This is a genomic window from Agrobacterium sp. FDAARGOS_525 (assembly GCF_003938925.1).
GTDB lineage: Bacteria > Pseudomonadota > Alphaproteobacteria > Rhizobiales > Rhizobiaceae > Agrobacterium > Agrobacterium pusense.
In genome coordinates this window covers 1-111,402 of sequence record NZ_RKIU01000006.1, presented here as the reverse complement: position 1 = coordinate 111,402, position 111,402 = coordinate 1, and the positions used below count along the sequence as shown (strand labels likewise).

At 57.5% G+C, this 111,402-nt stretch carries 117 protein-coding genes and 6 pseudogenes (1 of these 123 only partly in view); 40 read left to right on the top strand and 83 right to left on the bottom strand.

The window, feature by feature from the left end; genetic code table 11:
• From EGT36_RS28615 to EGT36_RS28585, 7 genes are all read right to left on the bottom strand, one after another.
• Positions 1-472, bottom strand: the 5' portion of a protein-coding gene (locus tag EGT36_RS28615; protein WP_003501216.1) for a cation diffusion facilitator family transporter. 467 nt of this gene lie to the left of the window's left edge; only the first 472 of its 939 coding nucleotides appear in the window; its start codon is at positions 470-472; the stop codon falls past the left edge of the window.
• A 155-nt stretch (positions 473-627) separates the two neighbouring features.
• Positions 628-1,446 carry a hypothetical protein gene (locus EGT36_RS28610; RefSeq protein WP_234797435.1) on the bottom strand — a complete coding sequence of 273 codons (819 nt, stop codon included), beginning with the start codon at positions 1,444-1,446 and terminating at the stop codon, positions 628-630.
• A 37-nt stretch (positions 1,447-1,483) separates the two neighbouring features.
• On the bottom strand, positions 1,484-1,726 hold the full coding sequence (locus EGT36_RS28605; RefSeq protein WP_035226358.1) for a hypothetical protein: 243 nt from the start codon (positions 1,724-1,726) through the stop codon (positions 1,484-1,486).
• Complete coding sequence (locus EGT36_RS28600; protein ID WP_225337950.1) at positions 1,719-2,681, bottom strand: SMEK domain-containing protein; 963 nt, start codon at positions 2,679-2,681, stop codon at positions 1,719-1,721. Before EGT36_RS28600 ends, EGT36_RS28605 begins: the two co-directional genes overlap by 8 nt.
• A gap of 155 nt (positions 2,682-2,836) precedes the next feature.
• Positions 2,837-3,985 (bottom strand): RHE_PE00001 family protein, encoded by a 1,149-nt coding sequence (locus tag EGT36_RS28595; RefSeq protein WP_035226360.1) that lies wholly within the window; start codon positions 3,983-3,985, stop codon positions 2,837-2,839.
• Positions 3,986-4,193: 208 nt separating this feature from the next.
• Positions 4,194-4,625, bottom strand: a complete 432-nt coding sequence (locus tag EGT36_RS28590) for a plasmid maintenance toxin (PemK-like) (RefSeq protein WP_125271660.1) — start codon at positions 4,623-4,625, stop codon at positions 4,194-4,196.
• Positions 4,612-4,890: a type II toxin-antitoxin system Phd/YefM family antitoxin gene (locus EGT36_RS28585; protein ID WP_125271659.1), complete on the bottom strand. Its 279-nt coding sequence runs from the start codon at positions 4,888-4,890 to the stop codon at positions 4,612-4,614. The genes EGT36_RS28590 and EGT36_RS28585 overlap by 14 nt, the downstream gene beginning before the upstream one ends.
• 77 nt (positions 4,891-4,967) lie before the next feature.
• Between EGT36_RS28585 and EGT36_RS28580 the strand changes: the two genes are divergently transcribed.
• The gene (locus tag EGT36_RS28580; protein WP_162750716.1) at positions 4,968-6,128 is read left to right on the top strand and encodes a site-specific integrase; all 1,161 of its coding nucleotides are present in this window, start codon (positions 4,968-4,970) and stop codon (positions 6,126-6,128) included.
• Between the two features lie 118 nt (positions 6,129-6,246).
• Here the strand turns inward: EGT36_RS28580 and repC are convergent, their stop codons facing one another.
• The 3 genes from repC to repA form a co-directional block, all read right to left on the bottom strand.
• A complete protein-coding gene (repC, locus tag EGT36_RS28575) occupies positions 6,247-7,485 on the bottom strand; it encodes a plasmid replication protein RepC (RefSeq protein WP_125271658.1) in 1,239 nt (412 codons plus the stop codon).
• 190 nt (positions 7,486-7,675) lie between these two features.
• Complete coding sequence (gene repB / locus EGT36_RS28570) at positions 7,676-8,683, bottom strand: plasmid partitioning protein RepB (RefSeq protein ID WP_125271657.1); 1,008 nt, start codon at positions 8,681-8,683, stop codon at positions 7,676-7,678.
• Between the two features lie 154 nt (positions 8,684-8,837).
• Complete coding sequence (repA, locus tag EGT36_RS28565; RefSeq protein ID WP_125271656.1) at positions 8,838-10,055, bottom strand: plasmid partitioning protein RepA; 1,218 nt, start codon at positions 10,053-10,055, stop codon at positions 8,838-8,840.
• A 374-nt stretch (positions 10,056-10,429) separates the two neighbouring features.
• On the opposite strand from repA, the gene traI reads away from it, so the two are divergent.
• Both traI and EGT36_RS28555 read left to right on the top strand, forming a co-directional pair.
• Positions 10,430-11,056: an acyl-homoserine-lactone synthase gene (traI, locus tag EGT36_RS28560; RefSeq protein ID WP_112635409.1), complete on the top strand. Its 627-nt coding sequence runs from the start codon at positions 10,430-10,432 to the stop codon at positions 11,054-11,056.
• Positions 11,057-11,066: 10 nt separating this feature from the next.
• A pseudogene (locus EGT36_RS28555) lies at positions 11,067-11,447 on the top strand (P-loop NTPase family protein); the annotation flags it as partial.
• On the opposite strand, the gene EGT36_RS28550 reads toward EGT36_RS28555, so the two are convergent.
• On the bottom strand, positions 11,416-11,679 hold the full coding sequence (locus EGT36_RS28550) for a DUF736 domain-containing protein (protein WP_125271655.1): 264 nt from the start codon (positions 11,677-11,679) through the stop codon (positions 11,416-11,418). The pseudogene EGT36_RS28555 and the gene EGT36_RS28550 sit on opposite strands and share 32 nt — an antisense overlap.
• A 448-nt stretch (positions 11,680-12,127) precedes the next feature.
• Here EGT36_RS28550 and EGT36_RS28540 point away from each other — a divergent pair, with 448 nt between their 5' ends.
• On the top strand, positions 12,128-12,316 hold the full coding sequence (locus tag EGT36_RS28540) for a hypothetical protein (RefSeq protein ID WP_125271654.1): 189 nt from the start codon (positions 12,128-12,130) through the stop codon (positions 12,314-12,316).
• 11 nt (positions 12,317-12,327) lie between these two features.
• Here EGT36_RS28540 and EGT36_RS28535 read toward each other — a convergent pair.
• Positions 12,328-12,630, bottom strand: a pseudogene (locus tag EGT36_RS28535) (zincin-like metallopeptidase domain-containing protein); the annotation flags it as partial.
• Positions 12,631-12,772: 142 nt separating this feature from the next.
• Here EGT36_RS28535 and EGT36_RS28530 point away from each other — a divergent pair.
• From EGT36_RS28530 to EGT36_RS28520, 3 genes are read left to right on the top strand one after another with little or no spacing between them, the layout of a single operon-like run.
• The gene (locus tag EGT36_RS28530) at positions 12,773-13,981 is read left to right on the top strand and encodes a tyrosine-type recombinase/integrase (RefSeq protein WP_080823869.1); all 1,209 of its coding nucleotides are present in this window, start codon (positions 12,773-12,775) and stop codon (positions 13,979-13,981) included.
• The gene (locus EGT36_RS28525) at positions 13,981-14,922 is read left to right on the top strand and encodes a tyrosine-type recombinase/integrase (RefSeq protein WP_080823870.1); all 942 of its coding nucleotides are present in this window, start codon (positions 13,981-13,983) and stop codon (positions 14,920-14,922) included. Before EGT36_RS28530 ends, EGT36_RS28525 begins: the two co-directional genes overlap by 1 nt.
• Positions 14,919-15,908: a tyrosine-type recombinase/integrase gene (locus EGT36_RS28520; RefSeq protein ID WP_080823871.1), complete on the top strand. Its 990-nt coding sequence runs from the start codon at positions 14,919-14,921 to the stop codon at positions 15,906-15,908. The genes EGT36_RS28525 and EGT36_RS28520 overlap by 4 nt, the downstream gene beginning before the upstream one ends.
• 81 nt (positions 15,909-15,989) lie before the next feature.
• On the opposite strand, the pseudogene EGT36_RS28515 reads toward EGT36_RS28520, so the two are convergent.
• A pseudogene (locus tag EGT36_RS28515) lies at positions 15,990-16,619 on the bottom strand (ArdC family protein); the annotation flags it as partial.
• A 313-nt stretch (positions 16,620-16,932) separates the two neighbouring features.
• On the opposite strand from EGT36_RS28515, the gene EGT36_RS28510 reads away from it, so the two are divergent.
• Entirely contained in the window at positions 16,933-17,217 is a 285-nt protein-coding gene (locus EGT36_RS28510; protein ID WP_125271653.1) for a hypothetical protein, read from the top strand.
• A 111-nt stretch (positions 17,218-17,328) separates the two neighbouring features.
• On the opposite strand, the gene EGT36_RS28505 is transcribed toward EGT36_RS28510, so the two are convergent.
• From EGT36_RS28505 to EGT36_RS28485, 5 genes are all read right to left on the bottom strand, one after another.
• Positions 17,329-17,916: a hypothetical protein gene (locus EGT36_RS28505; RefSeq protein WP_125271652.1), complete on the bottom strand. Its 588-nt coding sequence runs from the start codon at positions 17,914-17,916 to the stop codon at positions 17,329-17,331.
• 319 nt (positions 17,917-18,235) lie between these two features.
• Positions 18,236-18,550, bottom strand: coding sequence for a hypothetical protein (locus EGT36_RS28500; protein ID WP_286084375.1), 315 nt, complete (start codon positions 18,548-18,550; stop codon positions 18,236-18,238).
• A 112-nt stretch (positions 18,551-18,662) separates the two neighbouring features.
• A complete protein-coding gene (locus tag EGT36_RS28495) occupies positions 18,663-19,022 on the bottom strand; it encodes a hypothetical protein (RefSeq protein WP_125271651.1) in 360 nt (119 codons plus the stop codon).
• Positions 19,023-19,033: 11 nt separating this feature from the next.
• Positions 19,034-19,930 carry a DUF7007 domain-containing protein gene (locus tag EGT36_RS28490; protein WP_125271650.1) on the bottom strand — a complete coding sequence of 299 codons (897 nt, stop codon included), beginning with the start codon at positions 19,928-19,930 and terminating at the stop codon, positions 19,034-19,036.
• A gap of 88 nt (positions 19,931-20,018) precedes the next feature.
• A complete protein-coding gene (locus EGT36_RS28485; RefSeq protein WP_125271649.1) occupies positions 20,019-21,773 on the bottom strand; it encodes a ParB/RepB/Spo0J family partition protein in 1,755 nt (584 codons plus the stop codon).
• Positions 21,774-22,075: 302 nt separating this feature from the next.
• On the opposite strand from EGT36_RS28485, the gene EGT36_RS28480 reads away from it, so the two are divergent.
• Positions 22,076-22,966, top strand: a complete 891-nt coding sequence (locus EGT36_RS28480) for a DUF4238 domain-containing protein (RefSeq protein ID WP_164056961.1) — start codon at positions 22,076-22,078, stop codon at positions 22,964-22,966.
• A 16-nt stretch (positions 22,967-22,982) separates the two neighbouring features.
• Positions 22,983-23,792 carry a hypothetical protein gene (locus EGT36_RS28475; RefSeq protein WP_125271647.1) on the top strand — a complete coding sequence of 270 codons (810 nt, stop codon included), beginning with the start codon at positions 22,983-22,985 and terminating at the stop codon, positions 23,790-23,792.
• Here the strand turns inward: EGT36_RS28475 and EGT36_RS28470 are convergent.
• The 5 genes and pseudogenes from EGT36_RS28470 to EGT36_RS28455 all read right to left on the bottom strand — a co-directional run.
• Positions 23,789-28,900 (bottom strand): helicase-like domain-containing protein, encoded by a 5,112-nt coding sequence (locus EGT36_RS28470; protein ID WP_172965747.1) that lies wholly within the window; start codon positions 28,898-28,900, stop codon positions 23,789-23,791. The genes EGT36_RS28475 and EGT36_RS28470 overlap by 4 nt on opposite strands.
• Positions 28,901-28,992: 92 nt before the next feature.
• Positions 28,993-29,595 carry a DUF1419 domain-containing protein gene (locus EGT36_RS28465; RefSeq protein WP_125271646.1) on the bottom strand — a complete coding sequence of 201 codons (603 nt, stop codon included), beginning with the start codon at positions 29,593-29,595 and terminating at the stop codon, positions 28,993-28,995.
• Between the two features lie 116 nt (positions 29,596-29,711).
• A complete protein-coding gene (locus EGT36_RS28460; RefSeq protein ID WP_125271645.1) occupies positions 29,712-30,680 on the bottom strand; it encodes a DUF3991 and toprim domain-containing protein in 969 nt (322 codons plus the stop codon).
• A gap of 189 nt (positions 30,681-30,869) precedes the next feature.
• On the bottom strand, positions 30,870-31,046 hold the full coding sequence (locus tag EGT36_RS30740) for a hypothetical protein (protein ID WP_170311465.1): 177 nt from the start codon (positions 31,044-31,046) through the stop codon (positions 30,870-30,872).
• Positions 31,047-31,527: 481 nt separating this feature from the next.
• Positions 31,528-32,052 (bottom strand): annotated as a pseudogene (locus tag EGT36_RS28455) (amino acid ABC transporter ATP-binding protein); the annotation flags it as partial.
• A gap of 38 nt (positions 32,053-32,090) precedes the next feature.
• Here EGT36_RS28455 and EGT36_RS28450 point away from each other — a divergent pair.
• Positions 32,091-32,808, top strand: a pseudogene (locus EGT36_RS28450) (IS6 family transposase).
• Positions 32,809-33,097: 289 nt separating this feature from the next.
• On the opposite strand, the gene EGT36_RS28445 reads toward EGT36_RS28450, so the two are convergent.
• Positions 33,098-33,955, bottom strand: coding sequence for an alpha/beta fold hydrolase (locus EGT36_RS28445; protein WP_125271692.1), 858 nt, complete (start codon positions 33,953-33,955; stop codon positions 33,098-33,100).
• Positions 33,956-34,389: 434 nt separating this feature from the next.
• On the opposite strand from EGT36_RS28445, the gene EGT36_RS30855 reads away from it, so the two are divergent.
• From EGT36_RS30855 to EGT36_RS28435, 3 genes are all read left to right on the top strand, one after another.
• Positions 34,390-34,833: a LysR family transcriptional regulator gene (locus EGT36_RS30855; RefSeq protein ID WP_210211249.1), complete on the top strand. Its 444-nt coding sequence runs from the start codon at positions 34,390-34,392 to the stop codon at positions 34,831-34,833.
• Positions 34,749-35,021 (top strand): LysR substrate-binding domain-containing protein, encoded by a 273-nt coding sequence (locus EGT36_RS31445; protein ID WP_353505592.1) that lies wholly within the window; start codon positions 34,749-34,751, stop codon positions 35,019-35,021. Before EGT36_RS30855 ends, EGT36_RS31445 begins: the two co-directional genes overlap by 85 nt.
• A gap of 522 nt (positions 35,022-35,543) precedes the next feature.
• On the top strand, positions 35,544-36,296 hold the full coding sequence (locus EGT36_RS28435; protein ID WP_024899183.1) for an IS6 family transposase: 753 nt from the start codon (positions 35,544-35,546) through the stop codon (positions 36,294-36,296).
• 66 nt (positions 36,297-36,362) lie between these two features.
• Here the strand turns inward: EGT36_RS28435 and EGT36_RS28430 are convergent, their stop codons facing one another.
• From EGT36_RS28430 to EGT36_RS28410, 4 genes are all read right to left on the bottom strand, one after another.
• Positions 36,363-36,542, bottom strand: coding sequence for a hypothetical protein (locus tag EGT36_RS28430; RefSeq protein ID WP_125271643.1), 180 nt, complete (start codon positions 36,540-36,542; stop codon positions 36,363-36,365).
• A gap of 11 nt (positions 36,543-36,553) precedes the next feature.
• Positions 36,554-36,745: a hypothetical protein gene (locus tag EGT36_RS28425; RefSeq protein WP_125271642.1), complete on the bottom strand. Its 192-nt coding sequence runs from the start codon at positions 36,743-36,745 to the stop codon at positions 36,554-36,556.
• A 22-nt stretch (positions 36,746-36,767) separates the two neighbouring features.
• Positions 36,768-37,202, bottom strand: coding sequence for a single-stranded DNA-binding protein (gene ssb, locus EGT36_RS28420; protein ID WP_125271641.1), 435 nt, complete (start codon positions 37,200-37,202; stop codon positions 36,768-36,770).
• A gap of 177 nt (positions 37,203-37,379) precedes the next feature.
• Positions 37,380-37,865: a recombinase family protein gene (locus EGT36_RS28410; protein ID WP_125271639.1), complete on the bottom strand. Its 486-nt coding sequence runs from the start codon at positions 37,863-37,865 to the stop codon at positions 37,380-37,382.
• A gap of 112 nt (positions 37,866-37,977) precedes the next feature.
• Here EGT36_RS28410 and EGT36_RS28405 point away from each other — a divergent pair, with 112 nt between their 5' ends.
• Positions 37,978-38,265 (top strand): hypothetical protein, encoded by a 288-nt coding sequence (locus EGT36_RS28405; protein WP_210211248.1) that lies wholly within the window; start codon positions 37,978-37,980, stop codon positions 38,263-38,265.
• A gap of 286 nt (positions 38,266-38,551) precedes the next feature.
• Here EGT36_RS28405 and EGT36_RS30735 read toward each other — a convergent pair whose 3' ends face one another.
• Positions 38,552-38,965 carry a hypothetical protein gene (locus EGT36_RS30735; RefSeq protein WP_172965746.1) on the bottom strand — a complete coding sequence of 138 codons (414 nt, stop codon included), beginning with the start codon at positions 38,963-38,965 and terminating at the stop codon, positions 38,552-38,554.
• A 52-nt stretch (positions 38,966-39,017) separates the two neighbouring features.
• Here EGT36_RS30735 and EGT36_RS30730 point away from each other — a divergent pair, with 52 nt between their 5' ends.
• Entirely contained in the window at positions 39,018-39,338 is a 321-nt protein-coding gene (locus tag EGT36_RS30730; RefSeq protein WP_172965745.1) for a thermonuclease family protein, read from the top strand.
• 26 nt (positions 39,339-39,364) lie between these two features.
• On the opposite strand, the gene EGT36_RS28395 is transcribed toward EGT36_RS30730, so the two are convergent.
• The 30 genes from EGT36_RS28395 to EGT36_RS28250 all read right to left on the bottom strand — a co-directional run bounded on the left by EGT36_RS28395 (position 39,365) and on the right by EGT36_RS28250 (position 74,273).
• Complete coding sequence (locus EGT36_RS28395; protein WP_286084374.1) at positions 39,365-39,670, bottom strand: response regulator; 306 nt, start codon at positions 39,668-39,670, stop codon at positions 39,365-39,367.
• Positions 39,671-40,084: 414 nt separating this feature from the next.
• On the bottom strand, positions 40,085-40,849 hold the full coding sequence (locus tag EGT36_RS28390) for a type II toxin-antitoxin system HipA family toxin (protein ID WP_125271636.1): 765 nt from the start codon (positions 40,847-40,849) through the stop codon (positions 40,085-40,087).
• A complete protein-coding gene (locus EGT36_RS28385) occupies positions 40,846-41,406 on the bottom strand; it encodes a HipA N-terminal domain-containing protein (protein ID WP_125271635.1) in 561 nt (186 codons plus the stop codon). Before EGT36_RS28385 ends, EGT36_RS28390 begins: the two co-directional genes overlap by 4 nt.
• Positions 41,406-41,786, bottom strand: coding sequence for a helix-turn-helix domain-containing protein (locus EGT36_RS28380; protein WP_125271634.1), 381 nt, complete (start codon positions 41,784-41,786; stop codon positions 41,406-41,408). Before EGT36_RS28380 ends, EGT36_RS28385 begins: the two co-directional genes overlap by 1 nt.
• Positions 41,787-41,847: 61 nt before the next feature.
• The gene (locus EGT36_RS28375) at positions 41,848-43,242 is read right to left on the bottom strand and encodes a type II toxin-antitoxin system HipA family toxin (protein ID WP_125271633.1); all 1,395 of its coding nucleotides are present in this window, start codon (positions 43,240-43,242) and stop codon (positions 41,848-41,850) included.
• The gene (locus EGT36_RS28370) at positions 43,239-43,844 is read right to left on the bottom strand and encodes a helix-turn-helix domain-containing protein (RefSeq protein ID WP_125271632.1); all 606 of its coding nucleotides are present in this window, start codon (positions 43,842-43,844) and stop codon (positions 43,239-43,241) included. Before EGT36_RS28370 ends, EGT36_RS28375 begins: the two co-directional genes overlap by 4 nt.
• Positions 43,845-43,897: 53 nt before the next feature.
• Positions 43,898-44,131: a hypothetical protein gene (locus EGT36_RS28365; RefSeq protein WP_125271631.1), complete on the bottom strand. Its 234-nt coding sequence runs from the start codon at positions 44,129-44,131 to the stop codon at positions 43,898-43,900.
• Between the two features lie 257 nt (positions 44,132-44,388).
• Entirely contained in the window at positions 44,389-44,811 is a 423-nt protein-coding gene (locus EGT36_RS28360; RefSeq protein WP_125271630.1) for a hypothetical protein, read from the bottom strand.
• 124 nt (positions 44,812-44,935) lie between these two features.
• Positions 44,936-47,932 (bottom strand): putative type IV secretion/conjugal transfer ATPase, encoded by a 2,997-nt coding sequence (locus EGT36_RS28355; protein WP_125271629.1) that lies wholly within the window; start codon positions 47,930-47,932, stop codon positions 44,936-44,938.
• Between the two features lie 3 nt (positions 47,933-47,935).
• The gene (locus EGT36_RS28350) at positions 47,936-48,208 is read right to left on the bottom strand and encodes a hypothetical protein (protein ID WP_125271628.1); all 273 of its coding nucleotides are present in this window, start codon (positions 48,206-48,208) and stop codon (positions 47,936-47,938) included.
• A gap of 2 nt (positions 48,209-48,210) precedes the next feature.
• Complete coding sequence (locus EGT36_RS28345) at positions 48,211-50,655, bottom strand: hypothetical protein (protein WP_125271627.1); 2,445 nt, start codon at positions 50,653-50,655, stop codon at positions 48,211-48,213.
• A 9-nt stretch (positions 50,656-50,664) separates the two neighbouring features.
• Complete coding sequence (locus tag EGT36_RS28340; RefSeq protein WP_125271626.1) at positions 50,665-50,943, bottom strand: hypothetical protein; 279 nt, start codon at positions 50,941-50,943, stop codon at positions 50,665-50,667.
• Positions 50,944-50,959: 16 nt separating this feature from the next.
• Positions 50,960-52,147, bottom strand: a complete 1,188-nt coding sequence (locus tag EGT36_RS28335; protein ID WP_125271625.1) for a DotG/IcmE/VirB10 family type IV secretion system protein — start codon at positions 52,145-52,147, stop codon at positions 50,960-50,962.
• 11 nt (positions 52,148-52,158) lie between these two features.
• Entirely contained in the window at positions 52,159-53,316 is a 1,158-nt protein-coding gene (locus EGT36_RS28330; RefSeq protein ID WP_172965744.1) for a DotH/IcmK family type IV secretion protein, read from the bottom strand.
• A gap of 49 nt (positions 53,317-53,365) precedes the next feature.
• The gene (locus EGT36_RS28325) at positions 53,366-53,977 is read right to left on the bottom strand and encodes a DotI/IcmL family type IV secretion protein (protein ID WP_125271623.1); all 612 of its coding nucleotides are present in this window, start codon (positions 53,975-53,977) and stop codon (positions 53,366-53,368) included.
• Entirely contained in the window at positions 53,974-54,675 is a 702-nt protein-coding gene (locus tag EGT36_RS28320) for a DotI/IcmL family type IV secretion protein (protein WP_172965743.1), read from the bottom strand. Before EGT36_RS28320 ends, EGT36_RS28325 begins: the two co-directional genes overlap by 4 nt.
• The gene (locus tag EGT36_RS28315) at positions 54,672-54,944 is read right to left on the bottom strand and encodes a hypothetical protein (protein ID WP_125271621.1); all 273 of its coding nucleotides are present in this window, start codon (positions 54,942-54,944) and stop codon (positions 54,672-54,674) included. Before EGT36_RS28315 ends, EGT36_RS28320 begins: the two co-directional genes overlap by 4 nt.
• Before the next feature lie 4 nt (positions 54,945-54,948).
• The gene (locus EGT36_RS30725) at positions 54,949-55,860 is read right to left on the bottom strand and encodes a thioredoxin domain-containing protein (RefSeq protein WP_172965742.1); all 912 of its coding nucleotides are present in this window, start codon (positions 55,858-55,860) and stop codon (positions 54,949-54,951) included.
• Between the two features lie 258 nt (positions 55,861-56,118).
• Positions 56,119-56,394, bottom strand: a complete 276-nt coding sequence (locus EGT36_RS28305) for a hypothetical protein (RefSeq protein WP_125271620.1) — start codon at positions 56,392-56,394, stop codon at positions 56,119-56,121.
• Positions 56,395-56,485: 91 nt separating this feature from the next.
• Positions 56,486-59,104, bottom strand: coding sequence for a type IV secretory system conjugative DNA transfer family protein (locus EGT36_RS28300; protein ID WP_125271619.1), 2,619 nt, complete (start codon positions 59,102-59,104; stop codon positions 56,486-56,488).
• Between the two features lie 10 nt (positions 59,105-59,114).
• Positions 59,115-61,475, bottom strand: a complete 2,361-nt coding sequence (locus EGT36_RS28295; RefSeq protein WP_125271618.1) for a DotA/TraY family protein — start codon at positions 61,473-61,475, stop codon at positions 59,115-59,117.
• Complete coding sequence (locus tag EGT36_RS28290) at positions 61,476-63,008, bottom strand: hypothetical protein (protein ID WP_125271617.1); 1,533 nt, start codon at positions 63,006-63,008, stop codon at positions 61,476-61,478.
• 11 nt (positions 63,009-63,019) lie between these two features.
• A complete protein-coding gene (locus EGT36_RS28285) occupies positions 63,020-63,682 on the bottom strand; it encodes a hypothetical protein (protein ID WP_125271616.1) in 663 nt (220 codons plus the stop codon).
• Between the two features lie 8 nt (positions 63,683-63,690).
• On the bottom strand, positions 63,691-64,170 hold the full coding sequence (locus EGT36_RS28280; RefSeq protein ID WP_125271615.1) for a hypothetical protein: 480 nt from the start codon (positions 64,168-64,170) through the stop codon (positions 63,691-63,693).
• Positions 64,171-64,175: 5 nt separating this feature from the next.
• Entirely contained in the window at positions 64,176-65,177 is a 1,002-nt protein-coding gene (locus tag EGT36_RS28275) for a hypothetical protein (RefSeq protein WP_125271614.1), read from the bottom strand.
• 11 nt (positions 65,178-65,188) lie between these two features.
• Entirely contained in the window at positions 65,189-66,121 is a 933-nt protein-coding gene (locus EGT36_RS28270; protein ID WP_210211247.1) for a hypothetical protein, read from the bottom strand.
• Between the two features lie 77 nt (positions 66,122-66,198).
• Positions 66,199-66,954, bottom strand: coding sequence for a hypothetical protein (locus EGT36_RS28265; protein ID WP_125271612.1), 756 nt, complete (start codon positions 66,952-66,954; stop codon positions 66,199-66,201).
• 2 nt (positions 66,955-66,956) lie between these two features.
• Positions 66,957-67,595 (bottom strand): hypothetical protein, encoded by a 639-nt coding sequence (locus tag EGT36_RS28260; RefSeq protein WP_125271611.1) that lies wholly within the window; start codon positions 67,593-67,595, stop codon positions 66,957-66,959.
• A gap of 410 nt (positions 67,596-68,005) precedes the next feature.
• On the bottom strand, positions 68,006-68,950 hold the full coding sequence (locus tag EGT36_RS28255) for a helix-turn-helix domain-containing protein (protein ID WP_125271610.1): 945 nt from the start codon (positions 68,948-68,950) through the stop codon (positions 68,006-68,008).
• 220 nt (positions 68,951-69,170) lie between these two features.
• Positions 69,171-74,273: a strawberry notch-like NTP hydrolase domain-containing protein gene (locus EGT36_RS28250; protein ID WP_172965741.1), complete on the bottom strand. Its 5,103-nt coding sequence runs from the start codon at positions 74,271-74,273 to the stop codon at positions 69,171-69,173.
• Here EGT36_RS28250 and EGT36_RS30720 point away from each other — a divergent pair.
• Complete coding sequence (locus EGT36_RS30720; protein WP_172965740.1) at positions 74,217-74,981, top strand: hypothetical protein; 765 nt, start codon at positions 74,217-74,219, stop codon at positions 74,979-74,981. The genes EGT36_RS28250 and EGT36_RS30720 overlap by 57 nt on opposite strands.
• 561 nt (positions 74,982-75,542) lie before the next feature.
• Here EGT36_RS30720 and EGT36_RS28245 read toward each other — a convergent pair.
• Positions 75,543-76,802: a hypothetical protein gene (locus EGT36_RS28245; protein ID WP_125271608.1), complete on the bottom strand. Its 1,260-nt coding sequence runs from the start codon at positions 76,800-76,802 to the stop codon at positions 75,543-75,545.
• Between the two features lie 192 nt (positions 76,803-76,994).
• Between EGT36_RS28245 and EGT36_RS28240 the strand changes: the two genes are divergently transcribed.
• From EGT36_RS28240 to EGT36_RS28230, 3 genes are all read left to right on the top strand, one after another.
• Positions 76,995-77,249 (top strand): type II toxin-antitoxin system VapB family antitoxin, encoded by a 255-nt coding sequence (locus tag EGT36_RS28240; protein ID WP_172965739.1) that lies wholly within the window; start codon positions 76,995-76,997, stop codon positions 77,247-77,249.
• Positions 77,249-77,653, top strand: coding sequence for a type II toxin-antitoxin system VapC family toxin (locus tag EGT36_RS28235; RefSeq protein WP_125271607.1), 405 nt, complete (start codon positions 77,249-77,251; stop codon positions 77,651-77,653). Before EGT36_RS28240 ends, EGT36_RS28235 begins: the two co-directional genes overlap by 1 nt.
• Positions 77,654-77,853: 200 nt before the next feature.
• Positions 77,854-78,681, top strand: coding sequence for an IS5 family transposase (locus EGT36_RS28230; protein WP_067489441.1), 828 nt, complete (start codon positions 77,854-77,856; stop codon positions 78,679-78,681).
• Positions 78,682-78,904: 223 nt separating this feature from the next.
• On the opposite strand, the gene EGT36_RS28225 is transcribed toward EGT36_RS28230, so the two are convergent.
• From EGT36_RS28225 to EGT36_RS28190, 8 genes are read right to left on the bottom strand one after another with little or no spacing between them, the layout of a single operon-like run.
• Entirely contained in the window at positions 78,905-79,456 is a 552-nt protein-coding gene (locus tag EGT36_RS28225; protein WP_125271606.1) for a hypothetical protein, read from the bottom strand.
• Positions 79,456-79,743 carry a hypothetical protein gene (locus EGT36_RS28220; protein WP_125271605.1) on the bottom strand — a complete coding sequence of 96 codons (288 nt, stop codon included), beginning with the start codon at positions 79,741-79,743 and terminating at the stop codon, positions 79,456-79,458. Before EGT36_RS28220 ends, EGT36_RS28225 begins: the two co-directional genes overlap by 1 nt.
• On the bottom strand, positions 79,736-80,482 hold the full coding sequence (locus EGT36_RS28215) for a YcbK family protein (protein ID WP_125271604.1): 747 nt from the start codon (positions 80,480-80,482) through the stop codon (positions 79,736-79,738). The genes EGT36_RS28220 and EGT36_RS28215 overlap by 8 nt, the downstream gene beginning before the upstream one ends.
• Positions 80,479-81,699, bottom strand: a complete 1,221-nt coding sequence (locus EGT36_RS28210) for a type IV pilus twitching motility protein PilT (RefSeq protein WP_125271603.1) — start codon at positions 81,697-81,699, stop codon at positions 80,479-80,481. Before EGT36_RS28210 ends, EGT36_RS28215 begins: the two co-directional genes overlap by 4 nt.
• Positions 81,700-81,709: 10 nt before the next feature.
• Complete coding sequence (locus tag EGT36_RS30715; RefSeq protein ID WP_172965738.1) at positions 81,710-82,879, bottom strand: type IV secretory system conjugative DNA transfer family protein; 1,170 nt, start codon at positions 82,877-82,879, stop codon at positions 81,710-81,712.
• Positions 82,867-83,109 carry a hypothetical protein gene (locus tag EGT36_RS28200; RefSeq protein WP_125271602.1) on the bottom strand — a complete coding sequence of 81 codons (243 nt, stop codon included), beginning with the start codon at positions 83,107-83,109 and terminating at the stop codon, positions 82,867-82,869. Before EGT36_RS28200 ends, EGT36_RS30715 begins: the two co-directional genes overlap by 13 nt.
• Positions 83,109-84,080: an acetate and sugar kinases/Hsc70/actin family protein gene (locus tag EGT36_RS28195; protein WP_125271601.1), complete on the bottom strand. Its 972-nt coding sequence runs from the start codon at positions 84,078-84,080 to the stop codon at positions 83,109-83,111. Before EGT36_RS28195 ends, EGT36_RS28200 begins: the two co-directional genes overlap by 1 nt.
• A 12-nt stretch (positions 84,081-84,092) precedes the next feature.
• Positions 84,093-84,281, bottom strand: a complete 189-nt coding sequence (locus tag EGT36_RS28190) for a hypothetical protein (RefSeq protein WP_125271600.1) — start codon at positions 84,279-84,281, stop codon at positions 84,093-84,095.
• 183 nt (positions 84,282-84,464) lie between these two features.
• Here EGT36_RS28190 and EGT36_RS28185 point away from each other — a divergent pair, with 183 nt between their 5' ends.
• From EGT36_RS28185 to EGT36_RS28175, 3 genes are all read left to right on the top strand, one after another.
• Complete coding sequence (locus tag EGT36_RS28185; protein WP_125271599.1) at positions 84,465-85,520, top strand: hypothetical protein; 1,056 nt, start codon at positions 84,465-84,467, stop codon at positions 85,518-85,520.
• Positions 85,521-85,613: 93 nt separating this feature from the next.
• Complete coding sequence (locus EGT36_RS28180; protein WP_125271598.1) at positions 85,614-85,937, top strand: hypothetical protein; 324 nt, start codon at positions 85,614-85,616, stop codon at positions 85,935-85,937.
• A 44-nt stretch (positions 85,938-85,981) separates the two neighbouring features.
• Positions 85,982-86,404 carry a hypothetical protein gene (locus tag EGT36_RS28175; protein WP_125271597.1) on the top strand — a complete coding sequence of 141 codons (423 nt, stop codon included), beginning with the start codon at positions 85,982-85,984 and terminating at the stop codon, positions 86,402-86,404.
• Here the strand turns inward: EGT36_RS28175 and EGT36_RS28170 are convergent.
• The 3 genes from EGT36_RS28170 to istA (EGT36_RS28160) form a co-directional block, all read right to left on the bottom strand.
• Positions 86,401-86,670 (bottom strand): hypothetical protein, encoded by a 270-nt coding sequence (locus EGT36_RS28170; RefSeq protein WP_125271596.1) that lies wholly within the window; start codon positions 86,668-86,670, stop codon positions 86,401-86,403. The genes EGT36_RS28175 and EGT36_RS28170 overlap by 4 nt on opposite strands.
• A gap of 290 nt (positions 86,671-86,960) precedes the next feature.
• Positions 86,961-87,695 (bottom strand): IS21-like element helper ATPase IstB, encoded by a 735-nt coding sequence (gene istB / locus EGT36_RS28165; protein ID WP_003501246.1) that lies wholly within the window; start codon positions 87,693-87,695, stop codon positions 86,961-86,963.
• A 1-nt stretch (position 87,696) separates the two neighbouring features.
• A complete protein-coding gene (gene istA, locus EGT36_RS28160) occupies positions 87,697-89,196 on the bottom strand; it encodes an IS21 family transposase (RefSeq protein WP_052821263.1) in 1,500 nt (499 codons plus the stop codon).
• A 434-nt stretch (positions 89,197-89,630) separates the two neighbouring features.
• Between istA (EGT36_RS28160) and EGT36_RS28155 the strand changes: the two genes are divergently transcribed.
• The 5 genes from EGT36_RS28155 (at position 89,631) to EGT36_RS28135 (ending at position 92,970) form a co-directional block, all read left to right on the top strand.
• The gene (locus tag EGT36_RS28155) at positions 89,631-90,014 is read left to right on the top strand and encodes a hypothetical protein (protein ID WP_210211246.1); all 384 of its coding nucleotides are present in this window, start codon (positions 89,631-89,633) and stop codon (positions 90,012-90,014) included.
• Positions 90,015-90,048: 34 nt separating this feature from the next.
• On the top strand, positions 90,049-90,684 hold the full coding sequence (locus tag EGT36_RS28150; protein ID WP_125271594.1) for a hypothetical protein: 636 nt from the start codon (positions 90,049-90,051) through the stop codon (positions 90,682-90,684).
• An 87-nt stretch (positions 90,685-90,771) separates the two neighbouring features.
• Entirely contained in the window at positions 90,772-91,557 is a 786-nt protein-coding gene (locus EGT36_RS28145) for a MucR family transcriptional regulator (RefSeq protein WP_125271593.1), read from the top strand.
• A 340-nt stretch (positions 91,558-91,897) separates the two neighbouring features.
• Complete coding sequence (locus EGT36_RS28140) at positions 91,898-92,584, top strand: AAA family ATPase (RefSeq protein WP_172965737.1); 687 nt, start codon at positions 91,898-91,900, stop codon at positions 92,582-92,584.
• Positions 92,581-92,970, top strand: a complete 390-nt coding sequence (locus EGT36_RS28135) for a hypothetical protein (RefSeq protein WP_125271591.1) — start codon at positions 92,581-92,583, stop codon at positions 92,968-92,970. The genes EGT36_RS28140 and EGT36_RS28135 overlap by 4 nt, the downstream gene beginning before the upstream one ends.
• Before the next feature lie 32 nt (positions 92,971-93,002).
• Here the strand turns inward: EGT36_RS28135 and EGT36_RS28130 are convergent, their stop codons facing one another.
• A complete protein-coding gene (locus EGT36_RS28130; RefSeq protein ID WP_125271590.1) occupies positions 93,003-93,584 on the bottom strand; it encodes a hypothetical protein in 582 nt (193 codons plus the stop codon).
• Positions 93,585-93,592: 8 nt separating this feature from the next.
• Positions 93,593-94,039 (bottom strand): hypothetical protein, encoded by a 447-nt coding sequence (locus EGT36_RS28125; RefSeq protein ID WP_125271589.1) that lies wholly within the window; start codon positions 94,037-94,039, stop codon positions 93,593-93,595.
• A 113-nt stretch (positions 94,040-94,152) separates the two neighbouring features.
• Here EGT36_RS28125 and EGT36_RS28120 point away from each other — a divergent pair, with 113 nt between their 5' ends.
• From EGT36_RS28120 to EGT36_RS28110, 3 genes are all read left to right on the top strand, one after another.
• Positions 94,153-94,581, top strand: a complete 429-nt coding sequence (locus EGT36_RS28120; RefSeq protein WP_125271588.1) for a hypothetical protein — start codon at positions 94,153-94,155, stop codon at positions 94,579-94,581.
• Positions 94,578-96,050 carry a M23 family metallopeptidase gene (locus EGT36_RS28115; protein ID WP_125271587.1) on the top strand — a complete coding sequence of 491 codons (1,473 nt, stop codon included), beginning with the start codon at positions 94,578-94,580 and terminating at the stop codon, positions 96,048-96,050. Before EGT36_RS28120 ends, EGT36_RS28115 begins: the two co-directional genes overlap by 4 nt.
• A 344-nt stretch (positions 96,051-96,394) precedes the next feature.
• The gene (locus EGT36_RS28110) at positions 96,395-96,808 is read left to right on the top strand and encodes a helix-turn-helix domain-containing protein (RefSeq protein WP_125271586.1); all 414 of its coding nucleotides are present in this window, start codon (positions 96,395-96,397) and stop codon (positions 96,806-96,808) included.
• Here EGT36_RS28110 and EGT36_RS28105 read toward each other — a convergent pair.
• From EGT36_RS28105 to EGT36_RS28055, 10 genes are all read right to left on the bottom strand, one after another.
• Complete coding sequence (locus tag EGT36_RS28105) at positions 96,805-97,605, bottom strand: ATP-dependent DNA ligase (RefSeq protein ID WP_125271585.1); 801 nt, start codon at positions 97,603-97,605, stop codon at positions 96,805-96,807. The two genes, EGT36_RS28110 and EGT36_RS28105, sit on opposite strands and share 4 nt — an antisense overlap.
• Before the next feature lie 137 nt (positions 97,606-97,742).
• The gene (istB, locus tag EGT36_RS28100; RefSeq protein ID WP_003501246.1) at positions 97,743-98,477 is read right to left on the bottom strand and encodes an IS21-like element helper ATPase IstB; all 735 of its coding nucleotides are present in this window, start codon (positions 98,475-98,477) and stop codon (positions 97,743-97,745) included.
• 1 nt (position 98,478) lies between these two features.
• Positions 98,479-99,978, bottom strand: a complete 1,500-nt coding sequence (istA, locus tag EGT36_RS28095; protein ID WP_052821263.1) for an IS21 family transposase — start codon at positions 99,976-99,978, stop codon at positions 98,479-98,481.
• A gap of 321 nt (positions 99,979-100,299) precedes the next feature.
• Positions 100,300-101,364, bottom strand: a complete 1,065-nt coding sequence (locus EGT36_RS28085; protein ID WP_125271583.1) for a hypothetical protein — start codon at positions 101,362-101,364, stop codon at positions 100,300-100,302.
• A gap of 229 nt (positions 101,365-101,593) precedes the next feature.
• Entirely contained in the window at positions 101,594-101,869 is a 276-nt protein-coding gene (locus EGT36_RS28080; protein ID WP_125271582.1) for a hypothetical protein, read from the bottom strand.
• A gap of 14 nt (positions 101,870-101,883) precedes the next feature.
• Positions 101,884-102,240, bottom strand: a complete 357-nt coding sequence (locus tag EGT36_RS28075) for a DUF6283 family protein (protein ID WP_125271581.1) — start codon at positions 102,238-102,240, stop codon at positions 101,884-101,886.
• An 11-nt stretch (positions 102,241-102,251) separates the two neighbouring features.
• Positions 102,252-102,509 (bottom strand): hypothetical protein, encoded by a 258-nt coding sequence (locus EGT36_RS28070; RefSeq protein WP_125271580.1) that lies wholly within the window; start codon positions 102,507-102,509, stop codon positions 102,252-102,254.
• The gene (locus EGT36_RS28065) at positions 102,509-102,712 is read right to left on the bottom strand and encodes a hypothetical protein (protein ID WP_125271579.1); all 204 of its coding nucleotides are present in this window, start codon (positions 102,710-102,712) and stop codon (positions 102,509-102,511) included. The genes EGT36_RS28070 and EGT36_RS28065 overlap by 1 nt, the downstream gene beginning before the upstream one ends.
• Complete coding sequence (locus EGT36_RS28060) at positions 102,709-102,969, bottom strand: hypothetical protein (protein ID WP_125271578.1); 261 nt, start codon at positions 102,967-102,969, stop codon at positions 102,709-102,711. Before EGT36_RS28060 ends, EGT36_RS28065 begins: the two co-directional genes overlap by 4 nt.
• 15 nt (positions 102,970-102,984) lie before the next feature.
• Complete coding sequence (locus EGT36_RS28055) at positions 102,985-103,170, bottom strand: hypothetical protein (RefSeq protein WP_125271577.1); 186 nt, start codon at positions 103,168-103,170, stop codon at positions 102,985-102,987.
• Between the two features lie 102 nt (positions 103,171-103,272).
• Here EGT36_RS28055 and EGT36_RS31440 point away from each other — a divergent pair, with 102 nt between their 5' ends.
• The 9 genes and pseudogenes from EGT36_RS31440 to EGT36_RS28015 form a co-directional block, all read left to right on the top strand.
• Entirely contained in the window at positions 103,273-103,506 is a 234-nt protein-coding gene (locus EGT36_RS31440) for a DUF6884 domain-containing protein (protein WP_353411754.1), read from the top strand.
• Positions 103,507-103,673: 167 nt separating this feature from the next.
• The gene (gene tnpB / locus EGT36_RS31435; protein ID WP_080600525.1) at positions 103,674-103,967 is read left to right on the top strand and encodes an IS66 family insertion sequence element accessory protein TnpB; all 294 of its coding nucleotides are present in this window, start codon (positions 103,674-103,676) and stop codon (positions 103,965-103,967) included.
• A gap of 208 nt (positions 103,968-104,175) precedes the next feature.
• Complete coding sequence (phnC, locus tag EGT36_RS28045) at positions 104,176-104,985, top strand: phosphonate ABC transporter ATP-binding protein (protein WP_006473175.1); 810 nt, start codon at positions 104,176-104,178, stop codon at positions 104,983-104,985.
• Positions 104,982-105,830, top strand: coding sequence for a phosphate/phosphite/phosphonate ABC transporter substrate-binding protein (gene phnD, locus EGT36_RS28040; RefSeq protein WP_003501103.1), 849 nt, complete (start codon positions 104,982-104,984; stop codon positions 105,828-105,830). Before phnC ends, phnD begins: the two co-directional genes overlap by 4 nt.
• Before the next feature lie 70 nt (positions 105,831-105,900).
• Positions 105,901-106,707 (top strand): phosphonate ABC transporter, permease protein PhnE, encoded by an 807-nt coding sequence (gene phnE, locus EGT36_RS28035; RefSeq protein ID WP_006473411.1) that lies wholly within the window; start codon positions 105,901-105,903, stop codon positions 106,705-106,707.
• 13 nt (positions 106,708-106,720) lie between these two features.
• Complete coding sequence (locus tag EGT36_RS28030) at positions 106,721-107,719, top strand: phosphonate dehydrogenase (RefSeq protein ID WP_003501101.1); 999 nt, start codon at positions 106,721-106,723, stop codon at positions 107,717-107,719.
• A gap of 12 nt (positions 107,720-107,731) precedes the next feature.
• Positions 107,732-108,610 (top strand): LysR family transcriptional regulator, encoded by an 879-nt coding sequence (locus EGT36_RS28025; protein WP_286084373.1) that lies wholly within the window; start codon positions 107,732-107,734, stop codon positions 108,608-108,610.
• A gap of 380 nt (positions 108,611-108,990) precedes the next feature.
• A complete protein-coding gene (locus tag EGT36_RS28020; RefSeq protein ID WP_003501098.1) occupies positions 108,991-109,593 on the top strand; it encodes a recombinase family protein in 603 nt (200 codons plus the stop codon).
• Positions 109,586-111,175, top strand: a pseudogene (locus tag EGT36_RS28015) (transposase family protein); the annotation flags it as partial. The gene EGT36_RS28020 and the pseudogene EGT36_RS28015, both read left to right, overlap by 8 nt.
• Positions 111,176-111,402 lie beyond the last annotated feature (227 nt).

Genomic DNA, 111,402 nt, shown 5'->3' with positions numbered 1-111,402 from the left:
CCTTGTTGCCGGACCATAGCACCCAAGCGCCTGCAAGATTGACGAGCAGCCCAATGACGGCAACGATCAGCATCGGTCCTGCCATGACGTCGACCGGCTGGTTGATGCGGTTTATGGCCTCCCAGGCTATCCAAAGGACCAGAAGCAGAAGGGTCGCACCGTTCGCTAGCGCGGCCAGCACGCGCACGCGGTGATAGCCATAAGTGCGCGTGGCATCGGCTGGCCGTCGCGCCATGCGGTATGCGATCAAGGCCAGCAGCAGGGCTGCAGCGTCAGACAGCATGTGCCCGGAATCGGCGATCAGCGCGAGTGAACCAGACAGCCAGCCTCCCGCTGCCTGAATGGCTGCGTAACAGATAGTGAAGATGAAGACAAAGCGGATACGCCGTTCGTTGTCATTTGTCACGACCTGTGCGTGGTCATGCTCATGATCGTCACCCGGCTCGTGCCGGTGTTCGTTGGCTACGCTCATGGTTGTTCCATCCGTTGTGTTCAGTAGCTCGGAACGTAGGGTGCTGCTCCCCTGTTCGCAATGGCGGCTCGGCAACAGTTACGACAACCAGGCCTGTCGCAAATTTTTATGGTTGACCGGCTGTTGAACAGGAATGGAGAAATTCCGCTCCCAGTTTAGCTGAGCATATAAATGCCGTTGACCGATTGCTCCGTAGCGATAGGAGCCAGACGGGCAGACCGCCGGGAAAGGACTTCCTTTCGACCCCTCAGCTCTCCCATCAAGTGCTCGATTTCAAGGACCTCATCCTTAATTAAGTCGTAGGTGGCGGCATTCTCGAGCGCGTCGATTCCTTCACGTATCTTGTCGACTTCCTCTTCGAGAGCGTTGAGATCGGACCTAGCCTCGTCGAGATCCTTCTGCCTGACGAGCTGCACACTGTCCTTGATACGCCGCTCCTCCGTGCCGATGTCGTCGAGTTCCTTTTGAATGCCTTTGATTGAGCGGTATATGTCGACATCGATACCTAGGAGCATGAGATGCGGAGCGTAATTGTCTGGGATCCGCGACTTCGTGTCGAAGCAGCTCACGATGGATTTGAACTCCGACCGCTCGTCCCGGACCAGCGGTCCAAGGATCTCGCGGAAACCAATCTCTGACCTGTCATCCCCGAACAGTCGAGCCGCGAGAAAGTCAGTTGCGTCTTCCACCTTGGCAAACGTCGTCTCGCGATCCGCCACAGTGATACGCGGGCGCTCCGCCTCGGCGACAGACCTTCTGATAGTGTAAGGGATCCCGTGCATTACGAAATCGATGCAGATAAATGTGGCGGGATCGAAGGCTGCCTTCGGAATTCTTGTCACGCGGCTGTCGGACTTGCGCTTCAGGAGCGCGAAGTTCACGAACTCGATGCAGAGCGATTTGCCCACCCCGTTGTTCTTCGAGCTTGTCGCATCGCTCTCACCCAGGATGATATTGACCCCCTCCCCAAACACGATGGGGTCAATCGCGGGTGGATCTGTGTATAATCGCTTAATCCGCATCGCGCGCGATCAGGTAAGGTTCATCGAAATCAAGCAAACCGACGGCATAGAGAAACGTCAGTCCGTATAGAAAGGAGTTGGATGAGAACCAGGACTCGCGCTTGAACCGGTCCACCACGTCGAAGATGCTGACCCGATGCTTACCTGAATCTTTCAGGTAACGAGCGATCTCGAAGCCGACGATCGCAGGTGATTTGTTCAGGGCCTCGTCTTTCAGAAAGATGCTAGGCACTTTGCGACCTCTTGTTCGGAAAGACGTTGCACATGATTAGCTGATCGATGAGGTAGTACCTGACCGCACCATCATCGAACCCAGCGTCGCTGCTTCCCATCATACCGAGAACTCGCTGAGTCAAGAGCTCAAGTGCCGCTTGAGGATCGCCTCCGCATTCAGTCAGAACGCGGTCGCTCCAGTTCATGAGGTAGATCTGCAGCTTCCGAACCCGGATGTGGCCGAGATCCGTGTGCGCGTTCACTTCGGACAGGACGCGACCATAAAGTTCATGGAGATCGACATACTGCTGCGTCAAGAATGGGGCATGATCTGCGAAGCGATCGTGAATCTTGCCGTCGGGATCAGGATCCTCGCGATTGTCTCCTGACGACAACCCCTCTTCCGCGGAGCTCAAGACCTCGATGAGACGCACGAGAGTGCCGACTTCGTTAGAAAGCTTCGGTTCGCGTACAAGCAACTCGCGAGACAGGAAATCGTGGCATGCCTCCATCTTCGCGGTTGAGAGGTCTCCGATTTTTTTAAGAAGATCAGCGATGTCCCAGACATCGTCGCCAAACGACAATTTAAACCGATCGTCGCCCAGTCCCGTCTCGCGATATTTTTTCTTTTGGCCTACAATGAGCATGACGAGGCGATCGTACTTCGTCTGCAGCCCCTTGCCGGTAAAGCGATCAAAGGTGTGCTTGATCTTAGAGAGGTCGGGCGTCGATGTAACTTGGATCGCGATCCGACTGCTATCGCAGCCGAGATCAATCGCGGTGGCGTTTGGCTCGACGATGTTGATGTTCTGCAGGTCGTAGTCGAAGGCAAGATTGAGAAGGTCACGGAAGAAATTTTCTGCATGGACGTTTATATCTTGCAAGTTTAATTGGTTCGACTGCTCCACGATGACCCGCAGATGCGTCATCCTGTAAATAATACCTTGCAGAAGTTGAGCGCGGTGCATTCCCATGTGACCTTCCATCTTCGCACACCGAAAACTTATCGCTGACTTAGGCTGAATTCTCAATCACGATTGATGGAGAAGATTCCACTTTTGAGCGCAAAAGACTGTCTAGAATCCCCTGAAATAGATTGCGCCTAGCTAGCCTGCTTGAAGGACTGCGATCAGAGAACTCCCCAAGCCCGGAACCTGCCCCTCCCCGTCATCTCCCGGAGGCCGAGTTCCACCACGATCCGCCGCGCCGCCTGCGGCGTAACGTCCAGCGTTTTCGCCACCATCGCGGCCGACACGAGCGGTTTTGCCATGACGAGCTCGACCAGCTCCGGCAATTTCGAAGACGTGCGTCTTCCCGCCAATTTGCGCTCCATCATCTGGCGAGCCAGTACCAGCCGGTCGTGCTCTTTCAAACCGATCTCCGCCGTCGCCAACAAACCGTGGGCGATGGCCAGCAGCCGTGTTTCCCGATCGCGATGCCTTCGCCGATCGACAGGGATGGTTTTGAGGCCGTGGTTGATCGCAGCCAGATGGGCACCCGTGGTAATGCCGGCCTGCCGCAGCATGGCGGCAGCAAACAGCCTCCCGAGCCAGGGTGCGTGCTGTAGAACCTCGAGCGCGTTCCAGGCATCGAGGGCGATGATGGCCTGCAGCGCCTCCGGCAGATTTTCGGCCTGGCGCAATACCTCGCGCCACTCGTCGATCCTTGCATCCTCGTCCCAGTCGAGATCATAGACGAGCGTGTCTCGCTCGCGGCTGTCGACCGCAGGACGGTCGCGGCGTTTTGCGTGTTCGATCGCAGCATCCGATCGTGCTAGCAGCGCATCGATGGCTGCGAGGTCGACGCCGGGAAGCCCTTCGGCTTCATCGATTTCTTTCCCCTCCCCTTCCGGATTTCTTCCCTCAGCCGCGGACCGCATGATGCCGGCCTGCTCCGCAGCGTCGGCGCCAGCCGACGTAATGTCCGATGCTTGTCGCAACGTGCGGATACCCTCTGCGGACAGTGCCCAGCCGGGGAGTTGGGCGGCGATGCGCCGGCGAGTGCGCAGCACGTCGCGGGCGATGGTCAGTTCGTGGGTCGGTGTACGGATGTCACGGGTGGCGTCATGGAGGACGAGGTCCTCGAGATGCACCAATTCGCCGTCGATCCACAGCGAGGCACACGCGTCGCCATATTGCGACCGCTCGAGGAAGCCGGCGCCAACCGGCGAACGGGCGATGCGCTCGTCGAGACGCGTAAGCGCGATACCGGCGTCGAAAGCCGGCCGCATCAAGGCATTCATGCTGATTTTTGAAACATCGTAAGCCATTGATTTTATGGTAAACGATTTGCTAAACGAACTCTAGTTGAATAATCAAGTTCGTCACATGGTATGATTAACGGCTGGGTTTTAAACCATCGATAAGTATCTCTTATCGGTGGTGATTGATTTCGCACTGTTGAAGGCGTAAAGTCGTGCCAAATCACGGCGAAGATCACAGCGGGATGCGTAGATCTTGATGACGAACAACAGGATGAAGAGCAGCTCAATCGCTGCGCATGGTCGCCTTGTGCCGCTGGCTTCTCGCGAGCTCAACGAACCGGCGCTTCACCTCTTCAAAGAGTGCCGGAGGTAGCGGCCCGTGATACCCGCTCTCGCTATCGACAGGCCGAACGTCGGGCCCCGGCCAGACGAAACGATTGCTTTCAGTCAACACGATCCACGACCGTTCGTCGTCGAGACCCAGGCGGCGCTTGGTGGCCGGCGGGATTTCGATGGCTTCGTCGGGATCGGACGGTGGGGAATGCGTGATCGGCAGGACACGTACTGCAGGCGTCCCGTCCTCAAGCGTCGCAACAATGGCCAGCACCAGAGCGGGGCGGTCCTTGTCACCCTCTTCCCGTCCGTCCAGATGCTGCCAATGCCAGAGATAGGAATAGCGAAAGACCCAGCCGACCTTCGGTTCAATCGGCAGCATTCTTGTCCATCAGCAGTTCGGCATTGAGATGATCCAGGCCCGGCTCCATCGTCGAAGCCTCGATCGCCGCAAGCTCGTCGTCAGTGATCGCAGCCGTCAGATCGACCCGCCGATCGCGCTTGGCGAGGCGCAGATAATCTTCATAGGCCATGAGCACTGTACGCGGCCGGCCGTTCTTGGTGATGATGACCGGCTCTCGCACGGCCGCATCCTGGTAGGCGCCGAAATTCTTCGAAACCGCAGCTGCTGTCACAATCGACGTCATGGCAGATCTCCTTTGTTCCGGAATATACGGGCTTTCCGGAACTTTTGCAAATGTGCTCCTGAAAGTGACGGAATACGATGACGCGAAAGCCACTAACATCCAAATCGACCGACGATGTGGTTACGCGACGTGTGGAAGAACTCGATACCATCGCTGCCGTACTCCCAATGGAACGCCGTGACGAATTGGCTGAGCTCCTGACGGACCAGGATGTCGAGACGCTCCGTCATCTCGTCAACGAAGGCATGGGCGCAAATACACTGCGCGCGCTCACCTCCGATCTCGCCTACCTGCAGGCCTGGTCGCTGGCGGCATCAGGACGATCACTCGCCTGGCCCGCGCCGGAAGCGCTGCTGCTGAAGTTTGTCGCTCATCACCTCTGGGATCCGGAAAAGCGTCTGACGGATCCGGATCATGGCATGCCGGCCGAGGTCGAGGACAAGCTTCGCCTCCAAGGGTTTCTCCGTTCTTCAGGCCCCCATGCACCCGACACCGTGCGCCGACGTCTGGCAACCTGGTCGACGCTGACCAAATGGCGCGGACTGCAAGGTGCCTTCACCTCCCCTGCCCTCAAGTCGGCCATCCGGCTGGCGGTGCGTGCAACGCCACGCCCGAAGCGGCGCAAGAGCGTCAAGGCCGTGACAGGCGATGTCCTGTCGAAGCTGATTGGCACCTGCCGGGCCGGCAGCCTGCGCGATGTCAGGGACAAGGCGATCCTGATGGTTGCCTTTGCCTCCGGTGGGAGGCGCCGCAGCGAAGTGGCGGGGCTGCGTAAGGAGCAGTTGGTCATGGAAGCACCTATCCCGGTTGAAGGATCAGCTCCCCTGCCCTCGCTGTCCATTCAACTCAGCCGCACCAAGACCAGCGGCGCCGACAACGAAGAGGTTGTCTACCTCACCGGCCGGCCCGTCGATGCGCTGAATGGCTGGCTCGAGGCCGGCAGGATCGAAAGCGGCAGTGTGTTCCGGGCGATCGATCGCTGGGGCAATGTCTCAAAGCGCGCGCTGGATCCGAAAGCCATCAACGATATCGTCAAGCAGCGCGCCTTCATGGCAGGGCTGGACCCGGCGGAGTTTTCCGCCCATGGCCTGCGCTCCGGCTACCTGACCGAGGCAGCCAATCGCGGCATTCCGCTTCCAGAAGCCATGGAGCAATCCCGGCATCGATCGGTTCAGCAAGCATCCGAATACTACAATAGCGCAACGAGACGGAGTGGCAGAGCAGCCAGGCTGCTCTAGTTCGGTGATGCTCTCTCATGGGAGGGCGCGCCAGCTATAAACCGTGGAACGAGTGCTGTATGAAATGCGGCGCCACTGCCGTACGATCATGCCTCTACCTGGTACCTCGTATAACCCATCACCCCGTTTTCCGATCGCCGTTCGCATTGGCACGCATCAGTGACATTAGCATCGGTCCCAGCCCGAACTCCCCTGCCCGCGCTCGGCGCGTGAGATCGCGGAGATATCCACCTGCCGAATTGATGTGCCCTGCCCTCTCCAAGATTGCAGCCATCGCAACCGCGGCGTTCTCCGGCCCCATCACCTCGCAAGCCTCCTGGTAAGCCGACGGGCTAACGCCAAGCATGGATCGAACCACCACCGCGGCCCCCATCAGCTCGCGCCAATGGGAGATCGTCCCGCCGGGCCCGTAGTCCAAAATCTGCGGGCAGGCTTTCAGGACCATCGACAGTGGGAACGCCTTAATCTGTTCCGGTTTTGCCAACGGCTGAGCAACCGCTTTGGGTTCTACTTCCAGCTCGACGGCTCCGCCCTGCTCTTTTCCAGAGCTAGGTTCAAGTTCATAGATGGATTCGGGTTTTGAATTCTGTATGTGGCAGCCATTTTGAATAGCATTGCCGTCCATATTTTGAGAATCTAACTGATTTTCCAGAAGGTTGAGGATTTCGGTGCGCAAGAGCTGCATCTCGTCGAGGATTGCCTCCACCTGGTGACGGTCAGGATTGCGAGGAAGTCGGCTGACAATGCCGACATACATGTCTTCAATGGCTTCCCAGTCGCCGTCAGCCCCCTCCTCCATGGCGGCGGAAATTAGCTTGCGTACATCACGCCGGCAGATAGTCAGCGCCTCTTTGGCCCGTCTGAACTGCAGGCGTTCAGCCGCGACTTCCCGTGCCAGACCCGCAAGTTCCGCAGCACGAGCCAAAAGTGGAGAAAGATCGAACCCGAAGGCTTGCTCGATATCGCCACCCTTGTCCCGGTGAGCGTAGCGCTTTCCGTTGGGACTATCCTTGCGCTGGATGAGCCCGGCTTCGACCAGGGCAGCCAAATGGCGCCGCAGGGTCGTTCCAGTGATGCCGTGCGCTCTGACAGACAGCTGGGCGTTCGAAGGGAAGACCACCAATCCACTATCGGAGTTGAGCTCGCTTTCCGGATAAAACGTCAGCAGTGCGTCCAGCACAGTCAGCGCCCTGTCCTGGAGGCCGAGGCGTTCACGGGCCTCACAAGCGTCGCGAAACACCTTCCATTTTTCGACCGGGCGGTTTGGTTTCGTCTCAGACGTCTGCAGCTGTCTCTTTACGAGAGCAAGCACGACCGGCCGCCGCCCAAAGGGCGTCGTTACATTTTCGGGATGCATTTTCCTACCTTTCGAAAGGCAACAGAAAAACGCTCGCCGGAACGACGTCAAAGACTCTTGACGGGGATTCTGAGAAGTGCGATTCTCTCAACCGACCAAAGTGGAGAAGGCTCTTCGGAATTCATTTCGGAGGGCTTTTTCTTTGCCGATTTTGCTTCACCGTGAAACAGTCCAGCGGCTCAATTCATCATCAATCCCCCTCGCGATTCTGTTTTTGAAATTGTTCGTAAAGCTCATCCAGTCTCGCTGACACAAACTTGGCGAACGCTGGAACAGCCTTTTCTTCGAAAACGATGGACGTCTTGCCATCGTTCGCTTCGATGCTCACTGCGCGCTTACCCGTCGGAGTTCTCCAAACGTCCGTCGACTCAGATCTCTTTTTGCTTACCTTGGGGTGCCCGGACAACTCACGCAGCAAGCCACTAAGACGCGCATCGCTGTCTAGCCGCTGTTCAACATATCCTCTTAGAATCTGCTGGGCCGCTTCGACCATTGATGGATTTGCAAGATGTTCGGCCAGAGCCATCCATCTGGCGCGTCCCGCCTTGGGCGCGGGGCCAATCAAGTTTACGACACTGTCCGGCAATCGTCGGGCCACCGCAATGTATCTGCTCACATCCGCTTTATCCGTAACGAGAGCAGAAATAATAGTGGCGCGGTCGCACCCACCGTCCTCCAGATTTCGTGCAAAAAAGGCCTTTTCGATAAAGGATAGATCTTTCCGATCCAGATTTTCCCGGCCTTGGGCAATGTAGAGTTGGCTGTCAGAAAGACTTTTAACAATTGCTCGGACAGGTCGCCCGAGCTGTTCGGCAGCTCTCAAACGGCGTCGTCCATATGCAATCTGAAACCTCCCCGCAGTTTCAGGATTTGGACGAACAAGGATCGGCACCTGCTGCCCATGTTCAGCAATACTTGCTACCAGCGCCTCAAAATCGGGGTCGACCTCGAGCTGTATGCGATCAGTTATCTTTGAGTTATCGATCGCAGACGGGTCGAGGGAAACGACCGGTTCACCTTCGGCCAATTGTTGCTGCAGCTTGCTTACTTGCTTGGCATTTTCCGCCATTTCATGGAGTGAGGACCCCATCGCCGATATTGCACCAGTGCGCACCCGATCAGGAGACCTGGCCGGTGACGATGCGGTGACGACCGGCTTTTTCATGAAGAGGTTGTCGATGGAATCCTTGCGGCTCATGAACTTACTCCAGGATGAGAGTCCCGATCAATTGGCTCGCTGTTGGGAGCTCCCAACAAACGCGGTTCAACACTCTGGGAAGATGGGCTGATCGGAATGGTTGGGAGCTCCCAACAATCCGCGATATCATTATGTGGAGAACCGAATTGGGTACTCATGCCCGACCCCAAGCCTGCTTAATCAATGTCTCAACCTCCGAGTTGACCGCCTCCAACGACTCCATCGCCCGATCATAGGTGGAGCGAGTCATGTTCTCACGACCAATCTCATAGAGGGTCTGCTTGGTCAGGCCGGCGTCCGATACCGCTGCAGACTTCAGCATGGGATTCGTCAACACGTAGTCATCAAAAAGATTACGGAGCAGAGCCGCGACCTTCGTTTGAGGAGCGTCTTGAGGCTCATATCTGGTCAATAGGTAGCGGATGAAATCATATTTGAGTTCGCCGCCAGCATCCCGCACTACACCGAGCAGATCGCGCGTCATCAAAAGGAACTGACTCATCGACGATATGTCGAGCATCTGCGGATGAATCGTGATGATCATCGCAGTCGCTGCGCACAATCCACTGAGCGTTAGGAAGCCGAGCTGAGGAGGGCAGTCAATCACGACGACGTCGTAGTTGTCGGCAACCTCGTCAAGCGCCGCCGCCACTCGTGCAAAGAACAGCGTTTCGCCTGAAGCCCCCGCGCTGAGCGCTCTGGGCGTCGTATGCTCAAACTCCATCAGTTCTAGATTACCTGGGACGAGATCCAGGCCGTCGAAGTAAGTTGGCCGGATCACCTCCGAAAGTGCGCGACGCTCTTCGTCGTAACGAATTGCAGCATATAGAGTCTGGTTTGACGCGACATCCAATTCCGGAAGAACGCCTAGCAGTGCCGAAAGACTGGCTTGTGGATCGAGATCGACGGCTAGAACGCAATAGCCCTGGAGAGCCAGAAATTGTGCCAAATGAGCTGTCGTTGTCGTTTTGCCGGACCCGCCTTTGAAGTTGGTGACGGCAAGGACTTGCAGATGCTCACCTGGGCGACGGTGAGGGACAAATTCTATCGTCTCTCTACCGCGTGTCGATTGGGCGAGCAGTCGACGAATCTGGTTGATCTCACTGAGATTATATAGGCGCCTCCCGTTACTCGTAGTTTCCGGCTGCGGTCCTTCACCAGCCAGCGTCATCTTGCGCAACGTGGAATCAGATATTCCGATCAAACGAGCAGCTTCACCCGACGTAAACTTACGGAGGACCTTTTGTGAAGTCGGCGGGAACAGCGCCTCGCTCATAGACTGAAGCTGAGAGCTCAGGAGTTCAGCCTGCGCCCCGATCGTTTCATCAGCACTTGGGAGGCTGTGCCTATTCACGTTTTTAGCCACGCTCACGATGATCTCTCTTATCACGGATTTTAAGCCGAAACGGCCTGTTTACCGTGACGATACCTGCAACCAGTTTCTTGGCAAGGACTTAATGGTTAACGAAACCTTAATCGACGCATTGCCAACTACGGTAACCCAAACAGATTACGTATTTTATACAGTAACTTAGCATCTCCCTTGTAGCTTCCTGTTCCTCATTTGTTTTATTGTGAATCCTGCAACTTGCCGAACCCGTAAAGCAGTCGATTTCTCTGCCAAACGCATGCGGTCGCCATGTCTACCGCGACTCAGCGCGATTCTCATTTGTCGAATCCTACAACTGCCGCTCGGTTCCGATCCGTGCACATATCTCAATCGACTCAACATCGACGGAGATATCCATGCAGCTACTGGCGATTTCGACACCTCGAACCGCAAAAGAAGAGAGACTGCTCGCTGCCCAGCACGCCCTCCGGGCAAAAGTCTTCGCCGACCGGTTGGGATGGGAAGTCGACGTTGATGACGGGATGGAGATGGATCGATTCGATGATCTACGTCCAACATACATTCTAGCTGTCGGGGGTGACGATCGTGTCCATGGCTGCGCACGGCTTCTACCCGCCACCGGGCCGACAATGATCCAGGAGATTTTCCCGTCACTTCTTCCAGATGGGAGGCTCTTTGCTCACGCCGCAATGATCGAAAGCTCACGTTTTTGCGTCGATACGCAATCGCAAGGATCGAGTGCGCAGAGCTCCATCAACAACGTCACGCAAGCAATGTTTGCTGGCATCATCGAGTGGTCAATCGTCAACGGCTTTAGCGACATCGTCACCGTGACGGATCTGCGGTTTGAGCGGATCCTCTCCCGTGTCGGATGGCCATTGCAACGACTGGGAACACCTCAAAAGATTGGCGTCACCACGGCAATTGCAGGCGTTCTCCCCGCAGACCGCGCTTCGTTCCAGCGGTTGCAGCCACCGCACTATCGGTCGCTCATCGCTACTTCCTTCCACAAGGCCGCTTGAGGACAGCCACGTGACCCAGCTTCTTTCCCATCCAAGACTTGTACGCAAGCTCCAGGAGGCGCTAGGCGATCAGCTATGCGTCGCGCTCGACGACAGTAATGTCGTTGAAATCATGCTCAATCCAGACGGCAAGCTGTTCATCGAACGGCTTGGTCACGGCGTAGCGCCTGCCGGGGAAATGTCATCCGCTGCGGCGGAGATGGTCATCGGGACTGTTGCGCACGCTCTTCAGTCCGAGGTCGATACCAATCAACCTATCATCTCCGGTGAGCTGCCAATCGGGGGGCACCGGTTCGAAGGCCTGCTGCCTCCCATCGTTGCAAAACCGGCGTTCACTATACGCCGGCGTGCCTCACGTCTCATTCCGCTCGATGACTCGCGTAGATCGGGGCGGGGAAGCTCGGGTCGTCGAGCTTGACCGAGAGGTAGTCGCGGTCGGTTTGCTCCGAGCGCTTCTGCCAGGCGGCGCCGAGTTCAACGGCTCCCGCGAAGATGCGGAACTGCGGACCCTTGTCGGAGGGATTTTCGATGCGGGCGATGCGGGCCTTGACGTTGAGGGCGAGGGTGCGGATCGAGCCGGTGAAGCCGTTTTCGGTGGAGGTGAAGGTGCCGATGGTAGCCATTGTCGTATTCCTTTTCGCTGTTTCGGGCCGCTCCATTGCGGCCTCGATGGCAGTCGCAAAGGCCGGGGACGATCGGACCGCACCTGGCAAGGCCGGAACAGCGTGAAGGGCGGCGCGGAGACGCTTTCTTGTTTCGCGAGGAATGGCGGCGTGAGCCGGCAGGGGATGAAAGTGATGGAGCGCCGTTGCGGGAATAAGATCGAGGCGAAGCCGCTCTCCGGCCAGACATGCCTCATCGAGCCCGCGAATGGAGCCCTGTCGTCAAGGGAAAGGAATATGGCAATGGCGGCCGGCACCACCGTGCCTCGGTTTAACGGCATACCGGATCGGCCAGATCGTTGAGTTCACCGTTAAGGCACCTCATATTCGCAATCTCCCCAGTCGCAACGGCTTGCAGCCCCAATCGTTCTCAGTAGAGTTGCCGGGCGATTCGTCGCCTGGAGGAAATATGGCAAAGCAGACGAAACCGTTTATCGTCGAAATCAAGCAGTCCCGGAAAGTGAAGACCGGCGTTCAAAAGCCGTCGATCTGGGGTTCGTTGGACCTGCGAATGGCCGATGATCGCGAGCCACCTGTGGACCGGGCAGATGAAACGGCCGCCATCGTTGCTGGCGACCGGTCCGAGCGGATCATCTGAATAACGCTGTATCAGGCTGCCGCCCTCACTTCTGCTCCATCTGCCTGCAATCCGTGGAGGAAGGCGACCGCCCGCTGCGCATGGGCTGCCGCCTGAAAGATCGCCCGCTTGTCTTCAGCCAGTACCGATAACCAGGACTGAAGGTATGCGGCGTGGTCCGGCCGGGGCTCGAGTTCGGGAACGATCCCGAGATCAGCGCATAAAAAGCAGCTTCCGAGCTCCGCGATTAACTCTTCCCGTGCTCTTTCGCTGCGGTCCTTGCTGTAACGCGACAAGTCACGCCCGACCCGATCTTCTGGCGAAGTCCAATGCGTTTTATGCCGATATCGGCATAAGACGCATAATGCCGCGATCCGGATTATGCCGCATCTCTTTGAGAACCCGCGGCCTGCAGGGTGATCGCGTCAATGGCGTTCGGCATAATCTTCGTGGCTCCAACAACAAGGAGCACGAAAGATGCCTGCGATTCTGAACACCTGCGTCGAGCCCTACCTGGACTCGTTTATCCAGCGGCTCGTTGCCGCCGATTACAAGGCGCCGACCATCAAAGAGTACCGGTCGATCATTCGAAGGCTTGGCCAGGTGATGGATGCGGAAGGGGTAAAGCTTTCAAAACTCACGCTTGACATGGCCGATCGGCTGGGACGGACGTTGCCGCGGAGGTATTACCAGAGTGTCCGCCCTCACAAACTCGCACATCGGTTTGCCCAGCATCTGATCGACATCGGCGTGGTAGAGCCCACGGCGCCAACCCAAGCGCAGATCGCGCGCGCCGACTTGTTGGCAAGGTTCGAAACCTATCTCGTTAAACAACGAGGCCTCAGCCAGCGGACGATCTATCACTCGCTGCGCTTCGCCAACCGTTTCCTCGACTACCGCTTCGGAGAAACGACGATCGATATCGGTTGCTTGCGTCCCGCCGATGCGATCGGGTTCGTGGAGCATGTCCTGGCGAGCGCGCGCCGCGACAAAACGATTGGTACGCATGTTCGGAATTTCCTCCAATATCTGTTTGCATGTGGAGCTACGTCGACCAATCTGGCGCTGAGCGTACCGAAAACTGCAAAGTCCTGGAGTCCGCGACTGCCACGACATCTGTCGCCGGATGGCGTCGAAGCGGTCCTGGCTAATGTGCGCGACAATCCAAGGCACGGCGCACGGGACTATGCGATGCTGCTGCTCATGGCCCGGCTCGGGTTGAGAGCAGTCGAGGTCATGGCAATCCAACTCGACGACATCGATTGGCGCGCCGGCGAACTCATGGTGCGCGGCAAGGGCAAACTACACGACCGGTTACCGATCACGATGGAGGTCGGCGATGCGCTGAGCCGCTATCTTCGTGAAGAGAGAGGCCCTGCGACGTGCCGCACGATGTTTGTCACCCATCGCGCCCCGCATCGACCGTTCAAAGATAGCCAGATCGTCAATAACGTCCTCAAGGAGGCATTGAAGGCAACCGGCCAGAAGCCGGTGACACCCTATGTGGGATCGCACCTGCTCCGCCATAGTCTTGCGACCCAATTGGTGAACACGGGGGCTTCGCTGGATGAAATCGGCGACGTGTTGCGACACCGATCACGAACATCGACGATGATCTATGCACGCATCGACATTGAAGGCCTGCGATCGATCGCACAGCCTTGGCCAGTGGGGGGAGGTGTGTGATGAGCCTCACCATCCAACTCGACCGCTATCTGAGTGTCAGGCGCAGCCTGGGCTATGATCTTGGTACCGCTGCTCGCATCCTTCGTCGCTTCACCCGCTTCGCTGACCGCGAGGGCGCCACACATGTCGACACGGCGTTGTTCCTGCGTTGGCACGGCACGCTGGCTGAGGCCTGCTCCTCGACCAGAGGGGCCAGGCTGACTGTTGTGCGTCTGTTCGCACAATGGCTGAGCAGCTTCGATCCAGCTCATGAGGTGCCCCCACAAGGGCTGCTACCAAGCTCGATCCGACGGTCGCGTCCACACATTTACAGCGACGATGAAATCAGAACAATCATCGCGGCCGCGAAAGAACTGCCGTCGATCTACGGTCTGCGAGGCCTGACCTGCTCCACTCTGTTCGGGCTCATCGCGGTTACTGGTCTTCGTATCAGCGAGGCGTTGGCGCTTGACCGGGATGACATCGACACATTGAACCGCGTGCTGCGGGTACGGCAGGGCAAGCTTGGCAAAGAGCGCTTGCTACCGCTCCATCTCAGCGTCGTCACGCACCTGATCGACTATCTTGCCGAACGGGACCGGCTGATCGGCCATCCTGTCGCGGCGCTGTTCGTCACCGACAAAGCTTCACGGCTCACCGACTGCGGGGCCCGATACAACTTTGCGCGGGCATGTCAGGACGCCGGCCTCAGAACCCATCAACCACACTGCAAACATGGACGGGGACCGCGCATTCACGATCTTCGCCACAGCTTCGCTGTGAAGACGATGATCTTTTGGTACCGCACCGGCAAAGACCCGGCACGCGAGATGATCCGGCTGACTACCTATCTCGGTCACGGCAGCCCTGCCAACACGTACTGGTATCTGGAAGCAGTGCCCGAATTGCTCGGTCTGGCAATGGCGCGAGCGACATCCGACGACGAGGAGGCAGGTCGATGAGTGTTGCTACCTTGCCTTCGTTAATCCAGCGCTTCTTCACTGACCGGCTCCGCATCCAGATGGAAGCGAGCCCCCATACGATTGCCGGCTACCGGGATACGTTCCGACTTTTGTTGCGGTACGCAAGTGCACGACACAGCAAGCCGCCGGTCAAGTTGACGATCGAAGATATCGACGCCGATCTGGTTGCCGACTTCCTCGTCTATACTGAGACTGCCCGAGGCAACAGCGCACGCAGCAGAAACACCAGGCTCGCCGCGATCAGATCCTTCTTCCGCTATGTCGCGATGAGCGACCCGACTTGGCTGCTACAATGTCAGCGGATCCTCGCCATGCCCAACAAGCGCTACGTGCGGCGCGAGGTGACGTTCCTCGACACCAACGAAATCGCTGCCTTGCTGGCAGCGCCTGACCGGCAGACATGGGCGGGGCGACGCGACCATGCCCTGCTGTTACTCGCGGTACAAACCGGGCTCAGGGCCTCCGAGCTGGTCGGTCTCAAGTGTGCTGACGTGGTACTCGGATCCGGCGCTCATATCCGCTGCATGGGAAAGGGCAGGAAGGAGCGCGCCACCCCGCTTCGCCGTGAAACGGCCAAGCTCCTGGCCGTTTGGATCGGGGACGGTGACAAGGGCAGGCCGCTATTCCCATCGATCAGAGGGGAGCCGCTGAGCCACGATGCCCTTGAGCATCTCGTGCGCAAACATTGCCTGACGGCATCACGCACGTGCCCCAGCATTGGCTGCAAGCGGGTTACGCCGCATACGCTGCGCCACAGTACGGCGATGGACCTGCTCCATCACGGCGTCGATCCTGCGGTCATCGCGCTCTGGCTTGGTCACGAAAACGTCGAGACCACCCAGATCTACATCCATGCCGACATGCGAATGAAGGAAAAGGCGCTTGCCCGCGTCGCGGCCCCGGCAACGCCTTCGGGGCGGTTCCGGCCAGACGATAACCTGCTCGCCTTCCTGGAAGGGCTCTGATTATTCCGAACAGCCGCATGGCCGAAAACAGGCAACAGGCCTCCAAAAGAGGCCATGCGGCATAATCCGGATCGCGGCATTATGCGTCGATTCATGACTGAGGGTCGCGTAATAGCTGGCCGCGTCCTTGAACGCCTGAAACGGCGGCATCTGGATGTGATCCGACCCCGGCGCGTAGAAGGCCTGGTTGCCGCCGTGGCGGATGATCGCGCCGGTATTGCGGAAGAAGCGCTCGGCGGTGTCAATACGTCCAATCGGATCAAGATCGGGCTGCGGTCGATCATGGAAATGGTCCGGCAGGCCATCGATCTGCGCTATATTAAAGACAGAATACGCCTTGAGAAACGGGATCTCGCGGTCAACTGCGCCACCGTTCCCATCTGCCTCGGACTTGGTGAATCGGCTGGCGAAGACAACCGTCGACCCGGTCTCTCCCTTGCGAACGGCGGCCCCCAATTCGAGCGCCTGCTTGAATGTCATCCACATCGACGAGGAAAAGCCGCGCGATATCTGTTCCGACCAGAGCAGAAGCACGTTCATCCCTGAGTATGGAGTGCCGTTGTGCCGAAGTGGGCGCGTGATGCGACCCTCTGTATTGCCCGCACTCCATGGCTTCATCCACGGGCGCACACCCATTTCCAGGTCCTCAATAATCCGGTCGGTGATCTTGTTATGAATGTCGGCTCGCTTCGATTCCGGGTTCCTGCTCATTTTCGTCTCCATAATTTCAGGAACCGCGCCAATCGCGGTCCCGTCGCGGAGGCAGAAGGCAGGAGCCCCAGAGGCGGGGCCAAGCACCGGAACGGCCGCAACAGCGTGGAGGACGGCGATGCCGTTGCCTGGCGCCGGCGGCTCCTGCAGGTCCGAAGCACGAGACGGGACCACGTCCAGTGGCGCTCAACCGCCAATCCGTTCGAAATTATCGCGGTCACAACACGACATCGACGTGCTGGAATCGTGTCCACGTTTCAGTTTCAGCGCGAACCCGGATATCGTAGCGATTGGCGGGACAGGGGATCTAGGCATGCCGGAATGGCCCAAAGAAAAGCTTTTGAAACACGGCCCGGAGCTTCCGATGGAGGAGCGTATCCGGCGATATCAGGAAAACATTCGCACCATCAGGGCATCTGGCTGCACTGTTCCAACCTCCGCCATGGTCGATTCCCTCGATCCTGCGGTGATCGAACTGTGGTTCGCCGACAACGCCTTTTCGATCGATCGGATTCGGAAACTGACGGCAACGATCGCCGAGCTCCCCGATGACACAGCGTTTCCCAGCCCGTTGATCCCCATCGCCAAGGGCGAGTAAAAGAACCGACTTGAGCTGCAGTCACCGCAACGATGAGCGGTGGCATGCCGCCGCTCGTTGTTGAATGAAGCATGTAGAGGCGGGGCCGGAGCCCCACCTTGGTGCAAGTCCTTAGTCGAAGGCCGACATTTGTGCTTCGGCGGCCTTGCGATCGACGGACTGTCCGGGATTTTCAACCGGGCGATCGAAGGGCTTCCAGTTCTCGCCGACGATGTGCTTGTAGGCGGCGACGGCACCTTCGGCGGCCATGCGCAACGCATGGGCTTGGATGCCCATGTCTGCGGCGAATTCACGTTTGCGGTGGGCGGCGCTGTCGTAACCGACGGGACCGTCCAGGTCCTCGTCGCGGGCGTCGTTTGCAGCCTTGGCTGTGGCATCGCGCGCCTGGGTGACGGCATTGCTGTAGAACTGTCCAGCGCCGTGGGCGGAGCCGACATAGGCGCCGACGATGCGCTGGAGGTGTATCTGCATGGCACGTTCGCCAAGGCCTTCGCTGAGAGCATCGGCGGTCTCGGAGATGAGCCGCTCATGGAGATCGCGGATCCCGTCGCTGTCGATGACCGCGGTCCCGAAGCTTTCGGCGATCTTGATCGCCTGGGCGCTGTCGGGGCAGGTGAGCCGGACCATTTCGACGGTGGCGCCCTTGCGAAGTTGGACGACGCGGGCAGTCTGGCGAGGATTGGTTGCGGGCTTGGCCATGTCTCTTCCTTTCGAGCCGAAGCGGTTCCGGCCCCGTGCCGGCTTGCCCTTCGGTGCGGTCGACCCGAACCGGCGGAAGACGGGCGCTTCAGGGTCCGGGCCTGTCCAAGCCAAGCGGAGCCGATTTGCGAGCAAGCAGGGCGGAAGCCCTGTGATGTCGAGCGAAGCTGTTCCGTGCAGGGTGGCGGGGTCCGGCCGCCCCGCGGCGCGATAGCGGCCTTGAAGCGAACGGCCGCTGGTTCAGACCGCAGCAAAACCGAAGGACAAACCGTCACGGAGCCCTAACTGGACCTGGAAAGGGAGATGGTCCCAGCCCGCACTATTCCTCGACCTTGCCGGCAAGCTCACCGGATACCGCGACGTTTCCGTCGGGCTGGCTCCCCGTAACTGCCTTAGGCAACCGGTAGGATTGAAGCCAGGTCGGGCCATGGGTGTTTCGAAGCCCGCGCAGGATCCCGCCATCGTCATGCGGCGGTCCACCCATCCAGACATTGTTCAGGATGCTCTTCCAGCGTCGGCCGTGCCTGGCGGCATAGGCAAGGAGTGCTGCTTCCTGCTCGGTGCTGAGAACAGGCAATCGCTCGCGTGTCCGTTTTTCGGAACGCGGCGCTGTCCCTTCACGCTCGGAGATCATCCGTCGAAGCTCTGCAACGCCTGCGTCGAGACAAGCCTTCCCCTCGAGATAATGAAACCGCAGCCAGAACGCCGTGCGCTCGACATCGGACGATCCGATCCCGGCCTGCTGTTCAAGGTCGCCAATGGTCGATATGGTGCAAGCCCTCCCGGTTCGAGTGATGTTGCGCGCCGACGGCCGACAGACTGTTCCGCAGCGCTGCAATCGCCGCGTCCTGCCGTGCCAGCTTTCGCGAGAGGGCATCGACTTCCGGCTGGCGTTCGGCGGTGATGCCGGCGAGGTTGGCGCGATAGCGTTCGAGCAGGGTCCGTCCATCGGGCGCCCTTCCCTTGCGGTAGCCAGTTTGCCGTCTGGCGATCTGCGGCATGATCGCCGTCATCCGACGGCTGATCTGCCGTTCGATAATCTGCAGCTGCTTTTGGGTCTGGCGGCGCGCGTCCTCCATGCGGGATAGCTGCGTTTTGGGAGACATGACTGATCTCATCATGCCGCCCTCACGCTCCAGCCGGCGAAGCTCGACGGCCCGTCATAGACAGTGTGAAGCTGCAGATCGATGACGAAGCCGAAACCGCTGCGCTTACTGTATTCTGCATCCGATACGAGAAAACGCCGTTCTTCCTGGCCAAACTCGCGTTTGCCGCCTTTTGTGGCGATGACCTCGGTCATGCCGGCATGTTGGGATGAGGTGATTGCCGAGATGACGATCCAGTCGTTGGCGTGGGTGAGATCGAAACACGCGCGATCCTTCGTCCGGGATTCCCCAGGCTCGAGCCGACGACCGCGCAGCTTTTCCCAGAAGGCCGGAAAGGTGTGCTTGGCGATTTCCTCGGCGCATCGGCGTTCGTAACCCGTGAACACGTCCGGAAACGTCAATGCAACGATTGCCCATTCGCAGTCCTCTTCGTACCAACCGCCCGCGCTGCGAACGGAGGAATCGACAATATGATTTCGATCGTGAGAAAGATGAAAGCCGCCATGGCCGGATGTCGAGTAGCTGACGATCCCCTCGACATAGATCGTTGCCATCTGCGAGCCGCCCCAGGGCGTGCTCGCCGTCATGCGCGTCTGGACACGAGCGAAGGTTGCGAGTTCCGATATGTGCTCTGCAGTCTCGATTGCACGCAGACGGAAGGCCGCTTCGTCGGCCACCCGGCCATCATGACGATAAAAATGATGGCGTCGCGCTTCGGCCAAAGGCTTTGTGAACCGCCAGGCGCTGGCGAGAAAGAAATCGCCGGTTCCGTTGGATATGAGGCCGAGAAGGACGTCGTCAATGCGAGCAACGGGAAACCCGTCGGCGCTTGTCCCGAATTCGACACGGTCGGCGGCAGAATTGCTGCCTAAAGGGTGTATGGCAGGCGCGATTGAAGGTCCGTTCATTGCCGGGCTCCTTTCATAGGGGTGTTGTAAATGCGAACCGCCGGCCCAAGGGCCGGCGGCGTAACGCATGATCTGAAGAGGTTTGCGGCTATTCAGCCGCGATCCCGTAAGCGGTCTCGTGATCGTCAAGCGTCGCCGCATCATCATCGGCATCGCTCAAATCGGAGACATCGAGATCGTCGTCGGCATCCTCATTCGGGGCGTCGATGCCGGTGGCACTCCCATCCGGCGCCTCGACCTCCTCCTGCGAGCCTTCCTCCTGGTCGAGATGCTTGAGGATGGCAGAAACGTCAGCAGCCTCCGGCGCGAACAAGGCAGACGGATGGACGAGGTTCGCCTCGCCTTCGAAGTGGGTGACGAGAGCCGACCGGGTTTCGCGAACGCGCGCACGCGGCTCGAGCCCGGCATCCTTGGCGACGATTTCAAGCGCCTGGCGCGACAGGGATGCGAGGAAGTCCTCCGAGCCCATGTTCGGGAGGTAACTGTCTGCGCCGATCGCCTCGCCGGCCAAGCGCGAGACGACGCCGCTATTCGAGATGCCACGGCGGCACGAAAGCACATCGATCAAAGCGGATCGTGCCGCAACACGCACCGTATCCATGTCAAATGCGAGCCTGCCATCCTCCGTCATCAGTCGCGCAGCATGGCGGCCGAAACGAGCACCGCCGTAGAGCGCACCGCCGGCGCCGGAATCGACCCGGACATTCAACCCGGCAAAGGCGAGCACGAGCAGCGCCATCAGCATGTCGTCCTCGATCGGCGCGCGGCTGAGGGCATCGTGGAGAGCGTCGGTGCGAAAATCACCGATCATGTCCTGGCCCTTCTGCGTCACATCGGGGCGAGCCTTCGGCGGTGAGACCGCATCTTCCGCGGCGGTTCCGCTGGCATCTGAAACGCTGCCACCCTTCCGCTTCGCGGCCTCCGGCATGCGGTAGTGGACAGTCTGGACCTTTCCGTCGCGGTCGAGATACAGGCCCGCATGATCGGACTTCGACGGTTTGCCATAGACTTGGCTCGCCTTTTTCGGCAGTTCCGGCTGACCCCAGCTGTTCACCTCAACGATCGAGCCGCGCTTCGGCAAGTTCGCCGTCATCCATTCATGCTGGGCGCCGAGAAAGCCCTCGACGTTGGTCGTGTAGCGGCTGTCCTGATCGGCAGGTGCGAAGAGGTCCTCGACCCACTCGATGCCGTAGGCCTCGCGGAGATCGTCGCCGAAGCTGGCATCCTTGGCATACATGCGCTTCTTCGTTAGCGCATTGGCGATCGACCACCAGGCGGCGGTGTCGCCTTTCTTCGGCTTATGGGCCTTCCAGACCTCCTTCTGCTCCACCTCGCCAGCGGCTGCAATGATCCGGAGCTGCTGTTCGGAGGGCATGTCGCCAAGTGCCATCTGTTCCAGCATCGCCGGCAGGACGTTGGCCAGCAGCCGCAACTTGCGGATCTGGCGGACGGGGAGAGCGAGAGCGACGGCGATCGCTTCCTCGGTCCAGCCGAGTGCAACGAGCCGCTCGATACCGCGCCATTGGTCCACGGGGTTCAACGCCTCGCGCACACTGTTTTCGATCATGGACCGCATGGCGCCGTTGTCGTTGGCGGCGTCTACCACCAGGATCTCGATTTCTTCGAGACCAGCCGCGATTGCGAGGCGGACACGGCGGTGGCCGGCATCGATAATGTAGCCATTGCCACCACCCGCTTCCGGCGCGACTATCGGCGGCTGGACGATCCCAACGGCTTTGATCGTGGCGAGCATCAACGCATCTGCCTGCGGTGACGACTTCGTCTGGCGCATACGGTCTGGGTTTTCCTTCAGAGCGCGAGGATCGACCTTCTGGATCTGCATGGGACTGTCCTTTCGGGAGATTTGCGAGCCGGCGCCTTGCCAGCCCTTCCTGTCTTCATTCTTTCCGAAGACACCTCCTGGACCGCAGCGCGGCCGGACTGCCGCAACTGCGGCCGAGCATCCCTGACGGAAAGGACAAGCGGGGCAACTGCCCTGCGATGGACGACCGACCGGGATGGCGCAGGCGGCGGTTGAGCGACGAGCGGCGGCAGGAGGACCGCGCTGCGACCCAATCCTTTTTCCTCCTTTTATTTCCCCACAACCTTTCGGAGAATGACGGAGGAATCAAAGGTGAAGGACGGATGAGCAAAAACATCACCAAGAAATGCCATTGGGTGCCTCAAGCATACCTTCGGAATTTTGCATGCCCTCCAGAAAGCGAGGAGAAAATATGGCGATTAAGCAAGGAGACGCTTGTTGCGGAGCGCAAGCCAATTGCGAAGGTGGCTGTCAAATTCCACCTCTACTCGCCACAAGACACAGCCGGCCGCCGCGACGACAGATTCGAGAGAAAACTCGGAGACTTAGAGACTTGGTTCGGTAGCCCTGCCTGGAAGGCACTATGTGGAGATTTTCCGGACTACTCGAAGAGCTGGTTCAGGAAAATGATCTCCCTGTTGGTGGCGACCATGTATCTGAGAAATCCGTCGGTTCTCGAATGGACCAAAGGGTTTCACCAATCGGTACTCGCGAGTGCAAAGGGCAACAGCCGGCCGCCGAGCCATATCAGAATCGGGCAGACCTCTTCCGAGATTTCAGAGGACACGTGGGCGGAATATCTTGGAGCTAACGACGAAGACCTTAAAAGGGCATGGATCAGCATCGTGGAGAAATGCGGTTGGTTTGCAGAACAGCTGATGTCTCTCCGCTGGGCGATCCTCATCTCGGAACGCCCTGTTTTTGTAACGTCGGACAACCCTGTGGCGTTCTATCACCCCAGCCTGCAGTTCAAGGGGATGAACGACCCTCAGACTTTTTTGATGTTCCCGCTTTCACCCACTCGCGTCCTCACAATGGATCATCGACATGATCAGCCCGACGGCAGATATTATCCGCTAAATCACAGTGGCGCGAGCACGAATACGTTGATCTGGAGGAACTCGATCGAGCATATGTTCTCATCGCGACATCCCGATACAGTGTGCGAGGAAATGGTCGCCGACGCGGAGGCCATGGGCTTCGCAAGTCACTGACGAGGGAAATGGAAAAATGATTCCAACGTGGAAAACGGCCGAAGCGAAAATGAGCGTTTGCATCAACGGAGCATACGTGCCGTTTAAAAATGCACCGAACTCCATGCCTCGCTTCGTTCGGCCGGCATTGTTTTCCACTGGCGATGAAAATTGGGAGCTGCAGTTCTTCGGATCATCCTTCTTAGGGAAATATCGAGGCTGGCATTTCGGGATCGCGACGGCGCATCAAACCAACTCGGCACATGGTGCGCAGGAAGCATCAAAATATGTTGTCCTCAAGGAAGTCGGCGGCAAAACCCTCGCTATCCCACCGAGCAACCTTCACATCCCATCCGTCGACGAAGAAGGCTATAGCAGTCTCAAGGATCTGATTTTCTTCGATTTCGCGGAGGTGGATGCGCCATACAGAGCTAGCCATCTGGATTTGACGAATATCCTTTGGTCAGATGACACCAGCCCGGCAGATTACTCCTTTCTAATAGGGTACCCAACGAGCTCCGCCATCATTACACTAAACCCAGAAGACTACTCTGCGCTGGAAAGCTTTACCGCGCGTTGGGTGAGACAGGACTTGCAACCCGCGAATCCCGAAGCTTTGGACACAGAGCATCGCAACATCTTCATCAAACACGATCGCTCGACCCGCCTCAGCATCGATCCCGATGGACTGAGCGGGTCACCCGCATTTTCGATTGTCAAGGCAGCCAACAGTGAGCGCTTCATTCGGTTCGAAGGTATCGTCACAAACGCACGCGGCGACCGCTTCGCGGTCTATCCCAGTTTATATATCCGCGACATGCTTGAGCATATCGTCAAGAATTCTTAGCCACCAACGGGGCTATTAAGACTTTCATCAAGGCTGGTATCCCCGCGGGCGGCACTGGCGAGTTCTTCGTCAATCTCGGCCAGTCGACCACGCTTTTCCGCGAGTTCTTCGGCAAATGCAAAGGCTCCTCCGTCTCGCGAACGGTAGGAGGCCAACCGCCGCTCGGCCTCTCCTAAGCGCCGGCGATACTGAAGCCGGTCTCCGTCAAAGCCGTCGAGCCCGTGCTCCAGTCTTGAAATCGCCCCGAGCGGGGTGACGGTGATGGCCAACTCGATCTCGTAGTCGGCGCCAGTGCGCTGGAGGAGGGTCTGATAGCGATAGCCGTCACCCCGGCCGATGCGTTCGCCCTCGTAAACGAGATCGAAGCCACCGATCGTCGCCAAGTGTACCTCGCCCTCTTGTTGGAGCTGAAGCAATGTGAGGATTTCCTTCATTAGCGCTCGGCCGGCTTCCTTGCGTTCAGTATAATCCTGACCGAGCACCGTCATGGTGAACGCATCACCGGCAGTGGGCCGGAGCCGGACGATGTCCTCACCGATTTCGCCGATGCGCCGCGTCGAGACCTCGATCTCGCGCTCGGCATCACGCATCTGCCGACGAACGGCATATTGATCGTCCTCGTGGGCGGCGCGGAGCCGTTCAAGCCGTGCGATATCAGCCTCGAGCCCGGCCTTCTGCATCAGCCGTTCGTCACCCGACGCGATCGCTTTCGCCATCGCGAACTGGTTGGCGGCGCCTTCGCCGACATCTTCCAGCCGGCGGATAGAGGTGTCGCCTGAAAGGGCGGCCGCGATGAACCGGGCTTTGCGCTCATTATTCTGCCACATGGAGGCGTCGAGCGAGCCCTCGGTCGCGTAGGCGAAGATATCGACCTCGTCGTGCTGGTTGCCCTGGCGGACGATCCGGCCCTCGCGTTGTTCTATCTGCGATGGGAGCCACGGCACGTCAAGATGATGGAGGGCTTTCAGCCGAAGCTGCGCGTTGACGCCGGTGCCCATCGTCTCTGACGAGCCGATCAGGAAGCGGACCTTGCCGGCGCGGACATCGCCGAACAGCCTCTGCTTGGCCTCGGTCTTCTTGTAATCCTGCATGAAGGCAATTTCCGATGCCGGCACGCCAAGCCGGATCAGCTCCTCGCGAATGAAGCGATAAGCTGAGAACCCACGCGATTTCTCGACATTGATCGTGCCGAGATCGGAAAAGATCATCTGGGCGGCGCCCGGCAGATCGAAGTCCTTGCCGTCGGGTCGGCTATAGGTGGCTTCGCCGGTCTCCTTCCAGATCCGGTGTGCATTGCGGATCAGCAGATTGAGCTTGTTGTCGTCCTCGTTGCCGGCCGCCGGCATGACGAAGCGCAGGTCGATCGCAGCATGACGGCCATCGGTGATGACGGAGAGCAGAATGTCGTCACCGGGCTTGGCCGGCCCCTCGCGCATTTCGATCGCCTTGATCCTGGTATCCAGCGTCTGCTGGTAGGTCTTGAACAGCGCCGTCGGCTTGGCCGTCAGGATCTGCCGGCGGCCGGTCGACAGGTTCGGCACCTTGACATACTGACGAAGATCATCCGGCATCACCACATCGGCGAAGGACCGAAACATGGCGATCAGCTCGGGCACGTTAACGAAGCTCGCGAAGCGGCTGACCGGCTTGTATTTGCCGGATGGCTGGATTTCGAGTTCGGTCGTCGTGTCGCCGAAGCAGGATGCCCAGGCATCGAACTCATGCAGGCCCCGTTCATGGAGCGCTTCGTGGCCGAGCAGGCGCTGGATCGAGAACATCTCGCCAAGGGTATTTGTTACAGGCGTGCCTGACGCCAGCACCAAAGCCCGTCCGGGGTTCTTCGTCTCGATGTAGCGGGACTTTACAAAGAGATCCCAGGCGCGCTGCGATCCATTCGGATCGATGCCCTTCAGCGTCGACATGTTGGTGGCGAAGGAGAGCTTGCGGAATTCCTGCGCCTCGTCGACGACGATCTGATCCACACCGATTTCGGAGATGGTCAGAAGATCGTCCTTGCGGGTGGCGAGCCCTTCGAGCCGCTCCTGCAAGCCTTCCTTCAGCCGCTCGAGGCGCTTGCGCGAGACGCGGTCTTCACTGTCGACCTTGGTCAGCAGATCCTCGTAGAGCTGCAGCTCGTCCTGGATCATCTGCTGTTCGAAGGCTGACGGCACGGCGATGAAGCGGAACGCCGAATGGGTGATGATGATCGCATCCCAAGTGGCGGTCGCCGCCCGCGACAGGAACCGGGCGCGCTTGTCCTTCGTGAAGTTGGTCTCATCCGCCACGAGGATGCGGGCATTTGGATAGAGCGCCAGGAACTCACGCGCAGCCTGGGCCAGGCAATGGCCGGGCACGACCAGCATCGCCTTGGCGATCAGGCCAAGCCGGCGTTGCTCCATGATCGCGGCCGCCATCGTCATCGTCTTGCCCGCGCCGACGGCATGGGCGAGATAGGTGGAGCCATCGGCGATGATCCGCCAGATACCGCGCTTCTGATGCCCATAAAGAACGAAGGCGCCAGAGGCGCCTGGAAGTTTCAGATGGGAACCGTCGAATTTTCGCGGCGCGATGTTGTTGAAGCGGTCATTATAATCGCGGGCGAGCCGATCGGTGCGATCGGGATCGGTCCAGACCCAGTCCTGAAACGCCTGCTTGATCCGCTGCAGCTTGTCGCGCGCGGCCTCGGTATCGACGACATTCAGAACTCGCCGCTCGCCGTCGACATCCTTGAACACGTCGAAGATCTGCGGGACACGGCTATTCAGCGCATCGGCGAGGAGCTCGCCGCCATGCCGACGGCTGGTGCCCCATTCGGACGTGCCGGCTGCGGAATAGCCGAGCTGGCGCGCTTCCACAGTCCAGGAGCCGAGTTCCGCCATGTGGTGGATGCGGATCTCGGCATCCATCCTCTCCTTCACGAAGGCGACAACGTCAGCCGCCGGGATCCATGGGGCGCCGAGACGGGCAGTAATATCCGATGGCCGAAGGTCGGCCGGCTGGACATCGGTCAGGGCGCGGACATTCCGCTCGTAGACCGGATCGAGCTCTGCCGCCGCCTGCGCGGCAATGAGCTTGGTGCGAACCGAGCCGGAGAGATAGGCGTCCGAGGTCTGCCAGGTGCCGCTGGCCGGATCCTGGAACACCTCGTCGCCGAGCGCATCGATGACGGCAGCGACGTCAAGATGCAGCAGTTCGGCGATATGATCGAGATCGACATGACCACGCTCGTTGAGGACGACCGCCAGCGCATCGGCCGCATTGGTGATGACGGGCGACATCGGCGGAGCGATTACACGGGAGCTGAATATTGGACCCGGCTTCGCCGTATCGGTCTCCAGATCATAGTCCTCGATCGAGGCCACCAGCCAGCAATCGGGATCGTCGCGGAAAGGTGCAAGGTTCGGCTGGCGATGGGTTTCCTTGACCTCACCGGTCTCCGGGTCCTCCTGGACCGAGACTGTGGTGTGGTTGATAGGGCCGAAATCTCGGACGAATGCCGACCAGGCAAGGCGCAAACGCACCTGAAGATCGCGCCAAGGCCGATCTGTCTCCTGCGCCTTCAACATCTCGCGGACGGCATCGCGGATCGGGATCAACTTCGAGATAATCCGGATATGCTTTTCCGGGATGCCATCGCCGGAGCGGCCCTTGCGCACGGCGATAGGAACGGCCGAACCGTCCAGCAGCTGCATCAGGCCTTTGGCTCGGTCGATGAAGAAGCTCCCCTCGCGGACCGGGCTGTCTTTCGGTCGGAGATCGACGATCTCGGCGAGTTCGTCCTCCAGATCAATGTCGATCGGGGTCGGCTCGCCGTCATAGAGGCCGTCCGGAAGAAGATCGATGGCCGCGGTGAGCGCTGTCTCAAGATCGGCGCCGCCATTGCCACGGCATGTGTAGGTCTCGCCGAATGGCCCGGAGGTGAGGGCATGGGTGCCGAGCACGAAATCCGGATGGCGCGCAAACCAACGGTTCACCCGAATAGCTCCCTCATCGTCGGTGGCCGACTGCACCTCATCCACATCGAGCCAGGTCTGGTCGCCTTCGGACTCACCAATCTTGCGCTTGCGGAAAAAGAGAATGTCGACGACGACATCCGTGCCGGCGTCACGACGAAAGCTGCCTTCGGGCAACCGGATCGCCGCGATCAAGTCGGCGGATTTGGCGATATGCACACGGGCGGTCGTGTCGGCCTTGTCCATCGTACCGTGCGAGGTGACGAAGGCGGCCAGCGCCCCCGGCTTCAACAGGTCGAGCGAGCGGGCGATGAAATAGTCATGCAGCCGCAGGCCGAGCGACCTATATGCCCGGTCGGAACGAACCGTGCGATCGGAAAAGGGCGGGTTGCCGATGGCGAGATCGTAGATCGGCGCCAGGTCCGTGCGGGCAAGATCGCCTTCGATGATCCGAGACCGCGGCTGCAGCAGGCGGACGATGCGCGCCGTTACCGGGTCGAGCTCGATCCCGGTGACATAGGCGGTCTCCCGATAGTCTTGAGGCATAAGGGCAGGGAACAGGCCCGTGCCAATGCCCGGCTCGAGCACCCGGCCGCCGCGCCAACCGAGTCGCTGGATCCCGGACCAAATCGCCCGGATGATGAATTCCGGCGTGAAATGCGCATATTGGGTGCAGCGCGCGAGCGAGGCATAGTCTGCTTCCGACACCGCGGTCTCGAGCGAAGAACCAAGCGCGTCCCATCCTTCGCGGAAGTCGATCTCGCCCGGTCGGCGGAACATGCCATTGGCAAGTTCCGAAGCTCCGAAACCGGTGAAGCGGATCAGCTGCGCCTGTTCCTTCGGCGTCGCCGGCCGTTCCTGCTTGGCGATGCCGTCGGCGACCAAGATCGCAGCGACATTGGCGCGAGCACGATCCTTCCAGCTGATTCCGAGACCGCGTTCCTCCGTCAGCACGTAGTTCTGGCGCTGGTCAGTTACGCGCTTCGGCGCTGAAGCCGCCGGCAGTGCCGGGGCAGGGGTCGGCGGCGTGGGATCGGGATCGTCATCATTGGCTGCGACGGAATCGAAACCGCCAAACGCGGTGACGCCGAGACCGAGGCCGGACGACAGGGCCGAGTTGCCAAACATGTCGAGGGTGAACGGATCATTGCTCATCAGAAGTGCTCCTTTTCGGGCGCGCGCCATCGACCACCCGTCGGGGCGGGCAGTTCGAGAAGGCTGGGAAAGATCGACGGAGTGGATGGCCTTTAGGCCGCGATGCCGGGCAAATGTCGCATGTGAACGGGCAGCTTTGCTGCGATCTCGGTATCAGTGAGATCGTCCAGCGGCTTCAGGATTGACCCGTTCGTGCCACTCCACAGCATGACCGTGCGCTGACCCCTCATGGCCGACGGAAAGCGATCGCCGGCATAGCCGCGATAGGCGTCCGCGGTGCTGCTCCAGATATGCTCGAGCCGCTCCTCGCGGTTCATGGCCCGGACAGGCTGCGTCTCGCGCTCGAAGATCGCCGCCCGCATCGTCTCGACCGAACTCGTATCGGAGAGATCGCAATAGCCGTGGAAGTATCTGGTCTTCCCGTCGATCCGGAGTGCGTAAAAGACGCTGGTCACCGAGCCAGTCAGAAACTCACGCATCGCGAAGATCGGGCCACGCATCCACAAGGGCGGCAGGATATTGAGCATGTAGTCGTACAGATACCCGTCGATCTCGAACCATTCGCCGCTGTACATCGGTCCAGCATCGGTCTGCCACCGATCGGGGCGCTGGTTGTGACGATCGAAAAGACGGAACATTTGGCCGCGCGTTGCGACGCCTTCGAAGATCTTGCGGATCGGGGCAGAGGTGTTCATAGCTGGCTCCTTCAGGTGTTCGGGACCCGGCGATGGCCACTCCATCACCTTCTTTCAGTCCCTCAAGACACCTTCCGGAACGCCGGCTTGCCCGTCGGCCGGGTCAAGGGCCGGCTTTAGCCGGGCGCAGCCTTCCTTGATGCGGTCGATGGCGATGCGGCACGCCTCTTTCTATTCTCATTCTCCGATCCTTCTCTTCTTCTCTCTTTCAGGACCTCGTTCCAATCCTCCAGCGGCGGCCGCAGGCGAACCGATCGGCGGTCATGCTGTGCGGCCAAGGCCTGCAGGCGCTCAGCGAAGGCATCGCCCTGGTGGTTGGCATCGGTTGCACAGACGATTAGGGTGTCCGAACGGCCGAGAAGCTCGACCAGGGCCGCCTCGGTCCTTGGCGACCAGCCGCCACCGGTACTGAGATAGAGGCTGCCACCCTGCAGGTCTTCGATCGCAGCGAGGCTCATCGCATCAATTGCGGCCTCGGTCACGCAAAGACGAAGAGCATCCGCTTCACCCAACCGAAAGAGGATCTTGTTGCCGCCTGTCGAAAATCCGCGCCAGTCGGGCCCGCGTTCCTCCCAGCCAACGACCGCACCGGAATTATCCCGGTGTGCCGCCCACATGCTGCCATACGGCCCCTCCCGCAGGCTGCCCTGACTGATGGCGGCGCGCATGATCGAAGCCGGGATCGCCCTCGTCGAGCAAAGATAACGCCAGGCTCCGGAACCCGTGCCTGGGATGCGGCGCGCCTTCCAACGGGTAGTCAGGTCGACGGGCTCGGCGTTGGTCGGGGTCTTTTTCCAGACCACAGGCGCCACCTGATAGCCGATCAATTCGCCAGCGCTATCGACGGCGTCTGGAAATGACAGATGCTCGAGCAGGGCGACGAGGGTGAACACGTCACCCTTGTCCTCGCTCAGCGGATCGAACCACCCGCGGCCGTCACGCGTAACGATGACGATCTCCGATCCTCTGCGGAACTTCACCGCCCGCCGTGTGCTTTCCTTGATATCGAGTGCGAAGCCAGCCCGTTCGAGGACGGCGGCGCAGCTGACGGCCTCGCGGATCCTCTCGATTTCTTCTCTCTTCATAATTTTCCCGATCGCCTGCGATCGCTCCTCAATTTATCTCCCCGCAAACCGGCGGGACATTTCCCGGCCGCCGCGAAGAGCAGAGGGGGCAAGGGCGCGGGGATCAAGGTGCAAATTTGCACTGCCCGCGGCGAAGCTTCCCTTGCCGCCGACAGGTCGCCAGCGGCATCCGGAACGGCAATTGCCGGCTCAATGAGCCGGCCAGGGATTGAACTCGTGCACGATGTCGAGGTCGTCGCCCGCGTCGATCTCGTCGGAGGGCAGGACGCCGTATTCGCCGTCGATTTCGAAGACGGTGACCGGGACCATGAGGTCGCGGCAAAGCTGGAAGGCGTGGGAGTGTGCCAGGGCAAGATCGTGAGACATGTGAAAGGCTCCATTTGGGAGCGGGCCAATTCCCGCTCGATGGCTCCTCAAAAGGCACGGGGACGGGCGCGATCACCGCGATGGCGCAGCCCTGAGCGGCCGCAGCTTGCTAGCGGACCCCTTGCGGGTTGATCGTGGAAGATCCGGACCTGGGCCAGGACGCCATCGATGGAGAGCGGGATTGGACCGCTTCCGAGTGCTGCCGCCCGACCGCAGCGATTTTGCTCGGACCTTCAGCCGGTGATGCCAGGTATGGTGGTACGAGAGAAGCACGGAATGCCGGTCAGAATGTTTCCGGAGAAGACATTCGCGCATCATTCCGGGAAATCACCAAGCCGAGGACGATCCGGCTTGGCTTCACAAACGCAGCATCCGGTATCTTCCGACACGGACCCTCTTGTTCGGGCGACATCAGAGAAACATAAATGCCAGCTCGCGGCGCCTGACCTTGAAAGAAGCCATCGCGAACTGGATCACTACCTTAGTGCTTGAGGACGCGGGCGAGGAACGAGCGCGCGCGATCATTCTGCGGACTGTCAAAGAACACATCCGGCTTGGCGATTTCCAGGATCGAACCCTGATCGATATAGACGACCCGATCCGCAACCTCGCGCGCGAAGCCCATCTCATGGGTCACGATCATCATGGTCATGCCTTCGGCTGCCAGTTCCCGCATGACGTCGAGAACTTCGCCAACCATTTCCGGATCAAGCGCGCTGGTCGGCTCGTCGAAAAGCATCAGATGCGGTTCCATAGCGAGAGACCGGGCAATGGCCACTCGCTGCTGCTGGCCTCCGGACAGCTGACCAGGAAATTTGTGCGCATGATCAAGCAGGCCTACCCGGCCGAGCAGCTTGATAGCAGCGGCTTCCGCCTCGACCTTCGACTTCTTGCGCACACGCATCGGTGCGATCGTAATGTTTTCCAGGACAGTCTTGTGGGGAAACAGGTTGAACTGCTGGAAAACCATTCCTACACCCTTGCGGATTTCTGCCAACTCGCTCTCGGGCGTTGTCACGTTGTTCGTGGCTTAACGGTTGACGGATAACCGGACGTGATGAGCACGCCGACCATCAGCTACAAGAACCACCGTTTCCCACCGCATATCATCGCCCATGCCGTCTGGCTGTATTTCCGGTTCCCGTTAAGCCTGCGGCTGGTGGAAGAAATGCTGCTGGAGCGCGGCATCGTCGTGTCCTACGAAACGATCCGGCGCTGGGGCCGGAAATTCGGTGCGGCCTACGCAAAGCGACTGCGCAGAAAGACGCCGTCGCGAGAGGATATCTGGCATCTGGACGAAGTGGTCGTGACGATCGGCGGGCGAAAGCATTGGCTTTGGCGAGCCGTCGACCAGGACGGATATGTTCTCGACGAGATCGTGCAGACCCGTCGAGACACCAAGGCTGCCAAGCGATTGCTGATCAGGCTGCTGAAGAAGCAAGCCCTCGCGCCAAAGAGGATTGTCACCGATAAACTGCGTTCATACGGGGCGGCAAAGCGAGATGTGATGCCGGCCATTGAACATAGATCACACAAGGGCCTTAGCAACCGTGCGGAAAATTCCCATCTGCCGCTGCGAAAACGAGAACGAGTGATGCAGGGCTTCCGATCCGTCGGCAGTCTGCAACAATTTGTCCCCGTGTTTTCAGCGGTTAGAAATCATTTCGTCCCGTCGCATCAAAAACACTCCGCCCTCGCCACCCACATTCATCGGATCCGCGCCATGGCGCACTGGAAGGCCGTGACCGGCGCAACTGCCTGAGTTTAACTGAAAGTGCTTCGTCCGGCCTCAGTCGAACAACGTGACAACGCCGCGAACCCTTATCGGAAACGCGGGAGGCGTAAGGGTCTTCATCGACAGTTCGCAGTACGAACGCGACAGCACGGTAGAGACGAGGGGTGCGTCCGCTGACAGCAGGCTCAATACCCCGGAGCGAAGTGCCGCCAGCGAGAATAGATTTGCAAACTCTCGACTCCCGCGGCGAAAAAAAGCTGCGGTTCTCACAGTTCATCGGCCTCACATTCCACTATTGAGCGACACGTGTGCCTGTCTATAGATATCGACCGAGAAAACTGCGGATGATCTGGGCTATCTCGCTCGCGTGGGTTTCGAGCGCGAAATGGCCGGTGTCGAGCAGATGCACATGTGCATTTGGAAGGTCGCGTTTGTAGGCTTCAGCTCCGGCTGGAATGAAGGCTGGATCGTGACGACCCCAGACCGCGAGGAATGGCGGTTGGCTCGTGCGGAAATACTCTTGAAATTCAGGATACCGCTCTAGATTTGTCCGATAATCCAAAACGAGATCGAGTTGGATTTCCGCAGCACCCGGCCGCGCCATTAACGCGATATCGAGCATGTAACCATCAGGGCCGAGTCGTTGAGGATCGGCACCCGTACGATACTGCCAGTTCTCGATCACATCCGGCGACAGCGTTTCACGGCACGCCTCTCGTGTCTGCGGCGTGGGGTCACGCCAGTAGTTCTGCCAAGCGTCCCACTGGTCAGAGAAGCCATCGAGATAAGCATTGCCGTTTTGGCTGATGATCGCCGTTACCCGCTCCGGATGTGCCGCCGCAAGCCGATAACCAACCGGCGCACCGTAGTCAAAAACGTAAAGTGCATATTGATCAAGCGACAGGGCCTGCGTAAAGTCGTCGATGACTTTTGCCAGATTGTCAAACGTATATTCGAAACGTCCGCGCTCTGGAGCCTGCGTGTATCCAAATCCCGGCAAGTCTGGCGCTATCACACGAAATTTTTCGGCGAGAAGCGGGATGAGGTCCCGGAACATGTGGCTCGACGTCGGAAAACCGTGAAGCAGAAGCAGAACCGGAGCATTTCTTGCGCCGGCCTCCCGATAGAACACCTTCACTTCACCGACCTGCTGTGTTTTATAACTTACTGTCATGAGATTCTCCTGATTGGCAAGATGTCTGCGCCAGTTGCTCGCGCAGTTAGCATTCTCAGCTTCCAGCTCTGCAAGCCGCTTCCGGATCGGGCGTAAGCCATCTTCAAGTTGCTCCTGCGTGTAGCGGGGCATGATGTGCTGAGGGCAATTCCAGTCAAAGTTTTGCAATCGAAGCCGCACGACACGCTCAGCCCGACCCATCGTTCCCTCAAGAACCGATGCCGTGGAAATTTTCGCACATGGATGCGACACCAAGTTGCTGTTGCACCTCACGACCCGCAGGCGTTACCGCTATATCCAGAAATCCATAAGTATTACTGTCTCCCAACGCCTAACGTTTGGCATGGCACCGTCACAGCTAAACATAATCCTTCGTACAGCGATGCATAATTAGCGGATTTCGGATAACATCTGATCGAAAAGTGAGGAGATCCATGGATCGTCTGGAGGCAATGTCGTTATTGATCGACACGCTGGATGAGGGCAGCTTTTCGGCTGCCGCGAAAAAGCGCGGCGTGCCGGTGGCAACACTCACCCGAAAGATTGGACAACTCGAACAGCACTTGGGTGCCGCCCTTCTGGTTCGATCGACCCGTAAGTTGTCGCTGACTGACGCCGGACAGCGATACCTCGCAGGCGCACGCCAAATCATAACGCAAGTGGCGGAAGTGGAGCGAGAGGCAGCAGGTGAATTCCGCGAGCCGACCGGACGGCTGGTTGTTAGCGCACCGAGAATGTTTGGTCGCCTCCACGTATTGCCAATCGTCAAGGACTTCCTGACCCTTCACGAGGGATTTCTGTCGATCTGCAACTCAACGACGGCAATGTCAATCTTGCGGCGGGTGCCGCGGACATCGCGGTACGGATCGGGGCGTTAGCTGACACTAGCCTGATTGGTACTCGGCTGGGCAGCATGCGGACGGTGGTCGTTGCCAGTCCAGCACTTCTTGATCGTCACAGAGAAGTTCAACACCCAGATGATCTGAAATTTCTACCCTCCATAAAGCTCACATTACCAACGCAGCCGACGCCCCAGAGCCACAGAAAACCAAATCTACTGGCCTGAAGGCAATCGGCTGTCCACGGAAGCGGCGATCGATGCGGCTGAGGCAGAGTTGGGATTTGTCCGGCTCCTGCACTATCAAGCGGCAGAAGCACTTGTTGCCGGCCGGTTGCGTCTGCTGCTAGCATCATTCGAAGGAGAGCCTGCCCCGGTTCACATTCTACATGCGGCTCTACCACAATTGCCTCAAAAAACCCGACGCTTCCTGGATTCGCAAGCAGCAGACTGCGTGCAACTCTGATTGCTGTTGGAAAGGCCTGACTAAACCTTCCCCGTAAATCGTTGGGACGAGTCAATTGTTGCGCTGTGTGGGGTTCTACGCAGAATTGAGCCAGTCATAGAATGAACCCGCCAATTCGTTGAGTCGACCTTCACTATGAAAACACGCCAGCCGCTCATTCTCACCGCCCGGATCACCGAACAGGATCTCTAGCCGTTCGACGGGCTTGTCGCAAACTTTCGGGCTTAACCGTATGTTGACCATAGGCATGGAATTTGCCGCTCCGAAAGTTGCGGAGCGAGCCCATGATTCTGAATGCTATTGCCGAGAAGCTGAAGCGCCAATCAAAGGATGACTTCAAAGGCAGGCATTTCGAGGCCTGGTTGATTGTACAGGCGGTTGCCTGGTACTTGCGCTACCCGCTCAGCTATCGTGACTTGGAAGAGATGTTTCGCGAGCGGGGCTTTGAGGTCGATCATAGCACGATCAACCGCTGGGTATTGGCCTATGCGCCGATGATCGAAAAACGGCTTCGGCAGTTTAGGCGCCCCCATTGCGGCTCGGTCAGAATCGATGAGACGTACGTCAAGATCCGCGGCAAATGGCGCTATCTGTACCGAGCCATCGACAAGCATGGCAATCCGGTAGATTTCCTGTTGACCGCTAAGCGCGATCTCGCCGCCGCCAAGCGGTTTTTCCGCAAGATGCTCAAAGACGAACCCTTGTTGTCGCCGACCAGGATCGGGACCGACGGGGCCAACACCTTCCCGTCAACGATCAAAATGTCGGTTGATGATGGGCTCCTCCATCCCGATCCCGTCCACTATGTCACCAAGCACCTCCAGCAAGGCATCGAAAGTGACCATTTCCGGGTAAAGAAGAACATGCCAAAGATCGGTGGCTTCCAATCCTTCAACACGGCGCGGCGAACCATCGCGGGTTTCGAGGCAATGCTGTGGTTGAGGAAAGGCTTCAGCTTTTCCGGCGGTTGGACTGTCAACGATCAGAACGATTTTCTTGCGCGCCTCTTCGGACTGCAAAAGATTAACAAAGCATGAAAATGAGGACGCTCAGGGGATAATCGCGCGCTCCGAAAATGTTTGCGACAGGCCCCTTTAAAATTATCACTTAAATCGATTTCGCTCTTCAAGACGCCGCTGTTCATCAGCTCGACGCTGCTCTTCCTGTCGCCTTTGTTCCTCACGCCGCATTTCTTCGCGGCGCTGTTCGTCAGCTCGACGCTGCTCCTCGCGCCGCTGGTCTTCTACCCGGCGTTGCTCTTCTCTCCATCGATCATCACTCATCGTATCTTCCTTCAATCAAACTGGCGGCCGATCCACCTGCCGAGACGCGCCACATTGTTAAAAAGAACTAAGCCAGCCGTGAATGTTAGAATGCCGATGACGGACGCCCCCATAGGGCCATATCCGTGCCAAAGAAGTGCATAGAGAACCATGACGACACCAGCAAATGTCGCTCCGATCAGCTCGGCCTTATCATCGTCCATTGTGTTTCCCTTCCTTGCCTCGTCAGAATGGAATCTCGTCTCCAAAATCGCGACCTTCGGAGCCGTAGCTGTCGTCAGGCTCCTGATCCTCAGACTTGTCGCCGCCGGGCAGCGGGCCAAACTGGACGGTGCCGCGATAGAGCTGCAAAACAACTTCGGTCGTATAGCGGTCGCTGCCACTCTGATCTTGCCATTTGCGTGTCTGCAACTGGCCTTCGACGTAAACTTCCCGGCCCTTCTTGCCGTACTTCTCAACATACGAGCACAGATGCTCGTTGAAGATAACGACATCATGCCATTGAGTGGATTCCCTCCGCTCACCTGTCTGCTTGTCACGCCAGAACTCGGATGTAGCCACTCGCAACTTGGCCACCGGCTTTCCATTGTTGGTACGCCGAATTTCAGGGTCCAAGCCCAATCGGCCTTGTAGAATGACCTTGTTGATATTGATCGTCATCGACTTTTCCTTTTCTGCGGCTAGGCCGTTTGAAACTACGGGTCCAAATCGTTGCGTTCAAAATACTCGTATCAATCAGCTACTTCGCGGGGTTCTTGCCCGTCCGCTTCCCAAAATGCCGGTAAAGCGTCCTCTGACCTATACCGGTACGCTTGACGACCTCTTTGATGTGAAGATCTAGGTTGAAGAAAAGCTTGCGTGCTTCATCCAGCCGCTCTTGCGGTAGTGATGGCGCTCCACCTTTCTTATCCTCCGGCCGCTTGGCACGCATGTGCGATGCCAGCTCGTTTCGAAGGCCGTTATAGCCTCTGAAAACAAAGAAATTGCGGCTCCGGCATCTGGATGCCACCGAACGACCTCGTTGGTCGCAGCATCAAACACCGCTGCGCCCTTTTCGTTGATCGCCCGCAAGGTCTCTTCGATGTCTGTGACGCCCGTACCCAAACGAGAGGCACTGGCAACATAGACCATATCGCCTTCCTTCAGGCCGCTGATCATTTCCGTTCGCTGCGGCGTCGGGTCCACATACTCGGTCCTCCTGCGAGTGGCGATCTGCTCCACGAAAATCCTGCACTCCTCGGGCAGGCCAGAGGCGCGTAAAGCCTCTTCCTGCTCCTCCTTCGTGGGGGCAGCTTTTGCCAACCGGATGTAGCCAATCTTCATACGATAATGCCCTTACTACGCTGCCATTACTTTTGGGATTGACAGCGCGTCAAAACTGCTTTGTAGTGTCAAACACTAAACTAATGACACGCACATTGCAATGGAGTTGGAAATGCAGGCCAGAACCTACCGCCTCGGTTCAAGTGAAATGGTGCATACCCCCGGCGTCATAGCTTGGGCGAAGAACGCATATGCCTTCGAAAAGGACCGAAACCAGCTTCGTAAGATTGTCTCCGAGACATGGGGCGTCCCCGACGAGGTTGCTCACCGCCTATTGAGTGGTGAGACAAACTATACCATCGACGGAAACACCGTCGTATTTCTGATACTATCGAGAGCGCCTGCTGAGGCGCTTAATGCCATAACTTTGCGGGTTGATATCAATGAACTACACCGCTGAACAGACTCGTGACGGCAGATGGCAGGTTGTTCACATTTCCACACGAGCTGCTTACGGACAACCAGTCGCCTCGCCAGATGCGGCGCAACAACTCATCATTGAGGCAGAGGCGGCGGCGAACATTCGCCGCCTTACAGAATGCCGATCTGGTTCCTGCGCGCTTTGAGTTGCCAAGCGATGCCTGATCAGTTTTGCCGCAAGGTCCACTTGCCGTCCATTTTCACAAGAACTGCATGCATAGCTCTCTCAGGCTGGAGAGCCGGTCCATTCTCGCCTTGGCGCATTGTCAGCTTAAACGTGCAATCGTAAGCCTCACCGTTCTGATTGCAGGTCGTGTTTGTAACGCCATAGTGCACATCCCTCCACCCGTGGCGGCACCGATAAGCGACTGCGCGAATGGATTGCCTGATATCTGCTGGGATGCCTGCGTAAAGGCGTCTTTGAAAGCCTCACTGACATCCGCATCTGTTGGAGCACTGGCACCGCAGCCAGCAAGTAGTAAAGGTAATGCAGCAAGCCACAGTTTCGGATTCATATGTTCTCCATCCCTCTTGAAATCTGATTTTGACATGCAATCCACACAAACAATTATATGTGAAGAGGCAGGCTGTCCATTGACGTCCGTTCTGAGAGCTTTTCGTCCAAATTTCAGCGCCGCTGCTGTTTTCGCTGCTTTGATGGCTATTCCCTTACCTGCCATGGCGGATGCCTCTGAGTGGCCGATCTGTGGCTCATCGCGGCGTGTTCAATGCGTGGTCGATGGCGACACCTTCTGGCATCACCGCATAAAATATCGGATCGTGGATATCGACGCGCCTGAAAGCGGAGATCGAGCACATTGCCAGATCGAGCGTCAGCTTGCTGATGCAGCAACTCACAAACTTAAAGAACTGCTCGACAGAGGCGGTTTAAATCTGGAGTCCGTTGGTACAGACCGCTACGGCCGTGTACTGGTCAGGGCATTTACCGATGGGCATGACATTTCAAGAGAAATGATCAACGCCGGGCTGGCTGTCCCGTTTGGCAAACCTGATCGATTTCGATGGTGTCGATCAAGCCAGATCGCCAGATGACATCAAGGCGTATCTGATGGCCGATGCTACCGCCCTTGTGCGTAAGGCTTCGGGATCAACTCTATTGTAACACCGCAATCTCTTACCCGGCCGGATGTCAGGATAACTTTCACGTCCGGCCGGTTGCCCATTACCCACCTTGCCAACCCATCCCCATCCATCTCGCCCGGCATTTGGATATCCGAAAACACGAGATCGACGTGGGTTGATTGAAGCACCTTTATCGCTTCCTTGGCACTGCCAACCTCTGTAACCACATATCCGCAGTCCCTTAGATAGTCGGCGATATCAATCCGCACGAGCGGCTCGTCTTCCACAACGAGCACTGCCATTGCTTTCCTGTCCATATGGCGTCCCCTCGACGTGAGTACGTCAAAGAAACACATTATTTTGCATAAAGTTCCATATGTGTTTTATAAGATAGCGCTAGCCTGCACATGCTAGCATAAGCTAGCAGCGCTCCTCATTTTGGTCTCGGAGCATTCGGTGCTGGTGGTGGAGGGAGACGCTTCGGGGGAGCCTCGCCACAAGGCTCATCCAGACCATCATTCTGAACCTTACAACCTCGCTCAATACCGGCCGATCCGCCGGAGCGATCTTTGGCATTTGCAGGGAAAATGAAAGCTGTCGAGCAGGCAAGTGCAATGCTGGACAGGAACAGAGAGAATTTGAACATGGCAGGGGCCTCCTTTGTTGCCTCGTCGTTCTGACGGGTAAGCCCCGGCCTTTATTCGTAGCGGTGATTGTCACCCAAGCGACGGTCCCCGTGGCGGTGCTGGTGATCGATTGCCATTCAACATCGAGACTTCGACCAACGAGCGGGCATATTCGGCCTCCTTATGCTCAAAGGCAGGTCGATATATGCCAATCTCTGCACCATTCATGCCCGCCTCACGCGCAAGGCTCTCCCAGCTCTGTGAAATTGTGTGGGCCATTTCTCCGATGGTCTTTGCCGCATCGTCGGGATCGATCTCGAAATAGAAGGCATACTCCATAAGCATCGAGATCGAGGCGTCCGGCGCGGCCGGATCGGCAATCGCTGTTTTCAGTTCCTTGAAGCGCTCTGGAGCTGGATTGACATCAAAAACGGGAGACAAACGCCACCTCCCATCGCCCGCGTAAAGAAAGCCATGGTTTTTCAGATGATCATCAACGTTAGAAACGAGGATATTGAAGCTCACTCGCCGAAATAGCTCGCGCAGCTCCTCGTAGGGAGCGGCAGCTTGCTCCCGTATCGTATCTGCGAGATTTAGATATGTGCCACCAGTGGCGGTCGGCAGATCGAGCATGGTCTGCGCCGAAATGTAGGGCACTCGGCCATTGCTTGTCCGGTCAAACCGCTCGATGATCGCCACCGGCAAACCTGCGCTCATTTCGATCCGAGCTTTCGGCGCCTCAATCCCACAAAGCTTCGCCAGCCTCAGAGTAAGAACCTCTGCTCTTTCCACGGGATATGTGTCATGAATCGAGGTAAACTTCGCGATGGAAAGGGTTCCGTCGCTGTCAATCACAGAACACTTTGGACGAGCGCCCCCCAGCGTACTACCCACCTGCCGGAGCCGTCGAAGCGCGGCAGCATCAGGATCATTGCTTTCGGCGCTGGCAATAGCATGGCTGAGCTGATCAAGATGCAGGAGGGGGGAATAGGATGTCGGCCGTTGGGAGCAGCCGAAAGGAACGGGGAGCCTTCCTCAAGGCTACGTACACGCAGAGCGCCCACTCGGCTGAAATCATCGACCGCAGTTAGGAAGTCTATCTCCGTCAGTGGATTGCTATTATTGCCCCCGAGCCGGACATCTTTGCGAATGATATTCCTTCCCCATGAATCCGGCGTCGTGTCCGCAACAGGAGGAGGCAGTGGCGTCCCGTGTTCGTTGGCTGCGCGGAAGAACTTCCTATCCGCATCAAGCGTCAGCGCTGGCGCTATGGCAAAACCTCGTGGGTGCTCCAACCATCCTGAATCATATTGGAAGCTGGAATGCTCGCGACCACCGGCCGCCTCGAACCATAGGGTTCCGACCTCTAGCCCGGAATCGCCAATGCAGATTTTATACGCGCTCTGCACCATCAGAATGCCACCTTATCTTTGCCGTTAGCCGATTCTTGCGTGTCGGCGTCACTCTTCTTTTTCTTGCCATCACGTTTCGGCCGCACACGCTGGGGGAGCGCGTTGACGCCCAGCGCCAGACCAATGTCATCCTTTGAAATGTCCAACAGTCCCGCTAGCCTGCCATGCTCGCCGAGAGTAACTAGAACCATCGCCAAAACCCCAAGCGAAACCCCGCCGTCGCCTTTTTCCAGACGCCTGATGGTGGCAACATTCACGCCAGCGCCATCAGCCATGCGCTGCTGAGTAAAGCGGCGCTTTTTGCGAGCTATCGCGATGTCGTCACCGAGCTTTTTAAGCTCGGCTTGCGCACGAAGGGACGGTACGGGCTTCTCTTTCATAATGGTGCATATATACACCTTTATTGACGCATAAAGCTACATATAAATAGGCTAATGAATTTTATAATGAAGGTGAGATGATCGGTCCTCGACCTCGCCCGTGATCAGCATGGATTTCCCGCGTCGGCTCCGGCCGATTTTCACGAATAGCAGTCGCGCGAGCAACAACATCATCAACGATCACGTCCAGTAGCGGAGTGTCCGCAAGTGTGTGACGCATCTCCTCCCTTACCGAAACGACAGCAGAGCTAATCTTGAGCGCCATTTCGTCAAGGCGTTTCAGCACATGGGTAGCAGGCATACCGACATCCTGCGCGAACTCAGCCCAATGATCACGGCTGATCCTTGTACGCCAGAACTCCCCTTGTTTCGGATTATCCTTGTCACGACCGACTGACATGGCAAGCAGCGGTTTCATGGACGTGTAGTTTGCCGCAAATGCCGCCTGATTATTCAGATCATAAACAGGGGAAAGAGAAAGCCGCCCGCTCGGTGAATACCGTATCGAGTAGTTTTTTCCGTGAGCATCGGGATTCCCTGAAAGATACTGGAACAGCGCCCGATCCAGCATACCAGCCTGATCAACTGCGGGGCGCTCCATCAGTTTCATAAGTTCGGCCATCCTTTTCCAAGAGGGGCCGCCCTTTTCTTCGTATTTGTTCAAGGGATGGATACCAAGAGCCTGACAGAAATCCTCCTGATGGGTGCGATTCAGGAGAGCAGGGCCGTCCTGCCGGGTCTGTAGGGTTCGGTCGTAACGTGCGATCCGCATATAGACCTTATCCTCAGCCTGCTGGATCTGCGATGTGGGAACTCGAAGTCCGCAAGCATGCGCCAGCCGGAGACAAAAGTGCTCCGTCTTAATGGAATCGTTCAATCCAGCGATATCGACCTTGATGATATGAGAGGATGGGAAGCCATTGACCGGCAATGCGACCTTGCCCCCCATCACCAACACGGCCATTTTGTCGTGAACGCCAGCGAGCGAAATTCGCGTTCCTAGCACTGGATCGTCAACTAGCGGACGCGCTGGCAGTTCACGGAGGAGCTGTGCCAACTCCTCCTCACTCAAAACCTTGAAGCCGGGCGGCTCGCGCAGTGCAATATTTCGTTCGGCAGGATCGGCGAAGATAACAGCGCCAGCGCAATCGCGGCCGATCAGCCGGAGAAATTCAAAATCGCTTTCATGGGCCGATTGCATTCCGAAAGCCTGAGCGATCCTGTGCCGATGATGATGGCTTTCAGGCAGCAGTCCAGCAATGAACGGCTCCACGACTTCCGGCCCGTGTTCCACCTTTGTGAGAGGCATCGAGAGCGACAGTGCGTGCCCTCGGCCCTCTCTGGCATCTGAAAGCCACTGACGGTCGTAGACGAAGTGCAGGCCGTCCTTGCTTCGTTCGAGATCGCCAACCTTCCTGTCGTAAAGAACCACATTCAGGCTATTTCCGTTGCTCACCTACCCTGCTCCAAATCGTCTGGCAGACTGTCCCCGATATCGATCTCGGTTTCTTCCTCGGTCGGTTTGTCTGCCACGATGACACCGCTGATTTTGGCCGTATCGACAACATCGAATGTAAGGCCTACGGCCTCTGCGATCCTGATAGCGACTGACAGCGAAACGTCCTTACCGTCCTCGAAATCCTTCACAATGAATCGACTAAAGCCTGTGGCATTGCCCACTTGCTCTCGCGATAGTGACAGTTCTTCCCGCCGCTGCTTTACTGCATCGCAAAGCCGCTCGTGGCCATGCGGGCGTATAACATCGTCAGGTGGGATTGTGTCTTTGCTGCCGAGCCGGGCAAGCCACTCCTGCCTTTGCTCAAGGCTCATCAGTTCCCATGCAATGATCGTTGCCGCAACATAGCGCGGCGGCTCTCCATTCGTTCCAAACTGCCCCCTCAATTGCCTGCTGACGCTGATCTCTGTTTTTCCCGTCATGGCGGCGAGCGTTTTCTGGCTCAAACCGGCCGCTCGGGCACGCTCCTGCCATGGGGAAACTTCGGTACTGTACTTGCGCGGCTCGCGCCCGGAGCGCGCCCGACGTTCTTTTTCTGACATTAATATCACTCACGCATATTGACAAAGAGGGCCGGTTAGGAACATAGATATAACTAACGCATATTGATCGGTTTTGAAAGGCATCTGAAATGCGCCATTGGCTCCGCAATCTGCCCGACATGGACTCCAAGTTCGTGGAAGAGCACATCGAACCGTTGGAAAGCCTCTACCGGGAAAGAGGCGAGCTTACGCGCCGCATTACCAAGACCGAAATCGACGTACATCACGCGGTCCTGAATCGCTGGACGCCCGATCAGGTCAGAGCCTGTTTTGAAACCTCCATTCATCAGGACTCCTCCCAGTAGTCTGCTTCATTGATGCGGCGGACCACCTTCCCCGGCTTCCCTCAGCCGGGGATTTTTTTTGCCTGCTTTTTAGATCGACCAGAAGCGGCATGCGGATTAGCTCGTTCTTCGATCCAATTTGGACATATAGGCACCGGACGAGCTGAATGCAGTTCAGTGTTGCAAGCGTGACAGCCAAAAAGAAGCGGCCCCTTTCGGGACCGCTCCACTTGCCTATCCCCCTTTCGGAAGATCGCTGCTCAGTTGCTCCCGCCGAGAGCAACGGACTGGACCCAACCGATGAAGATACCCACAATCCCGAGGATACCAGCGATGACCGCAGCCATGGCCGAACGGCCAGCATTGTTGCGGCTCTGCTCGTTGTTGACGGCATCCCACCACTTGTAGACCGAGTAGCCTGCGAAGATCAGGCTCAGCGCGCCGAAGAGGTAGAGGCCGGTGCTCGCAAGGTTCTCAAGCCCTGACTTTGCATCGTCGGGGTTCATTCGAGAATTACGCGCCGCGTCCTGCGCCTGCTTCTGAAACTCAAGCGGGGCTTTCGGGTCGGCCGTCTGGCCGAGTACGGTTTCCAGTGCTGAAAAATAGGTCACGCTCGCCAGAGCGATTGCAGCCAGGTACTTGTCTCGCGCCTTACCGGCGACAGCTAATGCGGTTGCCTTCATTTCCTTCTCTCCTTGCCGCCAACGGCCCGTTGCTCAATATGCTTACACCAAGCTCACACGTTTCACAATGAAGTGTTGCACCTTTTTAATGTGCAATTGTGACACTACACAAGAGGTTTCAGCCCTATTCCGCCGCCACTTTCATCGTGTTCGCCATCTCGTATTGCATAATTTCATCTGCTACCAGCTTAGCAATGGAAGTGCCGGTAGAACGCCTTTGCGTTCTGGCCATTTCTTCCCATCGACCAATGGCAGTTCCTTCGGGGAAGCGTTTCGCCAGAAGATCGAGCGCACGATCCAGTGGAACGCGACTGTAAAGCTCGTCACGTACAGCGCGATCTTCTGACTTCGTTGAAAGCGCCCACAGCAGCCTGATCCCCAACGCATTGTTGAAAATCACCCACCGCTTCTCGTCATTTCGCAGCTTGTACATCGCCAGCACGTTCGCGCCCTTCGAAGGGTCTGATTTGTCAGGGCCGTTCACGTAGCGCTGCAAAGCCTCATCGACCGCTTCGCTGCCCCCCAGCTCATCGAGGATAGCTCTGCGAGCGGCCTGAGAGTCGGAATTGAGGATCATGATCGTGGTGGCCTGCGATGTCAGGCCTTTGAAGTCGGCCAGCTCTTGCGACACAAGTGCGACCTCAAGGTTCCACTTACGGCCGGTTCGGCAGTCATGCCAAACCACGTCATTGATGGTGTCAATACTGGTGCCGGTCAGATGGTATTCGTCCATCACCATACGCTTTGGAGTCTCGGCGATGATTTGGAAGGTCCGCTGCCAATAGCGTTCATATGCCTGCCGTATTTCAGGATCGTCAGGGAACGTCATCGCACGGATATCGTCTTTATCGCCCGCGATCTTGCTCATGAACACCTGACGAGTCATCAGGAACATGAGGGTGTTCTTCCTCGCAGATTCGTCCGTCATGGACGAAACCGTCAGAACATCTTGCAGGTCGATTGCCATGATCCGGGCAGAACCGGTCTCAATCGACGTGTAGTTGGTGAACATCGGATAGGCACTTTCCAGCGATTCAAGATGGCGCTGGACATTCCTGATCATCTCTTCGCCGAAATCGTCTTTGATCTGCGGCTCGGCGATAACCGTCGCGATATCTTTGATGCGCGGAGCGGCATAGCGTTGCGCCCGAACGGCCATCTCATGATTCCCACGCAACATAAACTCATCCACGAGTGTCCAATATCGCGTGCGATCCGTGACCTTGATACCGGCCGCATGAGCCGCCTCATTGAGCTGCGGGTCGATATTTGCCTGCCAGCGGTTGGCATTTGAATCGACGCTGAGATCACTTTTGATCTCGAAAACACGGTCAATGACGCGAGTGATAAGCTGCGGCAGCAGCTCGTGGTCCATCGGGATCGCCGTCAGCAGGAAGTTCTTCATGAACACCCGCTCCCGATCCAACGGATAGCGCGAGCCTAGCGAGATATCGAAGAGATTGACCGCATATTCGGCGGTGTTCTTCGGCCGCATATAAATGACCTCGCGCCGCCGCTCTTCCGGCAGTAAGGCACTTAGAAGGTTCATACAGCCCGACGAGGATACCCCCACGTCTGCAACCATCATGAAAGGTAACTCGCTGCCCGGTCGGTACGCCGCAAGATCGAAATTCATCCGGTTCATCAACACCGACTTACCCGAACCTGTACCGGCTGCAATGAGTGTGAGCCATGCCGGTTGCTCAGGCGCAAAAGCGCGATGCGGAGTAAGTTTTCCTTCTATCGACGTGAAAAGACTGTCGCCGGTCTCGAACACGGGAGCGGTGCGGTGGAACGGCAGGACAACGGAAAGGTCCGAGATCGGGGCGAGCGTGCCGCGCCAGCTCTGTGTGGTGGCGTTCATGCCCGCCACTGTCTCCGCCAGTGTGCGGACCGGGCTTGCCGGGCTGTCAGTGACCGTGCAGTCCCCCCACGACTGCAAGCCGACCAGTAGAGCTGATGCGCGGCTGCGTAGCCTCTCCTCCGGCTCTCCCGGCTCGATCCAAGTCGCGGCCGACAGGTTGGTCTTGACCACTGCCTCAGTATCGGAGCCAAGCGCATCCGTCACCAGTTGGAGGTTCTTGCCGAGCAGCTTGGTCGTACCATCGAATATGCCGAGCAATTGCGCAGCGACCTGCCTGATGCGGATTGAGGACTTGTCTGCGCTGTTCAAGGATTCCAGCGAGATCGCTACGCGGTAGGGCATCTGCGAGCGCCGCAGGCGCTCCACGAGATGATTAAACGGTCGCAGGTTCTTAGGATAGCGCAGCACCTGACAAACGGCGAAACTGCGTGGTCCCCATGAAATCCGGCGCATATCCTGCGAAACCACAGGAGCCGACGAAAGGATCTGCATCGCCAGTGGTGGAGCGAAAAAATCGGACACGTCACTGTCGAACGTGTTTTTCAGCGGCGGATATTTCACAGCACCCGGTTCATGCGGCTTCCAGTCATTGGGTGTCTCATGGAAGAAAATACCCTGACGGATTTTGGCGATATCCGGTCTTGAGCCATCCTCGCCCGGCATGACTATGCTGGCTATCACGCCTATCCGGTCCAGAGCGGTCATGAACGACTGCACGAATGCCATATGCGGCCCTTCCAAAGCTGGAAGCTCAGCATACGGGTCCATGGCCGCCCTCATGGCAGGTAGCTCGCTGCGGGCTTTGTCGTTGGCCTTCTTCTGCGCGACGATCTCACGCTGTTGCCCGGCCTGCGGGCGCGTGATCAACGCCACCACGAGCCGTTCCGAAACGGCCCTGCGCAAAATCACATTGCGCGATTCTTCGAGAATGCCGGCGACGCGCAATTGCTTGAGTTCAGCGTTGTGGCGCTGGCGCTCAAGGTGCTCGTCAACCTCGGTCTCAGCATTGAAGGACGATTCGAATGAGACGACGATGTTATGGCCGGGCGCCTTCATCACCTGCGCCATTTCGGCCGCAAAAATATCGATCATCCTATCGGCGTAATCACGCTCCGAGATGATCGAGCGAGCACCCTTGATCTCGATAAGTGTGATATCCGAGCCGTCATGCGCGAATAAGACAGGGCGTGTGCTGTTCGGATCGAATCCACTCAGGTCGCAGAACTGATCTGCGTGTCGGTTCAGCATCGTCGTCATCGGCTAATCCCTCGGGGTATAACGGATCAAGAAAGCCGGAAGAGCTGTCTTCGGCTCCAGTCCATCCATTCCCGTTCCAAAAAATTCTCTTCCAAAACCGTCGAGTATGTCGCTGCGGCGCTTGAGTGAAAGCTCAAGCCCGATATTCATGCTTTCGTAGCCCTTCTCCTCGGCCATCTTGCGAGCACGCTCAATTGCCTGCCATACCCTTGGAGACCCTTGCGCCTCCGGTAGAAAAGCGATCTTGGCGGGCTTGTCTTCTTCCATGTCGCTCATCTTCAAAACTCCGGCCGAGGGCCGAACTGAACCACATTTTCCCGTCGCTCCTGCGCACGGCGGTCCTGATCAAGGCGATCTTGGCGCTTGAGGTTGTCTCTGGTGTCTTCGAGCGTACCAGCAACGTCGCGGACAACTCGGGGCGGCGCTGCAAAAGACGATCTCAGCTCAGCCAATTGCCTCTGACCATGAAGACCACAATGGCGGACACGCTGCTCCATCCTCTCCATGATCTGCGGCCCTCGCTCCTTCTGCAGGGCCGTCCATGCAACCTTCATGCGGTCGCCATAGGCCATTGCATCATTCATCGCACTCTGACGCGAAGACAATGGTCGGGAAATATCATTGGCAGCAGCGACAGCTTCGCGTGCCTTGCCCGCAAGCTGCTCGATTACATCCATTTCTCGCTGCAAGCTTGCGCGTGCTTCCCGCCGTGCATGCTCGGCCTCAATCGCCGCCATTCCGGGCGGCAGAAGCCGGTCACGTCCGCCCTCGGCAATGGCCCGTTTTTCATTGTCAATTATGGCCGTCGCCGCCATGGCGCTTTTCATGCGCTGGAAAGGCGACAGCTCCGAAACCTCGCTATAAGCCGCCAAGGTGCGCTCCATGACATCCTTGGCTGCCGCGCGCTCCGGTAGGTCCTTCACTTTTAGAGCAGTAGGTTCTGGAAGGCGGAAAGGCTGGCCTTGGATGGTGACAATCCGCTGCGATAGAGCCTGCCGCTCGATCCACGAGAAATTCCGCTCGACCTTTTCACGAGCCGTCGCGACGGCTGCGGCATAACCGGGCTGCACTATATCGTCCATAGCCTGTCTGGCCGACATCTTGCCGTCCAAAACCGCGTTCGCAGCCTTGACCAAGGTCGTTTTCATGCCCGCATCCTCACACCACTGGTCCGCAACGTTGGCGAGCCTATGAATGCGGTCTGTTGGAGCGAAAATGTTCTTGTCTATCCACGTCCGGTCCAGCCCTTCTTCGAAGAAGTCCGTCAGACGAACAAGCTGCCCGTCATATTTTATAGAAAGGTCGGCTGGGAGCCTGTGAGCAGCGGGGTACATGCGGCTCGTGCGCTTGTCCTGCACTCTCGCCCCTGTAGCAACAAACTCGCCATCCTTGGGCAGCAGGCCGATTTCGCGGCCCTGTTCGATCAACGCCAAAACGGCATAGGTCTGCTGCAATCTGCCTTCTGCATGTCGATGAAGAGCACCAACAGGGACTCCGTCTGCCGTTCGTACTACGTCATCATAAAGCTCGGTGAAGAGCGGCAGAGGATCTGGCTTGCTATCCATGATCTCCCGACGAGATGCCGGTGTTTGCTGCCCCAGCTCGATAATACGGGCGGCAAGGCGCTCGTCGGTTTTCGCCGCCTCGCGAACGAACTCGTTGCCGTAGTCCGCAGCTATGGCAGCGCGAGTTATAGCCTCTTCCAACGCCGCCTTGGCCTCGCTACGCGATGGGCCATCAGCTCCATCGGAAGCCAGTAGGCTATCTGCCTCCTTGATCTCGTTGAGATAATACCTAGCCATAAGAGCCGGATCACGCAGATGATCGTATTCCTGCTCCTGATCTTCCACTAACTCTGCGTCTTGGGCCGCCCATTCAGCAGCAGACGGCCCGGTCGGCTCTACCGTCTTGAAGCTGGTGTCAACGGTGACGCCGCGTGCCCTCAACTGTTCCAAGAGCGATGCCACGCTTTCCACGTGGCTCTCATGCTCCCGTTCCGCTCTCGCTGTTGCAGTTTCGTATTCGAGGCCGCTCATCCGATCAGTTGCGGCTTCTTCTGGATCGTAGCCGTAATCGGTCTCCGTTCGGGAAAGATCGAGGCTTCCACCCGGCTCCAGTTTATCGAGTTGGTCCTTCATGTCTGCGAGGAATTGGCGCTCAGCGCGAGCCTCATTCCGGGTCACATAGCTGTCTTCCGAAATGAAGTGCGGCGAATCTTGATCAGTCAGTCTGGCATTCAGATGGTTTAGCCGCTCGGCCACAGCGGCCTGAACAGCCTTGAAGACCTCCTCGCTGGTTTGCAGCGTTTCAAGAGGATTTGCTTCCCTGTTGCCAGACACTGCATATCGAAGCTGTTGCTCGGCAGTGTGGCCGATATGGATCGGTGCTTCCGGGCTACCGGGTATAGGTGCTTGCTCCGGCCGCGACCGGCGCTCGCGTCCAATAGCTACAGCCAGATCGCCGTCATCACGTGCCAGATCGAGAAGATATTCATTTTGATGATTTAATGCCTCGATAGCCGCCCGTGCCAGCTCCCGCTCGTAGGTGATTTGATAGGAGGCTGCATGCTCGGCAGGGAGCTTGCCAGCCTTGACGCGATCGATGGCCTCGCGGGCAAACTCGACCTCGACCATGATTTCATTTCCGCGCTCCACCTGCTCGATCCCAAACCGAGCAACGGCCTCTTCATATCGATCTCTCAGATTGATCCGGTTTTCAGCCATCTACGCCCCCTACTGGCTCAAGCCTGTCCACACCTGCGAAAGTGCGTAGACAACAACAGATGAAATCCCGAGCAGCGCCCCGATGCAGAACCCGACGATTTGGCCGGTCTTGCTCCAGTCAGCAGGGGCGTAGGCCTCCCGCTGCACCATCCGGTAAAGGTTGACGCCAGTGATGCCGCACATCGCCAATCCGATTACGGCAAATAGGAGAGGCACCACATCGCCGAAGCCCGAAAGGAATTGGTAAAAGCTGCGTGCCCCATCCTCCAATTTCAGGGTGTTTTCCATTCGCTCTCTCCTTGAGCTACCGGATGCCCTTCGGAATGACCACGGGAGCAAGGAACACGATCCCCATCCCGGTGCCTGCCGGAGCTGACATCGTTGGTGGCCGGTTGAAGTGCTGGCGAGCGGCGGTAGAAAGATTATTGCCCAGCGGCTGCAACGCTGCCACGCCCGCCTGCCAGTAATTAACCGGATTGCTGTTCGAAACGACCACGCCGTCTGAAACAACGTAGTCACGATTGTTCTGCACGAGCTGGTTTGCTACCTGCCCCGCGCCTTGCAGCAGCGAGGAGACAAACAGCCCGGCGTAGCGAGACCAAGTGTGACGATCCACCTTAGTCGCAACACCCGTACGGGCATCATTCTCGGAAACCGCTATCGCCTTTATCGGATATTGCTGACCGGAGACGGTCACGAGCTGATTGAAAGCGATGGCGGACTGATTTTCCGAGTACGAGATGTTTCCTACCAGTCGCATCCCTGTAAGGGGGCCGTTCCGCGTCCCGCTTGCCGGATCATAAATCACGTCATCCAGCGTCACGATAATGGGAGCGGCCGGGTCGTCGCTATTAAAGCCTCTGTCGAGGCGAGCGAAAACCACATCGCCAGTTCGCGCTACAAGTTTCATCGTCGCAGGATTGGGACCGCTCGGCTTTGCAGGCGCTTCCTTCTTTTCCTCTGGCGGTGCTGCATACCGGTTGATCGCCATAGCCGCGATGCCGCCAGAACCGGAACCGCCCCGGTCATTCGCCCCAAGTGAGGCTATCTGCGCTTGGATCGCGGCCCGTGCCGCCGCGTCATCGACAGGCTGTTCCACTGGTACGCGCGTCACATAGACGGTTCGCTCGGTGGTTTCCTTGATGATGCGTTCCTGCGGCTCCGGAGCGGGCTTTGGAGGCTCTGGCACGGGAGGTTGCTCACCACGGTCGGCAGGCCCAACACCAGTGATCACCGTCGGTGCCTGATAGTCTCGTCCTTGTTCTCTGGCTTGCTGGGCATCCGACTGGTTGACGGTTGCTCTCCGGCTGGCCTCTTGCGGCGTCACCGGCTCCAATTGATCGTTCCTCGGAACATTGGTGGCATTCGGCAAGGATGTTTGCGTGCCAGCGCCAGTGTCAGGCGCTACTTGCCCTGAAAGGATAAAAGCAGCCGCGCCAACAGTGACAGCAGCTAAGGCACCAACTCCGACTACGATTTTGTTTACCGCCATAGCCCCTCTCCTTAAAAGCGTACCGTTGCCGGGCGTTCTGCCCCGTTCTTGTCCACGAAGAGCACGCGGTAAGGCGCTCCGCTAAAGCGATAGGCCTTCTCGCCGTCCGGTGTTTGCGCCTTGCTATTCCAGCCCGGAGACAACATCTCTGCATGGCCGACTACGACGAGATCACCATTGCTCGCGATGTAGCCGCGAAGATCGGGAGCACCGTCCAGTGCCACCGCCCTTGCCCCTCGTGGCGGGCGGCCGACAATGTAATCGGCCAGATCGCCGTCACCCGTCACCACTTTTGATGGCCGCTTGTAATTTCCCGCCGCAGCTCTTCGAGCCGTTGCTTTCGCGTTGGAAATGGAAATCGGCTTCACCTTGTCAGCCAGCGGCGATTTTCCCTCAATGATGACCGTCAGCGGCATATCAATGCTGACCTGTTTCTGGCCCTGTCCCTGCTGTGGCCGGAAACCCGATTGGGTCATCAAGACTATGGGATAAGGCCACTTTTCGAGACTGACGTTGATGTTCGAGAATATCTCGAAATAGCAGGGCGTGAGATTGATCGTCGTCGGCCGCTGTCCATCGCCGGAAGGCGTATTGCCGGACGCTCCGCAACCGGCACCGTCCTGCGCAAGCACAGTCGGATTGTACGTGACGTTAACAATCGGCCATGGATAGCCGTCACTGTCGACGAAGGTGACTGGCGTAGTCATGCCGTAAGCGAGCCGGGCTATCGGGGGCTGCTGCATAGGTGTCTTGGCAGCATTCACCACGCGCGGCAGAGCAGTCGGGTAGGGATCGGTCGAATAGGTCGGGCGGACAGCGGCGCTTCGAGAACCAAGAGTAGCATCTCTGATCCGGCCGACTTCATTCGGGCGAAGGATCATGCCTTCTGACTGATCGACCATGCCACGCCGCACAGCGTCCAGCTCTTCCTTGGTCAATTGTCGTGGTGGCAGGTTCGGTCTGGACGTGGTTTCCACCTGCCCCTGTTGGAGCTGCGGAGCAACAGTCGTGGGCGTCTCTTCCGGTGGCGCTTGGCGCGGAATGGGAGACCCGGCGCTATCCCCCTGCGGAGCCGAAATGTTCGTTTCCTGTCCGGTTGGATTCCCGTTCTGCGCGGGCGGCTCCTGCTCTTGGGCGAAAACAGGCAGAATGCCCGCCGTAGACGCCATGAGTAGTGCCGCAAGCGCTGTTCTCGATCTCCACATACTTGCCAGCCCTCTACCTATCATAGTTCAATAATGTTGTTGCAGTGATGCTATCGATTCCGATGCCATTCGGGTTTTCGACCGATGGGCGAACACTCACAACCAGCATCGTTAGGAGAAGCCCCGCCTCTGTCACATCGACGTTGCTACGCCGATATTGCAGCAGAGGCACTTCGACACGCCAGAACCGGCGTCCTTTAATGAAGCCTTCTTCCTTGATGTTCGGAACGCCGTTCTTGTAAGCTGTCTGCTCAACGTAATTCCTGCGAAACGCCAGTGGCGATCCTGACCGACTGACTTCTTCGATATACGAATCGCGCCCGGTTACGGTGAAATACTGCCGGAGGGCAGAACCGATCACCGTCCCTTGATTGTAATAATCGTAGGAATTGATGGTCACGGCCGCATCGGACGCAAAGTCTACGATGCGCGCCTGACTAATGTGAGGAGTGCTGAGCACGGTGGCTGCACACTCTCCACCCGTCGCCGCCTCGTGCCAGACGAAATTCGTCACTGGTCGAAGCCAATAGGTATCGGTCGTCACGACCACGCTGGCGACACAAAGCAGGCCGAACAGCCCGCAGAGTGCCACAGATAGCGTGCGATGTGCGGCCGGATTGATCATTGCCCCACGCTCCCCACCGCCGCATTGGTCTGTAGATTGTTGACCTGCACTGGCTGCGAAGAGACCAGCCCGCCGATGGCAATCCCCTTCGGATTGAGTGGCGATTTCGCGGTTCGGATGACCTTGGCATAAAAATCACGATTCTCTGTCCGTCGATCCGTCGCGTTGCGATAGATCAGCGTCATGGGAACCACGATCTCCCACTCGTAACGCCCTGTCCCGTCTTGCTGGCGTACCACGCCCTGTCGCTGCACTGTCGCAGGGCCGCGCTGTTGAGCAGTCGCATTCTGATACCGGTTCACAACATCCCTGATGATGCCCCAATCGTTCACCGATATCCGGTAGCTATTGCGTGCATCGAGCGTCATGTACTGCGCTGTGCTCGAATTGATCTGGTCGCGCCAAGAGGTCCAGTCATAGGTTGAGATTGCCCGGATCGCTTCGACTGCGAAGTCGCGGGCGACTGCATCAGCGACCATTGGTTCATCAAGGCCGATTGGCGCGCAGACGCTCTGAGCATCAGTCGTGCCAAGAAATGCTGTGTCAGGAAATTTGACGAATCGCGCATAGAGCAACTGCCCTACATGCAGCGCCATCACCGCGTTCCCGATCACGAGCAGCACTATGAAAACCTTCATATTGCGCTGGATCGCCGACTGCGCGGCGCTGGCCTCCAATATTTCCTCTTTCGTCTTCACTTTGCCCCCACGTTCAAGATCGGCACGGGGCATCCAAAGACACCCCCGTCTGCGACATATGGTTCCGTCTGCGCAACGCCCTCGACAAGAAAACCGAAGAAGAGAGAGATCACCGTCAGGCTGATGAGAAGCGTACCCAGCCCGACGATGATCTTTTGCTTCTGTAAAATATCCTCGGTGGCAATTGTCGGAGCGATGGGGTCCGGCAGAGTGGCAAACCGGAACCTTGGTAATTCAACCGACTTTTGCTTTTTCCCGAAACCGAACATCGCTCTACTTTGCCAACAGGGCGTCCACCACTTGCGTCATACCGTCATGCCAGCCCTTCATGACAGCGACGTTGCCAGACTTCCCTTCCGGCACGACGAAAAGCGGCACCGCTGGCTGCTGATCAGGCAGACGCGCAGATAGCCCCGCCCACACTTCCATGTTGGCATTCACATCGGCATCCAGTTTGGTGTCCGGCGACACATCGAGACCGCTGGCATCACCCGACTCCATGACTTTGTGCAAAGCCGTAGCCCGGTCGCTGCTACGCAGGACACCCCGAATATTCGGCAGTGCCCCGTTCATAGTGGCCTCATCACCGAGGACGCTAATGGGGAGATAACGCACAGAATATTTGCCATTAAGAGCGCGGTGTGCGGCTTGGCAGTACGGGCACCGAGGATCTACGAAGGCGTAGATCGTGTTCTGATCGGTTGGCGTCACTCCCGTTGGAGCTGACGCAACCGCATTGGCTTGCTTCAACAAAGCGATGACGTTCTTCGAAAGAGCCTGATCGGTGATTTCATAGCCGCTGTCTACATTCACCCCATTTACAGCGTTGAGCGCTGAGGTCTGCACCTGCGGACGAACAGGCGCGGGCGCTGGGGCCTGTGCGGGCATCGGAGCCTGCGCTTGATAAGAAGGCTGCGGAGGTTGCTGGTATCCCTGCTGCTGCGCGTAAGGCTGCGGGAATTGCTGCGGCTGCGGCTGCTGATAGTATGGAGGCTGGTATGGAGCCGGTTGCTGTGCATATTGCTGTGGAGGGTACGGCTGCGGGCCTGCCTGATAGGCTCCCGGCCGCTCCATCACATAGGGCAGCGCGCCGAAAACGACCATTCCCGTAATAGCAACTGCCGCCCCGGCCCAAATGACCGTATTCAGCACTTTTGGCGACGAAGCGTTCGTGTTTTCTGCCATCTCGCTTCACTTTCGAACCGATGTTGTCTCTGCTTCAAACCCTTCCTGATTTTCCCCGCACAAGTCAACTAAAGAACGCATAACGACATTCTTTTCGTGCGATTTTTTTATGTGTAATGCTGGCGTGCAACTCCGAGTGCCGGGTCAAGCTCGACAGTGCGAAGATTTTCACCATCGCTGTGAACCTGAAATGAAAAACCCCGGCTTTGGCCGGGGTTTCCAAGGTTGTCTGCCGCCTAATTTGGGGGGGCTATGGGGTTAGGCGGCTCGACTCACTACCGAAGTGGCATTCTGCTTGCGCAGTTCCTTGAGGATTTCCTGCTGCGTCTCAAGGATGGCTGTCAAAAGCTCCTTAGTATCCCGGCGATTGACTTCTCCCTGAAGGAGCAAATCAGCCAAGAGGTCTACATCAGCACCCGAATCCCTGTTCCCGCTGAAATTGCCGTTGAGCTTCCTGTTGTCGAAAAGCTCCGGCTCATAGCGGTCGCGAACATCGCGACGTGCGTCAGATGTCTTCCTGCCAATACCGAACATGGCGACCTCCTTTCCGGGCATAGCCCAAAATTGTCAAGCACAAAGGTTGTAGCACACTTTACGACGACTCACAATGGGCAACCAAGGCTAATTACTCTGCCGCCGCTGCTACCGCCGCAGCCGCATCGCTGACGCGGCTTTGCACCCTACGATGCAGTATTGCATGATCGCGAGCTTCCTTGATCGGGGTCTCTACCAGCACGCCGAAAGCGTCAAGGATGAGATTGTGCTGAGCAGGATCGATGTCCGCCGCCCAGCTCGCCACCACCTGCTTGAAATGCTGTTTCAGGTCGCGCTCCAACTCCCCGATCTCAGTACGGGCACGCAATTCTCCGTGCGCCCTGTCCTGAGAGCTGATTACCCATGACAGCGCGTCATTGAGTAGTTGGTCAGATACCAGCCCCGGCGTCTCCAGCAGTTGCGAGAGATAAGCCGCATAGTCATCAATGGTGGCGCTAGCGCCGGGCTTGGTACCGGGATCATCCACCAGCTCTGCAAGAGCAACCGCCAGATCGCGTACGAGCGTGGCGATGGTGTCTCCGCCTAAATGATCCTCATAACGAAGACCGTCATCGGCCTGATTTCGGGACCAGTCCCTGATCTCGTTGGCGTTTGCCTCCCGCAAGAGCCGCTGTTGCGCATCCTTCTGCCGGATAGCCTCGATGGATGCCTCGTCACGGGTTTTGACCGGAACGAAATGGTTGAGCCTCCATTCCACCACTTCCGGCACCGGCCCGGTGTAGAACGCCTTGTAGCGAACCACCCGGCTCTCGCCTCTGATAATTCCCTTTTCTCTCGTGTTTGTGCCGACGATGAAATGGAACTGTCCCGACTCCTGCCCTTGGATATCGGAATATTTGATGATGTCCTCTTCCTCGTAGACGATCTCGTCCGAGAGCGATGTGGTCTTGAAAGCCGCCCGGTGATCGACCTTGAGCGAACGGGTCATTGAGGTCAGCTTCTTGCCACCCCAGCCCCGGACAATCTTGAAAGCCTCGCTGTCCTCGTTTGCGGCAAGCTTTCCCACATGGCGCATGGTGGTGTTGATCAGCGTTTCATCCGCCTCCTGCTTTGACGCCTTCTCCAGAGATGTCGGAGTTTGCAGGCCGAAGGTACAGGACACGCCAAATGAGCGAGCCTGAGCCGCCGCCACGGAAAAACCCTCCACGACATAATAGCCGTATTCATCGAATATCAACGGGTACGGCATCTGACTCTTGGACGGAGAGGCGTCGAGGATGCGGCGGCGATGCCCTTCCAAGGGGCGATGCAAAAGGTTGCCGAGCACCTGCTTGACCGCCGCGACCGTAATCTTACCAAGAGCCGCCGTGCTCGGAGGAGCTTTTTCCAGCGAAGGGATCATCACGTAAACGATGCGCCTGTTCAGGAACACATCGTTCATGTTGATCTCACCGACCTCGGCATTGAAAACATGGCCGTATGAATAGGTCAGCAGCGCGGCCGGTTCCGACAGGCTCATGGTCATGTAGCCCCATTGCCTGTAAACCTCGGCGCGGGTCGATTCCGCCGACTGGTTCTTGTCTCCCTCCGAGCTGCTGCCCCCTGCCAGCCTTTTGTAACTGGTGATCATGTCGTTCGACAGCTTCTCGACCGCTTTCTCACCCGCCAGCAAAGCTGTCGCTATCTTGTGGTCGTCGGCATCGATCAGAGGCGGCGGCTCTTTCGGCATCACCTGACTGTAGCCCGGCAAGTCCATCAAAACCTGTTGCAAGCTGGCGCAGGCCTGTTTGAGACGCACAAAGTCGTCGTGCTTGCCCTCGTTTGGCAGATCGACCACGCGGCCGTGCTTGTCACGAAACCTGCCGAACCACACTAGGTTCTCGACATTGTTCAACTGGAAGAACTCAGTCAGCAGACGAGGGTTATAGTCCACGTACCCTCGCCCCTGCAAAAACGACAGAGGCCGGGCAAGCGCCTTGTTCAACTGCAAAGCTCTCTGCGTGAAGACACTATTCGATCCCTCGGCTTGAGGGATGAAGGTCTCCATCAGAGTTGATTTCTGATCACTTGACCCCATAGCAAAGGGGTTAAAGGTGTTTGTTAGCTTGACTTCCGACTGGCCGTAGAAGTCCTTCGATCCCATCATGAAATTGAGAACTAGGAACTCCTCGTCGCGACCGTAAAGCCGCGCGATCTTCTTGATCGAATTGAGGGTATCGGCGCTTGCTTTGCCATCCACCATGATCGCGCCGCTATTGAGTGCAAGCGCATTGAACACCAGCCCGAAAATCTCTTCCGACTTACCGGAGCCGGTTGTACCAATGACCATGCGGTGCGTCTGGATATCTCGTGCTGCGGACCAGATTTCCTGCCCGGCGTAAGCCCCTCGCCCAATTCCGTGATAAATCACGCCGTTACCCGGCTGACCAGTGGAACTATCCTTATACCCTGCTCTTCCCAAGAACTCCGGCACACGGTAGGGTGCTTCCCATAGACGCCTGTTCTTATAGACGCCGAATCCGAGCGCCATGAACACCGTTAGCACCAAGAGTAATTCCGGCCAGAAAGGTGCCCAGCTCAACAGCAAAGCTAGCACCGCCATGGTGATGTACGGTTTGAGGACTTCCCCCGGTTCGTTGTGGTTGTCCCGTAATTTTTCGATCAGGCCTTTCCGCCGTTCGCGACGGGTTGAAAGCCTGACCGCATCAATATGCTCGACGCCTTCGAACTCTCGTTTTTGAACAGCCATCCTCTAGCCCTTACCGATTGCGAATTTGCCGGATGGCCTGTTGAGACCGCTGTGCCAAACGTCCCGCTGTACCCGCCAGCGATCCACGAGAACGGAGGGCGATGCCAGCGGCTGCGATAGCCGCTGGATTGCCGAGAATGCCTTCGGTGCGCTGCTTTGCTTCGGAACCAAAGACGTGCGATGCACCGCGCTCCACCTGCTCCATCACCCAATCCCCAACGCCATCAATCAGGCTACAGCAGATAGCGACCAAGGTTACGCACATAGAGAGGTAGATCATGAAGCCGCCGAAGGCCATGGCGACATTACCAATACTGGCCGACAGTGACGAGGTTGACGCACCAAGGACCGACAAGGCGTTGAAGGTCAGGATGTTCAGGTAATCGAGGCCCACTCGCATGAGGTACATGCAGAAGACCAGCCCGACGATGATCAGCGCCGGGCGAATGAGCACGGCAAGCAGTACCGTCAGAGCGCGGGCAAGGCTGGTTGACGCAATTCCCCCCGAGCGGTTCGCATAGAACATCTGCATCAGCCAGAACGGCGCTGTGATGATGGTCTGCACCACCAGCGTCAGCCATGACAGCGCCGCAAGGAAGAAGTAGACCAGCGGCATGAAGGGCACGACAACCGCCAGAACAAACCCGATGGCGACAAGGCCCCATCCAAGCGGTGCAACCATTGACGCCAGCTCGCCGAGCAATGCGGTGACAGGGTTCGGAAGAGCCGACGCCACGCCACCAGCTCCAGCAACAGCCAAGACGCCAGTGCCGTACATCAACATCTCGTTGCCAGTCGCCTGCATCTGAGGGATCGGATCGCTCCACCCCTCGCCGCTCTGCTCGTTGGCTCTGACCAGCGACCGCAGAACATTGTTTACCCAACGTGCGAGCATACCGGGATCGCCACCCTGAACAGATCCCATGCCGCTCGTATTGGTGCCGAGGCCGATAGTTCCGGTTCCAGCATTGGTGAATGCAGGCTTGAGCTGATCCAGCGCCGCCAGTTCGGTTGAATATTCCCGGAAGTAGGTTTGCAGCTCGTCAGAACAATTGAAGCGACCGGTCGCCCACGTGAACATCGAACGGCAACCCCATGCTGCCGGGAAATCACGCTCGACAGGCACCGACGCCACGCGAAAGCCCCCATTTCCGATGTCGGATAGCACGGTTGTCGCATTCACCAATATGCGCTGGTAAAGGATTGCGAAGAACCAGCCATTGTCGTGCTGACCAGTCATCGCTCTGGAAGTTTGCTGGCGAATAGCCTCCGGTGCGTTCTTGAGCTGATCTTCACCAGCTCGTTTTGTGTTGCTGATCACATTATTGACGGCCTGAGCGATCTGCTGGACCTGTTGCGGTCCCCACGATCTCGGACCATTGGCCGGTTGAGGAAACAGCGCATCGGCGAGCTGCTTTGCCTGAGAATCGATCTGGTTCAGGAACTCGGCCGCCGTCGCTTTCGCTGCGTTCACGCGAAACTCGGCAGCGGTCTTGGCTATTTCCTGCTGACCGGCCGCATTGCCGGGTACGATCACTCCCGACAGCGAGCCGGGGTCCTCATAGACCTTGCCTATATAGCTGACAGACACGGAGCCACACATGCCTGCCGACTCGTTCAATGCCTCGCCGCCCCTGTAATAAAGGGTTCGTTGAACAATTCGGCTTCCATACTGCGATCCCGCCGTATCCTGCTCGGGCGAGAGCGCCGACGTGATCGAGGTATCACCCGTTGTCGCCATATTCTGAACGCCCTTCGCGATCAGCCGGGCGCAAAGCTCCCCCTCAACACGCGCTTGTAGGGCTTCGGCCAACTGCTGGCGAAGGGCAGCCTCGCTCGATGGCTCAGAATAAAACAGGCCGTCTGTCCGCATACTCTGGAAAGACGCATTGACCGTGTTGGCGTTCGCCATCTTGTCGGACGCTACACGCCATGCGGAATCCCCAAATCCGGTAGACCATACCGCCACCTGCATCGTGGCCATCTGCAAAGCTGAAAAGCCATTGAAGGCCGGGAAAACCAAAATCGCTGCCAAACCTGCCATGACGAGCGTCCAGCTCGGATTCATGCTCCGGCCGCCCAACTCGCCATCGTTGGCGGTATCTTTTAGAGACGCAAAAATCAGATATGTGGCGACGGCCGCGATGACGGCCAGCATGCCCCAATTGATGACGGCTACGAGCTGAGCCAGAACGTCATTGACATCATTGCAAGCCCCGCCTCCCGTTCCGCCACCGCCCCCCGGCGTCCAGATATAGTCGAATGTGCAGCCAACGAGACGCCGCAGAAACACAAGGGCGGCGCTATTCGGCTCTGGCGTAAAGAGACCGGCTACAGTGCCGTCTGGTGAGGCTCCCTCAATACCTTCCATTCAAACCCCCAAGGCCGTTGTCTGGCCGTGCGTTGCCTCGCTCTGCCGTTCGCGGGTTGCCTCCCGCTCCACAGAGGACCTGTTCTCGAGGACTACCGTCCTCATGTCGTTCATGAATGCTGCCAGCTCTTCTCCGACCGGCGTCAGCGGGTGCGCTCCCGCCGTCGCGAAAGCGCCACCACTCTCTATCCTGCCCACCTGCGAAAAGACGTGCGCATCGAAAGCGCGCGCAAAAATCTCCTGCGGTTTCATCAGATAAGCCGCATGATCGGGGTTGGCCGCTCCCTCTTCCTCAAGGATCGAAATGATCCGCGCGGCCTTTCGCGCAAACGGGTGCTCCTTCACTGCGCGTAGGATTTGCTCCTCGTCTCCGGCCTTGTGGATCTGATGCCCGATCTCATGCAGCAGAGCGCCGGGCGATGTTGGCGTCAACTGAATAGCATGCTGGGAAACGACAACGGCTTCGCCGTCCACGTTCACGCCTTTGCCCTGATAGGTAGATGCCTGACCTCTGATCGAGCTGTTCTTACGATTGACAGCAACGCCGAGGATGAATTTTACCTCATTTGTTCCGAACAGCCTGTCTCTGGAAATGCCAAAGGCACGAGCGCTTGCCGTCAGAGCGGTAGTCAAGCGGGCCTTCGCATCCGTGGCCACAGCGTTGCTGATGCCAGCTTGTGCAATGAAGGTGTTCTTGGCCAGATCGGGAGCACCGGCAGGATTGATGCGGGCACCGTCATAAGCCCGGTATGGAACATTAAAGCCCAAATCCTCTACCATTGCCCCGAACAGCGCCTCCGAGAGGGGCTTGTCGGTTAACCCCTCCTGCGAGAACCGCTCAAAGATGCGATTTTGAGCAGCGACATACCGGACGATCCGATCATCAGGCTTTGGAAAAGCGGTACTGCCGCTCGCGTCCGCGTCCATAAGGCGGTCTAGCTGACCTTCCCAGCCGTCTACCTGCTCCGAAAGTGCCCAAAGGACAGCGCTGAACCATTCCGCAGCATGCGTGTCGTCGCTCCGATGGCGAAGTCGCTCATAGATTTCATATCCATCGCCACCAAAGGGCAGCTTTTTAGCAGCCGCCGTTCTGTCGCCGACGATCACCCTTGCTCTCGCTATGGAATCCCTGATGTGGCGCAGTAACTCATCGGGCGATTCATTCGAGAAATGCGAAAGCATCCGTTCGGCGATCACCGCCGCATCTTCATTTTCAGGGAGCGGATTGGTGATCTCGACATCCGGCGGCCCCATATCCCTCAAAGCGGCGGCGATCCGCTCCTTCGGAAAGAAGGCGGTCAGACGTGTCGAAACCTCAGAGAGCGCTTTGACCGGCCTGAGATGATCAAAGACGTGCTCGCCACCGCCTCGCGAACGGGACCAGCCTGCCTCATAGGCCCGAATGAGCTGTTCCTTGATTGGCTCCTTGGGAAAAGCAAGCCGGACGACATAGTTGCCGCTGACCATGCGCAGGCTGACTGTGGCCTCCGGCCCGAAGTCGTACCATTTCTGGTTTTTCGCTTGCTGGCTCATGATCAACCCTTTCAGACGCGCTCGTTGTCAAATCGGAAAGGCGAGCGCCCGAAGCCCTTGCCGTCGAGAGCACCGACAACCATGGCTTCCTCCATGGCTCCGGCCGCCGTCACCTTGCCGCTCTCCATTTTGATGGCATTTGCCTTGCGGAATTTCAGGGATTGCCAACGGCCATCGGCAGTCTCAGAGATCAACAGGACACAGATGCGAACCTCGACATCATTCCGGTCCTCGCCGTAGGCAAGGATCACATCGAATCCGGGCTTCACCGCGCCCTTAATCCCCGGAGCGGTTGCGTACATCCAAGTGCCACCGCCCTCCGCATTGCCTACGTACCAAAGACGGCTCGTGCCGGGCGCTACCCCGTCACAGCCTCTTTCGTTCAAAAACTCGCCGAGGGGCTTGTTATCGAGCTTACCTTCCGCAAACAGCTCGGCCGATGATAGTGTTGCCCCATGAATTTTCGGGCGCGCTTCCAGCGCAATTTCTCCGGAATCGCGTTTCTGTGCGGTCCACCCTGCTACCGCTGGATCAGTTTCCGAAAGCTGGCGAACCTCGTCCTCATCGTCCTCATCATCGAGCGGCATGATATCCATCGATCCGCCCAGCGCATCCATGGAAGGGCTGTCGTCATCGATCAGGGTGCCAAAGTCGTCGCGTCTTTCATCAACCATGGTCGCCCCTATCCCTGCATATCAAAGCCCTGATTTGTCAGGCCCTGATTGATTGCTTCTTGCACACGCTGCTGCGCACGGTGCAGCGTTTCTCCGCTGGCGATCTGTTCGAATAGCCGCTGCTCGGCTGCTGCAAAAACGGCCGGATCGAACTTGAAGATCGCGGCCTCACTGACTTCGCGCCGACGCTCCGAAAGAGCAGTTTCTTTGACTGCAACCTCTGCCGTGTAGGAAACTCCATCAGCGATCTCGAAACCTTCGTCCGCCATTCGGTCGAGTGCTTCCAGATCGTCTACCGACTCACCGTCTGACCAACCTTCATCGAGGTCGGCATCAGCCTCTTCCAGTTCTGCTTGATCATCGGCCGGGTCGTAATAGTCGTCCGCTGGTGCTGGTTCTATCGCACCAACATCCTCATCAACGGACACGACATCCTGATCGGCGACATAATCGCCAAGTGCTTCTTCGTCAGGGCGTCGTCCAGTCATGTTGCCTACTTTCCAGATGCTTCGGCGGCCAACAAAGCGGCCATCGTCGCCGCCTTGCGTGCCTCACTATCGTTCATAAAGGTGCGGAGCCTCATCGAGATCGCGCGCAGACGGTTCAGCTCCACCATCAAACCACGCTCCGACTGCATTTGGAGCGCGTTCGTCCATTTCTGATAAGCCGGGCCGCCACCATAATTGTCGATCAGGGCGTCGAGCGCTTGTGTCACGCTTCCAGCCCCATCGCCTATACCGAGTGAGGAAGTGTTACCCATGGCAGCAACGGCAGAGAGAGACACGAGCGCTGGAGAACGCCATGCTTCTGCCTGACGCGAACGCATCAGCGCCAGCTCCCCGGCTGGTGTACCCGCTTCCTGCGGCATCGGCTTCGGGATCGCAAAGCCCGCAAGCTGCTCGATGACCTTTTCCTTTTTGCCCCTGTCAGCCGATACGTTCAGGAGAATGGATGCATCCGTGGAAGCCGGATCGAGACGCACTTGCGCCTGTTCACGACCAGAGGGCACACCGCCCGGTGATACGTCTAGGTTCTTATAGATCGCCGACGCATCGCTGGGCGTCCCATCAAGCACGGATGTCACGCGGCCGAGGAAGGCGACCTGCGCACAGGCGTTAGCGCCCTGACCAGTCTCATAGGAATAATCCTCTTTGATCTTGACCAAGCGTTCATTGCGCATTTGCTCTGTTACAGTGTTGGCGTAAGCTTCCTGACTCTTCTTCACCACTTGCTGGAGACGCTGTTCTTCGCCCGCATACTGTCGGTTCACGACCTTGAGGGCCGCCAGAACCTGCTCCAGCGTCGTTGCCCCTTCAAAGGCAACGTTGGTTTCCAGCTCCTTCACTTCCTTGATCAGGTTGGTTTCCGTTCTGACGTGCTGCTGAATCCATTCCGTTGTGATGGAGCACCAAGCAGCAAAAGCCTGATTTGAGGCGAGTGTGCTGGCTGAAACGATCCCTGCCGCGAGCACCCACTTATGAAAGCTCTTCCGCATTTTCCGCCCCCTCACTGTCTGACATCCGCCCGTTGCTCGGGCCTGTTGGAGACCACTACGGGCAGGCTTGAACCGCCTTGAACGATCTGGTTGATCCGGGCGAGCGCATAGGATGATAGCGCCAACTCCGTGCGCGCAGTGCCCTTCGCCTGATATGCCATGACGGCAATGTTGGCAGCTTCAATCCTGACCGCATCAAGGAGCGCAGCACGGAAAGGCTTATCGGACATTGCGCTCGCCCATTTTTCGCCGCCGTCATCACCAGTCCAGTGCTTTGTCAGCTCTTCAAGCGAAGCCCGTGCCCCACCCGGCTCATATTCGGCCGCGATGGAGGCCATAACCTCTTTGGAAACTGACCGGCGAGCATCGCGCCGGTTCTTGTCCAGAACGAAAACATTTCGCTCGGCCCCGGAACCAACCGTATCCTCAATTGGCGGCCCGACGACCAGATTTATGTAATCGCGAGCCGCTTGCCCTCCCCTGAAAAGGCTCTCGCCATCGAATGACCGGTTACTGGTAGCAAACTGCGACCAAGAACGTGGTGAATCGAAGCTGCCCGGCTTGAAATAGGTCGCGCCTGAAACAGCCTGTGCTTTCGATCTCGCTGCCTGATTGGCGGCGTAAAATTTCTGTCCTTTGGACTGCAAATCGCAGCTATTATACCCCGTCGAGCCATACCGCTCTCTGGCGTCAGCAATCGCATATGCTTGTCGCTGAGTGGTATTTACGTTCGCAGCAGCTTCGGCCGACTTTCGCACCACCATAGCTGTCTGCTGACCCGAGCCACTTTCTTGCTTCGTGATCACCTTCAAGGCGCTGAGCAGCATCTCGCGCTGCCGCCGTTCTTCCATGATCAAAAGGTTCTCGGACAGGTCGATCTGCGCCTTGACCTTCTGCTCCAGCTCTATGGTTCGCTGGATCACGTGAGCGTTGACGGCGCACACAACGGCAGATGCCTCGCTTGCCATCATCAGGCTGGGCAAGAGGACCGATCCTGCCAGTGCCAGTTTCCGCCAGTTTTTCATTGCCTGTCGCCTCCCATGCCGGAAACTGCAACACCCATCATCACCGAACGCGCACCTGACATGAGAGCCGCGCGGCGGCGCGCATCGATCAATCTGACCTGAGCGCCGCTGTCCTGCGGGTTCGGCTCTATCGTCGGATAAGGAGCGAGCACATCAACATAATCACCAGCCGTAACGACCTCTTCGGCTCCGTAATTGCGATTGAAGAGGAAGGCTCCGGCGTTGGAATCGCCCGCATTTCGCTCGTTGCTGTAGCTCGCTTGGCAGTAGGTCTCGCCGAGGACCGCCCGTTCCTGCTCGGTGCAATAATGTCCGACGCGCTTTAGCATCGAGTTTTTCATGTTGGCAGCGGCATTGCCGCCTTTGCTGATATAGTTCGCCTCTGATGTAGAGAATGCTGCGAGCATCTTGTCTTGGCTTCTGGCAGTTCCCGACATGCCATTTAGGCTAGCCGTGACAGTGCACGCATGCTCACCCTGTCCGTACTCGTAACCATAGCGGTTCTTGATGTCGGCGACCCGGAAAGCTTGCTCTTGCGCCAACTCAGCGTTGACAGCCGCCTCGTCACTTTTCCTGATGACTTGCTGGGTCTGCCGCTGCGAAGCCGACCTTTGCTTGTCATGAACTTTCAGGCCGCTCATGAAACGCTCGAATGAAGTGATCCACGTTTCCATGGAGGCATGCGCAGTATCGGCCGCCGTCACGGCGGTCGTAAGCACTGTCAGGAGGGCCAGTGTCGAGCGCGAAACCATGATCAGCCTCTATTCGCGCCCGCCGGGGCGAACATATTGTTGAACAGGTCCGGTGCTGTCCCGCCGCCCGAATTGGTGCCGTTGCTGCCCGAGTTGCCTGCTGGCGGCGTGAAGATGGGCTGCGTTGGAGAGCCAGAGCCGGAGACGGTCGAAGTCGTGAAGGTGTACTGACCAATATTCGGAAGATTTGGGATATTGATCGGGCTAATGCTCGAACCAGAGCCGCCGAGCAAATCCGACATCTGTGATCCGATAGCCGAATCGAACGAGTACATCTGATTGTTGATCTTGCCGACTATGTTCTGGAGCTGATTGTTCAACACTTGGCAAACCTGTTGGGTTGCCTGCTGAATAATCTGGTCGATCAACTGCGACCCGATATTGCCCAAGAAATCGAAGCTGGTTGGGATCAGGTTCGATAGATCGAAGGAATTGAGGAGGCTCGATCCAAGGCACGAGTTTGCCCCATTGAAGTATTGCGATGAGTCCACTTTGGCCGCATCGAGCAAGGCAATCTGACGTTGGACGGCCAAATCCGCAGCCTGCTGAATGCCACAACCTGTAGATTGCGCCGACGCTGGCGCGGCATACATAACAGCCGCCAGCAGAGCGCCCCCGAGTACAACTCCAATTCGTTGCATCACCCTCTCCATTTAGCCCACGCGCGATTGCCACGCGCTCACAGCGGTCAGTGCGATCTTCACGTTCTGATGCGAGCAAATGCTGGCAAGCAGATCGGCGGCGACCGTAGCCTCGACGTTTAAGCCACGTTCCCGTCGCTCTGACGCATAGTGCTCGAAAACAGGGAGCAAAACGCTTGCTCTCAGCTCGCTAATTTGTCCGTTGTCTCTTCTGCTCTGCGTCATAACGATTTACCGCTTCGTGATGATACACATGATTTTCACACAAACAAATACTGCATAATTTCCAAAAAGGCCAATCGCTTTTGCAACCGTCCACGATGGCGCGCGCGACAGTTCGCAGGGCAAGCGAATACGACGCGCTTCCCGTTGGAAAAGCGCCTAATCAGCCAAAAATGCCCGGATTTGCGCTAAGCGCTACGGGCAGAAGGCCTTAGACGGCCAACATCACATACCTGTGACATTATCGCTGTGGCTGAGGCCTTTATCCTTCTCGAAAGCCCATTGGACGGTTCAGGTTTCACAGGCGTTCCAGAATGATATGAATTATATGAATCTTCTTTCTGGCTGTATTTTTGCACACCCCCCTCAAAAAAAGAGAGCTGTTCGGGCGCATTTTCGGAGCGATACCGCTTCCAGCCGCGCAATCGGTTACGGCAATAGGCGACTAGCTTTTCCAACGGCGAGGCCAAAACCCTGATCACAGAGACAGTTCCTCTTAGTCGGCCCGAGTCGATGCAGATCAGCCGAAGTTCGGTCAGTAGCTTCAAGGACTGGTTGACGGAAGATCGGGAAACCCCCGCCATTTCCGCAATTGTGTTGATAGACGCATCGCAACGGTTTCGTGATCGTGCGCTCAACCTGCAAATGACGGCGAGCACGGCGCGGGCGGACGAGCATTTAGGGAGCCGCTCGATAAAGGCAAGCGGCATCTGATGCACCAGAAAATCGGCCAGTTCTCTACGCCGCCCGGCAGCAACGCGCTTTTCTGGAAGTGTCTTGGATATGCTCGGCAGCGGCGGCGGAAATCGCCGCGCCAATCGCTTTGCTGCTCCGGCTTGCGCCAGATCCCGCAGTTCTTGGCGGCGGACCGCAGCAGCACTTGAGAGCGCCTCCGCGATCTCGTCTTCACCGGGTGCCCCGGTGTAGCGGCCCCAAAGGTCTCGCATCAGTGAATCGACAGCCGCAATCGTTGGCAGTCGGCCGACGATCTCATTCGCGTTGAAGTTTGAAAGGCCTGCTGGGCCTCTCCAAGCTGGGTTTTCGTCCATTTCTGTCCCACCAAATTGTGGGGCCAAATCAGCCTGTGAAAGGCAAAAACCCTTGCATTCCTCGGAGAAGCCGCTATCTTCCATGGTGACAGAACGGAAGAGGTTTTGGCTTATCCGAAGATCGGATTGGTTTTTAATCTCTCACACAAAGCCCCGAACGCGATTTAAACCCGCGAGAGGGGCTTTTGCTTTTCTAGCCCTATTTCATCCAAACATTCCCAAATCACTAAGACTCGTTACACATTCATGCGAATGTGACGCGAGAATGTGAAATTTGTCAAATCCCACTGATACTCGCGCCATTTCACATTCCCACCGACATCATAGAAGATGCCGAGTTATCCTGTTTTGCGGAGCGAGAAACAGTCGTTTCCAGCTCCGTTTTTGCCGCCTTGTCCGCCGTCAGTTCAGCCGCAAGGTGACGTGCCGTGACTTGCGCGAGATCGTTGTACGCAACCAGAGCGCCTTTGATTCCCACCATCCCCGAGCCAAGCTTTGGATCGAGTGAGGCTTGGCAGATCATGCGCGCGATCTCGCTGTAATCCCCCGAGGTCCTTCCAACAGTGGCGTGCCGGAGCGTGGTTCCCGATATCCCGCGGTTGTTCCATTCTGCGGCCATGCCATTCAATTTCTTGTCGCAAAGGTGATTCTTTGCTTTTACGACCATATCATAGGAATTGCCCCTGTAAGCCGCGAATGCCCCAGCCTCGCTAACAGCCGAGGCAAGGCGGGCAATTCCAGATGGATCATGATAATTTGAAAAGGTGCTTTCCCCGTCTGAGCCGCGTTCACGAACGCGCAACGCGCAACAGGTGCTGAACATCTTTTCGTTTGGATCGCCAAAGGGATCAGAGCCGACGAAAAGCCCGGTATTCACGGCTCCCAACTCGCGGACTGCCTTGACGAACTCTACATGCAGATCGGCGATTAAAGGTTCCAGCGCCGATTTGAGATCGGATGGCTCCACAGTGACATTCTGGTCCGTGAGCCGCATCTGAATATCTCGTATCAGATGCGGGAGATAATAATCGGTCAGAGCCTTGGTTTGCTCGATGGGCGCAAGTCCGAGGCCCTGCGACATGGCATTGAATGCATCGAGCAGCGCCCGGACCCTTTCCTCATCCGGCTTCACATAGGAAACGCGGCTCGCGATGCTCTTGCCCAGCCGCTCGATCACCTTCTTGTGCCCGTCTTTTTTCAGCAGGTAGCAGTGGCGGATTGTGCCGTTCTCGTCCGTGTACATTGCCTTTTCGCCCATCCGTTTTCCGGCAAGGGCCGATACGGCGGCGAAAAGGTTGCCCTCTACCGCATAGCGGGTGCGAGCCACATGCCCGCCAGCAACGTTCTCGATCAGGGCTTCCATCAGTTGGGCTTCGGCGGAACCGTCTCCGAATTTTGCCGGATGTAGGAGATCGTCGGCGGCCTCGGCATGGAGCTGGCCACCGGTCGAATGAAGTGCCTCGGTCAGAATCTCCGACCACATTGGAGCGATCTCCTTCATCAGACCGAGAGCATTGTCGTTGAGCTGGGCCGCCGTAAGCACCCAAGCATCTTCACCCTTTAGCCTCGCCTCTTCGGAAGCCGCGAATGCGCTTGCCAGAGGAAGATCGATCAAGCGCTCTTCGCCCGGAATAGCCAGACGAATGTCCCACGCGCCAAGATTCAGCGCCTTTTCTTCATCGAACCGCACGTCTGTTATGACGGCCGGTATCGCGATTTCCCCGTCAGCAAAGCTCGTGCCCTCGATGTAATCTACTGCTGCTTGAAACAGCGATGTTTCACGGAGGCGGCCAATGGTTGACGGATTTACAGCGACAATAGCACCTGGCTCTAAGAGCGGAGCGATCTCGCGAAGGAATAGAACCTTATTACCGGCCTCGATCACCATCTTATCGAAGCCCTTGGCATCTCCGGCCGCCTCCACGGCAGCTCGCCGCGACCAGACTTCCGCAGCCTTTTCGACGCTATGCTCTTGTGCTCCGAGGCTACGCAGATCGGCGGCACGGTTCATCAGGCGATCAAATATGGCGTCAGCAAAGGAGACATCCTTACCGAGAGTGCCGGGGGCAACCTCGTCAATACGCTCTTCGACCGTGATCCGGCGTCTGGTGATCTCGTCAACCATGCGGCCCTCGCCGCGAACTATCGCTTCGTCAACGCCCGCAGTCCGGATAGGCTTCACCGCCTCGCGATAAGTGATCTTGTTGAGGACAAGCGAGCGCTCAGACATGCGTTCGGCGGCCTTGTCGCCCGCGATCAACTGACGAACTTCTTCGACCTGCGCTTTCCAGTCATACTCCCGCAGTCGTAACGGGTTCTCTCCGAGAGCGTCCAATAGGCCTACACGCATCTGAAACGCTGTATCCAGTTCGCCCATGATCGCGCGCTGCATTCCAGTGGGCAGCGCGATCATTCGTCCCATCAGTTTTTCCGAAAAGCCGCTCCTGATTTTCTCTGGATCGATATCAACATCGATATTGATGTCGAGCAGTTCCGCGATGTCGGGATTGTTCGAAAGATACTCGAATGAGACAAACTGGCCGACCTCATTGAGGAGATCGAGTGCTTCGCTTATGTTCGACTCATTCTCGCGGGTGGCAGTGCTCGCCGAAGTGAGCGAGCGATTCTTGCGATTGAAGAGCTGCGCCAAGCGGTCTGATGATGCAAGGCCCTGTTGTGGGATCGTATAGAGCGGCGGATGCAATTGCCCTACCCGATTGATGCGCCCGTCGATTTGGCGTTCTTGCGCCACATCCGCCTGCATCTGAGCTTTGATCATCTCACGAGGCCGGACATCGTAGCCAACTGCGGGTGATGAGTGCGCCGAAAGACCGACTGCGGCTGATTGGTTTAACAACAGAACGTCAGCCCGACCGTTGTTGAAGGCAGAGACGACATCATGCTTGAGCGGCTTTTGCCGCGAGGTGGCAACATACCCACCATCATCGGTTTGCCGAATGGTGTAGGACCGCCCTGTGATCTCGCCAAGTGTGAGGCCGTGCTTTTCGAGAGCTGCCGACAAGTCATCGATCACAGAGAGTGACAACATCGAGAAGTCGGCTTCATCGACCCGCCGATTAAAGTCCACAAGCCAGCCCTCGTATTCCTCCAAACGTATATCGACTGTCACCCCGAACCCGTTTGATTCCTTTACCGTGAGGAGCCGGTCGGCCATCCGCTTGACGACATGACCAAGATGCGGCTTCTCCGACAGGCGGACTTCGCCGCCCGGAGCGATAACCGCTACCTCGTCATCGCCTGACAGTGTTTCTTCGATCTGCTGGCTGATCAGATCGCGCAATAGCGCGTCCCCTGTGTTGGCAACCGCGATCACGGGCTTTCGCCCCTCGCTGATCGAGCGCAGCACCATATCTTCCAGAAACACGCCATTGATGGCGAGCGTGAGATAATTCGACAGATGGTGGAACCGCGACGCAGGCGACTGATAGTGAACATTCACGAGACCAAGCGCCCGCTGGCGCTCTGAATCCGAATGAGCTGTTTCCTTCACCAGATTTTCAAGCTCACGCTCTCGCTCCTGCGACCACGCCTTGACCTCCCGGCCGAGTGCAAGAAGCTCAGCCATGTGGTTCGCAAAAAGATCGACCTTCTCAAGAACCTGAGCATAGCGATTAGGATCAATGTCCTGTAGCGAAAGCGTCTCGCGCGCCACGTTCGTATTGTCCAGCTCGCGGGCAATCAGGGCACCACCGCGCGCCATTTCAAAGGACAGAGCTTCTTGCAGGGCAAGTGGCTCTTGCTCAATCAGCTCCACAAGCCTGTCAGTCGGCAAGCCGACATCCGGCAGCGCCGAACCATAGACCCGTAGATTGCGCGCGCCTTTCAGCGCAGTGCCCGACGAATAGGCAACCGATCCGCCCAGCTCGGTCACATGCTCGACAAGCGATTGCATCATGCGCCCGACATTCGATGCTTCGCCAGCAGCCTTGTGTGATTCATCCATCATCAGGAGCGGCGGCCTGTCCTGCCGCTTCAACCATTCGATGATAGCTTCGAGCTTTGCCTCTCGACCAACAGCGCCTAGCTGAGAATACGACGACAGGATCATATTGATCGAGCTGTCGATTTCCTTGCCCTTTTTGGAAGCGGCGTTCCCCGCCTTGAAAACATAACCGTGCGCTCCGCGCCGGACCCCCTCGAACTCTGGATCGATGATGGAAGCGTCTGGCGTGCTGTTGACGATGTAGGGCCGAATATGCTCGCCGAGATCGGCGGGACGGGTACGCAGTACCGTCGCCACGTCTCGCGCAACAAAGTCCGTGAAAAGGGCCGGGTTATCCGTGAAGAATAGCACCGGCCGATCTTCCTTTAAGGCAGCGCGCGTCAGGGCCGCGAGCTGGCGGCCTTTGCCCACGCCCATCAGGTCGCCAATGATAACCGACTTCGCAGTAAGTGCCTTGTGCAGAGCAAGGCCGACGCCATCCACCTGCCCCGCGTGCAGGAGAGTGCCAAGTTCTCCTTCGGGCACGCCGAGCTGATCTGCCACAAAGGAATCAATCGGCCCCCGTACTCGCTCAAGATCGGCCAGCGCTTCCGCGACGGGAGCGGCAAGCGCCTTCTGGATCTTGAGCAGCGGGCCTCCCACTTTCGAGGCAGGCTCATAAGTGACTTGGAAAGGATCGTTATCGAAAACGATGTCATCAATGAGCACTTCCGGTGTGATGGCGAAGCTTTCTTCCTCGTCCAGATCATCCGGCATCGACGCCGCAAAGATCGGCGGCGTTGCTGGCCCCTCCTCCGTTGCGGGAATTGAATCAGCCGAAGGCTGCGGCGAAACAGCTTCCTCCGGCACCGGACTGCCGGAAGACCCCGCCGATGCCGGGCTAAGCTCCGCCGTATCCGGGGATGGTCTAGGCGCTACGCCCGCAACAGGGCCATCTAACACCGGAGAGGTAGGCGTTTCTTGCTTCCGGCCGCCTTCATGCTCACCAGCAGACCTGCTCCGTCCAATACCGGATGATTCAACAGATGCTGGCCGGGGGAACCACCGCCGTTGTCGCGGTTTCGGTGGGGTGGCTGGGCTCGGCTCCTGCGCCTCCAGCGGCGCTGCACGAGCTGCCGCTTCTTCCTGTGCAATCTCTTCGGCCGACCAAACACCGCGACGTTCCATGATCTCGACCATGGCCACTCTGGCGGTGTCGCCCCACGCGAACAACTCATCCGTCGTCCGCAGATAAGGCAGCTCTGCCGGAAGCGATTTAACCGCTTCGCCAGACATAGGCTCTTCGAGCCTTGGTCCCAAAGCATACAGAATGACTGGAAACTCAGCTCCCGATTTCCGATACAGGCGGCCATCTAGCATCGCCGCACCGGCAACCTCGAAAGTTGCGTGCAGATATCGATTGAAGCTGTCGAGCGCACCTTCCAGCTTGCCTTCGGTTTTCATTTCACCGGGCAGCACGAGGAAAGCACGGCCGGTATCGGCCTTCAAGAACTCCAGAGAGTCATAGACGATCCGGTGATCGAGCCGGTTAATTGCCAGCTTTCGGCCATGCCGATCAGTCTCTACAGTTTGCTTCAAGCCTTCGAAAGGCGGGTTCGCCAGTACGGCGTCGTAATTTCTGCCCTCCGCATTCTCCCCCTTGAATGGAAATGCGCGGGCACTGATCGATACTGCGGACGCGCCAGCTTCCCGAAGCGTCCTTGTCCCGCGTGCTGCGCGATCTTCATCGATTTCAAAACCCTCGACACGGGCGCCAGCCACGGCCGCGCCAATGGCAAGCGCTCCGTTGCCCGCAGTCGGTTCGAGCACCAGATCATCGCGGCGAATCCGGAGAATGTCCGCCGCAACCGCGCCGATGGGCAGCGGCGTAGAATACTGTTGCAGCCGGAGGCGGCCTGCCGTCCGTTCGGCATGGGCCGCTACGCGGTCATTAAGCTCGCGAGCGATCTCGCGAAGCCCGATCCCCTGTCCCGCCAGTCTCGCCGCCTGCACCACAAGCGATGCTTCGATTTCCTCCTGCAATGCGAAGAGGTTGAGGCTCTGCTGGTTGGGGTTAGCTACGATGTCGGAATGAAGCGCCGTGAGTTTCCTGCGGTCGAATTGCTCACCAGTGGCTATCGCGCGGGCGATCCCCTCGGCGCAGCCGCGTAGATCAACAGGGCTGATAGCCCGCAGGAAACGATCCCGATAAACGCCCTTCTCCCGCCCGTCTGGAAGACGGTCATACTCATAGTGCGGCTGATTTTCCATATTGACGGCTACACGGCCGCCAATCGTCTCATAAACCACCGACCCGGCGAGATTCATGCCGATACGGCGCGGCGTTTCCATCGCCGCCAGCCCCGCACCGTTCAGGCAATCGCGGAATCTGCGCATCAGAACGACATGATCGTCCAGATCGACAGTCCTGTCGCGTTCACCAAGATTGGAGGCGCTGACTCCCATCCGCGACCACAAATCAGTGGCACGTAGATCATCAGGGGGCCGAACGACAAAGGCCGTGGCCACGTCCGTCTTGATCATATTCAGGATCGGGACGTTGTATTCCTTTAATGCAGCCTCAACAGGCCGCACGCCGGTATCCGTGTTCACGACGATCAGAAGGTCACTATTGCCCGCGTGCATACGCGACGCGCGCGGGATATACGCCGCTCCGATATTGTCCTTCGCGAGTATGGGGAGAACCACCGAAGGCATCGACGCCTCCCGGTGTTAGAAGTTCAGCGAAGGACCGCGATTCAAAGTCGCTTCTGCGCTCTTCTCGGCAGTCTTCTTTGATTCCGCAGGGGCATCCGGCCGCTTGAACTCGATACCATGCAAGGTTCGGTGCGCGCGTTCAGCAACCTTTGTCAGCTCGGGCGGATTTTCTGGCTGCTGCTTGGGAAGCGCCTTGCTCGCCATAACGGACGTTGCTGCCGGACGTTCCATCATTTCCCCATCGGCGCGGCGGGTTGCAACGGAAACCACGCCGGGGAAGACTTCATTCGCGAACATCTCTTCCCGCTTGGCGATGTGCTCTTCTGCCGCCTTGAGAAAGGGCACTGTGTAGCCCGGCGTAATGGAGACCTTCACGCCTTCGGCCTTCACTCCCTCGTAGTAATCTCGAAGGGTCTTCTCGATATCACCCCGCTCCGGCCCGTCAGCAATCCGCGAAGCGATCTTCTCGAAGGGTACGCCCGCAACTGACGCAAGAACCGTCATCGCGATGCCAGTTTTTTTATCAAGGGTCATCCGGTCGAGAGTGTCACCGAAATTCGAGGACAGACGATAATCCCCGGTGCCAACCTCATAGCTGAAAGAGCGTGCGAAATAGGTGTTGAAATCAATGTACCCACGCTCATTCGGCTGGGAGACAGTGACCATCAAAGTACGCGTCATCAGTCCGTCGCCCACTGGTGATTTTGGGTCAAAGGCCGCAGAAATAGCGGATCGGGTCTTCGCCTGATCGGCGGGATCGAGCGCCACGGCCGCGTCAGGCTGATAGACTTGGAGACGCATCGAGCCATTCTCGAACTTCTGCAAGCTGATCGTCCCGCTCAAGACAGCCTTGGAATCCGGGTCTGGAACCAAGCCGAATGCCGTTTGGGCATAGTAGTTCTTGTCAGAAAAATCGAGCCGCACATTGGTCAGTTGCAGCACGCCACCCGGCTTGACGTAAAACTTATCATCCTTCGGATCGGCGAATCTGTCCAAGCCTACCTGATTTGACAAACGTTGCGCCCATATCTCGACACGCTCACGGTCATCGTCAATTCCGGCCTTCATGATGTTCGCGGCGCGAGCCGGTGACATCAGGCCAATTGTCAAAGGGGCACCAGTCACGACATTCTTTCCCGTGACCGTAACGATGTTGTCTTTTGCGGAATAGCTCTCGACTTGGAGAGCGACATTGCCCAGCATGGCTGGACGGTCGGGCCGCGATTCGCTGTTACCAGACTTCGCGGATTGCCTGCGATTCGGGCGCATTGCCATGAAAATCCCTCCTATCAACTGCCCACTCCGGCCGGAAAACGGCTCCTGCCTCACTAAAGGGCGCTGGAAAAATTACATTGTCAAGTGTAAAGAGAAAACACTGTATAACGCAGCATCCGCCCAATCGCCAAATTGCTTGTAATAAGCTACACGCGAGCGTAAAGTGTGCTACACGCTCGGAGCTACACAATCATGGTTTTGAACATTCGGAATGAGGATGCTGACAAGCTGGCTCGTCAATTGGCCAAGATCGACAAGTCCAGCATCACGGATGCGGTGATCACTGCATTGCGCGAAACCATCGCCAAGCGGATGCACACTGAGACGCCCCGAGAGACGGCGAGAAAAATTCTCGCAAAACGCGGCTTGTCTTTCCAGCCTAACCGCAAACCGGTGCCACCGGAAGCCTATCACGATCTTGACCATGATCTCAGCGAGGGCAAGTAATGTTCGTTGATGCCTGCGCTATAGTTTCAATGATGGCTGGCGAGGACAGCGCCGACGCATATGAAACCGCCTTGATCGAGGCAAAGGCCCCGTTCACGTCCGTCCTCGCAGCATGGGAAGCCATTATCGTTCTTTCACGCCCCGATCAGCTCGATTGCCCCTACAGCGCGGCCGAGGGGGCGGTGGTCGAATGGCTGGAAGCCCGTAATATCCGGCTGCGGGAACCCGGATCGCCGCGCCGTGTCCTGCAATACGCGGTCGCGGTCGCCGAGCAACACGGCATCGGCAAGCGCCATCTCAGCAATTTCGACTGCTTTCACTACGCCTATGCGAAGGCGATGCGGGCACCATTACTCACCATGGACCAATTGCTTCGCGAAACGGATATTTCTAGTCTGCCGTAGGTCATGACCTGTCGCGACGCTTGCCAATTATAATAGCGCCATTACCGGCTACCATCGTATTCACAATATCATATCCTGCTTCATCAAAATCGCCATAGAGCCTGATCCGAAATTAAGTTGAGTGGTGTCAGCGGGTTAGCTTGACGCCATCCCAAGTCGCTGATTCACGGGGTTTTGCAACAAACTTCCGGAGTTCGACGATGTGGACCGACACCACTCGGGCGCAGTATGCCCGTGCACAGCTGACTTTGCCAAGCGATTTGACTGACGCGGAATGGGCCGTGCTGGAGCCGTTTCTTCCGCAGCCTTCACAGGTTGGGCGTCCGCGGAAGTGGCCGCTGCGGCGCATCGTCGAGGCGATCCTGTATCTGCTGCGCGGAGGGCTGCCTTGGCGGATGTTGCCGCCCTGCTTTCCTCCGGTCTCGACGGTACGACGCTGGTTCTACCTGTGGCGCGACAATGGTCTGTGGCTTTCGCTCAATCATGCTCTGCTTCTGATCGGCCGGGAAGCGGCAGGGCGCGAAGCGTCGCCCAGTGCAGGAGTGATCGACAGCCAGAGTGTCAAAACCACCGAGAGCGGCGGGCCTCGGGGCTACGATGCGGGCAAGAAAATCAAGGGGCGCAAGCGCCACATCCTGACCGACACAGACGGCAACCTGGTTCATGCTGTGATCCACACCGCCGACATCCAGGATCGCGACGGGGCACCGTTCGTCCTCGCCGAAATAATCCGCCGCTTCCCGTGGCTGCGGCACGTCTTCGCCGATGGTGGGTATGCCGGTGACAAGCTCCGGGAGGCACTGCGCAAGATCGGAAAGAGCAAATGGACCATCGAAATCATCAAGCGGTCCGACGCCGCGAAAGGCTTCGAGGTGCTGCCGCGCCGCTGGGTGGTGGAACGAACCTTCGCATGGCTCAGCCGCAACCGACGTCTCGCCAAGGACTTCGAACAAACCATCGCCTCAGCAACCGCCTGGCTGTTCATCGCATCAATCCAGCTCTTCACACGCCGTATCGCAAGAGCATGAAATTACACGAGATAGTTTTGAATCAGACTCATAGCAATCTTCAATAGCATTGAGGAATAGTCTCATATTAACTTGAGGCAATTTTATTGTTTTAGATGAAAATAGGTTATTCTCAGTCTTCGTGACCTGTGGAGCTTCAACCCATTCCGCTTTAAATCTTCGCATATAAAATCTCCTACTGTGGATACTCCATAGTGAGCCGGTTCCTTCCGATGAACTGACGTTAAGGAAGGCGACCAGCAAGCGACAATGCGTACCGCAGCCCGCGAGCAGCCTCTCCCGGCATCATTAAGGCCGAACGAACTGAGTGGGCCAGAATCTGCGCGAAGGCGAGCGCCACGGCATCCCGTTCACGGGAAGCTGCGAAGAAGGAAGCCTTACGGAAAACCACTCCAAAGAGTGCTCCCCGCTGTAGACCGATCTCGAAACGGAAAAGCGTCTTTGACGGGCCATTGGCACCGAGCTGCTGCGCCGCGTCCGCCGCCAAGCCTATAAAGATCGGTAGCGCAAATTCAGGACTGCACCAGACGGCAGAGCACGTGTTACCGAAAGGCGGCCTCGTGGTCGCCAGCGCAGACGCCTTCTGCACTTCCGGTTCGCATTTATCGAGAACTCCTTGCATCATCCGCTTGAACATCTCTTCTTGCAGATGCACCGGTTCATCCTCCGGCCGTGACGGGGGCTGACGCGCGGCAAGGATACTCCCTATGGTTTCTTCAACCACGAGCCTCGACAAATTCGAGCAAGCGAACTCTTCACGAGACAAGGCCTGCATCAGACGCGGTATCTCCCCCGAAATCCGAGCCTGATAATCAACCGCATCAGCGTATCTCGCGGTGTGAACCCGGTAATTTTCGCATATATCGCGAGCAGAATGTAAATCACCCAAAAGGCGATAAAGAACATCCATAAATTGATTTTGGTGAACTGCCAGATCATCCCGAACAGTATGAATGTCGGCCCGATCAACATCACCGTACCATGCAAACCGAGAATCCCATTCAGCGGCTCACCAGTGAACCGCCAATTGTCACTCGTGTAACTAACGATCTCATCAGCCATTGTGCGCCACCATGTTGTTGCAGCCGCGCGGCCAGCAGCGCAGCTCTCCTACGTCGAGATGGGTGAAAGTCGAATAGAACCCCACTCCACCACCTTTGAAAGCAAGTCCAGCTATCCCGATGGAGCGCGCGGGATAGCCCGGCACCTTGAAGTCACCGGCTCGGCCGTAGAGATGTTGCGAATTTCGCGCCGCTCCCTCTATGCTGGAATTGTGCACTGGCGTCCGATACCCACTGGTCAGGATAAAGGGCAGCATGGAGCCGTGGATCGTCGCCATCGTCGACTGCACCGATGACACAAAATCAAGCAGCGCAGGATCAATCCATACCGCTTGATCTGCATCGGCCACGTCTCGCCAGAACCATGACAGCTCGGCAAGGGCATCTCGATAATAGCCTTCCTCCGTCCGATATTTCACCGCCATGCTCTCGCCGGTCGCCTGCCGGTAGAGCTGGAGGGTGCCGAAACCGTGAGTTCTCGGGTCGGAGGCTTCCCGTGCAGCCTTCTTTGCTTCCTCGTGTAGCCGCTTGTCATCGGCCGATAACTCTGATGACTCTTCGGTTTCGGGGATCTGGTCTGTCCCACTTTCGGGCGACAGTCGGTTTACTTTTTCAGCAGCGAGTTTCTGCTCTTCACTCGTCTGCGGGAGCGGATTGGCTGCTATCATAGATGGCATGCTACCCACCGTGACAGTGCCGATCCCGCCGACCACAAATGCTCGCCGCGTGAGGCTGATCATGAGAGCACCCTGTCAGTGCGCGGTACGCCATAGCGCCGCAACACCTTCTGCGCCACGTCTTCATCAATCTCACCGGCTTTGAAACGTTCGCGCACGCTGTCGCGCATCGACTTTCCGCTTTTGCGGGATCGCATCAGTTCCGACAGATATCCAGATGATCCGAGGAAGCCTACCTTGATCAGCTCTTGACGAATTTCGTCGTCCAAGATCACCCACTCGCGCATGCAGACGCGCCCGCCTGACCGGTTGCGGACGAGCACCTGAGAGACAACCATGTGCGTCGTCGCCACTGCCATCTCGAAAGCCTGACTCTGCTGTTCGCGCGGAAACTTTCCGACGATACGCTGAATCGACAACGCGGCAGTGTTTGAGTGGACGGTCGTATAGACGGCATGGCCAGTATTGGCCGCCTCCTGTGCTGCTGCCATCGTGTGGTAATCTCGCTGCTCGCCAATCACGATTAGCCGAGGCACGCGGCGCATAGCCTCTTGAATGCCTTTTTCGAAGCTTTCAAAATGCGTTGGAATTTCAGATTGGGCAATCACGCATCGATGTGACGAAATCGAGTCGAAAAGGAACTCAATCGGCTCTTCCAGCGTCACAACGTTGCCTTCAATCGCGGTGTCTTCCTCCATTACCCGGCGCAGGAGAGCCGCGAATGTCGTCGTCTTTCCTGATCCAGTTGGGCCGGACAGAATCACCGCCCCCATCTCAGGCGTCGATTCCGCAATAATATCTTCTTCGAGCTGGATATCGGATACGGTAGGAGGGTTAGCCGGAATGTATCGGCAGACCATCTGACCGCCTTGTCCGGCACCATAAGAGCAAGCCGAGACGTTCACGCGAAAGCGATAGACCTTCGGCTCACCATATTCGTCTCGATCACTGCGGTCGCGGACATCAATGCGCCTGTTGAACGCGCGGCCTCCTGCAAGGCGAATTTCGATATCACCGCCGCCGCCCGTGATCTGCTTTGCGGCTCGAATGAAATCGGAGTTGTCGTAAGTCCACTCTGTCAGCGCGATGTAAGAACCGCGCAGGTTCATCATGATGGGCAAACCAGTCTGGAAGATCACATCCTGACAGCCCTTTTTGGCCGCATAGGCGAGGACCCGCATGATGTCCTCTGACGATTCCGTCATCCGGTAGGCCTGCGACAAGTCACGTGCACCAGTCCACAGGCCCAGAGGAGAAACGTCAGGATTATACTGGTCCATGTCCGGTCCCCTATTTGGTCGATGATTTGGTTGCTCGGGGTGCTTGTGCCAGTCCCCGAACTGTCACATCAGCCGAACCCACCGGGAAGGCATCTGCGCCAGCTCCAGCTTTGAAACGGGGTGACACGGTGAGCTGAATGCGCTTCAAGCCGCGCAAAGCGACCTGACCGTCCCGGCTCACAACGAGCGCCTTACCGTTCATAACAGTCTGTGGAAGGGATATTGCGCCTTTCCGAGCTAGATCGTGAAAGCGCACCATTCCTTCAAAATCGCGGCGCATGCGGCGCTCGGCTTCCTCGAAATAAGCCCGCGCCTCCTTGATCCCAACAGCCTGACCGCTCTTGTAAGAGCCGTCCCACACCTTCTGATCCTTTTCAGTGCGGGGCCGCAGGGCGATGCCGTTGTAGGGATCGGACTGCATATGCAGATAGGTGCGCCATGATGGGGGTTGTGCAGTAAGCCGGGCCTGCGAATAGATCTCGAACCTACCGAGCGTAAGGTCGAGAACATTCGGCCCGTTTCTCTCGACGCGATCTCCGGTAAGTACCACCACAGGCGGCACAACATACTTGTTGATCATAAGCTGTGCGAATGGATACGTGCTATCGAGCCATGCACTCTGTTTTAGGAGCGCCGCATTGATCCGCTCGGCTTCCTGCGCATAGCCATCCCTTATTCCGGCCGTGCGTGCCGTCCTTTCCACCAGTTCGTCACGCGCTGGACCTTGGCCCGCCAGACCGGAACCGGGAGGCACCTGCGGCCCTCGCCATGTCGGCGTTTGACCGCGAAGATTGACCGCCGGATCAACCTCGATCCGTTTGTCTGCCCCCTGCCCTGCGGTGATCATTTCTCCGGTAGAAGGATCGCGAACAACACTTTGACCCGGCATGCCGGGACCAAGTGCAGTTGGCCCCTGATCCATCTGCGGATAGCCCGGTGGGTAGCCCATCGGAGGATAACCGGGATAGACGGGCGGATAGCCCATCGGCGGGTATCCGGGGTAGACGGGCGGATAGGTAGGATAAGCGGGATATGCGGGATAAGCCGCAGCTCCGGCATTCGGCACGTTGGAGTAGACGTTCTGCCGAACCGGCGACTGTTCTTCTTGTGCTCTGGCTGCTGACAAGGCCGTCGCCGAAATGCTCGCCGCCAGCGCCATCACAATGCCTAACCGACCCATTTAATCTTCCTTCCGACCATCTCGATAACCGCCGAACCGGCGACGAAGCTCGGCTTCTTACGGCGCTGTGCGTTTGCATGCTCTCGCTTGTACCCGGCGAATGCCAGCCGCGCGATCTCTGTGCCTCTCAGCAGAGGCGGAAGCCCCATGACATAATCGTGGAGTGTTTCACCGAGATAACCCGGAGAGATCGTCACCACGATTGGTTCGCTGTCCTGCTCGGCCGCCATCAGTCCACTACTCTGCCCCAACGATTCCCGCTTTTGAGAAGTCCTCGCACTATACTCATTTCACATTGTTTCGCAACGCGCGTATCAATGTGTTTCTTAGAAATCATTCCTGTCGAAAGCGCCGTCGCATGTCCGCCTCCGGCATAGATACGTTTGCATTCCTCGCCGAGCGCTTTTTGTACGAATGAAGCCCCGAACTCTCGCCATGCCTTATGGCGGGCGGCATCAATGAGACCAGTCACGTCACGCTCGATTCCACTGACTAAGGTGGTACGTGATCCCATCGTCTCCGAAACGCCCACTACCGGTTCTTCAAACTGTTCCTCAATGGCACTGATGGCTGCGCGCTCGACATAAAAATCTGCTGCGACGGAAGCCTCTGGCAGAGGATATCCTTTTGATAAGTTCAGACGCGCATATCGCCATTCACGCGCCCCACAATCGACACACGCCAGAAAACCGTCGGGGGGCACCGATTTGTCGTCAGGCTCCCCACGCATATCCAAAAGGACATCCGCTGCAAGCGCTGTTGCAGACCCCATTACCCCAATACGGCCAGCGCTTATCACGTTGCTAGCACGAGGTCGGGCTGTCTCAAGAGCATACCGCACGCTGTCGGCAAATGGGGTAAGCGTTGGCTCTGAAACATTCACCATCAGAACGTCGCATTGAGGCTCGCCTAGTTTGGAAAAGGCGGCGGATAGAAGTGCGCCTAACTTCTCCTGCGGTGACAATGCCCCGGCAAGCTCGCCCGTCACAAAACCGCGATATTCTGATCGATCTCCGACGCGGGCGATATCGTCACCGATAACCACATAACAGGGCAATTCGCTGCCGCTGCTATGTGCTCTCTCACCCAGCGATATTCGGGTTGGAAACGTGACACGCCGCGCGTGACCTTTTCCACTTACCATCGCCTTTGTGCTGAGTGAACCGATATCGACCGCGACCGTTACCAGACGGTCAGCCATGTAGCTGCCCCATCAGGAATTGGCGGTGTCTGCCGGTGCAGGCGGGTATTCTTCGGAGGGAGGGGCGACCTTGGGAACCGAAAGTGTCGTGCGGTTCTCTTCCAGTGTCTTCTTCACGAACGAATCTGTGCTGGTTTGCCCGGTGGTCTGGCATCCGGCAAGTGCCAGCGCCAGTAAAGCGATAGCTGCTGAAAATCGCATTTCTCAAACCTCTCCATGAGCTGCATTACACATTGTTATGCACACAATTTTTCAAAATGAAAAGCGCGAAAAAGCCACATGCAATAATGATATTGCACGCGCAATGAACGAACAGCGCTTGCATTAACCGCCTTGTGGATGATATGTGCATTATTGCATCGATACGTAAACGTAGGGGATAGAATGGAACTCGCAGTTAGGACAGAACGCGCATACCGTCGTGCTGGCCTGCGTTTTGACCGGGTTCTAGCGGAGGAAAATGTTTCTCCGAGTGCGACGGAATACGTCCGCGTCTTGACAGCCAGTGGTCGTCAATTATCAGCGTCGAGTTGGCGTTTCCTACGCGCGGCAATCAAGTGGTGGATTGGCGTGCATCATGGCTCCGAGGAAGCAGAGCTATTCACTCGATTATTCGCCGCTACCAAGCCCACACCACTGAAAACAAAACGACCTCCAAAGAAGCTGCCGCAACCGCTGGCCAAGCGTCTAGTTGATGCGTTAAGAAACACGCCAAAAGGGCGCAATAAACGCATCGCTGCGGACATGCTGATTGCGGGTCCAATAGTAGGATTAAGGCCGTGCGAATGGGCGCGCGCAGAACTTCACGGGGATGTTCTGCGCGTTCAAAACGCTAAGTATCGACCGGGAATTTCGGGCAACGGTCCTTACCGCGAATTGATTATAAATTGGGAGATTTTGACGCAGGAGCAGATTCAGTCAATTCGCCGCCTCTTGAACGATCTAATGGGCGCGGATTGGGAGCGGATCGGGGGGAATATCAGGCGCGCTTTCAATAACGCAAAGAAACAATTGAAGGCCGCTGGATCGATCACCAAGGGTCAGTCTCGAACTCGTATTTATGAGGCGAGACATCAGTTTTCTGCCGACGCAAAGAAAACGCTTGATTATGCCCGTGGCGAGGTTGCCGGAGCGATGGGCCATAGGGCTGCGACCACTGCGCATGTCGCATACGGCAATAGGAGTAAAGCCAGAGGCTCATTGCCTGTTAAGCCCAGTAGTGAAAGCGTTGCTGCTGTCTCTCCAAAATCGGTTATGAAGCTCGCATCAGCGCTCGCAAAAGCTGCCGCATTTAAGCTTGAGCTTGGTGCATCAAAGGCTGAGAGCAGTCACGGAAAAATGGTAGCCCCAGCGCCGTCTAAGTCGGGGAATATTGATAGTCCAAGGCCGCTGAATGGAATCAAGAATGGGCGATATAATGGGGGGCCAAATACCTCCTAATCGCCGCATATAGGAGCATTTCTCATTGCCATTCTATGCAGCGATTTGTATGCTCGCCATCATGTGTTTTTAACATTGGTATGGCAGGAAAGAATGGCAGCAAAATCGGTAAAGCACACCGGCGAAGCGCATGAGCTTGAAAAGGCGAAAGCAATTTTTGAGCGTGTTAAAGGTGATTATCGTGACGGGAAGAATCCCAATTCCCAACGCAGGCGTGATGCGGATATGATTGTGCATCTCTTGTCGGACGGCGGGGCAGCAAGATCGGCTGTTTTTGCTGAGACATTTGCGGAGCTTTTCGGCATTGACCGCAAGCGGGCAGGGCAACGGGTTCGAGACGCTATGGCCGATCTTATTGAGGCCGGAAAGATTGATAAGACTGACGAGTCCAGACCATCTTACAGCCTTCGAAAGTGAGGGTTATGATGAAAGGCAATTTGATCGTTGAGCAGGATAACCGAATGGTAGTCCACAAGAACATGGGAGCGGAGAACGTCGAGGGTCGGCGTATCGTTAAGCTCAACACAATGCCAATCCGGTTCACATGCCCGGCCGATGTCCTCGATGGTATCGAAATCGTCAGGGCGGACAGGCCCCAGCCTGACGTAGAAATCGCAATTGCGATTGACGGTGAAGGGGAAGTATTCGCTACCGCCAAACTGAAAGGTTCAACCGTCCGCAAAATCCTGCTCTTGATCCGTGACGATCTCGCCCAGCATGGTCGAGCCGGTCTTATCCAGTTCGCCGGTCGGATGCGGTCGAATAACGTGATTGAGGATGCGGGTCTGATCTATATGCCGTCACAGTCCATGCTGCCGAAGCTGGATGCGCCCAAGAGCGTTAGGCGTGCAGCTTTTGAGGCTCGCATGGTGCGCACAGCCTAACCGTTGCGTAGGCGGCGCACTTCCGCGTCAGTGCCTCTTTGAATGATCGTCATCGTCTCGAAATCGATCCAGAGACGGCCTTCTCCAGCAGGGCCTATGTCGATTTCGTTCATCAGATACACGAGAAGATACGGCATCGACAGATTGTGTAGAGTGCGGAACGTTCGTATCCGATTTGCTTCGGTGAGCGTGAAGCGCCCTGAATGAGCGATTACACCCCCCTCCCCGTTCGATAACTCGTTATTCAACCGCGCGTAGTCGATCATACGCCGATCTGATCCGTCAGGCTTCACATTCGCCACGTTCAGTCCGAACGTGAAGAGTTCACCCACGGATAGTCGATGACGGGTTGTAAATCGCGTCATCCTCTCTGATTGCCCAACAGGCAATCTCAGGGTGAAATTCTCAAACCCTGTCAATCGGCGTCGTAACGGGACCCCTTATCGGCTCCCAAAAGGGACCCCTGCCTCTAGTTGCATCGGGTCAGCGCGCGTAGGCCCGGGGCTCTCCATTTAGCGCAAGGGCCTGCGGGCGCGGGTTGTTTGTCTTTTCGGCTTTAGCTTTGAGAGCGGTTTTTAAAGCGCCAGGATTCGTTCCCGGTTTCCACGATCTCGCAATGGTGGGTGAGCCTGTCGAGCAGAGCGGCGGTCATCTTGGCGTCGCCGAATACGGCCGGCCACTCGCCGAAGGCCAGGTTCGTCGTGACGATGATGGACGTCCGCTCGTAGAGCCTGCTGATGAGGTGGAAGAGGAGCTGGCCGCCCGCCTGGGCAAATGGGAGATAGCCCAGTTCGTCCATGATGACGAAGTCGAGCCTGGTGATGAAGTCGGCCAGCCGTCCCTGTTTGCCGCTACGTGCCTCCGTCTCGAGCCGATTGACGAGGTCGACGACGTTGAAGAAGCGGCCGCGTGCGCCATTGCGGATCAGAGCACGAGCAAGGGCGATGGACAGGTGAGACTTTCCCGTGCCGGTTCCGCCGACCAGAACGATATTGTGCTGCTCGGCGAGGAAGGCCCCGGTTGCGAGTTGGCGCACCAGGCCTTCGTTGACCGGCGTGTCGGTGAAGTCGAAGTCGTCGATGTCCTTGGCCAGCGGCAGCTTGGCGACGGTGATCTGGTATTTGATGGAGCGCGCTTGCTTCTCGGCGATCTCCGACTGAAGCAGGTCACCGACGATGCGCGGCGGTTCGTGCTGTCGCTTGATGCCGGAGGCCATGATCTCGTCATAGGCGCTACGCATGCCGAACAGCTTCAGCGTGCCCATCATGTCGAGGATTTGGGATCGTTCCATATCAGCTTGCCCTCCTCAGGCTGTCGTAACGGGCGCAGTCGGCCAGAGGCTCATGGGTCAGGCGAAGCGCATCGGGGATGGAAAGGATGGCGGCCGGCTGCGGATCACGCTTGCGGGCCAGAATGTTGATGATGACGGCGGCCGAGAACACGCCCTGATCGATCGCCTCCTGGCAGGCCGCTTCGACGGCGGGGAGCCCGTCCAGGCCCACGCATTCGAGGATCGACACCATCTGCCGGTCGCCGTCATGCATTGCCTTCAGCCGGCGGCGCACCTTCTCCATGGCGGCGGGCAAAACCCAGTCGTGGAACGGCGCACCGTTGCGCAGTGCTCCCGGTTTGCGGGTCAGGACCGGCACGTAATGCCAGGGATTATAGATCGTCTCGCCACGGCCGAAGCAGCGATCGTGTTGGCCGATTTCCACGCCATCCTGCCGGATGACGATGCGATCTGCATAGGCATGTATCTCGGCAGGGCGGCCGACTGCCGTAGACAGTACCGAGTATTTGTTGTTGTCGAAACGCACGAGGCAGGTCTTGCCGATCGAGGCCTGCACAGCGTGGAAGCCGTCGAATTTGCCGGGATAGCCGACCAGGTGCGGCCGCTCCGCATCGAACACCTCCCAGATCGTGCGCTCCGTCTGATCGACGTGCTTATGAGCGCGGGCGTAACTGATGCACTTGTCCAGCAACCAGCCATTCAGTTCATCGTAGGATTTGAAGCGCAGTCGCGGCGTGAAGAAGCGTTCGCGCACCAGATTGACCTGGTTCTCGACCTGGCCTTTCTCCCACCCCGACGCCGGCGTGCAGGCCACCGGTTCGATCAGGTAATGGCTGCACATCTGTAGGAAGCGGCGATTGTATTGCCGTTCCTTGCCGACGAAGACCGTCTCCACCGCGGTCTTCATATTATCATAGATGCCGCGCGTGCAGGCCCCGCCGAAGAAAGCGAACGCCCTGTCATGGGCGTCGAAGACCATCTCTTGCGTCTCGCGCGGATAGGCTCTCACATACATCATCCGGCTGTGGCAGAGCCGGATATGCGCAACCTTCACCGTCGTCGTCACGCCGTTCAGCACGACAATCTCGTGGCTCCAGTCGAACTGGTAGGCCTCGCCCGGCGCGTAATAGAGCGGCACATAGGCTTGCGCCGTCACGGACCCGCGCTCCTTCGCCCATGTTCGGGCGTAACGCCGGACTGTGTCGTAACCGCCCTCGTAGCCGAGGTCGCGCAAGTCCTCGAATATCCGGATCAGTGTCAGCCGTTCGCGAGAAGATTTGGCCTCATTGGCGAGGAGCATTCCATCGAGCTGACCGCGCCAGGGGCCGAGCTTCGGCTGAGGTTGACGGGTCCGTTCGTATTTGAACTCCGTCTCATCGGTGCGCAAAACCTTCCGCACCACTTTCCGCGATATGCCCAACTCCCGGCAGATCGCCTTGATCGACTTGCCCTGAACATGGGCTAGCCGCCGTATCTTCAGAATTGTTTCCACAATAAGCATCCGAACAAAAAGCCTCCGATGAAACCGGAGGCTGTTGTAACCCCATTGCAAATGGGGGTCCCGTTTGGACGCCGATCACCCCATGTGCGGGGTCCTTATTCCATGCCTAATCACACAAACCCCTCTCGAACGTTTGTCTCGTCCGCCGTTGCTTTCGGCCGTCGAGCCATCATCCCTCCAATGCTACGACTTACGCCGTATTCAACCCCAACGTGCTCTTAAATCGCATTTCGTGTCGCTATCTTTTCTATGTCGTTCGTTCAATTTGCAAGCTATTTATATCACCCAAAAGCATTACACGTACAGCGATTGATTGTATAGCCTTGCACACGCTGTTGTGATCATGCGCATGATATAGATAGCATGCGCATGCAATAGCAATATTGCATGCCTTGTGAACGCTTTAGAAAAGTATTATGCTATAAGGGGTTTAGATGACTTTTGCGACACGAAGGGATAGCGCGATGGCGGCCGTTAGCCCGCTTCTTGAATGGGAACCACTGCCACCACGGTTGATATCCTTGGTGAATGATTCCTTTGCACCTCAGCCGGTTAAGACCCTATTCTCTCTTTGGGGCAGGCAGGCCGGGGCTATAAGCACCGAAGGGCTGACATTCGATGTACAGCCTGACGATCCCTCAGTTTCGACGGAGTTCGTCAATGCGCTCGGGGACCGGAATACGCTCTCTCTCAGCGCGAATGGCTTGAATCTCACGATCTCCAATGCGGGTGAGACGGCTAATTGGACCATTCCTCCCGAGGAAATTTTAGATGGTTCCCGCCTCGACACTTGGAGTGAATTGATTGTTCTGCAATAGTGCGCTTTCACATTCATAAGCTGGCGAGATGACAATGTGGAATCCTCTCCGGCGCAAACGCGCGGAAAAAGCCGACGAGGCCGATGAAATCTATGTAACTAAGGACGGCTGGATTCGTCGCGCCGGTCGCAGGACTTATCGTTTTGCCCGCTTTCTCGCACCAAATAATCCGGTAAAGCGCCAGCACGTTGATTCGCTCAAGCTGGCGCTCGAAGCTTTCAAAACGGATCGCCCCGCCTGCCCCGATTGCCAGCTCCATGGCAGGGACGGCGTTCTGTTACCCGTAGCTGACGATCCTATGAGCCGCCGTTGTTCGCATCCTGAATGCGGGACGGTGATTACTCTGAACACATTGGCGCAGGCGAACGCGCCTACCCTGCACTACTCGCCCGAGAAAAGGCGTGATTATTTCCTCCGGCAGGCAACCATGATGTTTGTGATCGCCTGCGTTCTGGTATCCGCCGCAGCGCTTTACAGCGCCTTTCGTGGGTCGGTCATGATGTTCATCGGCGGCCTTCTCCTTTCGGCCCCCTTGTTCATGACCGTTTTCGCCATGCGCTATCGGGCGTGGCAGGCTGTTACTGGCCGCTTCTATGAGACCGTGGCTCCATTGGGAGATTTCGTGAGAGATGAGCTGCGGAGCTTATTTTCAAGCAATGAACAACGATAACAAACAACCCCAAGGGGATGGAGAGCCGCATCATGCAACAAAATTACACCTGTACCTGTTTGGGTGCGAGAGAAGGACCCGCACTCGATGAAATTAACCGAGCCGATGACTGCAACACCAATGACGCTTACCGGCCAGATGGGGCATAACTTGTCCGCTGACTCAAATGATACGAGCCGTGCTCGTGTGGCTTCCTTCGGCATGAAGGTTAAAGAGCGCAAGGAGCGTGCCCGCGTTAAGCGTTCGCAGAAAGCGGAAGCTAAGCGTGCCGAGAAGATGGCTGCCGGGGAGACCGTCAGCTCTAAGCGAAAAACTCGTCCGAAGCCCGGAAGCGATAGGAGAGCTGAGCAGCGCACTCGCCAGAGGATGGCGGATGCTCTGCTCGCTCTGAGGGAAGATCTGTCTGTGTTCGCAAATCTCATTCAAGCCGATCAGGCGCTCGTCGCCAAGTTGGAACAGCATGAGAGCCGTATTGCTGCGCGAGAATCTAACGAACTCCCCTCCCCTCCCGACACTCCATTGGTCTTACCGGAATATCAGGCGCTTCTATCTCACATGGGCTATATGCTCATGGAGTTTGAAGGCCTGTTGAAGCAGATGGATGGCATGGAGACTAAGCCGCGCATGAAGCCGCTTGTTTCCGTCGAGAATGCGAGCACCGAGGATTATGTTGTCTCGATGCTGGACGGTGGTCGCTTTCAGGTCATGACCCGCAGCTTGCGTCACTATGGGATCACGGCCGCCGATTACCGTCGCCTTTTCGGCCTTCCGGAGGATTACATGCTCTGGACTGAAAAGGTGAAGCAGGCTCGATCTGAGATCATTTCTGAAAGCCGGGTTTGGGAGAAGCACCGGAACAGAAAGAAACGGTAAAATGCTAAAACGGCCATAGGAGGCCGTAGAGAGCCGATTTACGCCTCGGATGATCAATTCCTCATCCGAGGCTTTTCTTTGCTGTCAGCGGGCATCTATGGCGGTCGATTCGATGCGCCTTCAGCGTGCTAGCAAACGCTAGCAAATGACATCCAGAGATACACAGCGCATGCATACGATAGCTAACAACTGCATGTGATAGCTAGCGAATGCTATTGAAAGCATGGGAAGGCATACAAATGCAGTTACAGGCATGTGATGGATAGTGCAGGCAGGCGCTTGCATGTGCGAGCTTGCGATGGTATAAGGCGACATATTTGCACTTTTAGAGGGGATGGCCATGCCAATCATCGCAGCTTTCAATTCAAAAGGTGGTTCCGCGAAGAGCACTGCGCTAATCACGCTCGGCGATGCGCTCGCACGCCGGAATGCAACTGTCTCAATTATTGATACCGACCCTCAGCGCACGATTGCGAATTGGCGAGAGAAGGCCGTCAATTCGGCTATCCGTGTCGTGGAAGAAACCAACAGCGCCAATATTCATCGTCTCATTCGCGAGGAAACGGCACGCTCGACATGGGTATTCATCGACATGGCCGGTTTTACTTCGGACATGCGCACCCCCATCATCAGCAAGGCTGATCTGGTTATCATCCCGATGCAGCCAAGCCCGGAAGATGCACGTCTTGCGGCAGCAGCATTTGCCTACATTGCGACCGACGAAGAAACCCTTGGTCGTCCAATCGAACGCCGCGTTCTTTGGGCGCGCACGACCCCGAATTTTGTCACCCGCGTGGAGCGAAAGATTCGTGATGAGGTCGAGGAAAATGACATTCCGGCCTTCAAGACACATCTCCACGAGCGCTCGGCTTACAAAGCAATGATGGTGGGAACGACACTCTCAGAATTGGACCCCGAAGAATACAACGGCATCGATAAGGCAATTATCAACGCCGATCTGCTCGCCGCTGAAATGATCGAGGCCGTTATGGAGATTCAGGCGCGTAAGAAGGAGCAGGCAGCATGACCGGCAATACATTTGGGTTCGGAGCCGCGAAAAAATCCGCTCGTGTTCCGCAGGATATGGACGACATCAACAAGAAGCTGGAAGCCGCCGCCCAGCTTGCGCCACAGCCAGTGGACGACGACCCGGCCGCTGAACGAGCACTGCGGAAGGCGGCCGAGGAAAGGAATGATACGATACGGCAAACGCCGCTGGAGGTCGCCAAGAAGTTTCAGGCTAAAGGCCCCTCCAAGCAGCTCAGTGCCCGTCTATCGATCCGCGACTATAACAGGATGGTTCGGCTGTCCCAGCACTTGCGACTTCCATATGACCGCACCATTGAGGTCCTGCTGGACGCCGCAGGCGTAGGTGATGACGGTGTTCCGATGAAGCCCTTACATGTGGACTGACGAGGGGAGGGGGCGCTTGCGTCCCCTCTGGTTTAACCGGCTCCGGCCATCCCGAAGGCTTTGCAGAGGTTGTCGAGGCCTACTTGCAGCCCGATTGTGTTTGCGGCCATCGACGTGATATCGTTGACGAAATAGCACATAATCCCGCCGAGCAGGTAGAGGATCGGCTGGCCCCATGTGATCATTTCACCGTTCGATTTCCTATAGGCAGTACGGGCTGCATTGAACAAGGCAACGGTCCCGATCAACATCCAGATAATGGTCACGGAATAATGAAACTGCTGGCAATAGGTGCCGGAGATCGAGCCATTCTGCGCATAGTCGAGAACGTTTCTCGTCGTCTCATTCTGCCCCAGCGAGAAAGTTCCACCGATCTGATAGAAAATCACCGCACCAACAGCAGCAGCACTTCCGATGGCCAGCTTCATCAACGCGCCGGAAAAGCTCGCCTGACGGGTGGAGAACCGTGAATTGCCGGTGGTGTATGCATAACCTTCGATCAACCCCATACCCCCGACAATCACCCCAAAGAGCGTGATCGAAAGGATCATGATCGAGAAGACGATGGAGTTGAACGAGAATATGTTGATGATGATTTGGGTAAGGTCAGTCATCGACTATCTCACTGGTTCGCACTGGCGGCTTTCTGCAAAGCCTGATTGCGTGCTTTGAGGTTGGCTATCTCGGCCTGCAACTGCATGGTTTGCGACTGTAAATCCCGCACCTGATCCCGCAAAAGCGCGTTCTCGGCTGAGCACGCATCCTCAGCCGATCCGGGGGCGGCATACTGCCATGTTGGCTGTTGCTCTGGCGCATATTCATACTGAGAGACGTTCCCGTCGCCTCCCGGTTTCAGGACCACGGGGGGCGGTGGAGCCACCAGATCAGATCCCGATCTGGTTTCCTGCGCATGTACGGCTCCATGAATCGTCAGAAGGAACAGCATGGCTCCGGTCCACTTTCGAAAGGCTTTCATGCGTTTTTCGATCCTTCCATCGCTTCCGTATGATCTGCTGCAATGCGCTAGCAATTTCGAGAAACAGTTTCGAGAAACAGTTTCGAGAGACATATCAAACTCCATGATGGTTTCACAGTATTTTTGCGTGACAAATTATTGTCTTTCTCTCGTGCATCTGGCACAAAGATCGGAATATCCAAGCCGTGTGACGGGGAGGCCGATTCATGCCCGCATTGCGCAAGTTCATAGCCCTTGCCGCCGCTGTCGCGGTCGGCAGCTCCGTATTTACCGGTGCAGCTTGGGCCAAGTCGTTGACCTTGACTGAAACCTATGAGCCGGACGAGTGGCGCGATCCCAAGAACGCAATCGGGAATATCCTCGTGGACGAGTGGGCCGAGGAGGCAAAACAGGAGTTCGGCTCCTATGGCTTCGCCTACGGGCTGATCACCATCAGCGGGAAGGTTTTTCTCGTGTCCTCGCTCAGAGGAGCAAGCTGCGTTCCCAATTCTTGCACGTGGCGCATTGACCGGCTTTCATCCGGTTATCGTGTGGAAGCCAGCGGCAAGCCGTTCGAGGCCTGCGGTGAAATCAACAAGGTCGAAACCAAAGGCGACGAACTGACGATTTGCGGCAAGAAGGTCGTGCTCCCATGAGAACGCGCTGGTACGGCATAGGCACGGCCGCCCTGATTGCCGTTACATCGGCTGGCCTGCTTGCGTCCACGTCTTTCACCCTTGCGCGCCAAGCGCAACAGACGGCGACCAACTGCGCGGATTTCCTGCGGAACATCCGCATGTCCGAAGGTTCCGGCAATTACCAGACCAATACCGGTAACGGCTTCTATGGGGCCTATCAGATGGGCAAGCCAGCATTGATTGATGCAGGCTATATGAACCGGGACGGGAGCTGGACGGGTAAGAACGGCGTCAATTCCCTTGAGGATTACCTAAATAACCCCACGGCGCAGGATGATGCATTTCTGTCCTATGGCGAAAAGAACCTCGGCTATCTCGGCAACTGGCAGCAATATATCGGCCAGACCATTGGCGGCGTGCAGGTTACGCGCGCTGGCCTGATAGCTGGCTCCCATCTCGTAGGTGCGGGCGGTATGCGCTATTGGCTTACAAGTGGCGGCGACTGCACCAATCGCGGTACTGGCTCGGACGCCGTGGATGGAAACGGCACCTGCGCCGGAACCTATGTTGCGGAAAATCAGGTCAACCAACAATGCAGCCCGGATGGCAGCAACGCAACCGGTGGCTCCTGCTTGGTGGCTCAGCCCGTTCAAAGCCCGGTGATCTTTTCGGAATATGGCGCGTTCAATCGACCGGGTGTCTCGGGCGGAAATAACGGTTGGCACCGTGGCGCGGATATCTACCCGCAGGGCGCGCAGGGCGGCGCTTCTATGGGCCAGCCGCTCTATGCCGCGCATGACGGCAAGCTCGGCGTCGGCAGCATGGGTCTCCGGGTCGATGGTAGCCAGTTCCGAACCCTGTACCTGCATTCTAGCTCGATGCCGGAATCTCGTGACGTGAAGGCCGGTGAAGAGATCGGCAAGATCGGCGACAAGAGGGCAGCAGGAAAACCGCACCTTCATTTTGAGGTTCAGGTTCCAAAAAGCGCCGTCACATCGACGAAGTGCATCGTGGGACAGGATACGAATGATTGCGCTTTCCCGGTGGGTGGCGGCAAGCGCGATCCAAACGGCTATGCCACGTCGCAATCGCTCGCGTCAGCTTCGCCGAACACGTGGTTCTATGTGAACCCGGAGCGGTATCTGAAAGAGCGCGTTCCAGTGGTCGGCAATGCCGCCGCTCGAACCGGGCGTTCGCAGTCTCTTCCCAATTCCTGCACGCCGGGAACATCTCCCGCCGAAACCCCGATCAGTACCGGCGATAGCGATCCTGCTGCGTCGCTTGCAGGAGGCTTCGGCAATTATCTGTCAGGCGAGGGGTCCGGCGTTGCCAACGCGGATAAAGAGCTGCGTTCAATCGTGATCGACATCGCTCGACAAAGCGCTCTCGACGTCCGGGCGGCATCGTCCTCGGCCGCGCAGATGCAAGCCCGGTTCGATGCAGCCACCGCACAGTTGCTCTCGCTTTATGGCAGGGCAGGGGAGTGAGTTGGTGTATTAGGTGTTTTGAAGCATGTTCTTTCTTGGCGTAATCATCATTGGAGTATGGGGATGGGGTATTGTCACGGCAACCCGTCAACACAATCGTATTGATAGAGAGCGTTTCGAACGAACTAATTCATCAGGAGTTCTAATCTTCGACTCATACGAGGAAAAAAAGGACTTCGAGCGCCGAGAAAGACTTAATGAAGCACTTAACAAGGTTCTGGCTTTTCCGGGAGGCCCCCTAGCGCTCGTCGGACTACTCATGCTCTTCGCCCCTATTTTGGACTGAGGTCGATGGGATAAGCACGAGAGCCGGGAGAATCATATTAGCTGCCGAAGGAGTAACCATGTACCTGCATCCGACATCCGCCAAGAAACCGAATCCGACCGATATTCATGTTGGAAGCCGGATCAGGATGCAGCGCCAGCTACGCGGCATGAGTCAGGTAACGCTTGCCGAAGGTCTCGGTATCACATTCCAGCAGGTACAGAAGTACGAGAAAGGCACGAACCGTGTGGGCGCAAGTCGCCTGCAAGCCATCGCCGATCTGCTGCAAGTTCCTGTCTCATTTTTCTTTGACGACTTGTCGGATACTGTTGGAGAGCCGGGCGGCGAGGTCGATACCGAGAGAAGGCAGCTCATGGAGTTTGTCAGCTCCACCGAAGGCATCGCTCTCAATCGGGCGTTTTGTCATGTGAAGGATGAAAGCCTTCGCAGGCGAATTGTCAGCCTTGTGAAGGCGCTGGCTGGAGATACCTAAGTTTCTGGTAGTTGATCCATAGTGCAGTCGCGTGGGCGCTTGTCGTCGCGGAACCGCAAGATGCGCGCCCCATGCCGGAAATGCTGCCCTGTGATGCGATCTGCGCTCACTTCCGCCACCAGCTTGGGCAGCAGCGGCACAACCGATTGCTCCTTGCCGGTCCATCGGTTCTTGCCTCCCGGCGAGCGGCCGGAAAATCCTTGTCCGCCTATGAGTGGCTGTAGCAACTCACCCATCTCGCGGCTGTCCTTCTGATCGACGCGGGCATGTCCAACATAGTTGAGCTGTCCGTCATCATCATACAGTCCGAGTAGCAGTGAATCGACTGCGCGTGATCCTCGTTGCCAGTAGAGGCCGCCGACGACACAATCAACTGTCGTCCAGAGCTTGAACTTGCGCATCGCGCGTTTGCCGGGCTTGTAGGTCAGATCCAGCCTTTTTGCCATGATCCCCTCGATCTCATGCTTGCCGAGCCAGCTTTCTGCGGTGCGAAGTGACCGTGTGCCTTTGGAGATCGTGAGCCATGATGTCCGTCCAACGTTCTTCGCGAACGCTTCCAAGGCCTCTCGCCGTTCTCCCAATGGCTGATCTATGTAAGGGCGGCCGTCGAGCATCAGGAGGTCGAACGCTATCAGTCGGGCCGGATATTCGCGCGAAAGCTTTGCAATGCGAGATTCAGCCGGATGAAGCCGTAGCTGTAGTGTCTCGAATGGCTCTCCTGCAATCACCAGCTCGCCATCGAGCACAAATGTCTGGCTTGCGAGATCGGCGAGGCCTGCGGCTACCTCGGGTGTCAATCGGCGTCGTAACGGGACCCCTTATCGGCTCCCAAAAGGGACCCCTGCCTCTAGTTGCATCGGGTCAGCGCGCGTAGGCCCGGGGCTCTCCATTTAGCGCAAGGGCCTGCGGGCGCGGGTTGTTTGTCTTTTCGGCTTTAGCTTTGAGAGCGGTTTTTAAAGCGCCAGGATTCGTTCCCGGTTTCCACGATCTCGCAATGGTGGGTGAGCCTGTCGAGCAGAGCGGCGGTCATCTTGGCGTCGCCGAATACGGCCGGCCACTCGCCGAAGGCCAGGTTCGTCGTGACGATGATGGACGTCCGCTCGTAGAGCCTGCTGATGAGGTGGAAGAGGAGCTGGCCGCCCGCCTGGGCAAATGGGAGATAGCCCAGTTCGTCCATGATGACGAAGTCGAGCCTGGTGATGAAGTCGGCCAGCCGTCCCTGTTTGCCGCTACGTGCCTCCGTCTCGAGCCGATTGACGAGGTCGACGACGTTGAAGAAGCGGCCGCGTGCGCCATTGCGGATCAGAGCACGAGCAAGGGCGATGGACAGGTGAGACTTTCCCGTGCCGGTTCCGCCGACCAGAACGATATTGTGCTGCTCGGCGAGGAAGGCCCCGGTTGCGAGTTGGCGCACCAGGCCTTCGTTGACCGGCGTGTCGGTGAAGTCGAAGTCGTCGATGTCCTTGGCCAGCGGCAGTTTGGCGACGGTGATTTGGTATTTGATGGAGCGCGCTTGCTTCTCGGCGATCTCCGACTGAAGCAGGTCACCGACGATGCGCGGCGGTTCGTGCTGTCGCTTGATGCCGGAGGCCATGATCTCGTCATAGGCGCTACGCATGCCGAACAGCTTCAGCGTGCCCATCATGTCGAGGATTTGGGATCGTTCCATATCAGCTTGCCCTCCTCAGGCTGTCGTAACGGGCGCAGTCGGCCAGAGGCTCATGGGTCAGGCGAAGCGCATCGGGGATGGAAAGGATGGCGGCCGGCTGCGGATCACGCTTGCGGGCCAGAATGTTGATGATGACGGCGGCCGAGAACACGCCCTGATCGATCGCCTCCTGGCAGGCCGCTTCGACGGCGGGGAGCCCGTCCAGGCCCACGCATTCGAGGATCGACACCATCTGCCGGTCGCCGTCATGCATTGCCTTCAGCCGGCGGCGCACCTTCTCCATGGCGGCGGGCAAAACCCAGTCGTGGAACGGCGCACCGTTGCGCAGTGCTCCCGGTTTGCGGGTCAGGACCGGCACGTAATGCCAGGGATTATAGATCGTCTCGCCACGGCCGAAGCAGCGATCGTGTTGGCCGATTTCCACGCCATCCTGCCGGATGACGATGCGATCTGCATAGGCATGTATCTCGGCAGGGCGGCCGACTGCCGTAGACAGTACCGAGTATTTGTTGTTGTCGAAACGCACGAGGCAGGTCTTGCCGATCGAGGCCTGCACAGCGTGGAAGCCGTCGAATTTGCCGGGATAGCCGACCAGGTGCGGCCGCTCCGCATCGAACACCTCCCAGATCGTGCGCTCCGTCTGATCGACGTGCTTATGAGCGCGGGCGTAACTGATGCACTTGTCCAGCAACCAGCCATTCAGTTCATCGTAGGATTTGAAGCGCAGTCGCGGCGTGAAGAAGCGTTCGCGCACCAGATTGACCTGGTTCTCGACCTGGCCTTTCTCCCACCCCGACGCCGGCGTGCAGGCCACCGGTTCGATCAGGTAATGGCTGCACATCTGTAGGAAGCGGCGATTGTATTGCCGTTCCTTGCCGACGAAGACCGTCTCCACCGCGGTCTTCATATTATCATAGATGCCGCGCGTGCAGGCCCCGCCGAAGAAAGCGAACGCCCTGTCATGGGCGTCGAAGACCATCTCTTGCGTCTCGCGCGGATAGGCTCTCACATACATCATCCGGCTGTGGCAGAGCCGGATATGCGCAACCTTCACCGTCGTCGTCACGCCGTTCAGCACGACAATCTCGTGGCTCCAGTCGAACTGGTAGGCCTCGCCCGGCGCGTAATAGAGCGGCACATAGGCTTGCGCCGTCACGGACCCGCGCTCCTTCGCCCATGTTCGGGCGTAACGCCGGACTGTGTCGTAACCGCCCTCGTAGCCGAGGTCGCGCAAGTCCTCGAATATCCGGATCAGTGTCAGCCGTTCGCGAGAAGATTTGGCCTCATTGGCGAGGAGCATTCCATCGAGCTGACCGCGCCAGGGGCCGAGCTTCGGCTGAGGTTGACGGGTCCGTTCGTATTTGAACTCCGTCTCATCGGTGCGCAAAACCTTCCGCACCACTTTCCGCGATATGCCCAACTCCCGGCAGATCGCCTTGATCGACTTGCCCTGAACATGGGCTAGCCGCCGTATCTTCAGAATTGTTTCCACAATAAGCATCCGAACAAAAAGCCTCCGATGAAACCGGAGGCTGTTGTAACCCCATTGCAGATGGGGGTCCCGTTTGGACGCCGATCACCCCATGTGCGGGGTCCTTATTCCATGCCTAATCACACTTATAGACACCTGTGCGCGCCGAGGATCGGCCGCGCTTCCGCTTACCGGTACGTTCCCCCTCGGCCATGTTGTTGAGCGCGTCGTAGACCTCGCGATAGGGAAGCCCTGTTGCGATAGCTATTGAGCGGCAGACACAATCTCCCGCACTACCTTTGAAGCCTGCCGCTGCCCGGCCGCCATCGTCAAACTCGAACTGCATGGTTTTTACTCGACAGTTTTAGCTGGCCGAACAACGTAGTCCTTCTGCGCAACGCCGGTCGCCGCCGATCCCACAATAGCTGCACGGACCCAAACGCTTTTGTGCTCAAGCCTTCTGATGTGCCCGCGCCGCAGGTGCATTCTCGGCGAGGCATGCGTGCCACCAGCTCCATCGGCAGAGGCACGGCCGCCCGGCCGTTCTGCGGATAATGTGAGCACCTTGTAGGAAAAGAACGGTTGCTTGCCGCTGGCGATTCGCGCCTTGTTGAGCTTGGCGCTCGGTTCGACATCTGCGGTCTCGACGTTCTCACAATTCAAGACGGCACAGGCTTGGAGGAGAGCCAACGCTTCGTCGCGGGTATCGCTGGAAATCGAGTAGAACCCTTCCTCGGGATTGTGCCGAAACATGGATTCGAAGTGTTCTGGCTGGATGATGAACGGCTCGCTGTCAAATTTCATGACTTTCTTGCTGATCAGACCTACCTCTTTCAGCGCCTCGTACGACCGGTGAGAGAGCGAGTTGAGGCGACCATCGTCTATCGGCGTGAAGCTGTTGTCATAGGGGATGAATGCGCCGCCCAGCCCGACGGTCCACATTTTGTGATTGTCGAAATAGGTGACAGGCAAGACAAAGACGCCACCCTGTGGGAAGTGGTCGAGAATAGTATTGAGGCCAAAATCTCGCAGAGCTGGAGGCGTAGCCTCTGGTTCCCAGCAAAGGGCAATGCGGCGTGAAGCCACTACTTGTTTAATTCCGCCTATGGATTCGATCAAAGTATCCGTCTTCCATGGTATCTCGAAAGCCACGATAGGATAGGGAAGCTTGAGCAGATCGAGATGCGACTGTGAAAATGAATCCACATCGAGGAGCGCGCCGCAGTTTGGCAGGATGAACTTCACTGATGCTTGCAGCAGGTCTATCACTGCGCTGACCGACCGCTTGGATTGGACAAAGTCAGGCTGCGTATGCGCGTTCAGGCGCTTCAAATCCTCAATCGCGTGAGCGCAATAGTTGAGCGCTGAGATGCTTTCGTCATCAGCCGTTGCTCCGGCTATTTGTCCCTTTTTCATGTGTCCCTACGTTCGTTGATCTGTCGGTGTCATCTCGCCACGCTGCGGCGTGAAATTCACCTTTCCAGAACTCTATCATTCCATTCCAGCCGGGTTTGCCCCAGCCTTTGTGTGTGCACTCCAGACCGAACGATCTCAGGAATGTGCGGCAATCATTGATGTCGCCCGAAAACCGAAGCACCCCTTTTGAATCGACACTACCGAGAACAGGCATCGCGATCCCTTCGAGTTATGCGGCTAGAGGCAGAGCTTCGCGCTCACCATCATCAGGCGCGGGATCTGCAATCCGCCAATGGTGAACACTTCCCAGCCCCTCAATAGGACCGAACCAGTCGATCAGCCCCAGCGCTGAAAGCGCGTCAAGGCGAGACCGGCATCGCCGGAGGGCTACTCCGCACCACTCGGCGATTTCGCTTGTGCTCCTGATCCCGTGGCCACCCTTTTCAAGGTCGCGGTGAACGGCGCGTCCGAGGCAATCAAGGATGGTTTCATCGAGCTGGGGCATGAGCTGGTTGCCTTCTATTCCGGCAGGGTGTCTTCGAACCGTTCGTGCTGTGGGCCATCCAAGACGACGCTCCCGATGTTTTCACAGTCACGAACAGCAAGCCGCAGGGCGATGTTATTGCCGGGGCCGAGCTGGTGCATCAGCCAGCCTACACAGTGGGCCTCGTGTTCCGCTGGGTGCTCGTGACAGGCCATCACCCGCAAGGGAGCTTGGCCGAGCACCGCAGCTAAGTTGCCCGTGTTGTCCGCGATGGTGGAGGAAAGAGCGCGGTGTTTCGTTTCACAATATCCATGCGGGATTTCATGCGGGTCGGTCGAAACCTTCCACGGGCATTTTTCGCACTGGCGTACTCGTTTCAGCTTCCAAGGCACATGGGTCTCCGTCAAATAGGGTCGAGAGGCCGTAGCCCGATTTGTGGGTCATCAGGCCAAAGGCGGTATTTGAAGCCGAGATAGCCCGGCACGTCCTTGCCATCTCTGTGATAGAAAAGTGCCCGCACCGTTACGCTGCCATCGCGGTGCATTGTCTCGATACGGGCACGAACATCGGCGCTGCCAGTGTTGTATAGAACCCCACTGCCCTTCTGCATTGCCTTGCCGTGCTGCCCGGTTACGGAGGCAGGGCCGTTGAAATCTGTCATCACAGTGACTCCGCTTCGGGAAGAGCTTCGCGCCCGGCGTCGGTCAATCTGACACGCGCATAATTCTTGTCGCGGCCGGGCGGTGTAGGGCCGACCTCGGCAAAGCCCTTTGCAATAAGACGATCCAAGGCTTCGCCACGGCACTCGCCATAAGCGGAACTTTCTTCCTTGCTCAACCAAACAAGCAGAAATTCATCGGTCATATCTTTGCCTCCGGCTTGGCGTCGAGAATACCAGCATCGCGAGCCATCTCTTCTGCTGTGCCCCACGCATCGAACCGGTCGTTCGTGTAGTATGCGATTGCCTCAGCACGCTCCCGAGTAAGATTGGGTCGAGAGATACGATATTCGCCATCTTGCTTACTGATTGTGAGTCCGAGGGCGCGCACCGCGCTAAACAGGGCCTTGTCGTTACGGGTCGGAACGGCCAAAGCATCGGCAATGATCTTTGCGACGGTCATTCTGAAAATCCGGCATTAGATTTCGTAGGTCCGAGAGCCATCTGGCAACTCGCGGGCGATTTCAACGTGAAGCGTCTCGATCTCATCTTCTTCGTAATGGTTATCGCACCATTTCAGGGCATCGCTATAGCTGTTTGCAGTATGAACATCGCATTCACGTTCATAGCCTGCATTTTCGACCACAACGTATTTCTTCGTCATGTTTGCCTCCGGGCGGAATTTCACCAGTCGATTGACATTACGAATGATTGCGGGCTAAATGTCAAGCACTAAAGATATGGCAATATGTAAGGGCGAACTGGAATGCTCGATCATTGGAAACAGGGTGAGCCATTAGGCGAAACGGCTGTCCCGTTGCATTTGGTAGCTTGTGTTAAAGCAAAGGCGAGCGAGCCAATGCGAGCCGCCAACCTCTATCAGTCTGTTTGGTTCAGGAAAGCTCGGGCATACGTCGAGGCGCGACAAGCGCCTTGGTATGTGCTCTCAGCTTTGCATGGGATTGTCGATCCCGATGATCTTGTCGCTCCCTATGTGTAGCGGCTTGCCAACATAAGCGCCTCTGCTCGCAAACATCGGCATTTTCTGCTCGAATTATCTGACAATGGAGCGGGCGTCGTGCTCACGCTCTTTGCCAATGTGCTCGCAAACATCCGGGTCTGCTTGCAAACATCCGCCACGTGCTCAGATTAATTGCCAGCGACGGCATGGTCAAACCGGGACGCCTGCCTGTCGTAGTTGCTCGGTCAGCTGACGGGAATATTCGGGATCAAGGGTGCCCGCCAGGAAGGCGCGGATATACGGACATGCGCTGTGGCTTTCCCTCCTTGGCGCTTCGGGTGCAGGAGGTTCTGCAGCATGATCCGTTGTCAGGGCATCTCTTCGTCTTCAGGGGCCGCAGATCGGATATTTTGAAGATCATCTGGCATGATGGTCTGGGCGCCTGCCTTTTTACCCGGCGGCTGGAGAAGGGCCGGTTTATCTGGCCGAATATGGGATAGCATCCGTCAAGGTGGTGTAGAATTGGGACCGGGCCGTCATGATCAGGCGGCTCTGGGTGAAATTTCTCCATCGCAGCTACGCGAGGAGGTAGAGCTGAGTTTAAGTGCTGTCATTGAAGTTTCACGAGCCTGATAAACGGACGTCATATGTCGCCCATAGTGATGCAAATATTCAATCGATGCACCACTAACGATCAGGATTATTGTGATGCTGGCTCTGAACGGAGTTGCCGTGACCTATGCCAACGGCACCCAAGCTTTGAAGACAACGACATTGACGTTCAACCAGGGTCAGTTCGTCGTGCTCCTCGGTAGATCCGGCGCAGGCAAATCTACCCTCATCCGGACACTCAACGGCTTGGTTGCGCCGACGTCTGGTTCGATCACTTCTAACGATATTGGTGCTCTGGATGCGGAAACTAAGCTTCGCATTCACCGAAGGCGAACTGGGATGATATTCCAGCAGCACCAACTCATAGGGCGCTTGAGCGCGCTCGACAACGTCATGACGGGCCGCCTGGGCTACCACTCTGGCTGGCGTACGTTGTTCCCTATGCCGCGTTCGGATCGAAGGCTGGGGTTGGAATGCCTTGAACGCGTAGGCCTTCTTGATAAGGCTCTCGTCAGGGCGGATCAACTATCCGGCGGTCAGCAGCAACGGGTGGGCATTGCGCGCGCGCTGGTCCAGAAGCCCCAACTGGTCCTTGCAGATGAGCCCGTTGCAAGTCTGGACCCTGAAACGGCTGTCGAGGTCCTGTCGCAGCTTCGCGAAATATGCACAGCCGACGGCATCACTGCTGTGATCAGCCTTCATCAGATCGATCTAGCTCGCCGGTTCGGCGACCGGGTCATTGCTATGCGCGACGGGGAAGTGGTTGCGGACGCCGCTGTCGACGAACTGACCGATCAAATGTGTGCGTCGATCTACCGCAGCGCCCCAAGAAATCCGACCACAACACAAGATTTGTCCAACTACGAGTATGATCAACCTTTAGCTGCCATGGAGGCCGCATTATGAAGAAGCTTCTGTCCCTCGCATTCCTCGCCGTTCTTGGCTGGAGTTCGTTGGCGCATGCTGGCTCAAATCCAGAGACATTGCGCGTCGCGTTGCTACCGGACGAGAACGCCGCCACTGTCATCAAAAACAATCGTCCTCTCGAGGAGTATCTTGAGAAGACACTCGGTCGGGAGATTGAACTGATCGTAACGACCGACTACTCGTCAATGATCGAAGCGATGCGTTTCGGCCGGCTTGAGTTGGCTTATTTCGGGCCGCTCTCTTACACGCTCGCGAAAACCAAGGCTGATATCGAGCCTTTCGCAGCACTTATGAAGGATGGCGAAACTACCTATCGCGCTGTAGTTGTCGCCAATGCAGAGGCTGGCATCGAAAGCCTTGAAGATGCAAAAGGGAAAAAGGTCGCGTTTGGGGACGTGGCTTCCACCTCAAGCCACCTTATCCCGAAATCTATGCTGCTTAAGGCCGGAGTTGAGGCTGGAAAAGACTATAGCGAGAACTTCGTAGGGTCGCATGATGCCGTGGCTATTGCAGTGCAGAATGGCAATGCTCAGATTGGCGGACTTTCGTTGCCCATCTACAATTCAATGGTCGCTCGTGGCACCATTGATCCTAAGAAAGTTATCGCCCTCGCCGAGTCCGATCCGTTCCCGCAGTACCCCTGGACCATGCGGTCGGATCTTGACACTTCGTTGAAAGAGGCGATCACCAAAGCCTTCATCGACCTTAAAGACGAAAAGGTATTGGCATCCTTCAAAGCCGATGGGTTCGCTCCGATCGATGACAAAGCCTACGACGTCGTCCGTGAGCTCGGTAAAGTGCTGAACTTGGACCTGAGTCAGTAAGGCGCGTTCGAGACAGTTTCTCACCTTTCGACGCAGGCGCTGGCCTGCGTCCTTTCTTCCAGGATATGTGATGACACAGCCGTCGGCCGACTACGACTCTATCCTTCAACATCAAAACAAAGCTTGGACCAGAGCTGGCGTGATCGCGTTGGCAATTGCGTGTGTGATCATTGTTAGCAGTTATCACTCCGGTCTTCTTGATCTGGAGCGTCTGGGATCTGGGTTTCCTGCGCTCTGGCAGCTCGGTACGGAAATGTTTCCCCCGGATTTCAACCGAGGCTTGGAGTGGATCAGCCCTCTCATCGACACTCTGGCGATGAGTATAGCTGGGACTGCGATCGCGGTACTGATATCACTTCCAGTTGGCTTTTTCGCCTCAGGGAAAACAGCACCCAACGCTGTCATCTATATGATCTCGCGTGGATTGTTGAATGGTCTACGGTCGATCCCGGAGCTGATTATGGGCATCGTCTTCGTGGCGGCAGTGGGATTTGGAGCGCTCCCAGGCGTGCTGGCTCTTGGTCTTCACTCGGTTGGCATGGTGGGCAAGTTCTTTGCGGAGGCGATCGAGCATTGCGATAATGCGCCTATAGAAGCCGCACGCGCAGCTGGTGCGTCGCCGTTCCAGATCGTGACGCGGGCGATCTTGCCACAAGTTCTACCGCAATTGGCCGATGTGACCATCTATCGGTGGGAGTACAACTTCCGCGCCTCGACAATCCTGGGCACTGTGGGAGCTGGTGGTATCGGTTTCGAGTTGATGACATCCCTCCGGATCATGAATTATCAGGAGGTTCTTGCGATCATGCTCGTTGTCCTTCTGATGGTCACCATCGTTGACCAGGTCGGCGCTCTCCTCCGCCGCCAGCTGCAATAGAAGGATAAATTAAATGCTCCCAAAGGTAGTAATCACCCATCGCGTCCACGAGGAGATTATCTCAAAGCTATCTCCCCACGCTCGTTTAGTTTGCAACGATACTGATGATACATGGCCCCGCGAGAAACTGCTCGCAGAATTGAGCGACGCCAAGGCGATGATGGCGTTCATGCCGGACATGATCGACGCGTCTGTACTCGCGCACGCTCCCGATCTTCAACTTGTGGCATGTGCGCTGAAAGGCTTCGATAACTTCGACATCGAAGCCTGCACGCAGCGTGGAGTCCACGTCACGATAGTGTCCGATCTTCTCACTGACCCGACAGCCGAACTTACAATCGGTCTGATGATTGCTCTTGGGCGGCACATTCTGCCAGGCGACAAGAGCGTCAGGAGGGATTACAAAGGTTGGCGCCCTCGGTTTTACGGCCTTGGGCTGCAGGGCACAGCAATCGGCATTTTAGGGATGGGAGCGATCGGAAAAGCTATAGCACAGCGCCTAAGTACCTTCGGCGCCATTGTGTCGTACTGGGATCGTCAATCCCTGGACAAAGCCGATGAGATCAGACTGAACGTAAAGCCTCTTGAATTTGACCAGTTGATCTCGTCGTCTACCTTTCTTGTGTGTGCACTCCCGCTTTCGGCCGAAACGAAGCATCTCCTCGGCGCTGAACAACTCGCCAAAATGCCCAAAGGAGCACTTCTTATTAATCCTGCACGCGGAAGCGTGGTTGATGAAGAGGCTGTTGTCGCTGCATTGCAGGCGGGGCGCTTGGGAGGCTACGCCGCTGATGTTTATGAGATGGAGGACTGGGCCAGACCCGACCGGCCTGACAAGGTCCACGGGGGTCTCCTCAATCGCGAACATGATTCGATCTTGACACCCCACATAGGCTCAGCAGTGGCGAAGTCGCGTTTGGCTATCGAGCACGAGGCTGCTGACAACATTATAGATTTTGTCCAAGGCCGAAGACCTCGTGCGGCAATTAACGAGGTTCAACTAATTCCTTGATTAGAGAAAGTAATGTTTAGCCTTTCGCATGTCGCAGCATTCATAGAGGTAATCGAAACTGGCAGCTTTCACGAGGCGTCGCGACGGCTTCAGATATCCCAACCGACTGTCTCACATAATGTGAAACGATTGGAGGATATACTAGGGGTGCGGCTGGTCGAGAGGAGGAAGGACAAGTGTGTGCCGACTCGGCAAGGGCTCGTATTCTTGCCATTCGCACGCAGCCTTTTGACCGTCACGAAGAGATCTCTGGACCGCCTGCACAGCGGCCGGATTACGTTGGGTGCCAGTACTAACATCGGTACCTATATTTTGCCAGTCCACTTGAAGCGTTTACAGGATGCTCAAGGCCGGCCACCTGAGGTGGCCGTTGCCTCAAATCCTGAAATCATCGAAAAGCTCTTGAGGAAGGAGATTGATCTAGCCTTTACCGAATGGTGGGACGATCGAAAAGGATATCAAGCCCGCCTTTGGCGGAAGGAAAAGCTGGTAATAATCGTATCCCCACAGCATAATTGGAGGACGCGAAAAACAATTGAAGCGGCAGAGTTATTTCAAGAGTCCCTCATTGGCGGAGAACGTGGAACCGGTACCGGATCCGTGCTCCGCGAGGCCTTCGGCCAAGCGGCAGAGCAATTCCCAATCTCATTCAATGTCGGGAGCACTGAGGCTGTGAAGCATGCAGTTCGAGCTGGTCTCGGCATTTCGATCGTGATGAGGAGCACTGTCCTCGATGAGCTCGCGTCGGGTAGGCTTTATGAGGTTTCTGTTGAGAATGTGGTTCTCGAAAAGTCTGTGTGGGCTGTACATCCCGTACATATGGAGGATGGTTCACCGGAAGCAATCGCGCTTAAGGTTATACTCGATGCGAGCGCCCTCTGGGTGACCTAGAGCACGTCCACATTACTCGGGGTCATATCCGCAAGATTTGAAGTAGTTGGCGCATTCCTGCGGCTCGAACATGGTAACGGCCTGGCCGACCGCATCCTTTGGTATCGCCGCCTCAATTCCCGGAGTATCCCATACAAGGGGGACAAGATCGGGGACCGCCCGATTTTCGATGCGTAAGGTTCCCTGCTCCATGTCGCGAATATTCGGCCGTCAGACACATAGTTGGTTTCCATGGATCGTTTGTCATAACGAGGGTTTTTGAGCATGCCATAGCGCATGCCGTCACGCCCCTTGAATGGCGCGATGGAATCTTCTCAAAACTGTTATAGAAACGGTTGTCGCAAAATGCTATGTGTCCAACGACTTTCAAGAACATTTGGATGGCTATGCGGGTCGGGTACGCCAGGGTCAGCACGATCGATCAAAATCCGGAGCTTCAGCTTGAGGCGCTGAGACGCGCCGGTTGCGAGAAGGTGTTTACCGAGCGCGGGTCAGGCGCTCGCGATGACCGCCCGGAATTGGGCCGAATTCTCTCCGACGTGCTTCGCACTGGTGACACGCTCGTTGTCTGGAAACTCGATCGGTTGGCGCGATCGCTAAAGAAGCTCATCGCGACGGCGGAAGAGTTGGAGCGCGCGAAGATCGGGCTCGTGTCCTTGACCGAGAGCATTGATACGACGACGCCGGGCGGCATGCTGACCTTCCATGTCTTCGGTGCGATCGCCCAGTTCGAACGTGCTCTGATCCGCGAACGCACGACGGCTGGACTGGTCGAGGCGCGGCAACGTGGCCGCAAGGGTGGCCGCCCGCCCGCGATGCGCCCGGGCGATATTGCCGCGGCGCGCGCCCTGATGAAGGAAGGCAGCATACCGGTACGCAATATTGCGCAGCGCATGGGGGTTTCTGTTGCAACCCTCTATCGTCATATCGGCAAGAAGGGTGGCTCTCCCAAAACAGTGGAATCCGAGGACGTCCATGGCTGAGCGGAGAAAGCGGCCGCCCGGAGAGGCTCTTGTCGATCTTCGACGCCGATTGTCGCTGCTTTCTCCCCGTGATCCAGGCCGTACCGAGATTGTTGCTCGTGCCGCCGATGCCTACGGCATCTCGATCTGGACCCTGTATCGGGCGCTGCGGGAGTTGAACCGCCCGAAATCCGTACGGCGCGCCGATCACGGAACCTCCCGGATCGCCCCGCAGCCGGAGATGGAAACCTATGCCGAAATCATCGCGGCCCTGAAGATCAGAACGGCGAACCGGAAGGGGCGGCATATCTCCACGGCGCGCGCCATCAAGCTGCTTGAGGAAGACGGCGTGGTGACGCCCGATGGCCTGGTCCGTGCACCGCCCGGCATCTTGAAACGCGCAACGGTCGATCGGCTGCTGCGTGTTTCCGGCCTGGATTATGCGCGCGTCACCCGCCCGGTGGCTGCCGTCCGATTCCAGGCGCGGCGTTCCAACGAACTCTGGCACTTCGACATGAGCCCGTCCGACCTGAAGCAGGTGGAAGCGCCGCTTTGGGTCGAGGAAGGGCGCGGCCGGCCGACGCTGATGCTGTTCTCCGTGGTCGATGATCGCTCCGGCGCGAGCTATCAGGAATACCGCTCCGTCTACGGCGAGGACGCGGAGTCCGCCTTGCGCTTTCTCTACAATGCCTTCGCCGCCAAGCCTGAACCGGAACTGCCGCTTCAGGGGATTCCAACGACCATCCATATGGATAACGGGCCGGTGAGCCGCTCGCGCGTTTTCCAGTCCGTCATGGGTAGCCTTGGTGTCCGGGTTCTCACGCATATGCCCCGTCGGACAGCGAGCGGCGCACGCCGGCGCGAGCGAAAGGCAAGGTCGAGCGGCCGTTTCGCACGATCAAGGAAGTGCACGAGACCCTCTATCATTTCCACAAGCCGAAGGACGAAGAGGAGCCAACCTTTGGCTCAGGCGCGCCTTGTCACCTACAATAACGGCGACCATCGCACAGAGTCTCATGCACGCATCGAGGATTGGCTGCGGCATCTTCCTCCTGACGGGGTGCGGGCGATGTGCTCCTGGGAGCGGTTCTGCGCCTTTGCGCGCGAACCGGAACGACGGACGGTTGCTGGAGACGCGACCGTATCGGTCGAAGGCGCATCCTATGAGGTCGAGCCCGAACTTGCCGGCGAAACGGTGACCTTGCTCTGGGGCCTGTTCGATCAGGAACTGTTCGTCGAGCATGAGGGCAAGCGCTTCGGTCCATTCCAACTTCGCGCGGGGCGGTTCCCCTCTTTCGCTATCGCAAATACCAGAAGAGCAGCTCGAAGAGCGGCTCGACAAGGTGGTGCGCCTGGCAGACCAACTTGGGCTCCCCCGCGCCGCGGTCACCGGCGGGGATCGTCCATTGCCTTCGCTGCCCCGACCACGGCTGGGCTGAGTGTACGGCGGACACCGTTTCCGGAACCCGCAATAGAGACCGCTTATCCAAATGGCCTCGCAGCCCGTGGGGCCATCGCCGACCAGCTCGGCCGGCCGATCGGCGCGATGAATGCCGGTGACCGCGCCTTCATCAATGAACTGCTTGGAGAAACACTCGACAAAAGATGATCGCGGCCGTATCCGCGAACGCTTCAGGCGCGAAGAAAGGAAGAATGATGCTCGCTGACGTTCAATCCAGTTACGGCCTCGACCGGCCTTTCAAGGGGCCGGCAACTTTGAGACCGAGCATCAGCGCACGATCATCCGCGAGGTGTGTGCGGCCGTCCAGACCGGTCGGCTTGTCGTGGTCTCCGGCCTGGTCGGTTCGGGGAAAACCCACCTTTTGCGCC

Bases quoted from the DNA above. Each gene is read 5' to 3' on its own strand.
- EGT36_RS28600 (WP_225337950.1), bottom strand. From the start codon at position 2,681: ATGGGAATGCACCGCGCTCAACTTCTGCAAGGTATTATTTACAGGATG.
- EGT36_RS28590 (WP_125271660.1), bottom strand. From the start codon at position 4,625: ATGCTGCCGATTGAACCGAAGGTCGGCTGGGTCTTTCGCTATTCCTAT.
- EGT36_RS28585 (WP_125271659.1), bottom strand. From the start codon at position 4,890: ATGACGTCGATTGTGACAGCAGCTGCGGTTTCGAAGAATTTCGGCGCC.
- EGT36_RS28580 (WP_162750716.1), top strand. From the start codon at position 4,968: ATGACGCGAAAGCCACTAACATCCAAATCGACCGACGATGTGGTTACG.
- repC (WP_125271658.1), bottom strand. From the start codon at position 7,485: ATGCATCCCGAAAATGTAACGACGCCCTTTGGGCGGCGGCCGGTCGTG.
- repB (WP_125271657.1), bottom strand. From the start codon at position 8,683: ATGAGCCGCAAGGATTCCATCGACAACCTCTTCATGAAAAAGCCGGTC.
- traI (WP_112635409.1), top strand. From the start codon at position 10,430: ATGCAGCTACTGGCGATTTCGACACCTCGAACCGCAAAAGAAGAGAGA.
- EGT36_RS28550 (WP_125271655.1), bottom strand. From the start codon at position 11,679: ATGGCTACCATCGGCACCTTCACCTCCACCGAAAACGGCTTCACCGGC.
- EGT36_RS28540 (WP_125271654.1), top strand. From the start codon at position 12,128: ATGGCAAAGCAGACGAAACCGTTTATCGTCGAAATCAAGCAGTCCCGG.
- EGT36_RS28530 (WP_080823869.1), top strand. From the start codon at position 12,773: ATGCCTGCGATTCTGAACACCTGCGTCGAGCCCTACCTGGACTCGTTT.
- EGT36_RS28525 (WP_080823870.1), top strand. From the start codon at position 13,981: ATGAGCCTCACCATCCAACTCGACCGCTATCTGAGTGTCAGGCGCAGC.
- EGT36_RS28520 (WP_080823871.1), top strand. From the start codon at position 14,919: ATGAGTGTTGCTACCTTGCCTTCGTTAATCCAGCGCTTCTTCACTGAC.
- EGT36_RS28510 (WP_125271653.1), top strand. From the start codon at position 16,933: ATGCCGGAATGGCCCAAAGAAAAGCTTTTGAAACACGGCCCGGAGCTT.
- EGT36_RS28505 (WP_125271652.1), bottom strand. From the start codon at position 17,916: ATGGCCAAGCCCGCAACCAATCCTCGCCAGACTGCCCGCGTCGTCCAA.
- EGT36_RS28500 (WP_286084375.1), bottom strand. From the start codon at position 18,550: ATGATCTCCGAGCGTGAAGGGACAGCGCCGCGTTCCGAAAAACGGACA.
- EGT36_RS28495 (WP_125271651.1), bottom strand. From the start codon at position 19,022: ATGTCTCCCAAAACGCAGCTATCCCGCATGGAGGACGCGCGCCGCCAG.
- EGT36_RS28490 (WP_125271650.1), bottom strand. From the start codon at position 19,930: ATGAACGGACCTTCAATCGCGCCTGCCATACACCCTTTAGGCAGCAAT.
- EGT36_RS28485 (WP_125271649.1), bottom strand. From the start codon at position 21,773: ATGCAGATCCAGAAGGTCGATCCTCGCGCTCTGAAGGAAAACCCAGAC.
- EGT36_RS28480 (WP_164056961.1), top strand. From the start codon at position 22,076: ATGAGCAAAAACATCACCAAGAAATGCCATTGGGTGCCTCAAGCATAC.
- EGT36_RS28475 (WP_125271647.1), top strand. From the start codon at position 22,983: ATGATTCCAACGTGGAAAACGGCCGAAGCGAAAATGAGCGTTTGCATC.
- EGT36_RS28470 (WP_172965747.1), bottom strand. From the start codon at position 28,900: ATGAGCAATGATCCGTTCACCCTCGACATGTTTGGCAACTCGGCCCTG.
- EGT36_RS28465 (WP_125271646.1), bottom strand. From the start codon at position 29,595: ATGAACACCTCTGCCCCGATCCGCAAGATCTTCGAAGGCGTCGCAACG.
- EGT36_RS28460 (WP_125271645.1), bottom strand. From the start codon at position 30,680: ATGAAGAGAGAAGAAATCGAGAGGATCCGCGAGGCCGTCAGCTGCGCC.
- EGT36_RS30740 (WP_170311465.1), bottom strand. From the start codon at position 31,046: ATGTCTCACGATCTTGCCCTGGCACACTCCCACGCCTTCCAGCTTTGC.
- EGT36_RS28445 (WP_125271692.1), bottom strand. From the start codon at position 33,955: ATGACAGTAAGTTATAAAACACAGCAGGTCGGTGAAGTGAAGGTGTTC.
- EGT36_RS30855 (WP_210211249.1), top strand. From the start codon at position 34,390: ATGGATCGTCTGGAGGCAATGTCGTTATTGATCGACACGCTGGATGAG.
- EGT36_RS28435 (WP_024899183.1), top strand. From the start codon at position 35,544: ATGATTCTGAATGCTATTGCCGAGAAGCTGAAGCGCCAATCAAAGGAT.
- EGT36_RS28430 (WP_125271643.1), bottom strand. From the start codon at position 36,542: ATGAGTGATGATCGATGGAGAGAAGAGCAACGCCGGGTAGAAGACCAG.
- EGT36_RS28425 (WP_125271642.1), bottom strand. From the start codon at position 36,745: ATGGACGATGATAAGGCCGAGCTGATCGGAGCGACATTTGCTGGTGTC.
- ssb (WP_125271641.1), bottom strand. From the start codon at position 37,202: ATGACGATCAATATCAACAAGGTCATTCTACAAGGCCGATTGGGCTTG.
- EGT36_RS28410 (WP_125271639.1), bottom strand. From the start codon at position 37,865: ATGAAGATTGGCTACATCCGGTTGGCAAAAGCTGCCCCCACGAAGGAG.
- EGT36_RS28405 (WP_210211248.1), top strand. From the start codon at position 37,978: ATGCAGGCCAGAACCTACCGCCTCGGTTCAAGTGAAATGGTGCATACC.
- EGT36_RS30735 (WP_172965746.1), bottom strand. From the start codon at position 38,965: ATGGCAGGTAAGGGAATAGCCATCAAAGCAGCGAAAACAGCAGCGGCG.
- EGT36_RS28395 (WP_286084374.1), bottom strand. From the start codon at position 39,670: ATGGCAGTGCTCGTTGTGGAAGACGAGCCGCTCGTGCGGATTGATATC.
- EGT36_RS28385 (WP_125271635.1), bottom strand. From the start codon at position 41,406: ATGGTGCAGAGCGCGTATAAAATCTGCATTGGCGATTCCGGGCTAGAG.
- EGT36_RS28380 (WP_125271634.1), bottom strand. From the start codon at position 41,786: ATGAAAGAGAAGCCCGTACCGTCCCTTCGTGCGCAAGCCGAGCTTAAA.
- EGT36_RS28370 (WP_125271632.1), bottom strand. From the start codon at position 43,844: ATGTCAGAAAAAGAACGTCGGGCGCGCTCCGGGCGCGAGCCGCGCAAG.
- EGT36_RS28365 (WP_125271631.1), bottom strand. From the start codon at position 44,131: ATGAATGGAGGTTTCAAAACAGGCTCTGACCTGATCGGGCGTCCAGCG.
- EGT36_RS28360 (WP_125271630.1), bottom strand. From the start codon at position 44,811: ATGAAGGCAACCGCATTAGCTGTCGCCGGTAAGGCGCGAGACAAGTAC.
- EGT36_RS28355 (WP_125271629.1), bottom strand. From the start codon at position 47,932: ATGACGACGATGCTGAACCGACACGCAGATCAGTTCTGCGACCTGAGT.
- EGT36_RS28350 (WP_125271628.1), bottom strand. From the start codon at position 48,208: ATGAGCGACATGGAAGAAGACAAGCCCGCCAAGATCGCTTTTCTACCG.
- EGT36_RS28345 (WP_125271627.1), bottom strand. From the start codon at position 50,655: ATGGCTGAAAACCGGATCAATCTGAGAGATCGATATGAAGAGGCCGTT.
- EGT36_RS28340 (WP_125271626.1), bottom strand. From the start codon at position 50,943: ATGGAAAACACCCTGAAATTGGAGGATGGGGCACGCAGCTTTTACCAA.
- EGT36_RS28335 (WP_125271625.1), bottom strand. From the start codon at position 52,147: ATGGCGGTAAACAAAATCGTAGTCGGAGTTGGTGCCTTAGCTGCTGTC.
- EGT36_RS28330 (WP_172965744.1), bottom strand. From the start codon at position 53,316: ATGGCGTCTACGGCGGGCATTCTGCCTGTTTTCGCCCAAGAGCAGGAG.
- EGT36_RS28325 (WP_125271623.1), bottom strand. From the start codon at position 53,977: ATGATCAATCCGGCCGCACATCGCACGCTATCTGTGGCACTCTGCGGG.
- EGT36_RS28315 (WP_125271621.1), bottom strand. From the start codon at position 54,944: ATGTTCGGTTTCGGGAAAAAGCAAAAGTCGGTTGAATTACCAAGGTTC.
- EGT36_RS30725 (WP_172965742.1), bottom strand. From the start codon at position 55,860: ATGGCAGAAAACACGAACGCTTCGTCGCCAAAAGTGCTGAATACGGTC.
- EGT36_RS28305 (WP_125271620.1), bottom strand. From the start codon at position 56,394: ATGTTCGGTATTGGCAGGAAGACATCTGACGCACGTCGCGATGTTCGC.
- EGT36_RS28300 (WP_125271619.1), bottom strand. From the start codon at position 59,104: ATGGCTGTTCAAAAACGAGAGTTCGAAGGCGTCGAGCATATTGATGCG.
- EGT36_RS28295 (WP_125271618.1), bottom strand. From the start codon at position 61,475: ATGGAAGGTATTGAGGGAGCCTCACCAGACGGCACTGTAGCCGGTCTC.
- EGT36_RS28290 (WP_125271617.1), bottom strand. From the start codon at position 63,008: ATGAGCCAGCAAGCGAAAAACCAGAAATGGTACGACTTCGGGCCGGAG.
- EGT36_RS28285 (WP_125271616.1), bottom strand. From the start codon at position 63,682: ATGGTTGATGAAAGACGCGACGACTTTGGCACCCTGATCGATGACGAC.
- EGT36_RS28280 (WP_125271615.1), bottom strand. From the start codon at position 64,170: ATGACTGGACGACGCCCTGACGAAGAAGCACTTGGCGATTATGTCGCC.
- EGT36_RS28275 (WP_125271614.1), bottom strand. From the start codon at position 65,177: ATGCGGAAGAGCTTTCATAAGTGGGTGCTCGCGGCAGGGATCGTTTCA.
- EGT36_RS28265 (WP_125271612.1), bottom strand. From the start codon at position 66,954: ATGGTTTCGCGCTCGACACTGGCCCTCCTGACAGTGCTTACGACCGCC.
- EGT36_RS28260 (WP_125271611.1), bottom strand. From the start codon at position 67,595: ATGCAACGAATTGGAGTTGTACTCGGGGGCGCTCTGCTGGCGGCTGTT.
- EGT36_RS28255 (WP_125271610.1), bottom strand. From the start codon at position 68,950: ATGGAAGATAGCGGCTTCTCCGAGGAATGCAAGGGTTTTTGCCTTTCA.
- EGT36_RS28250 (WP_172965741.1), bottom strand. From the start codon at position 74,273: ATGAAAACCGAAGGCAAGCTGGAAGGTGCGCTCGACAGCTTCAATCGA.
- EGT36_RS28245 (WP_125271608.1), bottom strand. From the start codon at position 76,802: ATGGCAATGCGCCCGAATCGCAGGCAATCCGCGAAGTCTGGTAACAGC.
- EGT36_RS28240 (WP_172965739.1), top strand. From the start codon at position 76,995: ATGGTTTTGAACATTCGGAATGAGGATGCTGACAAGCTGGCTCGTCAA.
- EGT36_RS28235 (WP_125271607.1), top strand. From the start codon at position 77,249: ATGTTCGTTGATGCCTGCGCTATAGTTTCAATGATGGCTGGCGAGGAC.
- EGT36_RS28230 (WP_067489441.1), top strand. From the start codon at position 77,854: ATGTGGACCGACACCACTCGGGCGCAGTATGCCCGTGCACAGCTGACT.
- EGT36_RS28225 (WP_125271606.1), bottom strand. From the start codon at position 79,456: ATGCAGGCCTTGTCTCGTGAAGAGTTCGCTTGCTCGAATTTGTCGAGG.
- EGT36_RS28220 (WP_125271605.1), bottom strand. From the start codon at position 79,743: ATGGCTGATGAGATCGTTAGTTACACGAGTGACAATTGGCGGTTCACT.
- EGT36_RS28215 (WP_125271604.1), bottom strand. From the start codon at position 80,482: ATGATCAGCCTCACGCGGCGAGCATTTGTGGTCGGCGGGATCGGCACT.
- EGT36_RS28210 (WP_125271603.1), bottom strand. From the start codon at position 81,699: ATGGACCAGTATAATCCTGACGTTTCTCCTCTGGGCCTGTGGACTGGT.
- EGT36_RS30715 (WP_172965738.1), bottom strand. From the start codon at position 82,879: ATGGGTCGGTTAGGCATTGTGATGGCGCTGGCGGCGAGCATTTCGGCG.
- EGT36_RS28200 (WP_125271602.1), bottom strand. From the start codon at position 83,109: ATGGCGGCCGAGCAGGACAGCGAACCAATCGTGGTGACGATCTCTCCG.
- EGT36_RS28195 (WP_125271601.1), bottom strand. From the start codon at position 84,080: ATGGCTGACCGTCTGGTAACGGTCGCGGTCGATATCGGTTCACTCAGC.
- EGT36_RS28190 (WP_125271600.1), bottom strand. From the start codon at position 84,281: ATGCGATTTTCAGCAGCTATCGCTTTACTGGCGCTGGCACTTGCCGGA.
- EGT36_RS28185 (WP_125271599.1), top strand. From the start codon at position 84,465: ATGGAACTCGCAGTTAGGACAGAACGCGCATACCGTCGTGCTGGCCTG.
- EGT36_RS28180 (WP_125271598.1), top strand. From the start codon at position 85,614: ATGGCAGCAAAATCGGTAAAGCACACCGGCGAAGCGCATGAGCTTGAA.
- EGT36_RS28175 (WP_125271597.1), top strand. From the start codon at position 85,982: ATGGTAGTCCACAAGAACATGGGAGCGGAGAACGTCGAGGGTCGGCGT.
- EGT36_RS28170 (WP_125271596.1), bottom strand. From the start codon at position 86,670: ATGATCGACTACGCGCGGTTGAATAACGAGTTATCGAACGGGGAGGGG.
- istB (WP_003501246.1), bottom strand. From the start codon at position 87,695: ATGGAACGATCCCAAATCCTCGACATGATGGGCACGCTGAAGCTGTTC.
- istA (WP_052821263.1), bottom strand. From the start codon at position 89,196: ATGCTTATTGTGGAAACAATTCTGAAGATACGGCGGCTAGCCCATGTT.
- EGT36_RS28155 (WP_210211246.1), top strand. From the start codon at position 89,631: ATGACTTTTGCGACACGAAGGGATAGCGCGATGGCGGCCGTTAGCCCG.
- EGT36_RS28150 (WP_125271594.1), top strand. From the start codon at position 90,049: ATGTGGAATCCTCTCCGGCGCAAACGCGCGGAAAAAGCCGACGAGGCC.
- EGT36_RS28145 (WP_125271593.1), top strand. From the start codon at position 90,772: ATGAAATTAACCGAGCCGATGACTGCAACACCAATGACGCTTACCGGC.
- EGT36_RS28140 (WP_172965737.1), top strand. From the start codon at position 91,898: ATGCCAATCATCGCAGCTTTCAATTCAAAAGGTGGTTCCGCGAAGAGC.
- EGT36_RS28135 (WP_125271591.1), top strand. From the start codon at position 92,581: ATGACCGGCAATACATTTGGGTTCGGAGCCGCGAAAAAATCCGCTCGT.
- EGT36_RS28130 (WP_125271590.1), bottom strand. From the start codon at position 93,584: ATGACTGACCTTACCCAAATCATCATCAACATATTCTCGTTCAACTCC.
- EGT36_RS28125 (WP_125271589.1), bottom strand. From the start codon at position 94,039: ATGTCTCTCGAAACTGTTTCTCGAAACTGTTTCTCGAAATTGCTAGCG.
- EGT36_RS28120 (WP_125271588.1), top strand. From the start codon at position 94,153: ATGCCCGCATTGCGCAAGTTCATAGCCCTTGCCGCCGCTGTCGCGGTC.
- EGT36_RS28115 (WP_125271587.1), top strand. From the start codon at position 94,578: ATGAGAACGCGCTGGTACGGCATAGGCACGGCCGCCCTGATTGCCGTT.
- EGT36_RS28110 (WP_125271586.1), top strand. From the start codon at position 96,395: ATGTACCTGCATCCGACATCCGCCAAGAAACCGAATCCGACCGATATT.
- istB (WP_003501246.1), bottom strand. From the start codon at position 98,477: ATGGAACGATCCCAAATCCTCGACATGATGGGCACGCTGAAGCTGTTC.
- istA (WP_052821263.1), bottom strand. From the start codon at position 99,978: ATGCTTATTGTGGAAACAATTCTGAAGATACGGCGGCTAGCCCATGTT.
- EGT36_RS28085 (WP_125271583.1), bottom strand. From the start codon at position 101,364: ATGAAAAAGGGACAAATAGCCGGAGCAACGGCTGATGACGAAAGCATC.
- EGT36_RS28080 (WP_125271582.1), bottom strand. From the start codon at position 101,869: ATGCCCCAGCTCGATGAAACCATCCTTGATTGCCTCGGACGCGCCGTT.
- EGT36_RS28070 (WP_125271580.1), bottom strand. From the start codon at position 102,509: ATGACAGATTTCAACGGCCCTGCCTCCGTAACCGGGCAGCACGGCAAG.
- EGT36_RS28065 (WP_125271579.1), bottom strand. From the start codon at position 102,712: ATGACCGATGAATTTCTGCTTGTTTGGTTGAGCAAGGAAGAAAGTTCC.
- EGT36_RS28060 (WP_125271578.1), bottom strand. From the start codon at position 102,969: ATGACCGTCGCAAAGATCATTGCCGATGCTTTGGCCGTTCCGACCCGT.
- EGT36_RS28055 (WP_125271577.1), bottom strand. From the start codon at position 103,170: ATGACGAAGAAATACGTTGTGGTCGAAAATGCAGGCTATGAACGTGAA.
- EGT36_RS31440 (WP_353411754.1), top strand. From the start codon at position 103,273: ATGCTCGATCATTGGAAACAGGGTGAGCCATTAGGCGAAACGGCTGTC.
- tnpB (WP_080600525.1), top strand. From the start codon at position 103,674: ATGGTCAAACCGGGACGCCTGCCTGTCGTAGTTGCTCGGTCAGCTGAC.
- phnC (WP_006473175.1), top strand. From the start codon at position 104,176: ATGCTGGCTCTGAACGGAGTTGCCGTGACCTATGCCAACGGCACCCAA.
- phnD (WP_003501103.1), top strand. From the start codon at position 104,982: ATGAAGAAGCTTCTGTCCCTCGCATTCCTCGCCGTTCTTGGCTGGAGT.
- phnE (WP_006473411.1), top strand. From the start codon at position 105,901: ATGACACAGCCGTCGGCCGACTACGACTCTATCCTTCAACATCAAAAC.
- EGT36_RS28030 (WP_003501101.1), top strand. From the start codon at position 106,721: ATGCTCCCAAAGGTAGTAATCACCCATCGCGTCCACGAGGAGATTATC.
- EGT36_RS28025 (WP_286084373.1), top strand. From the start codon at position 107,732: ATGTTTAGCCTTTCGCATGTCGCAGCATTCATAGAGGTAATCGAAACT.
- EGT36_RS28020 (WP_003501098.1), top strand. From the start codon at position 108,991: ATGGCTATGCGGGTCGGGTACGCCAGGGTCAGCACGATCGATCAAAAT.